The organism is Phenylobacterium sp., assembly GCF_046290725.1.
GTDB lineage: Bacteria > Pseudomonadota > Alphaproteobacteria > Caulobacterales > Caulobacteraceae > Phenylobacterium.
In genome coordinates this window covers 806875-916491 of record NZ_JBKBUH010000001.1, presented here as the reverse complement: position 1 = coordinate 916491, position 109617 = coordinate 806875, and the positions used below count along the sequence as shown (strand labels likewise).

Annotated in this window: 112 protein-coding genes, 3 tRNA genes and 2 pseudogenes (1 of these 117 only partly in view); 59 read left to right on the top strand and 58 right to left on the bottom strand. The window is 69.7% G+C overall.

The features are described 5' to 3' along the window. From ACK41C_RS04870 to ACK41C_RS04855, 4 genes are all read left to right on the top strand, one after another. Positions 1-1222, top strand: the 3' portion of a protein-coding gene (locus tag ACK41C_RS04870) for a dipeptide ABC transporter ATP-binding protein (RefSeq protein ID WP_409651044.1). Its footprint begins 608 nt before the window's first position; only the last 1222 of its 1830 coding nucleotides appear in the window; its start codon lies off the left edge, out of view; it ends in the stop codon at positions 1220-1222. A gap of 67 nt (positions 1223-1289) precedes the next feature. Continuing rightward, positions 1290-2378, top strand: coding sequence for a GNAT family N-acetyltransferase (locus ACK41C_RS04865; protein ID WP_409651042.1), 1089 nt, complete (start codon positions 1290-1292; stop codon positions 2376-2378). Between the two features lie 74 nt (positions 2379-2452). Then, on the top strand, positions 2453-3661 hold the full coding sequence (locus ACK41C_RS04860) for a threonine ammonia-lyase (protein ID WP_409651040.1): 1209 nt from the start codon (positions 2453-2455) through the stop codon (positions 3659-3661). Positions 3662-3675: 14 nt separating this feature from the next. Continuing rightward, complete coding sequence (locus ACK41C_RS04855; RefSeq protein WP_409651038.1) at positions 3676-4176, top strand: FKBP-type peptidyl-prolyl cis-trans isomerase; 501 nt, start codon at positions 3676-3678, stop codon at positions 4174-4176. 7 nt (positions 4177-4183) lie between these two features. Here ACK41C_RS04855 and ACK41C_RS04850 read toward each other — a convergent pair whose 3' ends face one another. Continuing rightward, complete coding sequence (locus ACK41C_RS04850) at positions 4184-4477, bottom strand: hypothetical protein (RefSeq protein ID WP_409651036.1); 294 nt, start codon at positions 4475-4477, stop codon at positions 4184-4186. 128 nt (positions 4478-4605) lie between these two features. Here ACK41C_RS04850 and ACK41C_RS04845 point away from each other — a divergent pair, with 128 nt between their 5' ends. Next, complete coding sequence (locus tag ACK41C_RS04845) at positions 4606-6777, top strand: copper-transporting P-type ATPase (RefSeq protein ID WP_409651034.1); 2172 nt, start codon at positions 4606-4608, stop codon at positions 6775-6777. Here ACK41C_RS04845 and ACK41C_RS04840 read toward each other — a convergent pair. Continuing rightward, positions 6767-7264, bottom strand: a complete 498-nt coding sequence (locus ACK41C_RS04840) for a winged helix-turn-helix transcriptional regulator (protein ID WP_409651032.1) — start codon at positions 7262-7264, stop codon at positions 6767-6769. The two genes, ACK41C_RS04845 and ACK41C_RS04840, sit on opposite strands and share 11 nt — an antisense overlap. 484 nt (positions 7265-7748) lie before the next feature. Between ACK41C_RS04840 and ACK41C_RS04835 the strand changes: the two genes are divergently transcribed. The 9 genes from ACK41C_RS04835 to ACK41C_RS04795 are packed head-to-tail and all read left to right on the top strand — an operon-like array spanning position 7749 to position 16713. Then, a complete protein-coding gene (locus ACK41C_RS04835) occupies positions 7749-8054 on the top strand; it encodes a lipid asymmetry maintenance protein MlaB (RefSeq protein WP_409651030.1) in 306 nt (101 codons plus the stop codon). Beyond that, complete coding sequence (locus ACK41C_RS04830; protein ID WP_409651028.1) at positions 8051-8419, top strand: response regulator; 369 nt, start codon at positions 8051-8053, stop codon at positions 8417-8419. Before ACK41C_RS04835 ends, ACK41C_RS04830 begins: the two co-directional genes overlap by 4 nt. Beyond that, on the top strand, positions 8416-10368 hold the full coding sequence (locus ACK41C_RS04825) for a chemotaxis protein CheA (RefSeq protein ID WP_409651026.1): 1953 nt from the start codon (positions 8416-8418) through the stop codon (positions 10366-10368). The genes ACK41C_RS04830 and ACK41C_RS04825 overlap by 4 nt, the downstream gene beginning before the upstream one ends. Continuing rightward, positions 10365-10835 carry a chemotaxis protein CheW gene (locus ACK41C_RS04820; protein ID WP_409651024.1) on the top strand — a complete coding sequence of 157 codons (471 nt, stop codon included), beginning with the start codon at positions 10365-10367 and terminating at the stop codon, positions 10833-10835. The genes ACK41C_RS04825 and ACK41C_RS04820 overlap by 4 nt, the downstream gene beginning before the upstream one ends. Beyond that, complete coding sequence (locus ACK41C_RS04815; protein ID WP_409651022.1) at positions 10832-12523, top strand: methyl-accepting chemotaxis protein; 1692 nt, start codon at positions 10832-10834, stop codon at positions 12521-12523. The genes ACK41C_RS04820 and ACK41C_RS04815 overlap by 4 nt, the downstream gene beginning before the upstream one ends. Positions 12524-12537: 14 nt before the next feature. Continuing rightward, positions 12538-13017 (top strand): chemotaxis protein CheW, encoded by a 480-nt coding sequence (locus ACK41C_RS04810; protein ID WP_409651020.1) that lies wholly within the window; start codon positions 12538-12540, stop codon positions 13015-13017. Continuing rightward, positions 13007-13897: a CheR family methyltransferase gene (locus ACK41C_RS04805; protein ID WP_409651018.1), complete on the top strand. Its 891-nt coding sequence runs from the start codon at positions 13007-13009 to the stop codon at positions 13895-13897. The genes ACK41C_RS04810 and ACK41C_RS04805 overlap by 11 nt, the downstream gene beginning before the upstream one ends. 6 nt (positions 13898-13903) lie before the next feature. Beyond that, positions 13904-15013 carry a chemotaxis response regulator protein-glutamate methylesterase gene (locus ACK41C_RS04800; protein WP_409651016.1) on the top strand — a complete coding sequence of 370 codons (1110 nt, stop codon included), beginning with the start codon at positions 13904-13906 and terminating at the stop codon, positions 15011-15013. Beyond that, complete coding sequence (locus tag ACK41C_RS04795; protein ID WP_409651014.1) at positions 15010-16713, top strand: hypothetical protein; 1704 nt, start codon at positions 15010-15012, stop codon at positions 16711-16713. The genes ACK41C_RS04800 and ACK41C_RS04795 overlap by 4 nt, the downstream gene beginning before the upstream one ends. A 6-nt stretch (positions 16714-16719) precedes the next feature. Here the strand turns inward: ACK41C_RS04795 and ACK41C_RS04790 are convergent, their stop codons facing one another. The 4 genes from ACK41C_RS04790 to ACK41C_RS04775 all read right to left on the bottom strand — a co-directional run bounded on the left by ACK41C_RS04790 (position 16720) and on the right by ACK41C_RS04775 (position 18602). Further along, positions 16720-17124, bottom strand: a complete 405-nt coding sequence (locus ACK41C_RS04790) for a CrcB family protein (protein ID WP_409651012.1) — start codon at positions 17122-17124, stop codon at positions 16720-16722. 3 nt (positions 17125-17127) lie between these two features. Further along, positions 17128-17499 carry a CrcB family protein gene (locus ACK41C_RS04785; protein WP_409651010.1) on the bottom strand — a complete coding sequence of 124 codons (372 nt, stop codon included), beginning with the start codon at positions 17497-17499 and terminating at the stop codon, positions 17128-17130. 24 nt (positions 17500-17523) lie between these two features. Then, positions 17524-17600, bottom strand: a tRNA-Arg gene (locus ACK41C_RS04780). Between the two features lie 51 nt (positions 17601-17651). After that, positions 17652-18602, bottom strand: a complete 951-nt coding sequence (locus tag ACK41C_RS04775) for an ABC transporter ATP-binding protein (RefSeq protein ID WP_409651008.1) — start codon at positions 18600-18602, stop codon at positions 17652-17654. A gap of 102 nt (positions 18603-18704) precedes the next feature. On the opposite strand from ACK41C_RS04775, the gene ACK41C_RS04770 reads away from it, so the two are divergent. From ACK41C_RS04770 to polA, 3 genes are all read left to right on the top strand, one after another. Then, on the top strand, positions 18705-19007 hold the full coding sequence (locus ACK41C_RS04770) for a zinc-finger domain-containing protein (protein ID WP_409651006.1): 303 nt from the start codon (positions 18705-18707) through the stop codon (positions 19005-19007). Between the two features lie 248 nt (positions 19008-19255). Then, positions 19256-20050, top strand: coding sequence for an isocitrate lyase/phosphoenolpyruvate mutase family protein (locus tag ACK41C_RS04765; RefSeq protein WP_409651004.1), 795 nt, complete (start codon positions 19256-19258; stop codon positions 20048-20050). Between the two features lie 62 nt (positions 20051-20112). After that, complete coding sequence (polA, locus tag ACK41C_RS04760; protein ID WP_409651002.1) at positions 20113-22974, top strand: DNA polymerase I; 2862 nt, start codon at positions 20113-20115, stop codon at positions 22972-22974. A gap of 4 nt (positions 22975-22978) precedes the next feature. Here the strand turns inward: polA and ACK41C_RS04755 are convergent, their stop codons facing one another. Further along, positions 22979-24049: an aspartate-semialdehyde dehydrogenase gene (locus tag ACK41C_RS04755; RefSeq protein ID WP_409651000.1), complete on the bottom strand. Its 1071-nt coding sequence runs from the start codon at positions 24047-24049 to the stop codon at positions 22979-22981. A gap of 268 nt (positions 24050-24317) precedes the next feature. Between ACK41C_RS04755 and ACK41C_RS04750 the strand changes: the two genes are divergently transcribed. From ACK41C_RS04750 to ACK41C_RS04740, 3 genes are all read left to right on the top strand, one after another. Next, positions 24318-24938 (top strand): exopolysaccharide biosynthesis protein, encoded by a 621-nt coding sequence (locus ACK41C_RS04750; protein ID WP_409650998.1) that lies wholly within the window; start codon positions 24318-24320, stop codon positions 24936-24938. Positions 24939-24970: 32 nt separating this feature from the next. After that, positions 24971-25612, top strand: a complete 642-nt coding sequence (gene hpf, locus ACK41C_RS04745) for a ribosome hibernation-promoting factor, HPF/YfiA family (protein WP_409653909.1) — start codon at positions 24971-24973, stop codon at positions 25610-25612. Positions 25613-25679: 67 nt separating this feature from the next. Then, positions 25680-26144, top strand: a complete 465-nt coding sequence (locus tag ACK41C_RS04740; RefSeq protein WP_409650996.1) for a PTS sugar transporter subunit IIA — start codon at positions 25680-25682, stop codon at positions 26142-26144. 73 nt (positions 26145-26217) lie between these two features. Here the strand turns inward: ACK41C_RS04740 and ACK41C_RS04735 are convergent, their stop codons facing one another. Both ACK41C_RS04735 and ACK41C_RS04730 read right to left on the bottom strand, forming a co-directional pair. Next, positions 26218-26475, bottom strand: a complete 258-nt coding sequence (locus ACK41C_RS04735; protein WP_409650994.1) for a DUF1150 family protein — start codon at positions 26473-26475, stop codon at positions 26218-26220. Positions 26476-26576: 101 nt separating this feature from the next. After that, on the bottom strand, positions 26577-26990 hold the full coding sequence (locus tag ACK41C_RS04730; RefSeq protein ID WP_409650992.1) for an Hsp20 family protein: 414 nt from the start codon (positions 26988-26990) through the stop codon (positions 26577-26579). A gap of 164 nt (positions 26991-27154) precedes the next feature. On the opposite strand from ACK41C_RS04730, the gene ACK41C_RS04725 reads away from it, so the two are divergent. Continuing rightward, positions 27155-27544 (top strand): MAPEG family protein, encoded by a 390-nt coding sequence (locus tag ACK41C_RS04725; RefSeq protein WP_409650990.1) that lies wholly within the window; start codon positions 27155-27157, stop codon positions 27542-27544. Between the two features lie 37 nt (positions 27545-27581). On the opposite strand, the gene ACK41C_RS04720 is transcribed toward ACK41C_RS04725, so the two are convergent. Further along, positions 27582-27657 (bottom strand) — tRNA-Ala (locus ACK41C_RS04720). 108 nt (positions 27658-27765) lie between these two features. Then, positions 27766-28236 carry a TIGR02300 family protein gene (locus ACK41C_RS04715; RefSeq protein WP_409650988.1) on the bottom strand — a complete coding sequence of 157 codons (471 nt, stop codon included), beginning with the start codon at positions 28234-28236 and terminating at the stop codon, positions 27766-27768. A 126-nt stretch (positions 28237-28362) separates the two neighbouring features. Between ACK41C_RS04715 and aroA the strand changes: the two genes are divergently transcribed. The 5 genes from aroA to mscL all read left to right on the top strand — a co-directional run bounded on the left by aroA (position 28363) and on the right by mscL (position 33240). Then, the gene (gene aroA, locus ACK41C_RS04710) at positions 28363-29685 is read left to right on the top strand and encodes a 3-phosphoshikimate 1-carboxyvinyltransferase (RefSeq protein WP_409650986.1); all 1323 of its coding nucleotides are present in this window, start codon (positions 28363-28365) and stop codon (positions 29683-29685) included. Continuing rightward, on the top strand, positions 29682-30332 hold the full coding sequence (gene cmk, locus ACK41C_RS04705) for a (d)CMP kinase (protein ID WP_409650984.1): 651 nt from the start codon (positions 29682-29684) through the stop codon (positions 30330-30332). Before aroA ends, cmk begins: the two co-directional genes overlap by 4 nt. Before the next feature lie 158 nt (positions 30333-30490). Next, the gene (rpsA, locus tag ACK41C_RS04700) at positions 30491-32203 is read left to right on the top strand and encodes a 30S ribosomal protein S1 (RefSeq protein ID WP_409650982.1); all 1713 of its coding nucleotides are present in this window, start codon (positions 30491-30493) and stop codon (positions 32201-32203) included. A gap of 295 nt (positions 32204-32498) precedes the next feature. After that, a complete protein-coding gene (locus tag ACK41C_RS04695; protein WP_409650980.1) occupies positions 32499-32780 on the top strand; it encodes an integration host factor subunit beta in 282 nt (93 codons plus the stop codon). A gap of 25 nt (positions 32781-32805) precedes the next feature. Further along, positions 32806-33240 (top strand): large-conductance mechanosensitive channel protein MscL, encoded by a 435-nt coding sequence (gene mscL / locus ACK41C_RS04690; protein WP_409650978.1) that lies wholly within the window; start codon positions 32806-32808, stop codon positions 33238-33240. Positions 33241-33247: 7 nt separating this feature from the next. On the opposite strand, the gene ACK41C_RS04685 is transcribed toward mscL, so the two are convergent. The 3 genes from ACK41C_RS04685 to ACK41C_RS04675 form a co-directional block, all read right to left on the bottom strand. Further along, positions 33248-33787, bottom strand: coding sequence for a hemerythrin domain-containing protein (locus tag ACK41C_RS04685; protein ID WP_409650976.1), 540 nt, complete (start codon positions 33785-33787; stop codon positions 33248-33250). 61 nt (positions 33788-33848) lie between these two features. Next, positions 33849-35354 carry a 2-polyprenylphenol 6-hydroxylase gene (gene ubiB, locus ACK41C_RS04680; protein WP_409650974.1) on the bottom strand — a complete coding sequence of 502 codons (1506 nt, stop codon included), beginning with the start codon at positions 35352-35354 and terminating at the stop codon, positions 33849-33851. 3 nt (positions 35355-35357) lie between these two features. Then, positions 35358-36110, bottom strand: a complete 753-nt coding sequence (locus ACK41C_RS04675; RefSeq protein WP_409650972.1) for a class I SAM-dependent methyltransferase — start codon at positions 36108-36110, stop codon at positions 35358-35360. A 78-nt stretch (positions 36111-36188) separates the two neighbouring features. On the opposite strand from ACK41C_RS04675, the gene mutM reads away from it, so the two are divergent. From mutM to dnaA, 6 genes are all read left to right on the top strand, one after another. Continuing rightward, positions 36189-37052: a bifunctional DNA-formamidopyrimidine glycosylase/DNA-(apurinic or apyrimidinic site) lyase gene (gene mutM / locus ACK41C_RS04670; protein WP_409650970.1), complete on the top strand. Its 864-nt coding sequence runs from the start codon at positions 36189-36191 to the stop codon at positions 37050-37052. Further along, a complete protein-coding gene (locus ACK41C_RS04665) occupies positions 37049-37927 on the top strand; it encodes a TraB/GumN family protein (protein ID WP_409650968.1) in 879 nt (292 codons plus the stop codon). The genes mutM and ACK41C_RS04665 overlap by 4 nt, the downstream gene beginning before the upstream one ends. Before the next feature lie 38 nt (positions 37928-37965). After that, positions 37966-38742: an enoyl-CoA hydratase gene (locus tag ACK41C_RS04660; RefSeq protein WP_409650966.1), complete on the top strand. Its 777-nt coding sequence runs from the start codon at positions 37966-37968 to the stop codon at positions 38740-38742. After that, a complete protein-coding gene (locus ACK41C_RS04655; protein WP_409650964.1) occupies positions 38739-39320 on the top strand; it encodes a GDSL-type esterase/lipase family protein in 582 nt (193 codons plus the stop codon). The genes ACK41C_RS04660 and ACK41C_RS04655 overlap by 4 nt, the downstream gene beginning before the upstream one ends. 108 nt (positions 39321-39428) lie before the next feature. After that, positions 39429-39698, top strand: a complete 270-nt coding sequence (gene rpsT, locus ACK41C_RS04650; RefSeq protein ID WP_409650962.1) for a 30S ribosomal protein S20 — start codon at positions 39429-39431, stop codon at positions 39696-39698. Positions 39699-40112: 414 nt separating this feature from the next. Further along, positions 40113-41549, top strand: a complete 1437-nt coding sequence (gene dnaA / locus ACK41C_RS04645) for a chromosomal replication initiator protein DnaA (RefSeq protein ID WP_409653907.1) — start codon at positions 40113-40115, stop codon at positions 41547-41549. Positions 41550-41555: 6 nt separating this feature from the next. On the opposite strand, the gene rpoN is transcribed toward dnaA, so the two are convergent. Both rpoN and ACK41C_RS04635 read right to left on the bottom strand, forming a co-directional pair. Next, positions 41556-43049, bottom strand: coding sequence for an RNA polymerase factor sigma-54 (rpoN, locus tag ACK41C_RS04640; RefSeq protein WP_409650960.1), 1494 nt, complete (start codon positions 43047-43049; stop codon positions 41556-41558). Between the two features lie 68 nt (positions 43050-43117). Then, on the bottom strand, positions 43118-43858 hold the full coding sequence (locus ACK41C_RS04635) for a glutathione S-transferase family protein (RefSeq protein ID WP_409650958.1): 741 nt from the start codon (positions 43856-43858) through the stop codon (positions 43118-43120). 99 nt (positions 43859-43957) lie between these two features. Here ACK41C_RS04635 and ACK41C_RS04630 point away from each other — a divergent pair, with 99 nt between their 5' ends. After that, a complete protein-coding gene (locus ACK41C_RS04630; RefSeq protein WP_409650956.1) occupies positions 43958-44686 on the top strand; it encodes a helix-turn-helix transcriptional regulator in 729 nt (242 codons plus the stop codon). On the opposite strand, the gene ACK41C_RS04625 is transcribed toward ACK41C_RS04630, so the two are convergent. Further along, entirely contained in the window at positions 44683-45945 is a 1263-nt protein-coding gene (locus tag ACK41C_RS04625) for a DUF418 domain-containing protein (protein WP_409650954.1), read from the bottom strand. The two genes, ACK41C_RS04630 and ACK41C_RS04625, sit on opposite strands and share 4 nt — an antisense overlap. A 373-nt stretch (positions 45946-46318) precedes the next feature. Here ACK41C_RS04625 and ACK41C_RS04620 point away from each other — a divergent pair. Further along, positions 46319-47537 (top strand): annotated as a pseudogene (locus ACK41C_RS04620) (RtcB family protein). Positions 47538-47569: 32 nt separating this feature from the next. On the opposite strand, the gene lptB reads toward ACK41C_RS04620, so the two are convergent. The 5 genes from lptB to ACK41C_RS04595 all read right to left on the bottom strand — a co-directional run bounded on the left by lptB (position 47570) and on the right by ACK41C_RS04595 (position 50335). Then, positions 47570-48295: an LPS export ABC transporter ATP-binding protein gene (gene lptB / locus ACK41C_RS04615; RefSeq protein ID WP_409653904.1), complete on the bottom strand. Its 726-nt coding sequence runs from the start codon at positions 48293-48295 to the stop codon at positions 47570-47572. A gap of 42 nt (positions 48296-48337) precedes the next feature. After that, complete coding sequence (locus ACK41C_RS04610) at positions 48338-48907, bottom strand: LptA/OstA family protein (protein ID WP_409650952.1); 570 nt, start codon at positions 48905-48907, stop codon at positions 48338-48340. A 50-nt stretch (positions 48908-48957) separates the two neighbouring features. Further along, positions 48958-49575: an LPS export ABC transporter periplasmic protein LptC gene (gene lptC, locus ACK41C_RS04605; RefSeq protein ID WP_409650950.1), complete on the bottom strand. Its 618-nt coding sequence runs from the start codon at positions 49573-49575 to the stop codon at positions 48958-48960. A gap of 7 nt (positions 49576-49582) precedes the next feature. Next, positions 49583-50200, bottom strand: a complete 618-nt coding sequence (locus tag ACK41C_RS04600; RefSeq protein WP_409650948.1) for a ribonuclease D — start codon at positions 50198-50200, stop codon at positions 49583-49585. A 49-nt stretch (positions 50201-50249) separates the two neighbouring features. Next, a tRNA-Leu gene (locus ACK41C_RS04595) sits at positions 50250-50335 on the bottom strand. A 152-nt stretch (positions 50336-50487) separates the two neighbouring features. Between ACK41C_RS04595 and ACK41C_RS04590 the strand changes: the two genes are divergently transcribed. Continuing rightward, positions 50488-51459: a complex I NDUFA9 subunit family protein gene (locus ACK41C_RS04590; RefSeq protein WP_409650946.1), complete on the top strand. Its 972-nt coding sequence runs from the start codon at positions 50488-50490 to the stop codon at positions 51457-51459. A 3-nt stretch (positions 51460-51462) separates the two neighbouring features. On the opposite strand, the gene ACK41C_RS04585 is transcribed toward ACK41C_RS04590, so the two are convergent. Then, positions 51463-52263: an undecaprenyl-diphosphate phosphatase gene (locus ACK41C_RS04585; protein ID WP_409650944.1), complete on the bottom strand. Its 801-nt coding sequence runs from the start codon at positions 52261-52263 to the stop codon at positions 51463-51465. 216 nt (positions 52264-52479) lie between these two features. Here ACK41C_RS04585 and ACK41C_RS04580 point away from each other — a divergent pair, with 216 nt between their 5' ends. Together ACK41C_RS04580 and gltB are read left to right on the top strand one after the other, a co-directional pair. Beyond that, the gene (locus ACK41C_RS04580; RefSeq protein ID WP_409650942.1) at positions 52480-53916 is read left to right on the top strand and encodes an NAD(P)-dependent oxidoreductase; all 1437 of its coding nucleotides are present in this window, start codon (positions 52480-52482) and stop codon (positions 53914-53916) included. A gap of 32 nt (positions 53917-53948) precedes the next feature. Continuing rightward, positions 53949-58484 (top strand): glutamate synthase large subunit, encoded by a 4536-nt coding sequence (gene gltB, locus ACK41C_RS04575; RefSeq protein ID WP_409653901.1) that lies wholly within the window; start codon positions 53949-53951, stop codon positions 58482-58484. A 62-nt stretch (positions 58485-58546) separates the two neighbouring features. On the opposite strand, the gene ACK41C_RS04570 is transcribed toward gltB, so the two are convergent. Further along, on the bottom strand, positions 58547-60529 hold the full coding sequence (locus ACK41C_RS04570; RefSeq protein ID WP_409650940.1) for a transglycosylase domain-containing protein: 1983 nt from the start codon (positions 60527-60529) through the stop codon (positions 58547-58549). 303 nt (positions 60530-60832) lie between these two features. Here ACK41C_RS04570 and ACK41C_RS04565 point away from each other — a divergent pair, with 303 nt between their 5' ends. The 11 genes from ACK41C_RS04565 to ACK41C_RS04515 all read left to right on the top strand — a co-directional run bounded on the left by ACK41C_RS04565 (position 60833) and on the right by ACK41C_RS04515 (position 70377). Then, positions 60833-61171 (top strand): CC_3452 family protein, encoded by a 339-nt coding sequence (locus ACK41C_RS04565; protein WP_409650938.1) that lies wholly within the window; start codon positions 60833-60835, stop codon positions 61169-61171. Positions 61172-61311: 140 nt separating this feature from the next. Next, positions 61312-61602 (top strand): hypothetical protein, encoded by a 291-nt coding sequence (locus ACK41C_RS04560; protein WP_409650937.1) that lies wholly within the window; start codon positions 61312-61314, stop codon positions 61600-61602. A gap of 196 nt (positions 61603-61798) precedes the next feature. After that, positions 61799-62353 carry a F0F1 ATP synthase subunit delta gene (locus tag ACK41C_RS04555; RefSeq protein ID WP_409650935.1) on the top strand — a complete coding sequence of 185 codons (555 nt, stop codon included), beginning with the start codon at positions 61799-61801 and terminating at the stop codon, positions 62351-62353. Between the two features lie 4 nt (positions 62354-62357). Beyond that, the gene (atpA, locus tag ACK41C_RS04550) at positions 62358-63893 is read left to right on the top strand and encodes a F0F1 ATP synthase subunit alpha (RefSeq protein WP_409650933.1); all 1536 of its coding nucleotides are present in this window, start codon (positions 62358-62360) and stop codon (positions 63891-63893) included. A gap of 8 nt (positions 63894-63901) precedes the next feature. Continuing rightward, complete coding sequence (locus tag ACK41C_RS04545; protein ID WP_409650930.1) at positions 63902-64531, top strand: pseudaminic acid biosynthesis-associated methylase; 630 nt, start codon at positions 63902-63904, stop codon at positions 64529-64531. A gap of 8 nt (positions 64532-64539) precedes the next feature. Further along, positions 64540-65409, top strand: a complete 870-nt coding sequence (locus tag ACK41C_RS04540) for a F0F1 ATP synthase subunit gamma (protein ID WP_409650928.1) — start codon at positions 64540-64542, stop codon at positions 65407-65409. Between the two features lie 19 nt (positions 65410-65428). Further along, on the top strand, positions 65429-66964 hold the full coding sequence (gene atpD / locus ACK41C_RS04535; protein WP_409650926.1) for a F0F1 ATP synthase subunit beta: 1536 nt from the start codon (positions 65429-65431) through the stop codon (positions 66962-66964). A gap of 6 nt (positions 66965-66970) precedes the next feature. Next, on the top strand, positions 66971-67237 hold the full coding sequence (locus ACK41C_RS04530) for an ATP synthase F1 subunit epsilon (RefSeq protein ID WP_409650924.1): 267 nt from the start codon (positions 66971-66973) through the stop codon (positions 67235-67237). A 103-nt stretch (positions 67238-67340) separates the two neighbouring features. After that, positions 67341-67964 carry a hypothetical protein gene (locus tag ACK41C_RS04525; RefSeq protein ID WP_409650922.1) on the top strand — a complete coding sequence of 208 codons (624 nt, stop codon included), beginning with the start codon at positions 67341-67343 and terminating at the stop codon, positions 67962-67964. Between the two features lie 104 nt (positions 67965-68068). Continuing rightward, positions 68069-68392 (top strand): quaternary ammonium compound efflux SMR transporter SugE, encoded by a 324-nt coding sequence (gene sugE, locus ACK41C_RS04520; RefSeq protein WP_409650920.1) that lies wholly within the window; start codon positions 68069-68071, stop codon positions 68390-68392. Positions 68393-68448: 56 nt separating this feature from the next. Further along, entirely contained in the window at positions 68449-70377 is a 1929-nt protein-coding gene (locus ACK41C_RS04515) for a S9 family peptidase (RefSeq protein WP_409650918.1), read from the top strand. A gap of 4 nt (positions 70378-70381) precedes the next feature. Here the strand turns inward: ACK41C_RS04515 and ACK41C_RS04510 are convergent, their stop codons facing one another. From ACK41C_RS04510 to ACK41C_RS04430, 17 genes are all read right to left on the bottom strand, one after another. After that, entirely contained in the window at positions 70382-71143 is a 762-nt protein-coding gene (locus tag ACK41C_RS04510) for an alpha/beta hydrolase (protein WP_409650916.1), read from the bottom strand. Continuing rightward, positions 71140-71634, bottom strand: a complete 495-nt coding sequence (locus ACK41C_RS04505; protein ID WP_409650914.1) for an RNA pyrophosphohydrolase — start codon at positions 71632-71634, stop codon at positions 71140-71142. The genes ACK41C_RS04510 and ACK41C_RS04505 overlap by 4 nt, the downstream gene beginning before the upstream one ends. A 9-nt stretch (positions 71635-71643) precedes the next feature. Then, positions 71644-72798: a divergent polysaccharide deacetylase family protein gene (locus ACK41C_RS04500; RefSeq protein WP_409650912.1), complete on the bottom strand. Its 1155-nt coding sequence runs from the start codon at positions 72796-72798 to the stop codon at positions 71644-71646. Between the two features lie 54 nt (positions 72799-72852). After that, positions 72853-73329, bottom strand: a complete 477-nt coding sequence (locus ACK41C_RS04495; RefSeq protein WP_409650910.1) for a YaiI/YqxD family protein — start codon at positions 73327-73329, stop codon at positions 72853-72855. Positions 73330-73410: 81 nt separating this feature from the next. Beyond that, a complete protein-coding gene (locus tag ACK41C_RS04490) occupies positions 73411-76323 on the bottom strand; it encodes a TonB-dependent receptor domain-containing protein (protein WP_409650908.1) in 2913 nt (970 codons plus the stop codon). A 249-nt stretch (positions 76324-76572) separates the two neighbouring features. Beyond that, on the bottom strand, positions 76573-77961 hold the full coding sequence (locus ACK41C_RS04485; protein WP_409650906.1) for a S41 family peptidase: 1389 nt from the start codon (positions 77959-77961) through the stop codon (positions 76573-76575). A 60-nt stretch (positions 77962-78021) separates the two neighbouring features. After that, the gene (locus ACK41C_RS04480; protein WP_409650904.1) at positions 78022-78933 is read right to left on the bottom strand and encodes a murein hydrolase activator EnvC family protein; all 912 of its coding nucleotides are present in this window, start codon (positions 78931-78933) and stop codon (positions 78022-78024) included. A gap of 7 nt (positions 78934-78940) precedes the next feature. Beyond that, the gene (gene rlmH, locus ACK41C_RS04475) at positions 78941-79405 is read right to left on the bottom strand and encodes a 23S rRNA (pseudouridine(1915)-N(3))-methyltransferase RlmH (protein WP_409650902.1); all 465 of its coding nucleotides are present in this window, start codon (positions 79403-79405) and stop codon (positions 78941-78943) included. Next, positions 79402-79818 (bottom strand): ribosome silencing factor, encoded by a 417-nt coding sequence (gene rsfS / locus ACK41C_RS04470; RefSeq protein WP_409653898.1) that lies wholly within the window; start codon positions 79816-79818, stop codon positions 79402-79404. Before rsfS ends, rlmH begins: the two co-directional genes overlap by 4 nt. 80 nt (positions 79819-79898) lie before the next feature. Next, positions 79899-80558 (bottom strand): nicotinate-nucleotide adenylyltransferase, encoded by a 660-nt coding sequence (locus tag ACK41C_RS04465; protein WP_409650900.1) that lies wholly within the window; start codon positions 80556-80558, stop codon positions 79899-79901. 14 nt (positions 80559-80572) lie between these two features. Further along, positions 80573-82138: an aldehyde dehydrogenase family protein gene (locus ACK41C_RS04460; RefSeq protein ID WP_409650898.1), complete on the bottom strand. Its 1566-nt coding sequence runs from the start codon at positions 82136-82138 to the stop codon at positions 80573-80575. Positions 82139-82193: 55 nt separating this feature from the next. Continuing rightward, on the bottom strand, positions 82194-83321 hold the full coding sequence (proB, locus tag ACK41C_RS04455) for a glutamate 5-kinase (protein WP_409650896.1): 1128 nt from the start codon (positions 83319-83321) through the stop codon (positions 82194-82196). Next, positions 83318-84361 carry a GTPase ObgE gene (gene obgE / locus ACK41C_RS04450; RefSeq protein ID WP_409650894.1) on the bottom strand — a complete coding sequence of 348 codons (1044 nt, stop codon included), beginning with the start codon at positions 84359-84361 and terminating at the stop codon, positions 83318-83320. The genes proB and obgE overlap by 4 nt, the downstream gene beginning before the upstream one ends. Before the next feature lie 67 nt (positions 84362-84428). Beyond that, positions 84429-84962 (bottom strand): GNAT family N-acetyltransferase, encoded by a 534-nt coding sequence (locus ACK41C_RS04445; RefSeq protein ID WP_409650892.1) that lies wholly within the window; start codon positions 84960-84962, stop codon positions 84429-84431. Between the two features lie 134 nt (positions 84963-85096). Continuing rightward, a complete protein-coding gene (gene rpmA, locus ACK41C_RS04440; RefSeq protein ID WP_409650890.1) occupies positions 85097-85366 on the bottom strand; it encodes a 50S ribosomal protein L27 in 270 nt (89 codons plus the stop codon). A gap of 31 nt (positions 85367-85397) precedes the next feature. Continuing rightward, on the bottom strand, positions 85398-85973 hold the full coding sequence (gene rplU / locus ACK41C_RS04435) for a 50S ribosomal protein L21 (RefSeq protein WP_409650888.1): 576 nt from the start codon (positions 85971-85973) through the stop codon (positions 85398-85400). A gap of 93 nt (positions 85974-86066) precedes the next feature. Next, complete coding sequence (locus tag ACK41C_RS04430; protein WP_409650886.1) at positions 86067-86993, bottom strand: cation diffusion facilitator family transporter; 927 nt, start codon at positions 86991-86993, stop codon at positions 86067-86069. A 104-nt stretch (positions 86994-87097) separates the two neighbouring features. Here ACK41C_RS04430 and ACK41C_RS04425 point away from each other — a divergent pair, with 104 nt between their 5' ends. Next, on the top strand, positions 87098-88159 hold the full coding sequence (locus ACK41C_RS04425; protein ID WP_409650884.1) for a CobW family GTP-binding protein: 1062 nt from the start codon (positions 87098-87100) through the stop codon (positions 88157-88159). 38 nt (positions 88160-88197) lie between these two features. Continuing rightward, complete coding sequence (locus ACK41C_RS04420) at positions 88198-89100, top strand: NAD(P)/FAD-dependent oxidoreductase (protein ID WP_409650882.1); 903 nt, start codon at positions 88198-88200, stop codon at positions 89098-89100. Positions 89101-89155: 55 nt separating this feature from the next. Here ACK41C_RS04420 and ACK41C_RS04415 read toward each other — a convergent pair whose 3' ends face one another. Next, a complete protein-coding gene (locus tag ACK41C_RS04415) occupies positions 89156-89587 on the bottom strand; it encodes a biopolymer transporter ExbD (protein WP_409650880.1) in 432 nt (143 codons plus the stop codon). Positions 89588-89780: 193 nt separating this feature from the next. Between ACK41C_RS04415 and ACK41C_RS04410 the strand changes: the two genes are divergently transcribed. From ACK41C_RS04410 to ACK41C_RS04395, 4 genes are all read left to right on the top strand, one after another. Then, a complete protein-coding gene (locus ACK41C_RS04410) occupies positions 89781-90755 on the top strand; it encodes a WD40 repeat domain-containing protein (protein ID WP_409650878.1) in 975 nt (324 codons plus the stop codon). 55 nt (positions 90756-90810) lie between these two features. Continuing rightward, positions 90811-91482, top strand: a complete 672-nt coding sequence (mtgA, locus tag ACK41C_RS04405; protein WP_409653896.1) for a monofunctional biosynthetic peptidoglycan transglycosylase — start codon at positions 90811-90813, stop codon at positions 91480-91482. A gap of 70 nt (positions 91483-91552) precedes the next feature. Then, positions 91553-92506: a glycosyltransferase family 2 protein gene (locus ACK41C_RS04400; RefSeq protein WP_409650876.1), complete on the top strand. Its 954-nt coding sequence runs from the start codon at positions 91553-91555 to the stop codon at positions 92504-92506. 107 nt (positions 92507-92613) lie between these two features. Beyond that, complete coding sequence (locus ACK41C_RS04395; protein WP_409650874.1) at positions 92614-94161, top strand: amino acid permease; 1548 nt, start codon at positions 92614-92616, stop codon at positions 94159-94161. Here ACK41C_RS04395 and ACK41C_RS04390 read toward each other — a convergent pair. After that, a complete protein-coding gene (locus tag ACK41C_RS04390; protein ID WP_409650872.1) occupies positions 94158-94811 on the bottom strand; it encodes a lysoplasmalogenase family protein in 654 nt (217 codons plus the stop codon). The genes ACK41C_RS04395 and ACK41C_RS04390 overlap by 4 nt on opposite strands. Before the next feature lie 153 nt (positions 94812-94964). Continuing rightward, complete coding sequence (locus ACK41C_RS04385) at positions 94965-95207, bottom strand: hypothetical protein (protein ID WP_409650870.1); 243 nt, start codon at positions 95205-95207, stop codon at positions 94965-94967. Between the two features lie 98 nt (positions 95208-95305). On the opposite strand from ACK41C_RS04385, the gene ACK41C_RS04380 reads away from it, so the two are divergent. After that, positions 95306-95668: a hypothetical protein gene (locus tag ACK41C_RS04380; protein ID WP_409650868.1), complete on the top strand. Its 363-nt coding sequence runs from the start codon at positions 95306-95308 to the stop codon at positions 95666-95668. A 4-nt stretch (positions 95669-95672) separates the two neighbouring features. Here ACK41C_RS04380 and ACK41C_RS04375 read toward each other — a convergent pair whose 3' ends face one another. Both ACK41C_RS04375 and ACK41C_RS04370 read right to left on the bottom strand, forming a co-directional pair. Further along, positions 95673-96380: a cytidylyltransferase domain-containing protein gene (locus tag ACK41C_RS04375; RefSeq protein ID WP_409650866.1), complete on the bottom strand. Its 708-nt coding sequence runs from the start codon at positions 96378-96380 to the stop codon at positions 95673-95675. Between the two features lie 19 nt (positions 96381-96399). Further along, positions 96400-97272: a bifunctional regulator KidO gene (locus ACK41C_RS04370; protein ID WP_409650864.1), complete on the bottom strand. Its 873-nt coding sequence runs from the start codon at positions 97270-97272 to the stop codon at positions 96400-96402. Positions 97273-97375: 103 nt separating this feature from the next. Here ACK41C_RS04370 and ACK41C_RS04365 point away from each other — a divergent pair. Further along, a pseudogene (locus ACK41C_RS04365) lies at positions 97376-98233 on the top strand (XdhC family protein); the annotation flags it as partial. A 71-nt stretch (positions 98234-98304) separates the two neighbouring features. On the opposite strand, the gene glp reads toward ACK41C_RS04365, so the two are convergent. From glp to moaA, 6 genes are read right to left on the bottom strand one after another with little or no spacing between them, the layout of a single operon-like run. After that, the gene (glp, locus tag ACK41C_RS04360) at positions 98305-99495 is read right to left on the bottom strand and encodes a gephyrin-like molybdotransferase Glp (protein WP_409650862.1); all 1191 of its coding nucleotides are present in this window, start codon (positions 99493-99495) and stop codon (positions 98305-98307) included. After that, a complete protein-coding gene (moaC, locus tag ACK41C_RS04355; RefSeq protein ID WP_409650860.1) occupies positions 99492-99962 on the bottom strand; it encodes a cyclic pyranopterin monophosphate synthase MoaC in 471 nt (156 codons plus the stop codon). Before moaC ends, glp begins: the two co-directional genes overlap by 4 nt. Next, complete coding sequence (gene moaB, locus ACK41C_RS04350) at positions 99959-100507, bottom strand: molybdenum cofactor biosynthesis protein B (protein WP_409650858.1); 549 nt, start codon at positions 100505-100507, stop codon at positions 99959-99961. The genes moaC and moaB overlap by 4 nt, the downstream gene beginning before the upstream one ends. After that, a complete protein-coding gene (locus ACK41C_RS04345; protein WP_409650856.1) occupies positions 100504-100953 on the bottom strand; it encodes a molybdenum cofactor biosynthesis protein MoaE in 450 nt (149 codons plus the stop codon). The genes moaB and ACK41C_RS04345 overlap by 4 nt, the downstream gene beginning before the upstream one ends. Then, positions 100950-101189 (bottom strand): MoaD/ThiS family protein, encoded by a 240-nt coding sequence (locus ACK41C_RS04340; RefSeq protein ID WP_409650854.1) that lies wholly within the window; start codon positions 101187-101189, stop codon positions 100950-100952. The genes ACK41C_RS04345 and ACK41C_RS04340 overlap by 4 nt, the downstream gene beginning before the upstream one ends. Before the next feature lie 2 nt (positions 101190-101191). Continuing rightward, positions 101192-102226 carry a GTP 3',8-cyclase MoaA gene (gene moaA / locus ACK41C_RS04335; protein ID WP_409650852.1) on the bottom strand — a complete coding sequence of 345 codons (1035 nt, stop codon included), beginning with the start codon at positions 102224-102226 and terminating at the stop codon, positions 101192-101194. 29 nt (positions 102227-102255) lie between these two features. On the opposite strand from moaA, the gene ACK41C_RS04330 reads away from it, so the two are divergent. Beyond that, positions 102256-102876 (top strand): NTP transferase domain-containing protein, encoded by a 621-nt coding sequence (locus ACK41C_RS04330; protein WP_409650850.1) that lies wholly within the window; start codon positions 102256-102258, stop codon positions 102874-102876. Here ACK41C_RS04330 and rimM read toward each other — a convergent pair. From rimM to ffh, 3 genes are read right to left on the bottom strand one after another with little or no spacing between them, the layout of a single operon-like run. Continuing rightward, positions 102873-103406 carry a ribosome maturation factor RimM gene (gene rimM, locus ACK41C_RS04325; RefSeq protein WP_409650848.1) on the bottom strand — a complete coding sequence of 178 codons (534 nt, stop codon included), beginning with the start codon at positions 103404-103406 and terminating at the stop codon, positions 102873-102875. The two genes, ACK41C_RS04330 and rimM, sit on opposite strands and share 4 nt — an antisense overlap. A gap of 59 nt (positions 103407-103465) precedes the next feature. Further along, entirely contained in the window at positions 103466-103978 is a 513-nt protein-coding gene (gene rpsP / locus ACK41C_RS04320) for a 30S ribosomal protein S16 (protein WP_409650846.1), read from the bottom strand. Positions 103979-103997: 19 nt separating this feature from the next. Further along, positions 103998-105533 (bottom strand): signal recognition particle protein, encoded by a 1536-nt coding sequence (gene ffh / locus ACK41C_RS04315; protein WP_409650844.1) that lies wholly within the window; start codon positions 105531-105533, stop codon positions 103998-104000. A gap of 244 nt (positions 105534-105777) precedes the next feature. On the opposite strand from ffh, the gene ACK41C_RS04310 reads away from it, so the two are divergent. Both ACK41C_RS04310 and ACK41C_RS04305 read left to right on the top strand, forming a co-directional pair. Next, positions 105778-106050: a type II toxin-antitoxin system Phd/YefM family antitoxin gene (locus ACK41C_RS04310; protein ID WP_409650842.1), complete on the top strand. Its 273-nt coding sequence runs from the start codon at positions 105778-105780 to the stop codon at positions 106048-106050. Further along, positions 106047-106478 carry a type II toxin-antitoxin system VapC family toxin gene (locus ACK41C_RS04305; protein WP_409650840.1) on the top strand — a complete coding sequence of 144 codons (432 nt, stop codon included), beginning with the start codon at positions 106047-106049 and terminating at the stop codon, positions 106476-106478. Before ACK41C_RS04310 ends, ACK41C_RS04305 begins: the two co-directional genes overlap by 4 nt. Positions 106479-106482: 4 nt before the next feature. On the opposite strand, the gene ACK41C_RS04300 is transcribed toward ACK41C_RS04305, so the two are convergent. From ACK41C_RS04300 to ACK41C_RS04290, 3 genes are all read right to left on the bottom strand, one after another. Next, positions 106483-108600: a M3 family metallopeptidase gene (locus tag ACK41C_RS04300; RefSeq protein ID WP_409650838.1), complete on the bottom strand. Its 2118-nt coding sequence runs from the start codon at positions 108598-108600 to the stop codon at positions 106483-106485. Between the two features lie 81 nt (positions 108601-108681). Next, a complete protein-coding gene (locus ACK41C_RS04295) occupies positions 108682-109335 on the bottom strand; it encodes a TetR/AcrR family transcriptional regulator (RefSeq protein ID WP_409650836.1) in 654 nt (217 codons plus the stop codon). Positions 109336-109364: 29 nt separating this feature from the next. Beyond that, positions 109365-109559 carry a hypothetical protein gene (locus ACK41C_RS04290; RefSeq protein WP_409650834.1) on the bottom strand — a complete coding sequence of 65 codons (195 nt, stop codon included), beginning with the start codon at positions 109557-109559 and terminating at the stop codon, positions 109365-109367. Positions 109560-109617 lie beyond the last annotated feature (58 nt).

Sequence of the window (109617 nt, the reverse complement as noted above, 5' to 3'; positions counted from 1 at the left end):
GCTTGGCCGGGAGACCGGAACGGCCATGGTGCTGATCACCCACGACATGGGCGTCATCGCGCGCCTCGCCGACCGCGTCTGCGTGATGAAGGACGGCGCCTATGTGGAGGAAGGCCCGGCGGAGACGATCTTCGCCGCGCCCAGGGACCCCTATACCCGGGCCCTGCTGGAGGCGATCCCTCGCCTGGATCGCGACGACCGCGGCGGGCGGCCGACCACGGCGCAAGTGCCGGCCGACGCGCCGGTGGTCGTGGAGGCTTCGGACATCAAGGTGCACTTCCCGGTGCGCCAGGGGGCTCTCGGCAAGCCGCGCCTGCTGCGCGCCGTCGACGGCGTGTCGCTGAAGGTGCGGCAGGGCGAGACCCTGGGCGTGGTGGGCGAGAGCGGCTGCGGCAAGTCCACTCTCTCCCGCGCCGTGCTTAACCTCATCCCGCCGACCGAAGGGGCGGTGACCCTGATGGGCCGCGACATCACCCACGCCGAACGCGAGTCGCTGCGCGCCGCCCGCCGCGACCTCCAGATCGTCTTCCAGGACCCGCTGGCGAGCCTCGATCCGCGCATGACCATCGGCGATTCCATCGCCGAACCCCTGCGGGTGTTCCGGCCCGAGATGAAGGGCCTGGAACGCGAAGTGGAGGTGCGCGGCATGATGCAGCGCGCCGGGCTCTCGCCCGCCCTCATCAACCGCTATCCGCACGAGCTGTCGGGCGGCCAGAACCAGCGGGTCGGCATCGCCCGGGCCATGATCCTGAAGCCGAAGCTGGTCATCTGCGACGAGGCGGTCTCGGCCCTCGACGTCTCCATCCGCGCCCAGATCATCGACCTGCTGATCGACCTGCAGAAGGAGATGGGCCTGGCGATGATCTTCATCAGCCACGACCTCGCCGTGGTGCGGGAGATCAGCCATCGGGTGATGGTGCTTTATCTCGGCCGGGTGGTGGAGCAAGCCGACCGCGATCGGCTCTACGGCGCCCCCCAGCACCCCTATACGAAGGCCCTGCTCTCGGCCGCGCCGATCCCGGACCCGGCGCGCGAGCGGACGCGCAAGCGCCTGAAGCTGGAAGGCGAGCCGCCCAGCCCGCTCGATCCGCGCAGCGCCCTGCGCTTCGCGCCCTCCCGCCTGCCCGCCGATCCGAACGCCCCGATCCTGGCGCCGGTGCTGAGGGAGGTGGCGCCGGGCCATCTGGTCGCCGAGTTCGATCCGCCCGCCGAAGCGGCCTGACGGCAACCCGCAGGAAAGGAACGGCCGCTATGGTTGCGGCTCGACCTTTCGCGCAAGGAACGCCCCGTTGGAGATCGACGTCCTTCGACCGCAGGACCTCGCGCCCGCGCGCGCGGCCCGCTGGGCGGAGCTGCAGGGCGCCGATCTGGCGCTCGACTCGCCCTTCCTCGGTCCTGACTGGGCCCTGGCCGTGGAGCGGGCGCAGGGCGAGCGCGCCGGAATCCGCGTGGCGGTCCTGAGCGACGGCGGCCGTGATCTCGGCTTCCTGACGGCGCGCGCAGGCGCGCTTACCGCCATGCCGGCCGGCGCCCCCATGTGCGACTATCAGGCCCTGGTGGCCGAGCCTGGCGTCGAGATCGACGCTCGCCGCCTGGTTCGGGCGCTGGGCGTGCAGCGGCTCGACTTCTCCTGCATGCTCCAGGACCAGCCGGCCTTCGCCCCTTATCTGCGCGGCGCGAGCGAAAGCTATGTGGTCGACGTCTCCGAGGGATACGCCGCCTATGAAGCCGATCGGCGCGCGGCCGGGACGGGAATACTGAAGGACGCCGAGCGCAAGCGCCGCAAGGCTGAACGGGAAGCCGGCGAGGTGGTGTTCGAAGCCTTTTCCGGTTCCGCGGCGGCCTTCGACCAGATGATCGCCTGGAAGAGCGCCCAGTACCGCGCCACCGGCCAGACCGACATCTTCGCCACGCCCTGGACCGGGCGGTTGCTGAAGGACCTGTTCGAGCGCCGTACGCCGGCCTTCGGCGGCGGCCTCTTCACGCTGACGATCGGCGGCGAACTGGCGGCGGCCCAGTTCAATCTCTGCGGCCCGCGCACCGTCCACGGCTGGATGATCACCCACAACCCGAAGTTCGAGCGCTATTCGCCGGGCATCATGCTGTTCCAGCAGATCCTGCGGTGGATGGACGGCGGGCCCTATCGCTGGCTCGATCTCGGCTATGGCGACTACCGCTTCAAGCGGGAGCTTTCGAACCGCAAGCTAACCGTGGCGCACGGCTTCGTGGGCCTGCCCTCGCCGGCGGCCCTGGCGCGGGGCGTCGCCTATTCGGTGCGTCGGACGGCGGAAGCCCTGCCTTTGGGGCCGGTCTCCGAGCTGCCAGGAAAGGCCATGCGTCGGCTGGATCTCTGGCGCGGCCTCAGGTCGCCGGCCTGAGCGGCGCCCAGCCCGGCGTTGCGGCCGGGCGCTTGCACGGCTAGACGTGGCGCTCCTCCCACCTTGGCCAGGCCATGACCTTTTCCCTCGACGACATCCGCGCCGCCGCCGACCGGCTGAAGGGGCATATCGAGCGTACGCCCTGCCGCCGCTCCCGGACGCTTTCGGAGATCACCGGCGCCGAGGTGTGGGTGAAGTTCGAGAACCTGCAGTTCACCGCCGCCTACAAGGAGCGTGGGGCGCTCAACACCCTGCTGCAACTCTCCGACAACGAAAAGAAGCGGGGCGTGATCGCCGCCTCGGCCGGCAACCACAGTCAGGGACTTTCCTATCACGCCGCCCGCCTCGGCATCCCCGTCACCATCGTCATGCCGCGCGGCACCCCGTTCGTGAAGGTGCAGCAGACCCGCGCCCATGGGGCCGAGGTGGTGATCGAAGGCGACGGCTATGACGAGGCCTCCGCCGTCGCCCTCAAGCTGTGCGAGGAACGCGACCTGGCCTTCGTCCACCCGTTCGACGACGAGACGGTGATGGCCGGCCAGGGCACGGTGGCGCTGGAGATGCTGGAGGACGTGCCCGATCTCGAAATCCTGCCGATCCCGATCGGCGGCGGCGGCCTGATCGCCGGCTGCGCCACCGCGGCCAAGTCGATCAAGCCGGACATCCGCGTCGTGGGCGTCGAGCCGGCCATGTATCCCTCCTTCACCGCCAAGATGCGCGGCGTGAACGGCGCGGGCGCCAATGGCGGCGCCACCATCGCCGAAGGAATCGCCGTGAAGGCCGTCGGCGAAACGAGCTACGCCATCGCCCGGCCGCTGGTGGACGAGGTGCTGCTGATCGAGGAGCCGCACTTCGAGCGCGCCGTCGCCCTCTACTGCAATGTGGAGAAGACGGTGGCCGAGGGGGCTGGGGCGGCGTCGCTCGCGGCCCTGCTCGCCTATCCGGAGCGGTTCAAGGGCAAGAAGGCCGGGCTGATCCTCACCGGGGGCAATATCGACACCCGGCTGCTGGCCTCGGTGCTGACCCGCGAGCTGGTGCGCGACCAGCGCCTGGTCTCCTTGCGGATCATCGGGGACGACCGCCCGGGCCTGCTGGCCACCGTCTCGGCCGTGATCGGCCAGATGGGCGCCAACATCATCGAGGTGGCGCACAACCGCCTGGCCCTGGACGTGCCCGCCAAGGGCGCCGAATTCGACATCATGATCGAGACCCGCGACGCCCAGCACACCCAGGAAGTGATGGACGCCCTGCGCGACCGCGGCTACCCGCCGCGCGCGGTCTGAAGGGAGCCTCGCCCATGCGTATCCTTCCCGTTCTGATCCTCGCCCTGTCGCTCGCCGCCTGCGGCCCGCGCGAACCGGCGCCAGACCTCGCGGCCTCCGCGGCCGAGGCCCGCGCCTTTCTGGAGAAAAACGCCAGGGCCGAGGGCGTGCAGGCCCTGCCGTCCGGCGTGCAGTACCAGGTCGTCCGCTCCGGCCCGGCGGAAGGCTTGAAACCCGGACCCAACGACGAGGTGAAGGTTCATTACGAGGGCAAGCTCGTCTCCGGGAAGGTCTTCGACTCCTCCTACGAGCGCGGCCAGCCGGCGGCCATGCCCCTGCCGGCCCTGATCCCCGCCTGGAAGGAAGCCCTGCAGCTGATGCGGCCCGGCGACGAATGGATCCTCTATGTCCCGCCCGAGATGGGTTACGGAGCCGAAGGCGCCGGCGGCGGCGAGATCCCGCCCAACAGCGTGCTGATCTTCCGCATCGAGCTGATCGACGTCCTGCCCGCCCCCGGCCGCATCGGCCTGGGCTGAGGCCAGGCTATTTCGTCGGAGCCTCGGCGGCCCGCATCTTTTCGGCGCACTGCTCGTGCATGCGGGCCATTTCCGCCTCGGTCAGCGGCCGGGTCTTCGAGCGCTGGGCGGAGCCTGTCTTGTCCCGGGCGTGGTCGTGGCGGGCCTTGCCGTCCATCTTTCGCCCCATCACCGCCTTGCAGGTCTCGTGGCTGGGTGCGTCTTCGGCGCTGGTCGTCGTCGAGGCGGCAGGGTCTTGCCGGGCGAAGCCGGGGCCTGCGGCGAGAAAGCCGGCCGCGGCGGCGATAAGAAGCATGCGCATGGGCGTCTCCTTCCTGATCCCAGCACGCTAGGCTCGGAGGGGGGCGCCGCCTTGCGTTCTATCAAGGTTCGGCGGCACGGTCGGATTGCTATGGGCGCAGCCAGGTCGCGAAGCTCCGGAGCCTGAGCATGGAAATCCGTCGCCACGCCGAGGAATCAGGCCGGGCCGCGCCGTCGCCCGTGCGCCCCGGCGTCATCTACACCTGCCCGATGCACCCGCAGATCCGGCAAACGGGGCCCGGCGCCTGCCCGATCTGCGGAATGGCCCTGGAGCCCGAGACGGTTGCAGCCGACGAGGGCCCGAACCCGGAGCTCGCCGACTTCACGCGTCGGTTCTGGGTGGGGCTCGCCCTGACCCTGCCGGTGCTGGCGCTGGAGATGGGCGGCCATGTCACCGGCCTGATGATGCGGCTGGGCGCGCAGGTTTCGGGCTGGCTGCAGTTCGCGCTCGCGACGCCCGTCGTGCTGTGGTGCGGCTGGCCGTTCTTCGTCCGCGGCGCCCGGTCGGTGGCGACGCGCCGCCTCAACATGTTCACCCTCATCGCCATGGGCGTCGGAGTGGCCTGGGCCTACAGCGTCGTGGCGACGTTCTGGCCGGGGGTCTTCCCGCCCGCATTCCGCCGCGAGGACGGATCGGTCGCGATCTACTACGAAGCCGCCGCCGTCATCACCGTCCTCGTCCTGCTGGGGCAGGTTCTGGAGCTCCGCGCCCGCGAGCGGACCTCCGGCGCCATCAAGGCCCTGCTCGACCTGGCCCCGAAGACCGCGCGGCGCCTGCGCCCGGACGGGACCGACGAGGAGGTCCCGCTCGACCGGGTCGATGTCGGCGACCGGCTTCGCGTGCGCCCGGGGGAGAAGGTTCCCGTCGACGGGGAGCTCCTGGAAGGGCGGGTCTCCATCGACGAATCCATGGTCACGGGGGAGTCCATGCCGGTGACCAAGGCGCCGGGTGACAAGGTGGTCGGCGGCTCGATCAACAAGACCGGCTCCTTCCTGATGCGGGCCGAGAAGATCGGCGCCGACACCCTGCTGGCCCAGATCGTCCACATGGTGGCCCAGGCCCAGCGCAGCCGCGCCCCGATCCAGCGCATGGCCGACCAGGTGTCCGGCTGGTTCGTGCCCGTCGTCATCGTGATCGCCGCGGTTTCCTTCCTGGTCTGGGGCCTGGTCGGTCCGGAGCCGCCCTTCGCTTTCGGCCTGATCGCGGCGGTGTCGGTCCTGATCATCGCCTGTCCCTGCGCCTTGGGACTGGCCACGCCGATCTCGATCATGGTCGGCGTGGGCCGCGGCGCCCAGGCCGGCGTGCTGATCAAGAACGCCGAGGCCCTGGAGCGCTTCGAGAAGATCGACACCCTGGTGATCGACAAGACCGGGACCCTGACGGAAGGCCGCCCGGCGGTGGTCGCCATCCGGACGGCGGCGGGTTTCGAGGAGGCGGAGGTTCTGCGGCTGGCCGCCGGCCTGGAACGCGGAAGCGAGCACCCCCTGGCGGACGCGATTCTCCGCGCGGCGGCCGAGCGCGGCCTGCCGCTTTCGCAGCCCACCGAATTCGATTCCCCCGTGGGCAAAGGCGTGCTCGGCGTGGTGGAGGGCCGCAGCCTCGTCCTCGGCTCGGGCAAGTTCCTGGCCGAGCAGGGGGTCGTGACCGCCGGCCTCGAGGCCGAGGCGGAGGCGCTTCGCGCGGAGGGCGCCACGGCGATCTTCGCCGCGGTGGACGGGGCGGCGGCGGCGGTCTTCGCCATCGCCGATCCCATCAAGCCCACGACGCCGGAGGCCGTGCGCGCCCTGCAGGCCGAAGGGGTGCGGCTGGTGATGATGACCGGCGACAACCGCACCACGGCCCTCGCCGTGGCCCGCAGGCTGGGGATCGACGAGGTCGAAGCCGAGGTCCTGCCCCAGGACAAGGCCGAGGTCGTGGAGCGGTTCCGGCGCGAGGGGCGCAGGACAGCCATGGCCGGAGATGGCGTGAACGACGCCCCGGCCCTGGCCGCGGCGGAAGTGGGCGTCGCCATGGGCGCAGGCGCCGACGTGGCGATCGAGAGCGCCGGGGTGACCCTGCTGCAGGGCGACCTGCAGGGCCTGGTCAAGGCTCGCCGGCTGTCGCGGGCGGTGATGCGCAATATCCGCGAGAACCTGTTCTTCGCCTTCGTCTACAACGCCGCCGGCGTTCCGATCGCCGCCGGGGTGCTCTATCCGGCGTTCGGGTGGCTTCTGTCCCCCGCCATCGCTGCGGCGGCCATGGCGCTCTCTTCGGTCAGCGTGGTGGGCAACGCCCTGCGTCTCCGCTCGCTCAGGCTTTGAGGCGCGCCACCACGGCCTCGTAGGCCGCCTGCAGTTCCGCGCGCACCTGGGACGAGCCGGGATCCGCGTCGCCCAGGTGCTCGGCGCGCAGCTCGTCCATGAAGCGTTCCCAGAGCGGCGGTCCGCCTTCCTCCAGGAGCTGGGCGCGGATCGAGAGCTCCTCGGTCACCGGCAGGTGCCGCCGGCCCCACGCAGCCATCTGGGCGAGGATCGGCAGCAGCTGCACCCCCCGTTCCGTCAGGCTGTAGATCGCCTTCTGCTTGTGGCTTGGGTCGTCCCGGCGGGTCAGGATCCCCTGTTCGGTCAGCCGCCGCAGGCGGTCGGCCAGGATGTTGGAGGCGATCCCTTCCTCCGACTGGGTGAGCAGCTCGCGGAACCGTCGCCGGGCGCCGAAGATCATGTCGCGCAGGATCAGCAGGCTCCAGCGGTCGCCCAGGACCTCCAGGGTCAGGTTGATCGGGCAGCCCGACCTATGGGCGATGGTCATGCGTCGTTCCTAGAAACCAGTTGCAAAGCGCACACGGTACAGGCCTGCAGCAACTGATTGCAAGCCGCAATCCGAATTCGGGCCCTTGAGCCAGGGAAGGGCGGTCACAGCGTCCGGCCGGGGGCCGGGTTCCCCCGCGCCGAGAGCCGCTTACGGCTCTCAAAAAATCAACCCATGGATGGGGTGACCGATGCGACAACTTGGCGCAGATGCCCGTTATAGGTGAAATTTAGGGCTTGATTAACTGCCAACCGAAATAGTCCGTCGGGTCTCTCTCCTGAAAAGGAGAACGATGTTCAGTTATCATTGAGATCTAGTTGGCGCTCATTGAGATATAATAGACAATATTTACCAATTGGCCCCAAGAGACGATTTGCAAAGACAATAGTCTCAATTCTCATTGGAATTAACACAAGCTTAGACGCAGTCATATCGGCGGCGAATGGCAAGGCTGTGGGTTGAAAAGCGGACGAGTTCGGAAGACATGCAGGTTGAAGACTCCTACACGGTAAGCTTGCAGGGCGCGCTGAACCTGCGCGATGCTCCGGCGATCCGTGAGCAGTTGCTCGCCGCGATCGGCGAGCATGAAGCCGTCGATCTGGACCTTTCCGGCGTCGAGTCGATCGACGTCGCGCTCGTCCAGGTCCTGCTCGCCGCAAGGAAGAGCGCCGACGCCAACGGTCGCATCCTCCGGCTGGCCCCTTCGCCGCCGGGAGAGGCGTGCGGCGTAATCTTCGCCCGCTGCGGCCTGGCGAGCGACCTCTGGAATTCTCAGGAGACGCAGGGATGACGAAGACCATCCTCACGGTCGACGATTCGGCCTCGGTCCGGCAGATGGTGCGGATGACCCTTTCGGGCGCCGGCTATCGGGTGCTGGAGGCGGTCGACGGGGCCGAAGGCCTGGCCAAGGCCACTTCCGAGACGGTCGATGCGGTCATCACCGACCTCAACATGCCCAATATGAACGGGCTGGACTTCATCCGTAGCTTCCGCCGACACCCTTCCAGCACCGGTGTTCCGATCGTCCTCCTGACCACCGAGTCCGACGACGAGCTGAAGCGCCAGGCCCGGGAAGCCGGGGCCATCGGCTGGATGGTCAAGCCCTTTCGTCAGGACCAGCTGCTCGCCATCGTCAGGAAGGTGGCCGGCCAATGAGCGCGGCCGATCCTGCCGAGGTGTTCCGCCAGGAGGCGAAAGACCTTCTGGAGCAGCTCGAGCAGATCCTTCTCGACCTGGCCAGGGCGCCGGAGGATCGGACGCTGATCGACGGCGCCTTCCGCGCCCTGCACACGATCAAGGGGTCGGGTGCGATGTTCGGCTTCGAGGCGGTCGCCGCCTTCGTGCACGAGTTCGAGACCGCCTTCGACCAGGTGCGCAAGGGCCGCGCCAGCGCCGGCGAGGCGCTGATCTCCGTGGCCCTGCAGGCCAAGGACCACGTCCACGCCCTCATCTTCCAGCCCGGTGAAGACGCCGGGGACGGCGCGGCCATCGTCGCGGCCCTGGAGGCCATCGTCCGACCGGGCGCGGCCAAGACGCCGGCGACGGCCGCCGAAGGCGCTCCGGCTCTCGCTTCGGGGGCGCCCTGGCGTCTGCGTTTCCGCCTGCCGGCCGACGCCCTGGCTTCGGGCGCCAATCCGCTGCTGCTGCTGGACGAGCTGCGGGAGTTGGGCGCCTTCGAGGTGACGGCCCTCACCGAAACCCTTCCGCCGCTCGAAGACCTCGATCCTCAGCAGCTGCACCTCGCCTGGACGGCGCGCCTGCCGGCCGAGGTCGACCGCGCGGCGGTGGAAGACGTCTTCATGTTCCTGCGCGACGAGATGGAGTTCGCCCTGGAGCCGGAGGCCGAACTCGCGCCGCCGCCGGCCGCCGCAGCCCTGGAAGCGCCCGCCGCCGAAGCGCGCGCCCCCGGCAAGGGCGGCGGGTCCATGCGCGTACCCGCCGAACGCCTGGACGAGCTGATGGACCGTGTGGGCGAGTTGGTGATCGCCCAGGCGCGCCTGTCCCAAATCGCCGAAGCCGGGGCCGACCCCGCCTTGAAGGCCATCGCCGAGGAGCTGGAGCGGCTGTCTTCGGGCCTGCGCGACACCACCATGGGCATCCGCATGGTGCCCATCGGCAGCCTGTTCGGCCGCTTCCGCCGGCTGGTGCACGACCTGTCCGCCAGCCTTGAGAAGAAGGTCGAGTTCGTCACCTCCGGCGAGGAGACCGAACTGGACAAGACCGTGGTCGAGCGCCTCGCCGACCCCCTGGTCCACCTGATCCGCAACGCCGTCGATCACGGGCTCGAGACGCCGGAGGGCCGCGCCGCGGCCGGCAAGCCGGCGGCCGGCTCGGTACGGCTGTCGGCCGTGCACGCCGGGGCGGAGGTGGCGATCTCCATTTCGGACGACGGACGGGGCCTGGACGCCGCCCGGATCCGCGCCAAGGCCGAGGAGGCGGGGCTTCTGTCGCCGGAGGCCAAGCTCTCCGATTCCGAACTGTACCAGTTCCTGTTCCATCCGGGCTTCTCCACCGCCTCCCAGATCACCTCGGTCTCCGGCCGCGGGGTTGGCATGGATGTCGTCAAGCGCACCGTGGAAAGCCTGCGGGGCAGCATCGACATCGCCACCCGGCCCGGCGGCGGGACCACCGCCACCCTGCGCCTGCCGCTGACGCTGGCCATCATCGACGGCATGCTGGTGCGGGTGGGAAGCGGGCGCTACGCCATCCCGCTTTCGGCCGTGGAGGAATGCGTGGAGCTGCCGCCCCAGGCCGACGCGCCGGAGGCCGGCCGCAGCTTCCTGAACATCCGCGGCGCCCTGGTGCCCTTCCTGCGGCTGCGCGAGCTCCTGAAGGTCGACGCGCCGCCGGAGCCGCACCAGAAGGTGGTGATCGTCTCTTCGGGCGAGCTGCGCGTGGGTCTGGTGGTCGACCAGATCATCGGCAACAGCCAGACCGTCATCAAGTCGCTGTCCAAGCTGCACGCGGGCGTGGAGACCTTCTCCGGCGCCACCATCCTCGGCGACGGGACCGTCGCCCTGATCCTCGACGTCGCCCATCTGGTCGCCTTCGGCCAGGCCTTCGAAGAGCGGCTGACGGCCCATCGCCTCGGGAGGGCGGCATGAAGGTCGTGACCCTGGACCTGGACGGCGAGGTGTTCGCCATCGAGGCCGAAAGCGTGCGCGAGATCCTCGACCCGCCGCCAATCACCCAGGTGCCGAACGCCCCGCCGTTCGTCGACGGGCTGATCAATGTCCGCGGCCGCGTCGTGCCGCTGGCGGACCTTCGGGTGATGTTCGGCATGGAGCGGCGCGCCGCCGACGCCCACACCCGCATCGTCGTGCTGGAAATCGAGCTGGACGAGGAGCCGACCATCGTCGGCGTCCGGGCCGACCGCGTCTACGACGTCACCGACATCGAACCGACGACCATCGAGGAGGCCCCGAAGGTGGGCATGCGGTGGCGCGCCGACTTCGTCCGCGGCGTCGGCAAGCGCGGCGACGACTTCATCATCGTCCCCAATCTGGGGCGGATTTTCGCAACTCAGACCGGCGCGGGGGCGCCGCGTCCGGAAGAGGGGACCGGGTCATGAGACTCACCATGAAGGTCAAGCTCGGCTTGACGTTCGCCATCGTCATCGCGCTGGCGGGCGTCAGCATGTTCATAGCCATCGGCAAGCTGGGCGAGTTGAACAACGCGTTCAACGCCGCCGTGGAAGGCAACGTCCAGCGCATCCAGATCGCCAACCTGATCAACGCCCGGACGCTGCGGGTGGCCCGCGACGAGCGGAATCTCATCCTGACGACTGACGAGGCCGGCATGGCCGAGGTGGTCCGCGCCATGGACGGCGAGATCGCCGCCATCAAGGAGGAGACGGCCAAGCTGCGGAGCTCGGCGAGCGACGAGGGCAAGCGCCGGATCGACGCCTTCATCCAGGCCTATGACGACTATCTGGCGATGCACGCCCGGATCCAACGCCTGGCGCTCGCCAACAACAATGCGGAGGCCTTCGCGCTCGCCAACGGCGAAGGCCGCACGATCCGCCAGAAGGCCGTCGACGCGCTCAACAGCGTGCTCGACCTCAACAACGAGCAGCTCGAACAGGCGTCGAAGGACACCGACGCCCTGTACGATGGCTCCCGGGCCCTGCTGATCGGTCTTCTCACCGCATCGACCCTCATCGCCCTCGGGGCCGCGGGGTGGATCCTCTACACCATGAGCCGGGCGCTGACCTCGGCCGTCGGCCTGGCCAACGCCGTGGCCGCCGGCGACCTGAACGCCACCGCCACGGTCAAGACCAATGACGAGATCAAGGACCTGATCGACGCCCTCAACACCATGACGGCCAAGCTGAGGGAGGTGGTCTCCGAGGTGATGGCCGCCTCGCGCAACGTGGCCGCGGGCAGCCAGGAGCTGTCGGCCAGCTCCGAGCAGCTCTCCCAGGGCGCGACCGAGCAGGCTTCGTCCACCGAAGAGGCCTCGGCCTCGATGGAGGAGATGGCCGCCAACATCAAGCAGAACGCCGAAAACGCCGGCCAGACCGAGCAGATCGCCCGCCAGTCGGCGGCCGACGCCCAGGCCAGCGGCCAGGCGGTCGGCAGGGCGGTGGAAGCCATGCAGACCATCGCCGAGAAGATCATGATCGTGCAGGAGATCGCCCGTCAGACCGACCTTCTGGCGCTCAACGCCGCGGTCGAGGCGGCCCGCGCCGGCGAGCACGGCAAGGGCTTCGCCGTGGTGGCTTCGGAGGTGCGCAAGCTCGCCGAGCGCAGCCAGGCCGCCGCCGCCGAGATCGGCACGCTTTCGGGCGATACGGTCAAGGCGGCTCAGGCCGCTGGCGAGATGCTGTCGAAGCTGGTGCCCGACATCCAGCGCACCGCCAGCCTGGTGGAGGAGATCTCGGTCGCCAGCCGCGAACAGAACGCCGGCGCCGCCCAGATCAACGCCGCCATCCAGCAGCTGGACAAGGTGACCCAACAGAACGCCGGCGCTTCGGAAGAGATGTCGGCCACCTCCGAGGAGCTGGCCAACCAGGCCGAGCAGCTGCAGGCCACAATCGGCTACTTCCGCCTGGACGAGAGCGCCGCGCGGCCCGCCAGGTCTCGGTTCGACCAGACCGCCGGCCGTGAAGTCCGCAAGGCTCTGATGTCGGCGCCGCACATGAGCCGCAAGCCGGCGCCGGCACCGGCGGCCGCATCCCACGGCGGCGGCTTCGCGCTGGACATGGGCGACGGCTCCGACGCCCTCGACGGCGAGTTCGCGCGCCGCGGCGCGGCCTGACGGGAGGCCGGTTCGTGTCCGACGCTGCGCAGTACGTCACGCTCGGCCTGGCGGGGGAGACGTTCGCCGTCCCTGTCGATCGGGTCCAGGAGATCCTGGAGCTGCGCCCGATCGCCCGCCTGCCGCACACTCCGGCCGATTTCCTGGGGATGATCGACGTCCGCGGCAGCGGCGTCCCGGTGGTCGACTTGCGGGCCAAGCTCGGCCTGGCCCCGGGCCGGGACGACGAGAGCACCCGCATCGTCGTGCTGTGGATCTCCGCCGAGGCGCGCATGCTGACGCTCGGCCTGAAGGCCGATCGGGTGTTCGAGGTGACGGTGCTGGACGGGGCCGAGCTGGAGCCGCCGCCGGAGATCGGAACCCGCTGGCGCTCCGACTGCATCGCTGGAATGGGCCGGCGCAACGGCGCCTTCGTCACCGTGCTCGATCTCGACCGGCTGTTCTCGTCCGACGAGATCCCGCTGCTGGCGTCGGAGGCGGCGGATGCCGCCTAGCGCGTCGGCGGTGCGTACCGCGCCGAGGATCCTTTCGGCCGGCGTCCGGAGCGAGGAGTTGGGCGACCGCGACTTCGAGCGGCTCTCCCGGCTGATCGGCGAGGAGGTCGGCATCAAGCTGCCCCAGGGCAAGCGCCTGATGCTGGAAGGCCGGCTGCGCAAGCGGGTGCGCCATCTCGGCTATTCGGGCGTGTCCGAATATTGCCGGTTCCTGTTCGAGGCCGACGGCCTGGAGACGGAGCTGCCGCACCTCATCGACGTGGTCACCACCAACAAGACCGACTTTTTCCGGGAGCCGGACCATTTCGCCTGGCTGACCGGACGCATCGTCCCGGAGCTCCTGACCGCCCGGCGTGGCGGGGGGACGCCGTTCCTGAAGGTCTGGAGCGCGGCCTGCTCCAACGGCGCCGAGCCCTATACCGCCGCCATGGTGCTGGCCGAACTGGCGCGCGAGGTCGGTGGTTTCCGCTTTGCGGTGCTGGGGACCGACATCTCCACCCAGGTGCTCGAACACGGCCGCCGCGCGGTCTATGCCGAGGCGGCCGTGGAGCCGGTGCCGGAGGCGCTGCGCCGCCGCTACCTGCTGACCTCCAAGGCCGGCGCCCGGGAGGTCCGCATCGCGCCCGAACTGCGCCGCCTGGTGCGGTTCGCGCGGCTGAACCTGATGTCCCAGACCTATCCCTTCGACCGGGACGTGGACGTCATCTTCCTGCGCAACGTGCTGATCTATTTCGAGCGCCAGACCCAGGAGGCGGTGATCCGCCGGCTGGCCGGCCACCTGCGCCCCGGGGGCTATCTGATCCTCGGCCACTCCGAATCCATGATCGGGACGCACATGCGGCTGCGCCAGTGCGCGCCCTCGGTGTTCCAGAAGACCTGACCTGAGATGCCCGCAGCCGCCGACAAGATACGCGTCCTGATCGTCGACGACTCGGCTTCCGTCCGCCGCGCCCTGGCGGAGATCGTCGCGTCCGACCCCGCGCTCGAGGTGATGGCCACCGCCGCCGACCCCTACGAGGCGGCCGAACAGATCAAGCGGGCCGTGCCCGACGTGATCTTCCTCGACATCGAGATGCCGCGCATGGACGGCCTGACCTTCCTGCGCAAGATCATGGCCCAGCGGCCGATCCCGGTGGTGATCTGCTCCAGCCTGACCGAAGAGGGCTCCGAAGCCCTGATGAAGGCGCTGGAGAGCGGCGCCGTCGACGTGGTGACCAAGCCGAAGATCGGCACGGCCAGGTTCCTGCAGGAGGCGCGCATGCGCATCTGCGACACGGCCAAGGCGGCCGCCCAGGCGCGCCTGTTCGGCGGCCGCCGCGCCCCGCCAAGGCTGGAGCCGCAGGCCAAGCTGACCGCCGATGCGGTCATCCCGCCCGCCGCCGCATCAGCCGCGCCGAAGATCGCCACCGAGCCGGTGATCTGCATCGGCGCCTCCACCGGGGGGACCGAAGCCCTGCGGGTGATCCTGCAGTCCCTGCCGCCCGACGCGCCCGGCGTGGCGGTGGTGCAGCACATGCCCGAACGCTTCACCGCCGCCTTCGCCCGGCGGCTCGACGGCCTGTGTGCGGTGGAGGTCAAGGAGGCCGAACCGGGCGACGCCCTGACCGCCGGCCGGGTGCTGGTCGCGCCGGGCGACCGGCACATGCTGCTGCGCCGGGTCGGCCGCCGCTACGAGGTCGCCTTGGACGACGGTCCGCACGTGCGCCGCCACCGGCCTTCCGTCGACGTGCTCTTCCGGTCCGCGGCCCAATGCGCGGGACCGAACGCCGCCGCGGCCCTTCTGACGGGCATGGGCGACGACGGCGCCCAGGGCCTGCTCGAGTTGCGCCAGTCCGGCGCGCGCACCTTCGCCCAGGACGAGGCGACCAGCATCGTCTTCGGCATGCCCAAGGAGGCCATCGCGCTTGGCGCGGCCATGAAGGTTCTGCCTCTGACGCGGATCGCCGCCGAGCTGCTGATCGCCGCCCGGCCGGCCGTTGGCCGAGGCGCCGCATGACGGCGGCGGTCAAGGCGATCGACGCCGGAAACACGACCGCGCAGAACTGCGCGGTCGCCGACCTGTCCGCCCGCCTGGGAGAGCCGCGGCGGCGGATCGAAGGCGCCTTCGTGGCGGTGGGCGACCGGCTGGGCCAGTGCGTCGAGCTGCTGTCGGCGCTCTCGGAGCTGTTCGAGGGGCTGCCCCGCCGGCTCGAAGGCGCCGCCGTCACGGAGGCCGAGGCCCGCCTCCGCCAGGTGGCCGCCGCCGCCGAGGCCATGGCCGTGCGGCTCACCGCTGAGCAGGAGGGCCTGAAGCGCCTGATGGCCGTGGTCGCCCGCGTGGAGCGCCCGGTCGGCGAGATCTCCAGCGCCGTGCGGGCCATCGGCATGGTCGCCCTCAACGCCCGGGTCGCGGCCGCGTCCCTGACCGGCGACAATGCGGACTTCTGCGTCTTCACCGCCGACATCGCCCGGCTCTCGGAGCACGCCACCCGCACCATCCGGGCCTTCGCCGACGTTTATGGGGAGCTGGTCGCCTCCCTGCGGGCCGCCGACGCCCAGAGCGCCCGCTTCGACGCCGGGCGCAGGTCCGACCTCTCACAGTTCGTGGTGCGGGTGAACGGCGGGCTGGAGGCGGTCGCCGCCCGCCGCAGCCAGGCCGCCGCGGCCAGCCTGGAGGTGGGCCGGCTGTCGGCCCAGATCCGCGACCGGGTCGGGACCGCCGTCTTCGCCCTGCAGATCGGCGACATCACCCGCCAGCGGGTGGAGCATGTGGAGGCCGCGCTCGACGCGCTTTCCGCCCATCTGGCGGCGGGGGACGATGCGGCGGTCGCCGGCGCGATCTGCCGGCTGCAGGCCGAGCAGCTTTCCCAGGCCATTGCGGCGTTCGAAGGCGAGCTCGACCAGGTGGTCCGGGCGCTCGGCAGCCTGCGCGGCGAGGCATGCGAGGTGGTGCGCCGCGGTCAGGCGGTGTTCGGCGCCGAGCGCGGCTCGTTCCTGGTGGAGCTGGCCGAGGAGCTGCGCCGCACCTGCGATCTGATCCGTTCATGCGAGGCCGCCAGCGCCGAGCTCGACCGCGCCGCCCGGCGCGTGGTGGAGCGGGTCGCCGAACTGGCCCAGCGGATCGAGGCGGTCCAGGCCATCGAGGCCGAGATGCGCCTGGTCAGCCTGAACATGGCCCTGCAGTGCAGCCGCCTGGGCCAGGACGGCCGCGCCCTGAAGGTGATCGCCCAGGAACTCGGCGGGCTGGTGGCGGCCACCGTCGGCGCGGCCGAGTTGGTGGTCGACGGCCTGGGCGAGGCGCAGGCGCTGGCGCAATCCCTGAGTTCGGTCTGGACGGACGGTGAGGCGTCGGCGTCCCTGGAGGCCGAAGCCGCTGCATCGGTCGCCCTGCTGGAGGGCGTCGACGCCGACCTCGCCGATGCGCTGGGAGTGCTGGCGCGCGACGGCGACCAGGTCGCGCGGCTGCTGGCGGTCACCGCCCGCGACATGCGCATCCGCGAGGATATCGGCCAGGCCCTGCGCGGGATCCTGGCCGAACTGGAAGCCGCCGCCGAGGCCGGCGGGCCGCCGTCGGCGGAGGCCGTCGAATGCGCCCGGGAAATCCTCGGCGCCCGTTACACCATGGCCAGCGAACGCGCCCTGCACGACCGGTTCTTTGACGCCGCGCCGGCTCCGACGCCGGAGCTCGAAGAGGACTTGAGCGCCGTCCTCCTGTGAAGGCGGTCAGCCCGCCGTCCGCGCGCGGCGCGCCCGCGTGCCGATCTCGTGCCCCAGCCAGACCGAGACCGACCACAGGATCAGTGAGCCGCCGACGAACGCGCCGGCCCGTCCCCAGGCGCCCTCCTGCACCAGCCGCAGCGCTTCGAGGCTGAAGATCGAGAACGTCGTGAAACCGCCGCAGAAGCCGCCCATGACGAACTGGCCCGCCAAGGGGCGGCCGGCCGTCTGGCCGTCCGTGTCCGTCCCGGCGAAATAGAGGCCGATCAGGAACGAGCCGAGGGCGTTGACGGCCAGCGTCCCCCAGGGAAAGTCAGCACCGGCCAGGGCCAGCGAAACGCCGTAGCGCGCCGCCGAACCCAGGGCGCCGCCGGCCCCCACCGCCGCATAGAGGCCGAGCCGTCCCGCCATGGCTCAGCCCCCCGCCAGCCATTGACCCGCCGCAAGCCCGGCGGCCGCCGCGGTCAGGCAGAGGAGGAGCGAGGCTGCGACGTTCCAGGCGGCGCGGCGCAGCTCGCGGTTTTGCACCAGGATCAGGGTCTGGAGGCTGAAGGACGAGACCGTGGTGTAGCTGCCCAGCACCCCGACGGCGAGCGCCAGCCACAGCGGCAATGCGGCCGACGGGCGGCCAGGCTCCAGCAGGGCACCGGCCATCAGCCCCAGCGCCGCGGCGCCGGTCACGTTCACCGACAGGACGCCCCACGGAAACCGCCCCCCGATACGGCGGTCGACCACGCCCGACAGCCAGAAGCGCAGCATGGCGCCGAGGGCGCCTCCGAGCGCCACGGCGAGAAAGTCATTCAGGGAGAATGGCGCACCCGACACGATTCGAACGTGTGACCTTTGCCTTCGGAGGGCAACGCTCTATCCAGCTGAGCTACGGGTGCGTGCTTCGAGCGGAAGGCGCTTCTAGCGGAAACCGCGCCGAAGCGAAAGGCTTAGGCCGGCGCCTTTTCCGTCGCGGTGGTGAGCGCCACGAACACATCCTCCAGGTCCGGGTCCTCGGTGGAGATGTCCTTGATGTGCAGGCCGATAGCGCGGACGGCCGCCAGCACCTGCTCCACGCTGGACTGGCCGGTGCGGTAGGTGACGGCGAAGGAGCCGTCCGGCCGCAGCCGGGTCTCGAAGCCGGCAAGCTGGGGCGCCGCCGCCAGCGGCTCCTCCGGCAGGACGATGACGTTGCGGGTGTCGAGCCGGCGCAGCAGGGTGGTGGTGGGTTCGCAGGCCACGACCTCGCCGCGGTTGACGATGGCGATCTGGTCGCAGAGCTCCTGGGCCTCTTCCAGATAGTGGGTGGTGAGCACGATGGTCACGCCCTTGCGGTTCAGCTCCAGCACATAGGCCCAGAGCTGGCGGCGCAGCTCCACGTCGACGCCCGCGGTGGGCTCGTCGAGGATCAGCACCGGCGGATTGTGGGTCATGGCCTTGGCCACCATAAGGCGGCGCTTCATGCCGCCGGAGAGCTGGCGCACATAGGCCGAGGCCTTGTCGGCCAGGCCCAAGGCCTCCAGCAGCTCCATGGTGCGACGTTCTCCCGGCGGCACGCCGTACATGCCGGCCTGGACTTCGAGGCTTTCGCGCGGGGTGAAGAAGGGGTCGGCGGCGATCTCCTGGGGCACCACGCCGATGGCGGCGCGGGCGTCGCGCGGGCGCTCGTCGATGTCGCGGCCCCAGATGCGCACCGTGCCCGAAGTCTTCTTGCAGAGGCCGGCCAGGATGTTGATGAAGGTCGACTTGCCCGCCCCGTTCGGTCCCAGCAGGCCGAAGATCGCCCCGCGCGGGATCTTCAGGTCCACGCCCTTCAGGGCCCGCATCTCCGGCGTGGTCTTGGTGGCGGGATAGGTCTTCACCAGGCCTTCGGCCTCGATGGCGTAGTCGGGCAGGTCCATGCGGGGTTTGGCCTCGGGCTCGATGGATTGACGGCGAAAGCCGCGCTCGCATACCTAGGCGCGCGCGCGGGTTCCGCCAAGGCGCGCGCACCGGAGAGTTTCATGGCCCGCAAAGCCCCCGTTCCCGACCAAGGCCGCTCCTCGAAGCTGGAGCCCATGCCCGCCAAGCCGGCGGCTACGCCGCCGCATCCGGCGCCGGAGGTGATCGTGGTCCGCTCCGGCCGGATCGCCTGCGACGGGGTCGGCGGCGCCCTGGGCCATCCCAGGGTCTGGCTGGAGATGGGCGAAGCGGCCTTCGTGGAATGTCCCTATTGCGACCGCCGCTTCGTGCTGGCGGAGGGCTCCGAAGGCGCCGAGGACGAGCGCCTGGCGCCGGGCGTGTACGAAGGCCCGCACGGGCACTGAGCGCCCTCAAAAGCTGTCATCCCGGTCTCGGCGCAGCCGAAGACCCATACCTCCGCACGGGTCCTTTCATGTGGAGCCCGGCGTCGACGCTGCGAGCCGACTTGCGCGATCCGGCGTTCATGGGGCCCGACAGCCGCTGCGCAACTCCAGGATGACGAAGAGGGCGCGCGCGCTGACCCTGTCCGAATCCCGCCAGCACGTCACGGCGGCGCTTCCTATATCGTCCTTCACCTGACGAGGAGGCGAGCATGACCCAGCAAGACAAGGCCGCGGCGTTCCGCAAACTGCACGAAGGCCCGGAGATCCTGGTCCTGCCCAACGCCTGGGATGCGGCCAGCGCCGCCCTGATGGCCGACGCCGGCGCCGAGGCGGTGGGCACCTCCTCGGCCGCCGTGGCCTGGGCGCACGGCTATGCGGACGGCGACGTGCTGCCGCGCTCGGCCCTGTTTTCGACGATCTCCGAGATCACCCGCGTGGTCTCCGTTCCCCTCACCGCCGACATTGAAGGCGGCTACACCGACGACCTTTCCGAACTGGCCGAGGTGATCGAGGGCGTGATCGGCGCCGGGGCGGTGGGGATCAACCTGGAGGACGGCCCGCGGGATCCCGGCCTGCACGCCCGCAAGATCGAAGCCGTGCGAAAGACCGCCGGCGACAGGCTGTTCGTCAACGCCCGCATCGACGTCTATCTGCGCGGCGGCTCGGGCGACGAAGCCCTGAACGAGACGCTGCGGCGCGCCGAATTCTATAAGGGCGCCGGAGCTGATGGAATCTTCGTCCCCGGCCCGGTGGACGAGAGCCTGATCGCCACCCTGGCCCAGGAGATCGCCCTGCCGCTCAACGTCATGGGCCGCGGCGGCGCGCCCACGGCCGAGCGGCTGCAGGCGCTGGGCGTGCGAAGGCTCTCCTCGGCGACCGCGCCGTTCCGGGCGGCCTATGCGGCGCTCGCCCGGGCGATGGCGGACTATACGGCCAGCGGCGACGCCTCGGCTCTCGCGGCCCTGGGCCAAGGCCTGCCGGACCTCAACAGGCGGTTCGCCTGAGGCGTTGAAATTCGGCGGCGGGGGCAGATGACCGGCGGCCTCCGCGCGCCTATCTTGCCCCCATGACCGAGACCCTCGACGCCGCCCCCGCCGCCCTGGACGAGATCCCGCGCGAACCGACCCAGGACGGGCCGGCGGTGCGGCTCTATCTGGTGGACGGCTCCGGCTTCATCTTCCGCGCCTATCACGCCCTGCCGCCGCTGACCCGCAAGTCCGACGGCCTGCCGATCGGGGCGATTTCGGGCTTCTGCAACATGCTGTGGAAGTTCCTGGTGGAGATGAAGGCCAAGCCCGAGGGACCGACCCACCTGGCCGTGGTGTTCGATCATTCGGAAGAGACGTTCCGCAACAAGCTGTACGATCAGTACAAGGCCCATCGGCCGCCGCCGCCCGAGGACCTGATCCCGCAGTTTCCGCTGATGCGCGAAGCGACGCGGGCGTTCGGCGTGCCGTGCCTGGAGCTGCCCGGCTACGAGGCCGACGACCTGATCGCCGCCTATGCCTGCAAGGTCCGCGACCTGGGCGGGGAGGCGGTCATCGTCTCGTCCGACAAGGACCTGATGCAACTGGTCGGCGACCGGGTCTCCATGCTCGACACCATGAAGAACCTGAAGATCGGCCGCGAGCAGGTGATCGAGAAGTTCGGCGTGCCGCCCGAGAAGGTGGTGGACGTCCAGGCCCTGTGCGGCGACTCGGTCGATAACGTGCCGGGCGCCCCCGGCATCGGAGTGAAGACCGCCGCCCTTCTGATCAACGAGTTCGGCGATCTCGACACCCTCCTGGCCCGCGCTTCGGAGATCAAGCAGCCCAAGCGGCGCGAGACCCTGATCGAATTCGCCGACCAGATCCGCCTCTCGCGGGAGTTGGTCCGGCTCGACTGCGACACGCCGCTCCCGTCCCCCATCGACGAGCTCGTGGTCGATGATCCCGACCCCGCTGTGCTCGGCAAGTTCCTGGAGGAGATGGAGTTCCGTTCGCTCGCGCGGCGGATCGGCGAGGCGCGGGCGAACGGCGTCGAGGCCCAGGCGCCCGTTCAGGCGCCGGCCCCTTCGCCGGAGCACCCGGCCATCGACACCTCCGCCTATGTCTGCGTGCGCGACGTCGCCACGCTCGAGGTCTGGATCGCCAAGGCCCGGGCCGCGGGCGTGGTCGCCTTCGACACCGAGACGGACTCGCTTTCCTCGGCCGGAGCCAATCTCTGCGGCTTTTCGCTGGCGGTCGCCCCGGGCGAGGCGGTCTATATCCCGGTCGGCCACGAGAACGAGGGCGCCGGCGGGCTGGAGTTCGAGGCCCCCGAGGCGCTGGAGCAGATCCCGTGCGAAGACGTCATCGCGCGGCTCAAGCCGCTGCTGGAGGATCCCGCGGTCCTGAAGGTGGCGCAGAACGCCAAGTACGACATGGCGGTCCTCTCCCGCTACGGGATCGCGGTCTGGCCCATCGAGGACACCATGCTGATCAGCTACGCCCTGGAGGGCGGGCTGCACAAGAGCCACGGCATGGACGAGCTTTCCAAGCGCTGGCTGGGGCACGCGCCCATCGAGTTCAAGACTGTCGCCGGGACCGGCAAGGCCCAGAAGAGCTTCAAGCACGTGCCGCTGGATGCGGCCACCTGCTATGCGGCCGAGGACGCCGACGTCACCCTGCGGCTCTACGAGCACCTGCGCCCGCGCCTGCACCGCGAGGGGCTGCTGACCGTCTACGAAACCCTCGAACGCGGCATGCCCAAGGTGCTGGCGGACATGGAGTGCGCCGGCGTCCGGGTGGATACCGAGCGCCTGCGCCAGCTCTCCAATGACTTCGGGACGCGGATGGCCGAGCTGGAGGCCGAGGCTCACCACCTCGCCGGCCGTCCGTTCAACCTGGGCAGCCCCAAGCAGATCGGCGAGGTGCTGTTCCAGGAGATGGGCTTGGCCTCGGGCCGGGTGACGGCCACGGGCGCGGCCTCCACCGACGCCTCCATGCTCGAGGAGCTGGCGGCCCAGGGCCATGAGCTGCCCCGCGTGCTGCTCGACTGGCGTCAGCTCTCCAAGCTGCGCGGCACCTATACAGAGGCCCTGGTCGCGGCGATCTCCGAGCGGACGGGACGGGTGCATACCTCCTACGCCCTGGCCTCGACCTCGACCGGCCGGCTCTCCTCCTCCGATCCAAACCTGCAGAACATCCCGATCCGGACGGAAGAAGGGCGCAAGATCCGCAAGGCTTTCATCGCCGAGCCGGGACACGTGCTGATCAGCGCCGACTACAGCCAGATCGAGCTGCGCCTGCTCGCCCATATCGGCGACATCCCGCAGCTGAAGGAGGCCTTCCACCGGGGCCTGGACATCCACGCGGCCACCGCCTCGGAGATGTTCGGCGTGCCGATCGAGGGCATGCCGGCCGAGACCCGCCGCCGGGCCAAGGCGATCAATTTCGGCATCGTCTACGGCATCTCAGCCTTCGGCCTGGCCAACCAGCTCTCGATCCCCCAGGACGAGGCCGGCGCCTACATCAAGACCTATTTCGACCGCTTCCCCGGCATCCGCACCTATATGGACCGGACCAAGCAGCTCGCCCGCACCCAGGGCTTCGTCAGCACCATCTTCGGGCGCAAGGTCCACATTCCGGCGGTGAAGTCGAAGTCGGCCGCCGAGCGGGCCTTCGGCGACCGGGCGGCGATCAACGCGCCGATCCAAGGCGCCGCGGCCGACGTGATGCGGCGGGCGATGATCCGGATGCCGGACGCCCTGAAGGCGGCTGGCCTGTCGGCGCGGATGCTGCTGCAGGTGCATGATGAACTGGTCTTCGAAGCTCCGGAAGCGGAGGCCGAGGCGACCATCGCCGTGGCGAAGAAGACCATGGAGCGCGCCGCTGAACCCGCCGTCGCGCTCTCGGTGCCCCTGGTGGTGGACGCGCGCGCCGCCCCCAACTGGGACGACGCGCACTGAGGCGCTAGCTCATCAGCCGCTCGGCGATCTGGACGGCGTTGAGGGCCGCGCCCTTCAGGAGCTGGTCGCCGGCCAGGAACAGCGACAGGGTCCGGCCGCTGGGATCGCTCAGGTCCCGGCGGACGCGCCCGGCCAGCACCTCGTCCACGCCCGAGGCCTCGTTGGGCATGGGATAGTGGTTGGCGGCATGGTCGTTGACGAGCCGCAGGCCCGGCGCCCGGGCGAGCCAGGCTTCGGCTTCGGCCGGGTCGACGGGGTGCGCGAACTCCACCGTGAGGGCCATGGAGTGGGCGCGCAGCACCGGCACGCGGATGCAGGTGAAGCTGACCCGCATGTCCGGCGCATCCATGATCTTGCGCACCTCTTCGATCACCTTCAACTCCTCGCCGTTGTAGCCGGTGGCCGGGTCGACCGCGGCGTTGTGGCTGAAGACGTTGAAGGCGTAGGGGTGCGGCAGCACCTGGGGCGCATAGGCTTCGCCGGCCAGGTGGGCGGCGGTGGCGGCTTCCAGCTCGGCCATGGCTGCGGCGCCGGCGCCCGAGGCCGACTGGTAGGTGGCGCCGATCAGCCGCAGGATGCGGTTGCGGGCGTGCAGGGGCGCCAACGCCACCACCGCGATGGCCGCCACGCAGTTGGGATTGGCGACGATGGCCGGGCGCTCGTCCAGCAGCCGGCCGTTCACCTCCGGCACGACTAGCGGTGTCGCCGGGTCCATCCGGAAGGCCGAGGAGTTGTCCACCACCCTGCAGCCGGCGGCTGCGGCGAGGGGGACGTATTGCCGGCTGATCGAGGCGCCGGCGGAGAAGAGCGCCACATCGACGCCTTCGAAGCTTTCGGGCGTCAGCGCCTCCACCCTCACCTCGCGCCCGCGGAACGGCAGGGCGCGGCCGGCCGAGCGCGGCGAGGCCAGGAGCTTCAGCGACCGGACCGGGAAGTTCCGGCGCTCCAGGCAGGCGACCAGTTCGGCGCCCACCGCGCCGGTGGCGCCGATCACCGCCACGTTCAGCAGCCGCGCGGCGGGCCCGTCGCCAGGGGTCTCGTGAAGCATTTCAGGGGCGTCTTGCAGGGAAAGCATGGGTTCGTCTCCGGGGTTGGGGGCCGGAGGCGGGGATCGTCGGGCTTTCGCGCAGATGATGACCCCGGCCTCGCGGCGGGGTCTTCGGGGTTCAGGCGGCGTGCGCGCGCGTTCCCCCAAGCCCCGCGGGCATGGTGGTTTTAATCGCGCTTTTAATGGTCGAACGACGCATGGGCGGCTGCATAGCGGCGCGCCGGCCCCTTGTAAACAACCGCGGGCGTGGCACATCCAATCGGCCGCCGGTGCGTTATCGGCGGGCGAGGGGGCCATGGACGACGCTCCGGACGAACAGACCCTGCCGATCTCGGCCATCCTGCGCGAGCTGTGCGCGGAGGAGCGGATCACCGTGGGCGAGATCGTCCACCGCTTCGGCCGGCGCGCCTTCGGCGCCCTGCTGTTCATCTTCTCGACGCCCAATCTCCTGCCCCTGCCGCCGGGTTCCTCCACCGTGCTGGGCGCGCCGTTGGTGCTGTTGAGCCCGCAGGTGGCGCTGGGGGTCCATGCGCCCTGGCTGCCGCGGTTCGTGGACGATCGAGAGATCTCCGGCGCCGACCTGCAGCGCAGCTTCGGCCGCATGCTGCCGTTCGTCGAAGGGTTCGAGCGGGTGTCGCGCCCGCGGCTCGCCTTCCTGTTCGGGCCTTGGGGCGACCGGATGATCGGCCTGGTCTGCACCCTCTTGTCCCTGGTGCTGATTCTGCCGATCCCGTTCGGCAATCTGCTGCCGGCGCTGACGATCGGCGTCCTGGCCTTCTCGCTGGTTCAGAGGGACGGGGTTTTCGCCCTGCTGGGCTACGTTCTGGCCACCGTCAGCGGCGGCGTTCTGGTGTTCGCCGCCGACGTGGTGATCGGCGCCGTTCGCCATCTCGTGAACTGGTTCGGAGCCGCTTGACACCCGGCCCGGTCCGGCGCGTTGTTTCCTTTATGCAAGTCCAAGTCACCGGCAAGCATGTCGACGTCGGCGAGGCCCTGCGTATGCGGGTCACCGACGAACTCACCGGCTCCATCGGCAAGTATTTCGACCGCGGCGGCGACGCCGACGTGGTCGTCAGCCGCGACGGCCACGCCTTTCGCGTGGACTGCCGCGTCACGCTCGCCTCGGGCCAGCAGCTTCAGTGCCACGCCCTGGGCGGCGACGCCCACGGCGCCTTCGATGCGGCGCTCTCCAAGATCGAGACACGCATCCGCCGCTACAAGCGCCGCCTGAAGGATCATTCCCCCGCCGCCACGGCCAAGCAGGCCGAGACGGCCGCCTATTTCGTCCTGCGTGCGCCCGAGGAAGAAGAAGATGTCGAGTGGGGCGACGTCGAATCGTCGCACGCCGGCGCTAGTCCTCCCTCCGCAATGGTAATCGCCGAAACGGAAAAGGACGTCCGCACCATGACCGTTTCCATGGCGGTCATGGAGTTGGACTTGACGGAATCTCAGACAATCGTGTTTAGGAACGCCGCCCACGGGGGACTATCCGTGGTGTATCGCCGGCCTGACGGAAATATCGGCTGGATCGACCCCGAACGCACGAAATCGCTGAACGGGACCGGATCTAACGGAGCCGCCGCGCTTTAAGCGTCGCTCTCCCGGTCGCCGCGGCGCGGATTGGGGTTTTTGTGTTGGGTTTGGGCGTTACGGGACCATGCAGATAGGCGACATCCTGGATCGCGGCGCGATCGCGCCGCGGGCGAGCGCGCCCAACAAGCGGCATGTTCTGGCCCTGCTGGCCGACATCGCCGCGCGCAATTTCGGCCTGGACTCCGGCCAGGTCCTCGAGGCCCTGAGCGAACGCGAGCTGGCCGGCTCCACCGGCGTGGGTTACGGCGTGGCCGCGCCCCATGCCCGGCTGGAGGGACTCACGCGGATGCGCGGGGTGTTCCTGCGCCTGGAGCAGCCGGTCGAGTTCGGCTCGGTCGACGATCAACCGGTGGACCTGATCTTCGCGCTGTTCGCCCCGCCCAACGCCTCGACAGAACACCTGCGGGCGCTGGCCCGAGTCTCGCGCCTCCTGCGGCAGGCGGAGCTGCGCGAACAGCTGCGCCAGGCGCGGACGGCCGACGCCATCCACGCGCTCCTGGTTCAGGAGCGCCCCTCCGCCGCCGCCTGACGCAGAGGTCGGGCGGGCGCAGGGCGCACGCAGCCTCTGGAGATCGCAGGCCCTCCGGCCGTAGCGCCGTTCCTCAGTGCACCGAAACCGGCGCCAGCTCGTGGGCGAGCGCCGCGGCCACGGCCGAAGCCTTGTCCGTCAGCACGGCCAGGCGTTCGCCGTCCGCGCGGTGCACGGCGTAGAGGGTCTGCTCCGGGTCGAGCTGGAACCCTTCGATCTGGCCCGAAGGAGTCGAGGCCAGGATCTCGGCGGCCTTGATGGGACGCACATAGACGAGGTCCGGGGCGCCCAAGGCGGCGAAAGCTTCTCTGGTCAGCACGGGCGTCATCATGACCACCTCCGTAAAACTCAACGCACCCGACGGCCGCCGGTTCAGCCGGCCGTCTTCCCGCGCCCCGGCCCATCCGGCGGCGCGGATCTGCGGCGGCGGGATCAGCCCGCCGTCCTGATCGGGATTCGCTGGACCCTGCGTTCGGGCTCGGGACGTTCGAGGTCGATGTGCAGGAGCCCATGCTCCAGCGAGGCGCCGCTCACCACCATGCCGTCGGCCAGGACGAAGCTCCGGACGAAGCCCCGCGCCGCGATGCCGCGGTGCAGATAGGCCTCCTCGCCGGCGCCTTCGCGCTTGCCCGCCACGATGAGCTGGCGGTCCTCCAGGGTCACCTGCAGCTGGTCGGGCGTGAAGCCCGCCACCGCCAGGGTGATCCGAAGCGCGCCCGCGCCGCGATCCTCCACATTGTACGGCGGATAGCTCTCCGCCGCCGCCTTGGCGGCCCGCTCGATCAGGCTGCGCGTATGGTCGAAGCCCAGGAGAAAGGGGCTGTCGAACACCATCGACCTGTTCATTCCAGAGTCCTCAAGTTCCAAGCGACTCCCCGGAAGATCCGCCCTGGATCGGCGCGGCCCTTCCGGTCGACCCCTGATGTGGCCCTGCAAACGCCCGTTTTCAACCGCCGCCGTATGGGCGCACATTCCGTGGGCCGGCGGCCGCGCCGGCGGGGAGGAAGCTCATGTCGATCGAACTCTGGTGCCTGTTCCTGGCCATGGCGCTGGGACTCGTGCACCTCAGCGCCGCATCCTTCGCCTTCAAGGCGCAGGTGGGAAACCGGTACTCGGTGGGTTCGCGGGAGGAAGGCCTGGCGCCCACAGGCCTCGCCGGGCGGCTGGACCGCGCCCAGCGGAATTTCCTGGAGACCTTCGCGATCTTCGCCGCCGCCGTCCTGATGGTGGAGATGCTGAACGAGGGCGGCTGGCTCAGCGCCTGGGGCGCGGGGATCTACCTCGCCGGCCGCGTCCTGTTCCTGCCGCTCTACGCCGCGGGCCTGCCCTGGGTGCGCACCTTCAGCTGGAACGCCGCGACCCTGGGCCTCGTCATGGTGATGATCGAGGCGGCGATCTGAAAGGGCGAAGGCCCGCCGGGTTACCGGCGGGCCTTCATGGTGGAGCTAAGCGGAGTCGAACCGCTGACCTCTTGAATGCCATTCAAGCGCTCTACCAACTGAGCTATAGCCCCGAGGTCCGGGCTCTCCGGCGAGGCTCCCCGCCGAAGAGGCGCGGAACCTAGTCTGAGAGATGGGCGCGATCAAGCCTCTGTGAGAGCATTTTTGTCGCGCCCTCCGACCTAGCGGTCGTCGTCGTCTCCCTCGCCCGGCAGGCCGTCGATTTCGGAGTCGTCGAAGTCGTCCTCCTCGTCCTCGAGGAAGGGCACGTCGTCGGTGTCCTCCTCGTCTTCGAGATCGTCTTCGGTGAATTCCGAAAGCTGGTCGTCGCCGCCGGGCTCGGCGGTTTCGTCGTCGTCTTCGGAGATCAGCGGCGGCTCGTCGGCCACCTCGTCCAGCTCCGGCGCGCCGGCGTCTTCTTCTTCTTCCTCGTCATCCTCGGCCTTCTTGCCGCGGACTTGATCTTCGCGCTCGTCGTCCAGGTCGGCCTCGACCGGGGCGGCGCGGGCGCGGACGCGGCGGTTGCGCACCGCCTCGTCAGGGTCGAACTCGGTCGCGCATTTCGGGCAGACCGCCGGGCGGCGGTTCAGGTCGTAGAACTTGGCTTGGCAGTTGGGGCAGATTTGCTTTGCGCCCAGTTCGGGATTGGCCAAGGCGGGAGCCTCTTGGAGCAAGGGGTTCGGATCGAAGCGGGCTCCCTTGCCATGGGCGTAAGCCGCTGTCAAAAGCAAACCCCCTCGGCAAAAACAGCAGGCCTTAAGGAGGCTTGGAACACTCAAATGACGCCGGCAGGACTGACCGCGAAACGCGGCGGCCCGCTGCGGGGTCGCGTGCGCGCCCCGGGCGACAAGTCGATCTCCCACCGGGCCCTGATCTTCGGGGCGCTCGCCGAGGGAACGACGGAGATTGAGGGCCTTCTGGAGGGCGAGGACGTGCTGCGCACGGCCGCCGCCATGCGCGCCTTCGGGGCGGAGGTGGAGCGCCTGGGCGAAGGGCGCTGGCGCGTCGTGGGCAAGGGCGGTTTCGAGGAGCCGTCCGACGTGATCGACTGTGGCAACGCCGGCACCGGCGTGCGGCTGATCATGGGGGCGGCGGCCGGCTTTCCGCTGGCGGCCACCTTCACCGGCGACGCCTCCCTGCGCAGCCGGCCGATGAACCGGGTGATGGTCCCGCTGAAGGACATGGGCGCCGCGTTCCTGGGCCGGTCGGGCGGGCGCCTGCCGCTGACCCTGCGCGGGGGCGAGCTTTCGCGGATCGAATACCGCCTGCCCGAACCCTCGGCCCAGGTGAAGTCGGCGGTGCTGCTGGCCGGGCTGCACGCCGCCGGCGGGGCCAAGGTGATCGAGCCGGAGCCGACCCGCGACCATACGGAGCGGATGCTGCGGGCCTTCGGCGCCCATGTGGACGTGCGCGACAAGGGCGGCGAGCGTCACATCGAGCTGCCCGGCGGCCAGAAGCTGGTGGGCGCCCGGGTGCGCGTGCCGGGCGACCCCTCCTCGGCGGCCTTCCCGCTGGTGGCGGCCCTGGTGACCCCCGGCTCGGAGGTGACGGTGGAGGACGTGCTGCTGAACGAACTGCGCACCGGCCTCTTCCGGACGCTCAGCGAAATGGGCGCGGAGCTTTCGGTGGAGAACGTCCGCAATTCGGGCGGCGAGCAGATCGGCGACGTCACCGCCCGGCACTCGCGGCTGCACGGCGTGGCGGTGCCGCCGGAGCGTGCGCCGTCCATGATCGACGAGTATCCGATCCTGGCGATCGCCGCGGCCTTCGCCGAGGGGCGCACGGTCATGCGCGGCATCGGCGAGATGCGGGTGAAGGAAAGCGACCGCATCGCCTTGACCGCCCAGGGCCTCCTGGCCTGCGGGGTCGTCGTCGAGGAAGAGGCCGAAGGGATGACCGTGGTCGGGACCGCCCACGGCAATCGCCCTGTCGTGGGCGGCGGCCGGGTGACCACCCGGGGCGACCACCGCATCGCCATGTCGCACCTGATCCTCGGCCTTGCGGCGGAGGCGCCGGTGTCGGTCGACGAACCCGGCATGATCGCCACCAGCTTCCCGGGCTTTGTGGAGCTGATGCGCGGCCTGGGGGCGGAGATCGCGTGAAGCCGCCCTTCGTCATCGCCGTCGACGGACCCGCCGCCTCAGGCAAGGGAACGATCGCCACGCGGCTGGGCGCGGCCTTCGGCGCGCCTGTGCTCGACACCGGCCTGCTCTATCGGGCGGTCGGCGTGCTGCTGCAGCGCCGGGGCGGGGATCTGGGCGACGCGGCGGCGGCGGCGGCGGTCGCACGCGCCCTGACCGCCGACATGCTGACCGACCCGGGCTTCCGCACGCGCGAGGCGGGCGAGGCGGCCAGTCGCGTCGCGGTGCATCCGAGCGTCCGCGAGGCCCTGTTCGAGATGCAGCGCGCCTTCGCCCGGCGGCCGGAGGGCGCGGTGATCGACGGGCGGGACATCGGCACGGTGATCGCGCCGGAGGCGCCCGCCAAGCTTTATGTCACCGCGCGTCCGGAGGTGCGGGCCGAGCGGCGCTGGCGCCAGTTGGCCGGCCAGGGGGAGGCCGTGACCTACGAGGAGATCCTGGCCGACATTCGCCGACGCGACGCCCGCGACAGCGGGCGCGCCGACGCGCCCATGCGGCCGGCGGCCGACGCCGCCTTGCTGGACACCTCCGAAATGACTATAGAGCAGGCAGCCGATGCGGCCCGCCGCATCGTCGAGGCGGCGCGCGCTCGCTGGGAGCAATCCTAGGCCGGCAAATCCAACCGCGCCCATCCCTCGATCGCCGCGGGCAAATCCACCTGCGGGGCGCACCGCCCCGCCTTCGGTTCAACCCCTAACCGACGCCGGGACTCCGTCCGACCGCTGTTCGCGCCGGACCTCGCGTCATTTGAAGACGAAAGACCAATATGGCTGACGATATGAGCCTCAACCCCTCGCGCGACGACTTCGCCGCGCTGCTCGACCAATCCATGGGCGGGCGCGACTTCATGGAAGGCTCGGTCGTCCACGGCAAGATCGTGGGCATCGAGAAGGACTTCGCCATCATCGACGTGGGCCTGAAGACCGAAGGGCGCGTGTCCCTGAAGGAATTCGGCCTGGACGAGAACGGCAAGCCGACCGTGAAGAGCGGCGACACGGTCGAGGTCTTCCTCGAGCGCGTCGAGAACGCCATGGGCGAGGCGGTGATCAGCCGCGACAAGGCCCGCCGCGAGGAGGCCTGGACGCGCCTGGAAGGCGTCTATGAGAAGAACGAGCCGGTGATGGGCGCCATCGTCGGCCGCGTGAAGGGCGGCTTCACCGTCGACCTGGGCGGCGCCTCGGCCTTCCTGCCGGGCAGCCAGGTGGACATCCGTCCGGTCCGCGACGTCGGCCCGCTGATGGGCAAGGAACAGCCCTTCGCGATCCTGAAGATGGACCGCCCGCGCGGCAACATCGTCGTCTCCCGCCGCGCCATCCTGGAAGAAGCCCGCGCCGAACAGCGCACCGAGCTGGTCAGCCAGCTGCAGGAAGGCGAAATCCGCGAAGGCGTGGTCAAGAACATCACCGACTACGGCGCGTTCGTGGACCTGGGCGGCATCGACGGCCTGCTCCACGTCACCGACATGAGCTGGAAGCGCGTCAACCACCCGAGCCAGGTGCTGGCGGTCGGCGACACGGTGAAGGTCCAGATCGTCAAGATCAACCCGGACACCCAGCGCATCAGCCTCGGCATGAAGCAGCTGCAGTCCGACCCGTGGGACGGCGTGGAAGCCAAGTACCCGGTGGGCGCCAAGTTCACCGGCCGGATCACCAACATCACCGACTACGGCGCCTTCGTGGAGCTGGAGCCGGGCGTGGAGGGCCTGGTCCACGTGTCGGAAATGTCCTGGACCAAGAAGAACGTCCACCCCGGCAAGATCGTGTCGACCTCTCAGGAAGTCGACGTGGTGGTGCTGGACGTCGATCCGTCCAAGCGCCGGGTTTCGCTGGGCCTGAAGCAGGCCATGGCCAATCCGTGGGACGCCTTCCTGGCCGCCCACCCGGTCGGCTCGACCGTGGAAGGCGAGGTCAAGAACGCCACCGAGTTCGGCCTGTTCATCGGCCTGGAGAACGACATCGACGGCATGGTGCACCTGTCCGACCTCGACTGGTCGGCGCCGGGTGAGGAAGCCATCGCCCGCTACAACAAGGGCGACGTCGTCAAGGCGCGCGTCCTGGACGTCGACGTCGAGAAGGAGCGCATCTCGCTGGGCATCAAGCAGCTGGCCGGCGACCCGATGCAGGGCGATTCCTTCCGCAAGGGCCAGACCGTGACGGTCACCGTCACCGAGGTCACTTCGGGCGGGATCGAGGTGAAGTTCGGCGAAGACGACGCGCCGATGACCGCCTTCATCCGCAAGTCGGACCTGTCGCGCGACCGCGCCGACCAGCGGCCCGAGCGCTTCGCCGTGGGCGACCGCGTCGACGCCCAGCTGACCAACATCGACAAGGCCGCGCGCCGCGTGTCCCTGTCGATCAAGGCTCTGGAAATGGCCGAGGAGAAGGAAGCCATCGAGCAGTTCGGCTCGTCGGACTCCGGCGCCTCGCTGGGCGACATCCTCGGCGCGGCCCTTCGCGAGAAGGCCGGCTCCAAGGAATAAAAGCGACTCTCAGGTCTCTCCGACCTGAAGCGGGGTGGCGGATCGGGCGACCGGTCCGCCGCCCTTTTTCTTTGCTGCGCGCCCGTTCGCGCGGGGGGAGAATTCAGGTGAACAAGCGTCACCTTGAAGGGGCCGGAGCCGCATTGCGCCTTGAACATCGTCGGGGACTCGACCATGGTCCGCCTCGCTCCGGAGCGTATTTCCGTCGCGTCCGGCCCTCGCGGCCGAGGCAAGCTTGTGGAGTTCAAGGCAAGAGGGCCGCGTCCTCCCGCGCCGCCCGGGGATCGAAATGGGCATGATCAAGTCGGAACTGATCGCCAGACTGGCCGAAGAGAATCCGCACCTGACCCAGCGCGACGTCGAGCGCGTGGTCGGGGTCATACTGGAGCGGATGATCCAGGCTCTGGAGGCCGACGGCCGGGTGGAGCTCAGGGGCTTCGGGGCGCTTTCCGTGCGCTCCCGCGACGCCCGTTCGGGCCGCAACCCGCGCACCGGCGAGACGGTGGAGGTGCGCGCCAAGCACGTGCCGTTCTTCAAGAGCGGCAAGGAGCTGCGCGAGCGCCTGAACGCCGACTGAGGTTCAACATCCCAAGGAGGGGGGCATGAGCGTTCTGAGCGAGTTCCGCGAGTTCATCGCCCGCGGCAACGTCATCGACCTCGCGGTGGGCGTCATCATCGGCGCCTCGTTCGGGGCGATCACCACCAGCCTGGTCGAACAGGTGATCATGCCGCCGATCGGCCTCCTGACCGGCGGCGTCGACTTCGCCCGCCTGCAGTGGGTGCTGAAGCCCGACGATCCGGCGACCGAGCTCAACGAGCTGGTGGCGATCCAGTACGGCGCCTTCATCAACACCGTGATCCAGTTCCTGATCGTCGCCTGGGTGGTGTTCCTGCTGGTCAAGGTGGTCAACAGCCTGCGCCGGGCCCAGGCGGCCGCGCCCGAACCCGCCGCCCCGCCGGCGCCGACTCCCACCGAGGCGGTGCTGATGGAGATCCGCGACCTCCTGAAATCCCAGGGCGGCGGATCGAAGGGCTGAAGGCGCTTCACGCCACCTTGAAGCCCTCCCAGTTCAGCATCCGGGTGAGCTTGGCGTTCTCCTCTACCGAGAGGGCGTCGCGGAAGACCGGGAAGATCTCCTCCTCTTCCTCGCGGATGTGGGTGTCCACATGGTCGGAGAACTCGCGCGCGCGGACCAGCCAGGAGGGGTCGCCCGCAGGCATGCGCCGCAGGTCGTAGATGAAGGTCTTGATGGCGGCGTGGTCCTCGGTCAGGTGGCGGGCCTCGGCCGCATGGCTGGTCTCCGACAGCGCCGGATAGACGACATTCTCCTCCTCCACGCCGTGCTTGGTCAGCGCATAGGCGATCTTCGAGAGAAGCATTTCGCGCTGATGGGCCTGGTCCTCCCCGGTGGCCAGTAGTTTCTCGAAGGCGGCCTGCACCAGTCGGTGCTCGGCGACGAGGGCGTCGAGCCAGTCGCCGGCCAGGGCCGAGGGCGCCTGCATCATCGCCTTGCGGGCATGGGGGATCGCCAGGCCGGCCACCAATCCAAGCGCGGCGCCGGTCACGAGTCGAAGCGAGGGCATTGTCCGGGGCTCCTCTCCAAGGGGGACGGAGCCGTAACCAGCCGGCGTCGGCGATGTTCCGTCAGGCCAGGGCGGCGGCCAGCAGGAAGGCCAGGCCCGCGGCCACCGCGCCCAGGGCGAACCACAGGGCCTGGTTGTGGCGTTCGTCCTCAACCGTCACCTTGGCGGGTGCGGCGGCGTTGTCCGCCAGGCGGACGATGGCGCGCACGGCCGCGAGCCCTTCTTCCGCATAGCGGCGGGCCCGCGCGGCGGGCGAGAGCTCGCGCAGCATCCAGCGGCGCACGACGGGGTCGGCGGCGGCCCAGATGTCGTGGTCAGGGTCGATCTTCCGGGCCACCCCCTCCACGGTCATCATCGTCTTCTGCAGCAGCACCAGCTGGGGCTGCAGGCGCATGTCGAAGAGGGCGGTGATTTCGAACAGCTGGGTCAGCACCCGGCTCATGGAGACGTCGGCGGCCGTACGGCCGAACAGCGGCTCTCCCACGGCGCGAAGCGCCTGGGCGAAGGCCTCCACCGCATGGGTTCGCGGCACATAGCCGGCCTCGAAATGCACCTCGGCCACCCGGCGATAATCCCGCTGCAGGAAGCCCCAAAGGATCTCGGCCAGATAGCGCCGCTCCTCCGAGGACAGGCGCCCGACGATGCCGAAGTCCACCGCCGTCAGCCGCGCCGGCGCCCGGACGAACAGGTTGCCCTCGTGCAGGTCGGCGTGGAACACGCCATGGTCCAAGGCCTGGGCGAGGAAGGCTCGGATCAGATTGTCGGCCAGGGCCTTGCGGTCGAGGCCCGGCTGTTCCAGCGCCTCGGGCGAGGACAGCGGCAGGCCTTCCGCCCACTCCAGGGTCAGCACCCGCTTGGCGACCCCATCCCAGATGACCTTCGGCGCGCGCATATAGCCGTCGCGCGCCATCACCTCGGCCAGTTCGTCGCCGCCGGCCGCCTCCAGCCGCAGGTCGAGCTCCAGCTCGGTGGAGCGCACCACCGTCTCGGCGAAGGCCCGGGGCTCCAGCCGCCGGGCGGGCGGGGAGACATCCTCCACCAACCGTGCGGCCAGGCGTAGGACCTCGGCGTCGCGCGCCACGCGGCGCTCGATCCCCGGGCGCAGCACCTTCACCGCCACCTTGCGGCCGTCGAACAGCACGGCCTCATGGGCCTGAGCGAGAGAGGCGGCCGCCACCGGAGGGCCGAAGTCCGAGAACAGGCTCTTCAGCGGGCGGCCGAGCGCGCGTTCGGCGTCCCGCTCGGCGACCTCGGTGGGGAAGGGCTCCAGCCGGTCCTTCAGCCGCGCCAAGTCCTCGGCGAACTCCGCCCCGAAGATGTCGGCGCGGGTGGAAAGCAGCTGGCCGAGCTTGATCGCCACAGGGCCCAGGCGCTCGAAGGCGCGGCCCAGGCGCTCGCCCGGGCGGCCCTGTCGCGCCTGCGGGCCGGCGAACAGCCGCAAGGCCCGGGCCGTAGCGCGGACGGCGGGCGGGTAGAGGTCTTCGAACTCCCGCGGCAGCAGGGCGTCGTCCCGCACGAGCCGGAAGCCCGCCCCGATCAGCCGGCCGAACGCGGCGAGCGTCCCCATGCCTCAGATCGCCCAGCCGTGGTGCAGGGCCGCCACGCCGCCGGTGAAGTTGGTGTAGCTCGCCCGCGAGAAGCCGGCCTGCTCGATCATCCGCAGGAACGCCGCCTGGTCGGGGAACCGGCGGATGCTCTCCACGAGATACTGATAGCTCTCGCGGTCCTTCACCACCCACTCGCCGATCTGGGGGATCACCTTGAAGGAATAGGCGTCATAGGCCTTGCGCAGGACTTCGGTGGCGGGCCGGGAGAATTCCAGGCAGAGGAAACGGCCGCCCGGCTTCAGCACCCGCCGGGCCTCGGCCAGCGCCTGGGCGATGTCGGTGACGTTGCGGATGCCGAAGGCGATGGAGTAGGCGTCGGCGCAGGCGTCGGGCAGGGGCAGGCGCTGGGCGTCGCCCACGGCCCACAGGATCTCCGGCTCGAAGCCGCGCTCGCGGCCGGCCGCGATCATCTCGGCATTGTAGTCCACCACCACCACCGAGGCGTCGGGCCCGCCGCGGCGGACCTGGGCGCGGCGCGCCATGCGGGCGTAGCGGCGCGCCATGTCGCCGGTGCCGCCGGCGCAGTCGACCACGGTCTCGCCCGGCTGCGGATTGAGCCGCGCAGCCATCGCGTCCTTCCACAGCCGATGGACGCCGGCGCTCATCAGGTCGTTCATCAGGTCGTAGCGGCCGGCCACCCGGTCGAAGACGCCGCGCACCAGCCCGGGCTTCTCGGCGGGATCGACGTCGCGGAATCCGAAGGTGGCGGCGGGCATGCCCCGCTCTTAGCCCGCCCGGGCCGCGTGCGAAAGGGCGCGGCTTGCCGGCGCCGCCGGCCCGTGCGAGTGCAGGCCATGCCCGAACTTCCCGAGGTCGAGACGGTGCGCCGGGGCCTGGCGCCGGTGCTGGAGGGCCGAAGGCTCGCCCGCGTCGAAGCGCGCCGGCCGGACCTGAGGTTCCCCCTGCCCGAGGGCTTCGTCCAGCGGCTGACCGGCGCGACCGTCACCCGACTCGACCGGCGGGCTAAGTACCTGCTGGCCGAGCTCGACCGCGGCGAGACCCTGGTGATGCACCTAGGCATGAGCGGGCGGTTCGAGATCGCGCGCCCTGAGGGCGCGGTGCGTCCGGGCGAGTTCCACTATGCGCCCGACCCCGACCCCAAGCACGCCCACGTGGTTTTCGAGACCGAAGCAGGGGAGCGGGTCACCTATTACGACCCCCGCCGCTTCGGCTACATGGCGCTGGTCGAGACGGCCCAGCGGGAGGCCCATCCCTGGTTCGCCGCCCTGGGGCCGGAACCCCTCTCCCCAGCCTTCGACGCCCAGCGCCTGGAGGCGGCTTTCGCCGGGCGCAAGCAAGGCCCGAAGACCCTGCTGCTGGACCAGCGGGTCGTGGCCGGGCTCGGCAACATCTATGTCTGCGAAGCCCTCCACAGGGCGCGGATCTCGCCCTTCAAGCCCGCGGGCAAGGTTCCGCACAGAAAGCTCGAGCCGCTCGTCACGGAGATCCGCGCGGTTCTGGAAGAGGCGATCGAGGCCGGCGGCTCGTCCTTGCGCGATTTCGCCCGCGCCGACGGGGCGTTGGGCTATTTCCAGCATCGGTTCGGCGTCTATGACCGTGAAGGGCGGCCCTGTCCCACGCCGGGCTGCAGCGGCGTGATCGAGCGCCAGGTTCAGGCCGGCCGCTCCACCTTCTACTGCCCGAAATGCCAGCGGTGAGGCGCGGCCTCCTTCTTGCGCTGGGCCTCCTGGCGACCGCACTGGCGGCTTGCGCGCCGGAGCCCGCAGTCGCCAAGCCGCCGGTCTGGGTGGTGCGCGACGCCGATTCCGAGCTCGTCATCTTCGGTTCGGTTCACGTTCTGCCGCCGGGGCTCGACTGGCGGCCGCCGAGCTTGGAGGCGGCGCTGGCGGAGGCCGACGACCTCTGGTTCGAGTTGCCCGTCGATCCGGCCGCCGAGGCGGAGATTGCGGGCCTCGCCGCCGCCCGGGGCGTGGGGGCGCCCGGCTGGTCGCTGTCGGCCAGCCTGTCGCCGGAGGGCGCGCAGCGCCTGCGCCGGGCGGTCGACGCCCTCGGCCTCGGCTTCGCCCTGGTCGATCGGCTGGAGCCCTGGTTCGCTGAGGTGATGCTGGCGGCCGCGCAGTACCGTCGGGCCGGCGCCGACGCCGCCTTCGGCGTGGAGAAGGCGATCTCGGCCGCCGCGCCGGCGGGGATCGAGCGCCGGGCCTTCGAGACCCCAGACGAGCAGATCGCGCTGTTCGACGCAGCACCCTTGCCCGAGCAGATCGCATCCCTCGAACAGAGCCTGCGCGAGATGGAGGCGAGGCCCGACGCCTACGCGGATCTCGTCGCCCGCTGGATGGCCGCCGACCTCGACGCCCTGGAAGCCGACGTCCTGGCGCCGCTGCGCCGCGTAGCGCCCGTGCTCTATGCGCGGCTCGTCTCGGAGCGGAACGCCCGCTGGGTGGTAGCCCTGGCCGAGCGCCTGGACGGTTCCGGCCGCACCGTGGTGGTGGTGGGCGTGGGCCATCTCGTCGGTGAAGAAGGGCTGCCGGCGCAGCTGCGGGCGCTTGGCTATTCGGTCGAGGGGCCTTAAGGCGCGAGACACACGCGAAAGGCACGGGAGAGCGGCCGATGAGCTACGAGACCCTGATCGTCGAGGCGCACGGCGCCGTCACCCTGATCAAGCTGAACCGGCCCGAGGCGCTGAATGCGCTCAACTCGACCCTGTTGGCCGAGCTCTGCGCGGCGCTGGACGCCGCCGAGGCCGACGAGGGTGTGCGCTGCCTGGTGCTGACAGGCTCCGAGCGCGCCTTCGCGGCCGGGGCGGACATCAAGGAGATGTCCGACAAGACCTACGCCCAGATGTTCCTGGCTGATTTCTTCACGGGCCCGGCCCGGCGGATCGAGCAGTTCCGCAAGCCCATCATCGCCGCCGTGGCCGGCTATGCGCTGGGCGGCGGCTGCGAGCTCGCCATGATGTGCGACTTCATCATCGCCGCCGACACCGCCAGGTTCGGCCAGCCGGAGATCAATCTGGGCGTGATGCCGGGCATCGGGGGCACCCAGCGGCTGACGCGCCTGGTGGGCAAGTCCAAGGCCATGGACATGATCCTAACCGCCCGGATGATGGACGCCGCCGAGGCCGAGCGCGCCGGCCTCGTCTCCCGCATCGTGCCGGCCGACAAGCTTCTGGAGGAGGCGCTGGCCGCCGCCGCCAAGATCGCCGCCCAGTCGCCGCTGGCGGTGATGATGAACAAGGAACTGGTCGAAACCGCGCTGGAGACCACGCTGACGACCGGCGTGGCGGTCGAGCGGCGGCTATTCCACTCGCTGTTCGCCTTCGAGGACCAGAAGGAAGGGATGGCCGCCTTCGTCGAGAAGCGGAAGCCGGACTTCAAGAGCCGATGAGGCTCATCGCCTTCGGGGACTCCATGGTCGCCGGCGCGGGCGACCCCGACCACCTGGGCTGGGTGGGCCGCGCCTTGGCCGACCGGCGGGAGATCACCCTCTACAATCTCGGCGTCCGGCGGGAGACCTCGGCCGACATCGCCGCGCGCTGGCCCCCCGAGGCGAAGGTGCGGCTGACCGACGTCGAGCCCATGCGGATTGTCTTTTCCTTCGGGGCCAACGACTGCCATCTGGAGGGCGGCCATCCCCGGGTGGCCCCCGCCGAGAGCCTGAAGAACGCCCACGCCATGCTGACCGGGGCCGGCCGGCTCTGTCCGGTCCTGCTGGTGGGGCCGCCGCCGGTGGTCGATCCCGGCGTCTGCGCCCGGCTGGAGGGGCTGAACGAGCATCTGCGCACCCTGGCCGCGCGGCTGAAAGTCCCCTTCATCGACGTGCTGCGCCCGCTGATGGCCGATGGGCTCTTCCAGGCCGAGGCGGCCGCCTGGGACGGCGCCCATCCCGGCGCGGGCGGCTATCAGCGGATGGCCGACCTCGTGGCGGCCCACCCGGCCTGGCGCGCTTTCACCGGTCTCGACTGAAGGCGCCCGCCGCGCATTGACCGCACGCCCGCTCTCCCGTATATCCGCGCCTCCGATTTCCGCCGCCCGGGCTTCCGTCCGGGCGCGAGCCGTTTTGAGAGCTGACACATGGCCAACACGCCCGGCGCCAAGAAGGCGGTCCGCAAGATCGCCCGCCGCACTGAAGTCAACAAAGCCCGCCGTTCGCGCGTGCGCACCTATCTGCGCAAGTTCGAAGAGGCGATCGCCGCCGGCGACGCCGGGGCGGCCAAGACGGCTTTCGTGGAGGCCCAGTCGGAGCTGATGCGCGCGGTCTCCAAGGGCGTGGTCCACAAGAACACCGGCTCGCGCAAGGTCTCGCGCCTGGCCGCCCGGCTGAAGAAGCTGGCCGCCGCCTGAGGTTGCGGCGCCGGCCTGAAAGCTTGGCCGGCAACCCTCAATAAAACTAGGCGAAATTGACGCACCCGCGGGTTGCAACCCGCGGGTGGTTTGTTGTGCGGCGCACCTTTTCGATGCTGCTCTGCGACGAATCTTCTCAGTCAACGGAGGGTCAAAATCCGGATTCCCTTGCCCTGCGGGGGCCGGATTTGAGTCAACGAAAATATCCGCAGACAGCGCGAAGAATCCCCGTTGACCGACAGGTCGTCGGGGCTAGTCTGACGGACCTTACAGACGTCCTTCCATCTGATTTCGGATGACCAAGGCGGCGGCGGGGGCGTTTGCGCTCGCCGTATAAGACTTTGTGTTTGTTGAACAAACGTTAGGTCGTTGCGGGGGCGGCGACCATAGATGGCACGAGATGGGGTTGGGATGATGGCCACGGCTGGGGGCACTGCAGGTTCTGTTTCCATGACGCCGGCCGGCGCCGTGTGGAGCAAGACCTGTCAGGCGCTGAAGCGCGAGCTGGGCGAGGCCACTTTCGATTCCTATTTCGGGCAGGCGGCCATGCGCGAGCGCGGCGAGGAGCTGTGCCTAGTGGCCGCCACCGGCGTGGCGCGCGACTGGATCCGCAACAACGCCTGGCGGCGGATCCGCGAGCTGTGGGCGCAGAACGATCCGCTCGGTCGGCCGCTGGCCTTGAAGTCGCGCATGGAGTTCGACGCCCAGGGTGCGGCCGTCGTCGCCCCGGAGCCCGTCGAGAGCGCCGTAATCGAGGTCGAAGTCCCGCTGGAAGTGACCGCCGTGGCCGCCGCCGGCGTGCGGGCAGGGCGCCAGCAGGGTCTGCAGGAGCGCTTCTCGTTCGAGACCTTCGTGCCCGGCCCGGCCAACGAATTCGCCTTCGCCGTGGCGCGCCGGGTGGCGAGCTGGGCCGATGGCCATTTCAATCCGGTGCTGTTCCACGGCCCCTACGGCTTCGGCAAGACCCACCTGCTCAACGCGCTGGCCTGGGAGGCCATGCGCTCCGCGCCCGACCGCAAGGTGGTCTACATCACCGCCGAACGCTTCACCTCCACCTTCGTCAAGGCGGTTCAGGACCGGCAGACCGCGGCCTTCAAGGACGAGCTGCGCCAGGCCGACCTGCTGCTGATCGACGACGTGCACTTCGTCGCCGGCAAGGCCTCCACCCAGGAGGAGCTGTTCCACACCCTGCTGGCCTTGGTGGAGGACGGCCGCCGCGTGGTGATGACCGCCGACCGCTCGCCAGCCGAGCTCTCGGAGATGGAGCCGCGCCTGCGCTCGCACCTGCAGGCGGGCCTCGTCTGCGGCATCGAGCCCGCAGACCGGACGCTGCGTTTAGGGATCCTGGAGCGCAAGCTCGCCACCCTCGCCGCCCAGGGCCGCTTCGTGCCCTCGGCCAAGCCGGAGGTGCTGCAGTTCCTGGCCGACCGGTTCACCGACAGCGTCCGCGAGCTGGAAGGCGCCCTCAACACCCTGGTGGCCCGGGTGGGCGGCGACATCGCGCGCCTGACGCTCGACGAAGCCCAGGCGATCCTGCGCCCGCACCTGGCCTGCAACGAGCGCCGGGTGACGGTGGACCAGATTCAGAAGGCCGTGGCCGAGCATTATCAGCTGAAGCAGGCCGACCTGATCTCCGAGCGGCGCGCCCGTGTGGTCGCCCGCCCGCGCCAGGTGGCCATGTGGCTGGCCAAGCAGATCACCACCCGCTCCCTGCCCGACATCGGGCGGCGGTTCGGCGGCCGCGACCACACCACCGTCCTGCACGCCGTGCGCCGCATCGAGGCCCTTAAGGACGAGGATCCGGCCATCGCCCGCGATATCGAGGTGCTGCTGCGCAAGCTGCGCGGCTAAGCCCCTTCAGGCGACCTCCGCCGCCTTCAGCATCCGCCGACGCTCCACCGAGGAGGGGATGCGCAGGGCTTCGCGGTACTTGGCGACCGTGCGGCGGGCGATGTCGATCCCGCCCTCCTTCAGGATCTCGACGATGCGGTCGTCCGACAGCACGTCGGCCTCGGCGCGCTCGGCCTCGATCATCTGCTTGATCCGGTGGCGCACGCTTTCCGCCGAATGGGCCTCGCCGCCCGAGGTGGAGGCGATCGAGGAGGTGAAGAAGAACTTCATCTCGAAGAGGCCGCGCGGCGTGGCCATATACTTGTTCGAGGTCACCCGGCTGACGGTGGATTCGTGCATGCCGATGGCCTCGGCCACGGTCTTCAGGTTCAACGGCCGCAGGTGCTCCACCCCGAAGGCCAGGAAGCCGTCCTGCTGGCGCACGATCTCGGAGGCCACCTTCAGAATGGTCTTGGCCCGCTGGTCGAGGCTCTTGATCAGCCAGTTGGCGCTGGCCAGGCAGTCGGTGACGAAGACCTTGTCCTGCTCGCTCCGCGCTCCGCCGGCGATGCGGGCGTGATAGCGCTGGTCGACCAGCAGGCGCGGTAGGGTGTCTGTGTTCAGCTCTACGTTCCACAGGCCGCCGGGGCCTTCGCGGACGAAGACGTCGGGCGCCACCGGCTGGGCGGGCTCGCCGCCGAAGGCGGCGCCGGGGCGAGGCGTCAGCGCCCGGATCTCGGCGATCATGTCGCGTAGATCCTCGTCGTCCACTCCGCAGAGCTTCCGCAGGGCCGCGAGATCTCGACGGGCGAGCAGGTCGAGATTGTCGAGCAGGGCCATCATGGCCGGATCGCAGCGGTCGCGGTCCTTCAGCTGCAGCATCAGGCACTCGCGCACGTCGCGGGCGGCGACCCCCACGGGCTCGAAGCCCTGGACCACCGTCAGCACGGCTTCCACGGCGTCGAGTCCGCAACCGAGGCGTTCGGCCACCTCGACGAGATCGCAGCGCAGATAGCCGCCATCGTCCACGGCGTCGATCAGGACGGCGGCGATCGCCGCGCCTGCGGGCGCAAGGCCGGCGGCGGCGAGCTGTTCGTGCAGGTGCTCGGCGAGGGTCTTCTCGCGGGTCAGCCGGCCCTCGAAGTCGTCGGAATCCTCGAAGCTTCCGCCCTTGCCGGCGCGGGACCAGTCGATCGCGCCGCCGGCCTGCTGAGCCTCGGGCGCATCGCCCGTGGCCTGCTCGCCCGGCGAGGCCTGGTCGTGGGCGATGTCGAGATGGGCGGCGGCGCCGGAATCCGGAATCTCGTCGGCGGCGAAGTCGTCGCTGGCCCGTTCGGTTTCGCGCTCGGGCTCGGCTTCCCCCTCCTCGCGCTGGAGCAGGGGGTTGCGCTCGAGCTCGCCCTCCACATAGGCCTCGAGCTCGAGGTTCGAGAGCTGCAGCAGCTTGATGGCCTGCTGGAGCTGGGGCGTGATGACCAGCCCCTGCCCCTGCCTCAGCTCCAAACGCGCGCCTAGCGCCAACACCGCCTCCTGGCCTGAATCTTGCGTCCCAGGCTAGGCGGCCTTCCCCACCGATTAGTTAATGCCGGTCACGCCGCGCAGGCGTGCGGACGGAACAGCGGCGTCCAGGCGTGGTCCGGATAGACGCCGGCCATCATCCGGTCGACATAGGCGGCGAGGTTGCGGAAGCGCATGGCCTGGTCGCGCACGGGTGCTTCGAAGTAGGGGCCCATCAGGCTCGCCAGCATGCCGAAGGCGACGGCGTCGACGCTGGTCGGACGCTCGCCCATCATGAAGACCTTCTCTCCCAGCAGAGCCGAAAGTGCGGCGAGCGACCGCACGCCCAGGGCCAGCACCTCGGCTTCGGAATGGCGACCTACGCCGACGTTGCGGATGTTCTCGGCGATCTGCCGCTGGACGTCGGCCTCCACCTCCGCCCGCTGGGGCTGGGGAATGTCGGCGAAGAACTGAGCCGGGCCCTTGGCGAAATTCTCCGGGATCAGCCACCGCACATGAGCGACGGTCCAGCCGAAGTGGTTCTCGATCATCCGCTCGATGGCCCAGGCCTGGGCGCGCTGAGCGGGGCACAGGCCTTCGTCCAGGTCCAGTCCGTACTTCCGCTCCAGGTGCAGGCGGATGAAGTGGCTGTCGGCGATCAGTTCGCCGTCGTCTTCGATGAAGGGCAGCTGGCCCTTGGGGGAGCGTTCCGGATGGGCGGCCTCCTTCACATAGGCGAGGCCCGCCATCTGCAGGTGGACCTCGGTCTTGATGACATAGGGGCTGGCTTCGGGAAGGTCGAAGGCCGCGCCGGCGCCGTAGAGGGTGATCATCGGTGTCTCTCCCGTGACTGACCCGCTTGGCTTAGGCGTCGCCTGCTGCCAACATGCTGTCAGCATCGCGGACCGATGCTCTGCCACATGAGACTTTCCATGCGACGGGCCGACCGGCTGTTCCAGATCATCCAGATCCTGCGGCGGGCCAGGGGGCCGATCACCGCCGACCGCATCGCCGAGGAGCTGGAGACCTCCAAGCGCACCATCTATCGCGACATCGCCACCCTGATCGGGCAGCGGGTGCCGATCCGCGGCGAGGCGGGCTTCGGCTATGTACTGGACGACGGGTTCGACCTGCCGCCGCTGATGCTGACGCCCGACGAGATCGAGGCCGCGGTGCTGGGCGCCCAGTGGGTGGCCGGCCGCGGCGACCCGGCCCTGGCCCGGGCGGCGGAGGACCTGATCGCCAAGATCGCCGTGGCGGTGCCCGAGCGCCTGCGCCCCTTCGTGCTGGAGCCGACGGGACGGGCGGTGCCAGCCTGGAGCACCCCGCCCGACCGGCTGAACATGGCCCAGGTGCGGGCCGCGATCCGCAGCGGGACCAAGATCGTGCTCGACTACAGCGATGAGCAGGATCGCCGCAGCCGTCGAACGGTCTGGCCGATCACCGTCGGCTATCACGAGACGGTGCGGCTGCTGGTGGCCTGGTGCGAGCTTCGCCAGGCCTTCCGCCACTTCCGCACCGACCGGGTGGAGGGGGCGGAGTTCCTCGCCGACCGTTATCCGGAGCGCCCGGGGATCCTGCGGGCGAAATGGCGCGCGCACCGGGAAGCGGAGCATCGGCGCTACAAGGCGATTAAAGCCGCCGAGGCCTCAGCCGCCTAAGCTGTCGCCGCTTGCGGGCCGCCTCTTCGGAAGGGCTGAACCCTGCGCCGCGCCAAGGTCCGCCAGAGCCATTCGAACGGCCCGTAGAGGAAGGCGTCCAGCCAGGGCTTGCTCCAGAGAAGCTGGACCGCCCAGATTCCCACGACCACGAAATAGAGCTGGTGGCGTTCCAGCTGGCCATAGAGGCCGAAGCCGTAGCCGTAGAAGAGGGTCGTCGCGATCAGGCTGGCGGCCAGGTAATTGGTCAGGGCCATCCGCCCTACGGCGGCCAGACGCACGATGGCGAGGCTGCGCGGCCAGGCCTTGGCCGCCAGGATCACCACGCTGGCGTGGGCGAGCGCGATGAACAGGCGGGCCACCGCCCCGACGCCGTCGCTGCGCACGATCTGCGCCAGCTCGAACCCGCTCGCCGCCAGGCTGCGCCCCATGAGGCCCCAGAGCGGCAGCACCACGAGATAGCCGAAAGCGATCAGGGCGAGATAGACGCGGGTCGGCGCCTGGCCGGTGAACAGGCCGAGCTTGTAGAGACCCATGCCCACCAGCATCAGGGCCAGCACGTCCCAGAAGAAGGCGAAGACGAAGATCGGGCCCTCCAGCAGGAAGGTCATCGGCGCCCGCGCCTTCAGGGCCTCCACGAAACCGCCGCGATAGCCCTCCAGCTCCAGCCTTTCGAAGCCCGGCGGCGGGGCGTGCTGGCCGAGCGCCGCTTCCCAGGCCTCGACCGCGGCGCGGGTGGCGTCTGGCGCGGTCGCCGCGGCGTGCAGGGCCTCCAGGTGCGGCGCATCCAGCAGCAGGCTTTTCGCCGCGAAGGCCAGCATGACGAAGCCGCCCAGGATCAGCAGGGTGCGCGGCGAGCGGTTGCGGAACACGAAGGCGACCATCCCCACCAGGGCGTAGGAATAGAGGATGTCGCCGTACCAGATGAGCCAGCCGTGGATCAGGCCGAAGACCAGCAGCCAGGCCATCCGCCAGTAGTGGACCGAGGCCGCCCTCTCGCCCGACCGCTCGGCGCGATCGGTCACCAGCAGCAGGCTGGCCCCGAACAGCAGGGTGAAGAGCGCGCGCATCTTCCCGTCGACGAGGGCGTAGTTGACCGCCCAGGTCCAGAAGTTCACGCCGTCCGCGCCGCCGTAATAGTTGGGGTCGATATAGGCGTAGGACGGCAGGCCCATGCCGACGATGTTCATCAGCAGAATGCCCAGCACCGCAAATCCGCGGACGGCGTCGATCGTGACGTAGCGGTCTTCCAGAGCAGCCATGCCCGCCTCCCCAAAAGGGGAGCATAGAACCTGGACCGCCGTTCGGCGAGCGCCGCAATGTGAGGCGTGGCCCAACCGCCACAGAGGGCGGAATCGTTGCGAACGGGGCTGGCGGGCCGCAGGGGAACGCTGTAATGGCCCGCCTCCCAAGGAGAACCTCCATGGCCTACCGGCCCACCTGCCAGCGCCAGCCCGCCACCCTCGTCCCCAGCGTCGAGGGTTCGATGGCGTGCGCGCGGGAGAGTGGTTCGATCTAGGTCCGGGTTCGACTTCGGATCGTTGAAGAACCCCTCCCGGCTCGGCCGGGAGGGGTTCTTCATATCCGAGGAGCACTTTCCGCCGGCCGCGAGGACCGAAAGGAAAGGAGAGCCCAATGAGCGGGTTCGAACTGATCGACAGCCCGGGTAAGCCGATCAAGGCCTGGACCCGAGGTGTTCCCATCGAAGAAGCCGCGATGGCGCAGCTGCGTAATGTCGCCAGCCTTCCGTTCATCCACCGCCACCTTGCGGTGATGCCGGACGTGCATTGGGGCATGGGGGCGACGGTGGGATCGGTGATCCCGACCATCGGCGCGATCATTCCGGCCGCTGTCGGCGTGGATATCGGCTGCGGCATGATGGCGGTGCGTACGTCCATCCGAGCCGAGCACCTGCCGGATTCGCTCGCGGGATTGCGTTCGGCCATCGAGGCGGCCGTGCCGCACGGCCGCACCGACAACGGCGGCCGCAACGACAAGGGCGCGTGGCAGGACGATCCGCCGACGATGGCGGCCGAAATGTGGGCTGAGCTCAAGGACGGCTACGAGGCCGTGGTGGACAAGCACCCGAAGGCCGCCCACCCGCGCGGCCTGGGCCACCTCGGCACGCTTGGGACGGGCAACCACTTCGTCGAGCTCTGCCTCGACGAGGAGGATCGGCATCTGGGCGATGCTGCACTCCGGCTCGCGCGGCGTGGGGAACCGGTTCGGGACCTATTTCGTCGAGCGCGCCAAACAGGAGATGCGGCGGTGGTTCGTCAATTTGCCCGACGCTGACCTGGCCTATTTCGCAGAGGGAAGCGAGGGCTTCATCGACTACGTCCGCGCGGTGAACTGGGCGCAGAAGTACGCCCTAGCCAATCGAGAGGTGATGATGGGCCAGGTGCTGGGCGTGCTCCGCGCCGCCTTTCCGGACCTCGCCGCGACCGAGATGGCTGTGAACTGCCACCACAACTACGTCGCCCGCGAGCACCACTTCGGCAAGGACGTGCTTGTGACCCGCAAGGGTGCGGTGCGCGCAGGCGAGGGAGAACTCGGGATCATCCCCGGCTCGATGGGCGCACGTTCGTTCATCGTGCGCGGGAAGGGGAACCGCGAGTCCTTCTGCACCTGCTCGCACGGCGCAGGTCGGGCGATGAGCCGGACGGAGGCCAAGCGGCGCTTCACGGTGGACGATCACATCGCCGCCACCATCGGGGTCGAATGCCGCAAGGACGCCGAGGTGATCGACGAGACGCCGATGGCCTACAAGGACATCGAGGCGGTCATGGCCGCCCAGGCGGATCTTGTGGAGGTGGTCCACACCCTCCGCCAAGTGGTGTGCGTGAAGGGATGAACTGGGGCCGTCGGGCGAGCAGCCCGGCGGCCTTAGCCGAACCGCTCGCCCAGATAGACGCGGCGGACTTCGGGATTGTGGACGATCTCTTCCGGCGAGCCCTCGAACAGCACCTCGCCGGCGTGGATGATCGAGGCCCGATCAATGATGTCCAGGGTCTCGCGGACGTTGTGGTCGGTGATCAGGATGCCGATCCCCCGGCCCTTCAGATAGGTGATGACCTCGCGGATATCGGCGATGGCCAGGGGGTCGATCCCGGCGAACGGCTCGTCCAGCAGCATGAAGGAGGGTTCGGAGGCGAGGGCGCGGGCGATCTCCACCCGCCGCCGCTCCCCACCCGAGAGCGAGACCGCCGGCGCCTTGCGCAGGTGCTCGATGTGCAGCTCTTCGAGCAGGTTGGCGACCGTGGCCTTGGCCTTGGCGCGGCTCTGCTCGCGCAGCTCCACCACGGCCATGACGTTCTCCTCCACCGTCATGCCGCGGAAGATGGAGGTTTCCTGGGGCAGGTAGCCGACGCCCATGCGCGCGCGCTGGTACATGGGCTGGGCGGTGATGTTCTCGCCGTCCAGATAGATCGCCCCATAGTCGGCCGGGATCAGGCCGGTGATCATATAGAAGCAGGTGGTTTTGCCTGCGCCGTTGGGGCCGAGCAGCCCGGCCACCTCGCCCCGGCGCAGGCGCAGGGAGACGCCCTTCACCACCGTGCGGCCCCGGAAGGCCTTGCCGATGTTGTCGACGACCAGCCCTTCGCCGGCCAGGGCCGGGAGGCTTTCGAAGCGTTCGGGCCGCAAACGGAACCCCTAACGCCGGGCGGCGGCTTGCTGGTCCGCCGGCTGCCGGTTGGGATAGATCACCGCCCGCGGCCGGCCCTGTGCGCCGCGTCCGGTGACGTTCGACTGCATCTGGGCGTCGCCGGTGGAGACGTTGATGGTCAGCCGCCGCCCGCGCATCACGTTCTCGCCCTGGGCGGCCACGACGTCGCCGGTGATGACGATGGTGTCGGCCTCGACGTTGTAGACGGCCGCGTCGCCGCGCACCCGCTGCTGCGGCGTGACGTAGTAGACATTGCCGGTCGCCTCGATGCGCGAAACCGCGCCGCAGGAGGCTTGGCCGCCCGGCCGCGCCGGACCCTTGGCGGAAATGGTCTTCAGGACGTCGGCGCGCAGGCGGGTGCGGTCCTGCAGGGCCTCGGCCGAGCCCGACCAGATCGAGACGCACTGGCTGGTCACCACCTCCACCGCATCGGCGGTGATGTCGACCGGCGCGTCGGAGCTCTGGGCCAGCTGGGCGGCCGCGGGCGCGGCGGCGAGCAGGCCCAGCGCAGACGCTGCGGCGAAGGGCGCGATGGTCGCCAGGGTCTTCATGTTCATTCCGCCAATCTGGGAAGCCCAGCCTTCAAAACCAGCCTCGTGCGACAGTCTTACTTCGAATCGAGCCGCCCGCGAACGCCGCCCTTGAAGACCAGGCGGTCGCCCTTGTCATAGACGCCATAGGACTTCGCAGTGATTTCGCCAAGCGCGCCGGAGCCGGAGATCTGGCCCTGCCCCTCCAGTTCGCCGGTGGCGGTGTTGAAGATCGAGCTGGCGGTGTCGAAATCCAGGCCAGCCCCGGTCATCCGCACCCCTCCGTCCAGGTTCAGTACCCGCCGATCCTCGCGATAGACGCCAGCCTTGGCGGCGATGCGCGTGGGGTTCTCGCCCTCGGCGTCGAGGATCAGGGCCGGCTGGTCGAGCAGCACCCGCTGATAGTCGCTCTCGTCGCGCACCGCGGTGGCGGCGGTGATCACATAGGCGCGGCCTTTGTCGTCGCGGCCGACGAAGCGCGGGTTGACCAGCTGGATCGGCGTGTCCGCATCGTCCGGCCGCGCCTGGGCGCCTGTCAGGGTGGTGTGGATCACGAAACCGGCCAGGGTCGCCAGGATCAGGCCGATCAGGGCCGGCAACAGGATTCGCAGTTGGCGGATCAGGCGCGAGCGGCGGCGCCAGCGGCGGAAGTCGTCGCGGCCGGCCGGAGCGGATGCGATGGCTGCGGCGGCCATGCCCGCCTCACGCGTGGGCGAAGATGTCGACCTCTTCCCAGCCGGCGACGTCGAGCAGGGCGCGGTAGGGCAGGAAGTCGAAGCAGGCGCGGGCCAGATGGTCTCGGCCCTCGCGGACCAGCATCTCGTCGAGCCGCCCGCGCAGGGCGTGCAGGTGCAGGACGTCGGAGGCCGCATAGGCGAGCTGTTCGTCCGAAAGCTTGTCGGCCCCCCAGTCGGAGCTCTGCTGGGCCTTGGACATGTCCAGCCCGAGCAACTCCTTCGTCACGTCCTTCAGGCCGTGGCGGTCGGTATAGGTGCGCGCCAGCTTGGAGGCGATCTTGGTGCAGTAGACCGGTGCGGTGGCGACGCCCAGGTGCAGGTGGAACATGGCGATGTCGAACCGGCCGAAGTGGAAGATCTTCAGGATCTTCGGATCGGTCAGCACGCGCTTCAGGTTCGGCGCGTCGTAGTCGGGGCGCTTCAGCTGGACCACATGGGCGTCGCCGCCGCCGTCGGACAGCTGGACGACGCAGAGCGGGTCACGTCCCAGCGCCAGGCCCATTGTTTCCGAATCGACGGCTACGGCCGCCGCGCCGGCGAACAGGCCGTCGGGAAGATCGCCGTGATGCAGGAAAGTCGCCAAGATCGCTCCGGAATCAGAAGGAGGGCCGCCCCTCGATATAGGAGAGGGGTGGTGCCCAGGAGAGGACTCGAACCTCCACGGCTATTAACCACTGGTACCTGAAACCAGCGCGTCTACCAATTCCGCCACCTGGGCCCCGTCCCTTCGGATCGGGAAGGCGGCTTCCTTAGGGCGCCGACCTGCGCCGGTCAACGCCTGCTTTGCGCGAGCGTGCAAGTCGCATTGCGGCGCGGCGACGCATCGTCTATCCGGAGCCCCTTCGATCCCTCCGGTTACAAGCAGTCGACATGCAGGATCTGGTCACCGTCTTCGGCGGTTCGGGCTTCATCGGGACCCAGGTGGTGCGGCAGCTGGCCAAGCAGGGCCTGCGGGTGCGCGTGGCCGTGCGCCAGCCGCACATCGCCTACGACATGCGCCTGATGGGCGATGTGGGCCAGGTCGAGGTGGTTCAGGCCAATGTCCGCAATGAGGCCTCGGTGCGCCGGGCGCTGGAGGGCGCGCGGGCGGCGATCAACCTCGTCGGCATTCTCTACGAGACCGGCCGGCAGAAGTTCGAGGCCGTGCATGTGGACGCCGCCCGCATGGTGGCCGCCGCGGCGCGCGACCTGGGCGTCGGTCGGCTGGTCCACATGTCGGCGCTCGGCGCCGACGCGAACTCCCGGTCCAAATACGCCCGCTCCAAGGCGGCCGGCGAGGCGGCGGTGCGCGAGGCCTTTCCTGAGGCGGTGATCGTTCGCCCGTCGGTGGTCTTCGGCCCGGGCGACGACTTCTTCAACAAGTTCGCCGAGATGGCGGTGTTCAGCCCGGTGCTCCCGCTTGTGGGCGGCGGAAACACCCGCTTCCAGCCCGTCTATGTCACGGACCTCGCCCGGGCCCTGGCCCGCACGGTGGTCGACCCCGACTGCGCCGGCCGCACCTACGAACTGGGCGGGCCCACGACCATGACCTTCCGCCAGGTGCTGGAGCTGGTCATGGAGCAGACGGAGCGCCGGCGCCTCCTGCTGCCCCTGCCGTTCCCCGTGGCGGGCCTGATCGGAACGCTGTGCGCCCCCATCGCGCTCTTCACCCCGGTGAAGCCGCCCCTGACCGCCGACCAGGTCGAACTGCTGAAGACCGACAATGTGACGGAGGCGGGCGCTGCCGGCCTCGTCGAACTCGGCGTGACGCCGACGCCGGTGGAGGCGATCACGCCCACCTATCTCTACCGCTTCCGGCGCGGCGGCCAGTTCGCCGACATGATGGGCCAGCCGGTCGGCTGAGGCCTAGCCGAGCGCCAGGATCGCGAGCCCCGCCGCCCCCACGGCGATCCGCCACCAGCCGAAGGCGGCGAGGCCGAAGCGGCTGATGAAGTCCAGCATGGTCTTCACCACGACCAGGCCGGCGATGAAGCTGACCACGAAGCCCACGGCGATGACGCCCAGGTTCTCTCCGGTCAGGACGTCGCGGTTCTCCCAGAAGTCCAGGACGAACGCGCCGAGCATGGTCGGGATGGCCATGAAGAACGAGAATTCGGCGGCCGCGCGCCGGTCGATGCCGATGAACACGCCGCCCACGATCGTCGCCCCGGAGCGGGAAACGCCGGGAATCATGGCCAGGATCTGACAGAGGCCGATCCCCAGGGCCCGTTTGAAGGAGAGCTGCATGGCGTCGTGCTCCTTCGGGCGCGGCGCCCAACGATCCACCATCAACAGAACGACGCCGCCCAGGATCAGCATGACGCAGATCAGGCCGATGCTCTCGAACAGCACGGTCTTGATGAAGTCATGGGCGACGAAGGCCACCGCCATGGAGGGGATCACCGAGATCACCACGCTGGCGGCGAACCAGCGCGCCTGGGGGTCATGGGGCAGGCGCAGGAAGACGCCCCATAGCCTTTGGAAATAGATCGCCACCACCGCCAGGATCGCGCCCAGCTGGATCATGACGCTGAAGGTGTCCCAGAAGCCGGAAGGCAGGCCCAGGGCCTTCTTCGTAAGCAGCAGATGGCCTGTCGAGGAGACCGGAATGAACTCCGTCAAACCTTCGACGAGGCCGAGGATGACGGCGGCGATCCAGTCGGACACGAGAGACTCCTGAGCAAGCGAGGGCAGAAGGGCGAATTAGGGTAAAGAAGCGGTTTATCCAAAAAATAGACTAACATTCCGAGCGCCCGCATTGTGTGAGGCGTCTTGTGGCGGGTCGAAGTTTATTTTGTCCATTAACTGGACTGTATGGTTTCCGCAGACTGGCTTTGGCGCTATGAGGCCTTTCTCGTCAAGGGTTTGCCGGGGAGCGGCGCTGTGGCCGAACGGATGCTGAAGTTCACCGCCGTGGAGCGGGAAACCCCGGCCAAGCGGCCGGCGGCGGCGCGCGGCGGCGATTTCCATGAGATCTACGCCGACTTCATCGACGCCAAGGCGGCCGAGCAGGCCTCGCGCTGCTCGCAATGCGGCGTGCCCTTCTGTCAGACCCACTGCCCCCTCCACAACAACATCCCCGACTGGCTGCGCATGACGGCGGAAGGAAGGCTTCAGGAAGCCTACGCCCTCTCACAGGCCACCAACTCCATGCCGGAGATCTGCGGCCGCATCTGTCCCCAGGACCGGCTGTGCGAGGGCTCCTGCACCATCGAGCAGTCCGGCCATGGCACGGTGACGATCGGGGCGGTGGAGCGCTACCTGACCGACAAGGCCTGGGAAGAGGGTTGGGTCCAGCCGCTGTGCGCGGGTCCCGACCGCGGGCGCTCGGTCGGGATCGTCGGCGCCGGACCGGCGGGGCTTGCGGCCGCTGAGCGGCTGCGCGAGGCGGGCTACGCCGTCACCGTCTACGACCGCCACGACCGGGCCGGCGGCCTGCTGATCTACGGCATCCCAGGCTTCAAGCTGGAAAAGGACGTGGTGGAGCGTCGCACCCGCCGGCTGGCCGAGGGCGGGATCGAATTCCGCCAGAACTTCGAGGTGGGCCGCGACGCCACTCTCGCCGAACTGCGGGCGCAGCACGATGCGGTGCTGATCGCCACCGGCGTCTATGCGGCGCGGGACATGGTCGTGCCGGGCGTGGGTTCGGCCGGCGTGATTCCCGCGCTCGACTATCTGTTGGCGTCCAATCGTGTCGGCCTCGGCGACGCCGTGCCGGCTTATCAGAGCGGCGAGCTGAACGCCGCCGGCAAGAGCGTCGTGGTGGTGGGCGGCGGCGACACCGCCATGGACTGCGTGCGGACCGCCGTTCGCCAGGGGGCGAAGTCGGTCACCTGCCTCTACCGCCGCGACCGCGCCAACATGCCGGGCTCCGCCCGCGAAGTCGCCCACGCGGAGGAGGAGGGCGTGACCTTCGAATGGCTGGCGGCGCCCCGCGCCGTGCTCGGGGAGGCCGAGCGCGCCGCCGGCCTGCGCGCCGCGCGCATGCGGTTGGGCCCGCCCGACGCCACCGGCCGGCAGGCGCCGGAGGAGGTGGAGGGCGGCGACTTCGAACTTGCGGCTGACCTGGTCATCAAGGCGCTGGGTTTCGATCCGGAGGACCTGCCCGCCCTGTTCGGCGCCGAGGACCTGGCGGTCACCCGCTGGGGCACGCTGAAGGCCGACTTCAAGACCATGATGACCTCGATCCCCGGCGTCTTCGCCGCGGGCGACATCGTGCGCGGCGCGTCCCTCGTGGTCTGGGCCATCCGCGATGGCCGCGACGCCGCCGACGCGATCCACACCTACCTCTCTCAACCCGCCCGGATGGCGGCGGAGTGACGCGCATGACCGAACTTCCTTACTCCGCGGGGATGAGCGGCATGGAGCGCTACCTCGCCAATCGCCAGCGGTTGATCGACGCCCACGCCTATGACCCCGCCAGCGAACGCGACGCCTGCGGCGTGGGTCTGGTCTGCGCGCTCGACGGGCAGCCGCGGCGCGAGGTGGTCGAGCTCGCTATCCGCGCCCTGAAGAGTGTCTGGCACCGGGGGGCCGTCGACGCCGACGGCAAGACCGGCGACGGGGCGGGCGTGCTGGTCTCCGTGCCGCAGGACTTCTTTGCCGACCAGGTGGCGCGGATCGGCCACAAGCTGCGGCCCGGCCCTATCGCGGTCGGCCAGGTCTTCCTGCCCCGCAATGACTTAGGGGCCCAGGAGGCGGCGCGCACCATCGTCGAATCTGAGGCCCTGCGGTTCGGGTTCTATATCTATGGCTGGCGCCAGGTGCCGGTCGACACCTCGGTGATCGGCGAGAAGGCCAACGCCACGCGGCCGGAGATCGAGCAGATCATGCTCTCGCCGCCGCCGGGCCTGGAGGGCGAACCACTGGAGCGAGCGCTGTTCCTGTGCCGCAAGCGCATCGAAAAGCGCGTCGCCGCCGCAGGCATCGCCCATTTCTACATCTGCTCCTTCTCGGCTCGGCAGCTGATCTACAAGGGCATGTTCCTGGCCGAGCACATCGACGCCTTCTATCCCGACCTGACCGACGAGCGTTTCGCCGCGGCTGTGGCGATCTTCCACCAGCGCTATTCCACCAACACTTTCCCGGAATGGCGGCTGGCCCAGCCGTTCCGGATGCTGGCCCACAACGGCGAGATCAATACGCTCAAGGGCAACGTGGCCTGGATGAAGAGCCACGAGATCCGCATGGCGGCCGACGCCTTCGGCGAGATGGGCGAGGACGTGAAGCCGGTCATCCAGCCGGGCGGCTCCGACTCAGCGGCGCTGGACAACACCTTCGAGGTGCTGGTCCGCGCCGGGCGCGACGCGCCCATGGCCAAGGCCCTGCTGATCCCCGAGGCCTGGGCGGCCCGATCCGAAGAGCAGATCAAGCCTGAGCACAAGGCGCTCTACGCCTATTGCAACGCCGTGATGGAGCCGTGGGACGGGCCGGCGGCGGTCTGCGCTTCCGACGGCCGCTGGGTGGTGGCCGGCAAGGACCGCAACGGCCTTCGCCCCCTGCGCGTCGCCTATACCGACGACGGCCTGCTGATCATGGGCTCCGAGGCCGGCATGTGCCGGGTCGAGGAGTCGCGCATCGTCCGTAAGGCCCACATCTCGCCTGGGCGCATGATCGCCGTGGACCTGGCCGAGGGCCGCCTCTACGGCGAGGAGGAGATCGTCGACCACCTGGCCGCCCGCCATCCCTACGACCAGTGGCTGGGCAACATGGTCGACCTGGAGCCGCGTATCGGCGAAGGGCCGGAGCCTCGCGCCTACGGCCGCGAAGAGCTGACCCGCCGTCAGGCGGCCGCCGGCCTCAGCCTGGAGGACCTCGAACTCATTCTCGCGCCCATGGTGGAGGAGGGGAAGGAGGCCGTCGGCTCCATGGGCGACGACGCGCCGCTGGCGGTGCTGTCGGAGCAGTACCGGCCGCTCAGCCACTTCTTCCGGCAGAACTTCAGCCAGGTGACCAATCCGCCGATCGACTCCCTGCGGGAGACGGCGGTGATGAGCCTGAAGACGAGGTTCAAGAACCTCGGCAACATCCTGGCCCAGGACGAGGCCCAGACGGACGTCTTCGTGCTGGAAAGCCCGGTCCTGACCACCGGCATGTACCGGCGCATCGTCGACATCATCGGCGAGAAGAATGTCGCGGTCGTCGACTGCACCATGCCGATCCCGGCGTTGGAAAGCCGTCCCGGCGACGCGCTGAGGGCCAATCTCGACCGCATCCGGTCCGAGGCGGAGGATGCGGCCCTGCGCGGCTGCGCCACCATCGTCCTGACCGACGAGGGCGCCGGCCCTGACCGGGTGGCCCTGCCGATGATCCTGGCGACCGGGGGGGTGCATGCCTCGCTGGTGGCCAAGGGCCTCCGCTCCTACGTCTCGATCATCGTGCGCTCGGCCGAATGCCTGGATACGCACTATTTCGCCGTGCTGGTCGGCGCTGGCGCCACGGCGGTGAACGCCTATCTGGCGCAGGAAAGCTTCCAGGATCGGCTGGAGCGCGGGCTCTGCGGCGAGCTTTCGCTGCGGGACGTCTGTCTGAACTACAAGCGCGCCATCGAAGGCGGGCTTCTGAAGATCATCGCCAAGATGGGGATCGCGGTGATCTCCTCCTATCGTGGCGGGCTGAACTTCGAGGCGGTGGGCCTGTCGCGCGCCCTGGTGGCCGAATTCTTCCCGGGGATGCCCTCGCGCATCTCCGGCATCGGCCTCGCCGGGATCGAGGCCAAGACGGTGGAGCTGCACCGCAGGGCCTGGAACCCGGCCGCCCTGGCCCTGCCGGTGGGCGGCTTCTACAAGGCCCGGCGTTCGGGAGAGACCCACGCCTTCGAGGCGCGGATGATCCACACCCTGCAGTCGGCCTGCGACCGTGGCGACTACGGGCTCTACAAGCGTTTCTCCGAGGGCATGGACCGGGCGCCGGCCATACAGTTGCGGGACCTGCTCGATGTGCGCAGCTCCGAACGCCCGGTTGCCTTGGACGAGGTCGAGAGCGTCAACGAGATCCGCAAGCGCTTCGTCACACCGGGCATGAGCCTCGGCGCCCTCAGCCCCGAGGCGCATGGCGTGCTGAACATCGCCATGAACCGGATCGGAGCCAAGAGCGTCTCCGGCGAGGGCGGCGAGGACCGCTCGCGCTACCGGCCGCTGCCCAACGGCGACAACCCCAACTCGGCGGTCAAGCAGATCGCCTCCGGCCGGTTCGGCGTCACCGCCGAGTACCTGAACCAGTGCCGCGAGATCGAGATCAAGGTCAGCCAGGGCGCCAAGCCCGGCGAGGGCGGCCAGCTGCCCGGCTTCAAGGTGACGGAGCTGATCGCACGCCTGCGCCATTCCACGCCGGGCGTGATGCTGATCTCGCCGCCGCCGCACCACGACATCTATTCGATCGAGGACCTAGCCCAGCTCATCTACGACCTGAAGCAGATCAATCCGGACGCCCGAGTCTGCGTGAAGCTGGTGGCCATGACCGGCATCGGCGCCATCGCCGCCGGCGTCGCCAAGGCCAAGGCCGACGTGATCCTGATCTCGGGCAATGTGGGCGGTACGGGCGCCTCGCCCCAGACCTCGATCAAGTATGCCGGGGGGCCGTGGGAGATGGGCCTGTCGGAAGCCCATCAGGTGCTGACGCTGAACAACCTGCGCCAGTCGGTGATGCTGCGGACGGACGGCGGCATCCGCACCGGCCGCGACGTGGTCATCGCCGCCATGCTGGGGGCCGAGGAGTACGGCATCGGCACGGCCTCCCTGATCGCCATGGGCTGCATCATGGTGCGCCAGTGCCATTCCAACACCTGCCCGGTGGGGGTCTGCACCCAGGACGAGGCCCTGCGGGCGAAGTTCTCCGGCAGCCCGGAGAAGGTCATCAACCTCTTCACCTTCATCGCCGAGGAGGTGCGCGAGATCCTCAGCCGGCTGGGCTTCAAGTCCCTGCGCGAGATCGTCGGCCGCACCGACCTGCTGCAGCAGGTCAGCCGCGGCGGCGAGCATCTGGACGACCTCGATCTCAACCCCCTGCTGGTCCGCGCCGATCCGGGGCCGAACAAGCCCTATTGCACGGTCGAGGGCCGCAACGAGGTGCCCGACACCCTGGACGCCCAGATCGTGCGCGACGCCGCCCCCCTGCTGGAGCGGGGCGAGAAGATGCAGCTCACCTACACGGTCCGGAACACGGCCCGGGCCATCGGGGCGCGCATCTCCTCCCACATCGTTCGCCGTTTCGGCATGGACGGCTTGGCCGACGGCCACCTGACGGTGCAGCTGAAAGGCTCGGCGGGCCAGAGCCTGGGCGCCTTCGCCGTCCAGGGGCTGCGGCTCGAACTGATCGGCGAGGCCAACGACTATGTGGGCAAGGGCCTCTCCGGGGCGACCATCGTCATCCGCCCCGCGCCCCAGCTCGCCGCGCCGGAAGCCAACGCCATCCTCGGCAACACCGTGCTCTACGGGGCCACCTCGGGAAAGCTGTTCGCGGCTGGTCTGGCCGGCGAAAGGTTCGGCGTGCGCAACTCCGGTGCGGTGACGGTGGTCGAGGGCGTGGGCGCCAACGGTCTGGAATACATGACCGGGGGACGCGCGGTCGTCCTCGGCCCTGTGGGCTTCAACTTCGCCGCGGGCATGACCGGGGGCATGGCCTGGGTGCTGGATCTGCACGACCGCTTCCCGACGCGCCTGAACGGCGATAGCGTCGTCGCCCGCCGCGTGGCGCACCCCTACTGGGAGGCCGAGCTCAAGGCGCTGGTGGAGGCCCATGCCCGCGAGACCGGTTCGGCCTTCGCCGAGGGGGTGCTGCGCGACTGGGACCGCTATCTGCCGAAGTTCTGGCAGGTGATCCCCAAGGAGATGATCGGCCGGTTGGACGCGCCGCTGGAGGCGGAGGAGCGGGTCCACGCCCGCGCCTGATCCTCAGAGCACTTTCCGCCGAAGTGGATGCCGGTTCGGCGAAGAAACTGCCCTGAATTCGCTCAGTAGGGCGGGGTCTCGGCCGGTGCGCGCTCCGGCGGCGCCTGACGGTTCCCGCCGCCGATCAGGTCGGCCACTCCGTCGATGATGTCGCCGATGGGATCGGGCGCCGGCGGCTCCGGCTCCGGCGCCTCGCCGCCGGGAATCGGCTGGGCCTTCAGCCGGGGCAGGGCGGCGGCCATGAAGTCGCGCCAGACGCCGGCGGGCGCTCCGCCGCCGCTTACCCGGCGCATGGGCGAATTGTCGTCCTTCCCGACCCAGACGGCGGTGACGAAGCCGCCCGTATAGCCGACGAACCAGGCGTCGCGATAATCGCTGGTGGTGCCGGTCTTGCCCGCCAGATCGTAGCCGGCCACCCGCGCCCGCGCGCCGGTGCCCGAGGTCACCACCTGGCGCATCATCTGGTTCATGTACTGAAGGGCCGGCGTGCCGATCACCTGCTGGCGCGCAGGCTTGCCGACATCGTGGTCGTAGAGCACCCGCCCGCTGGCGGTGCGGATCCGCTGGATGCCGTAGCCCTTGGCCAGGAAGCCGCCATTGGCGAAGGGCGCATAGGCCTGGGCCATCTCCAGCGGGCTCACCTCCACCGCGCCCAGCGCCATCGAGGGATCGAGCTGGATCGGGGAGGCGATGCCCAGCCGCCGGGCGGCGGCCGCGACATTGCCGGTGCCGACTTCGTTGGCCAGCCGCGCGGCGACCGTATTGATCGACTGGGCGAGCGCCGTCTGCAGGGTCATGGGCCCGCGGAAATCGTTGGTGTAGTTGCGTGGCTCCCAATTGCCGATGCGGATCGGCTCGTCGACCACGGGCGTGGCCGGCGTGCGGCCGCTTTCCATGGCGGCCAGATAGACGAAGGGCTTGAAGGCCGAGCCGGCCTGGCGCCGCGCCGAGGTGGCCCGGTCGAACTGGCTCTGGGAATAGGAGACGCCGCCCACATAGGCTCGCACGCGGCCCTCGCCGTCCAGAGCGACAAGCGCCCCTTGCTCGACGCCCTGGCCCTTGGCGGCGGTGACGCCGCTGCGCAAGGCCTGCTCGGCGGCGGCCTGGATGGGCAGGTCCAGGGTGGTCTCCACCACCAGGTCCTCGGTCGGCTCGCCCACCAGGCTGCGGACCTGGTCGTCGACCCAGTCGATGAAATACTGCGCCCGCTGGTTGGCTAGGGTGGGATTGACCCGGACGGGCGTCTTGATCGCCTCGGCCCGCTGCTCGGGCGTGATGGCGCCGGTGCGGACCATTTCGTTCAGCACGATGGTGGCGCGCCGCTCCGCGCGCTCGGTGGAGGCGACCGGGGAATAGCGCGACGGGCCCTTCATCATCCCGGCCAGAAGGGCGCTCTCGCCGATGGTGAGCTCCGACGCCGGTTTCCCGAAGTAGCGCTGAGCGGCCGCTTCGATTCCGTAGGCGCCGCCGCCGAAATAAACCCGGTTCAGATAGAGGGCGAGGATTTCGTCCTTGGAGAAGCGGGCTTCGAGCCACACCGCCAGGATCAGCTCCTGGACCTTCCGTCGATAGTTTTGGGCGGGCGTCAGGAAGAGGTTGCGCGCCAGCTGCTGGGTGATGGTCGAGCCGCCGCGCAAGGGACCGCTCTTGCGCTGCAGGTTGTAGATCTGCGAGCGGACGATGCCCCAGGGATTGAAGCCGGGATGCCAGTAGAACCAGCGGTCCTCGATGGCGATGAAGGCCTTCGGCACGTAGGGCGGCAGGGCGTCCAGGTCGACCGGCGGCGCGTACTGGCTGCCGCGCACCGCCACCAGGGCGCCGGAGCGGTCGAGGTAGGAGACCGAGGGCTGGCGCTCCACGTCATAGAGCTTGGAGGTGTCGGGCAGGTCGGCGGCGAACACCGCCAGGAAGGCGACCAGGAAGATCGCCGCCCAGACGCCGAGCACCGCCGTCCAGTAGAGGAACGCCTGCAGGGGCGTGCGGCGCGGGCGCTGGGGTTTGCGCGGGCCTTGGGGCTGGCGCGGGCCGGCGCCGGATCTGGCCATGTGCTTGCTCGAGTCCGCCGATGATGTCCCCGCCCGCGGGGCTGATACTCCAGCCGCACAAAATCCGCCACGTGATTAACGGGGGATGAATCCCTACGGTCCGGCCCTTTGCGAGACCTCTGCATTTACGCATGGCGGAGTTGCGAAAAAAATCGGTTGCCCTCGATCTTAACACCGTTATCTTAGCGATGCTTAGTTCGCGGCGCGCAGCGGGTGGGGATACCTGCGGCGAATCCCCGCCTCGGGCTCGGCCGGACCCTCTTGGGGGTTCGCCCATCTCCCCGAACCGCTGGAGGGCTTTCCATGAAGCTCCAAACCCTCGCGGCCGCCTGCGCGGCGCTCGCCACTGTCACCTTCGCCGGCTCCGCCATGGCCGGCGACGCCATCACCGCCAAGCTGCAGACCCCGGTCGCGGCCAAGACCAAGCTGATCGCCGGCGGCGCCGTCTTCAACTGCGAAGGCGACACCTGCGTGGCGGCCGCCCCGTCCTCCCGCACCTTCGCCACCGCCACCTGCAAGGACCTGGCGAAAAACGTCGGCGTGGTCGAAGCCTTCGGCGGCGTCCGCAAGCAGCTCGACGGCGACAAGCTCGGCCAGTGCAATGCTGCGGCCCTGCCCGCGACCCAGGTCGCCGACCGCTAATCTTCCAAAGGATCCAGGTTCGCGCACCGGTCTAGGCGCGCCTCCCAGCCGCTAGTTCAGTCGAGCCTGAAACTTCGGGCGCCGGGCGATGCCCCCGGCGCCCTTTTCTTTTCCGCAAGTCCGCTTAAGAGACGCCGCCGATGACCGATCAGATCCTGCGGCGGCAAGCCCGCCTGCCCGACGCCCCGGCCGCCGCCGCCCGCCTTCTCGAACCGCTCCTCGCCGAGGCTGCGGGCGAGGGCGCAAGGCCCGTGTCCCTGACCCTGGACTACGGCCCTGCGGCCGATCCCGGCGCGGCGGTGGCGCTGGAGGCCTGGATCGAGCGGGCGACCCGCACCCTGGTCTTCGCCGGCGCGCGAATCCTGGACGCCGAAGGCGCGGTTCTGGCGGCCGGTTCGGCCATCTTCCGCCGTTCGGAACAGGCGGCTTAGAGCCTTCCGGGCAAGGACCTGGCCGCGGGTTCGGTTGCGACGCCGAAAAACGCGTGCTATCAGGCGCGCGGCTTAGGGCCAGGGGGTTTCAACGGCTTCCCGGCCGACGTGCTTTTCCTAGCGCTTTCAAGCCTTTAGGTCGCATCGAGGGGGTTCCTTCGTTGCGGCTCTTCAAACGCACCGGGCGGACAATTAAGTGGCGGACGATTCCAAGGCTTCGAATGTGGGCGGCAGATATGCGCAGGCCCTGTTCGATCTCGCGAACGAACAAGACAAACTGGCGGCCGTCGAGGCCGATCTGAAGTCCTTCAAGGCCATGCGCGCCGACAGCGCGGATCTGCGGACCCTTCTCGCCTCGCCGGCCTTTACGGCCGAGCAGAAGGTCAAGGGGCTGAGCGCTATCGCCGACAAGGCCGGCTTCGACCCCATCACCAAGAAGTTCCTGGGCCTGGTGGCCGCCAACGGCCGCTCCTCGACGCTGCCCGCGGCGGTCGTCGCCTTCGAAAGCCTGGCGGCCGCCGCGCGCGGCGCGGTCTCGGCCCAGGTGACCACCGCCCTGCCGCTGACCGCAGCCCAGGCCAAGGGCGTGGCCCAGGCCCTGCGCGCCGCGCTCGGCAAGGATCCCGAAATCGAGACCCGCGTCGATCCGTCCATCCTGGGCGGCATCAAGGTGCGGGTCGGCTCCCGCCTTTTCGACGCTTCGCTCCGCTCGAAGCTCGATTCCCTGAAATTCGCCCTGAAGAGAGCGTAAGCCCATGGATATCCGCGCCGCCGAGATTTCGGCCATCCTCAAGTCGCAGATCGCCAATTTCGGCGAGGAAGCCGACGTTTCCGACGTCGGCCAGGTGCTGTCGGTCGGCGACGGCATCGCCCGGGTCTTTGGCCTCGACAATGTCCAGGCGGGCGAAATGGTCGAGTTCCCCAAGGCCGGCGCCAAGGGCATGGCCCTGAACCTCGAGCGCGACAATGTCGGCGTCGTGATCTTCGGCGACGACCGCGCCATCGCCGAGGGCGACGAGGTCCGCCGCCTGGGCGAGATCGTGGACGTGCCGGTGGGCAAGGGCCTGCTGGGCCGCGTGGTCAATCCGCTGGGCGAGCCGATCGATGGCAAGGGCCCGATCCAGAACGTCGCCGAGCGCCGCCGCGTCGACGTGAAGGCCCCGGGCATCATCCCGCGGAAGTCGGTGCACGAGCCGGTCCAGACCGGCCTGAAGGCGATCGACTCCCTGATCCCGATCGGCCGTGGCCAGCGCGAGCTGATCATCGGCGACCGCCAGACCGGCAAGACCGCCATCGCCATCGACGCCATCCTGAACCAGAAGTCGGTGAACGCCGGCGACGACGAGAGCGCCAAGCTCTACTGCATCTACGTCGCCATCGGTCAGAAGCGTTCCACCGTCGCCCAGATCGTGAAGACGCTCGAGGAGCGCGGGGCGCTGGACTACACCATCGTGGTGTCGGCCACGGCCTCGGAACCGGCTCCGCTGCAGTTCCTGGCCCCCTTCGCCGGCTGCGCCATGGGCGAGTGGTTCCGCGACAACGGCATGCACGCCGTGATCATCTATGACGACCTTTCCAAGCAGGCCGTCGCCTATCGCCAGATGTCGCTGCTGCTGCGCCGCCCGCCGGGCCGCGAAGCCTATCCGGGCGACGTCTTCTACCTGCACTCCCGCCTGCTCGAGCGCGCGGCCAAGCTGAACGAGGACAATGGCGCGGGCTCTCTCACCGCCCTGCCGGTCATCGAGACCCAGGCCAACGACGTGTCGGCCTATATCCCGACCAACGTGATCTCGATCACCGACGGCCAGATCTTCCTCGAGACCGACCTCTTCTTCCAGGGCATCCGCCCTGCGGTGAACGTCGGCATCTCGGTCAGCCGCGTGGGCTCCTCGGCCCAGATCAAGGCGATGAAGCAGGCTTCGGGGCCGATCAAGGGCGAGCTCGCCCAGTATCGGGAAATGGCCGCCTTCGCGAAGTTCGGCTCCGACCTCGACGCTGCGACTCAACGTCAGCTCGCTCGCGGCGAGCGCCTGACCGAGCTCCTGAAGCAGCCGCAATATTCGCCGCTGGTGGTCGAAGAGCAGGTGGCGGTGATCTACGCCGGCACCCGCGGCTATCTCGACGGCGTGCCGACCGCCGACGTCGGCCGCTTCGAATCCGAGCTTCTGGCGCTGCTGCACGGCAAGCACCAGGGCCTGCTGGATGCGATCCGCACCAAGAAGGAGCTCACCTCGGATCTCGAGGCCGAACTCCGCGGCGTGCTGGACGCCTTCGTGAAGAGCTTCGCCTGAGCCGAGGGATGACCGACCACCCCAAAGCGCTGCACGCCTGGTCCGGCGAGTTCGGCGATCGGTATACGGAGCGCAACGCCGCTTCGGCCGACGCCGTCCGCGGCCGCGCGCGCGTCTGGGGCGAGGTCTTCCGCCGGATGGACGGCGACATGCCGAAGAGCGCCCTGGAGATCGGCTCCAACGTGGGCCTGAACCTGCGGGGCATCCAGGCTCTGTCGTCGATGGAGCTCTGGAGCATCGAGCCCAATCCGGCCGCGAACAAGAAGCTGGCGGCCGACGGCGTCCTGCCGGAAGAGCGGATCTTCGAGGGCTTCGGCCATGCGATCCCGCTGGCCGACGGGGCGGTGGACATGGCGTTCACTTCCGGAGTGCTGATCCATGTGGATCCCAGCCTCCTGGAGCAGACGCTGCGCGAGATCCACCGCGTGGCCGCCAAGTACGTCTTCTGCGCCGAGTACTTCTCGCCGAAGGCCGAGAGCATCCCGTACCGGGGTGAAACCGACCTCCTGTTCAAGAACGACTTCGGCTCGCTTTACATGGATATGTTCCCTGACCTGAGGCTGGTCGATTACGGGTTCTTCTGGCGACGGACGACCGTGATGGACGACAGCACCTGGTGGTTGTTTAGAAAGGGCTGAGAGCGGGGATGGCCAGCCTCAAGGAAATGCGCAATCGGATCGGAAGCGTGAAGGCCACGCAGAAGATCACGAAGGCGATGCAGATGGTGGCGGCGGCGAAGCTGCGCCGCGCCCAGGAAGCGGCCCAGAACGCCCGGCCCTACGCCGAGCGGATGGCCGCGGTGATCGCCAACCTGGCGGCCGGGGTTTCCGGCGACGGGGCGCCGAAGCTGCTGGTGGGCACCGGCCAGAACCGGCGTCACCTGCTGATCGTCGCCACCGCCGACCGTGGCCTGGCCGGCGGCTTCAACACCGGCGTCGTCCGCGCCGCGCGCGAGAAGATCAACGCGCTGCAGGGCGAGGGCAAGGAGATCCGTCTCATCACGGTGGGCCGCAAGGCGCGCGACCAGCTGCGCCGGCAGTATGCGGAGCGCATCGCTGCCAGCTTCGAGGCCGGACAGTCGCCCTCACTCGCCACCGCCCAGCAGGTGGCCGACAAGGTGACCGAGCTGTTCGAAGCGGGCGAGATCGACGTGGTCACCCTGGTCTTCTCGCAGTTCAAGTCGGTGGTGTCCCAGGTGCCGACCGTGCGCCAGCTGGTGCCGGCGGTGGTCGAGGGCGGCAAGACCATCGACCTGAAGGGCGCGGCCTATGAATACGAGCCGGACGAGGAGACCATCCTCGAAACCCTGCTGCCGCGGAACCTGACCACCCAGATCCTGGCCGCCATGCTCGAGAACCAGGCCGGCTTCTTCGCGGCCCAGATGGCCGCCATGGACAACGCCACCCGCAACGCCGGCGACATGATCGCCAGCCTCACCCTGCAGATGAACCGTGCACGCCAGGCGCAGATCACCAAGGAGCTGATCGAGATCATCTCCGGCGCCGAAGCGCTCTAGACCGAAAGAGTTGGACCCCATGGCTACGACCCCGAAGGCTCCCGCCAAGAAGACCGCGGCTCCGAAGGCCGCCGCCGCCAAGAAGGCGCCCGCCCAGGCCGCCGCCGCGCCCGCCGCGGGCGTCGCCACCGGCCGCATCGCCCAGATCATCGGCGCTGTCGTCGACGTCGAGTTCGACGGCCACCTGCCGGCGATTCTGAACGCGCTGGAGACCACCAACACCGACCAGCGGACCGGACAGCCCTTCCGCCTGGTGCTGGAAGTGGCCCAGCACCTGGGCGAGAACACCGTCCGCACCATCGCCATGGACACCACCGAGGGCCTGACCCGCGGCCAACCCGTGGTCGACACCGGCAAGGGCATCACGGTTCCCGTGGGCCCGGCGACGCTCGGCCGCATCATGAACGTCATCGGCGAGCCGATCGACGAGGCCGGCCCGATCGCCTCGGACTTCGCCTCGGTCATCCACCGCGAAGCCCCCTCCTTCGCCGAGCAGTCCACCTCCGCCGAGGTGCTGGTCACCGGCATCAAGGTCGTCGACCTGCTCTGCCCCTACACCAAGGGCGGCAAGATCGGCCTGTTCGGCGGCGCGGGCGTCGGCAAGACCGTGACCATGCAGGAGCTGATCAACAACATCGCCAAGGCCTACGGCGGTTACTCCGTGCTGGCCGGCGTGGGCGAGCGGACCCGCGAAGGCAACGACCTCTACCACGAAATGATCGAGTCCGGCGTGAACCAGGCCGGTGGCGGCGGCGAGAGCCGCTGCACCCTGGTCTACGGCCAGATGAACGAACCCCCGGGCGCCCGCGCCCGCGTCGCCCTGACCGGCCTGGCCCAGGCGGAGTACTTCCGCGACCAGGAAGGCAAGGACGTGCTCCTCTTCATCGACAACATCTTCCGCTTCACCCAGGCCGGTTCGGAAGTGTCGGCCCTGCTGGGCCGCATCCCCTCGGCCGTGGGCTATCAGCCGACGCTGGCCACCGAGATGGGCAACCTGCAGGAGCGCATCACCTCCACCAACAAGGGCTCGATCACCTCGGTGCAGGCCATCTACGTGCCCGCCGACGACCTGACCGACCCGGCGCCGGCCACCTCGTTCGCCCACCTGGACGCGACCACCGTTCTGAGCCGCGACATCGCCGCCCAGGGCATCTTCCCGGCCGTGGACCCGCTGGACTCCACTTCGCGGATCCTCGATCCGCTGGTGATCGGCGAGGAGCACTACACCGTCGCCCGCCGCACCCAGGAGATCCTGCAGCAGTACAAGGCGCTGAAGGACATCATCGCCATTCTGGGCATGGACGAGCTGTCGGAAGAGGACAAGCTGATCGTGGCCCGCGCCCGCAAGATCCAGCGCTTCCTGTCGCAGCCGTTCCACGTGGCCGAGCAGTTCACCAACCTGCCGGGCGTGTTCGTGTCGCTGGAAGACACCGTGCGTTCGTTCAAGGCGATCTGCGACGGCGAGTACGACCACCTGCCCGAGCAGGCCTTCTACAACGTCGGCGCCATCGAAGACGCGGTGGCCAAGGCCGAGCAACTGGCTGCGGAAGCCTAAGCGGATATGGCCGAGAAGCTTCACTTCTCCCTGGTCTCGCCGGAGCGGCAAGTGTTCTCCGGCGAGGTCGACCAGGTGGATGCGCCGGGGTCGGAAGGCGACTTCGGCGTGCTCGCCGGTCACGCCCCCTTCATGACCGCCCTCAAGGAAGGTCAGGTGAAGGTCCACAACGGCGGCCATGTGACGGTGTTCGAGGTGCGCGGCGGGTTCGCCGACGTCACGCCCGAAGGCCTGACCATCCTGGCCGAGCACGCGGCGGAAGCCGCGGCTTGAACACGCAGCGGCCCCGCTCGGGCCGCATTGATGGCCCACACCCCTTGCAGGGGACGGCCACATTCGCTTGTGTGTCACAGTATCGAGTCAGGGGAACGCCGTCATGCGCATTGCCATCGCCAGTCTGATCGCCTTGGGGTTCGCCGCCACGGCCGTGGCCCAGGAAGCGCCGGAAACGCCCGCGCCTGCGGAAGCCGCGCCGGAGGCCGCCGCGCCCGAGGCTCCGCCGGCTGAGCAGCGCACCTACACCCTGCCGACCACCGGCGCGGAAGGCCAGATCATCGACGTGATCAACCGGGTCTGCAAACCGCTGGTGAAGGGGGGCGACCTCGACCAGTTGGCGCGAGGCCTGGGCTATAAGAAGAACCGTCGCGAGGGGACCTACACCGCCACCCTGGTGGAGAAGCCCTATACGCTGACCATCTGGCCGCAGGGCTCCAACAAGGACGTCTGCCGCCTGACGATCAACTATCCGATTGACGGCGAGAAGCCGATCATCGTCGGCCTGAACATCTTCTCCTACCTGCACCAGCCGGAGCTGGTCCAGCAGCGCAACGACTATGTGCCGGCCACCGACTATAAGCGGATCACCAACTCCTGGGAGTTCTACGACGACCGGGAATCGATCGGCCTGGTGTTCCTGCAGCTGAAGAAGCCGGACGGCTCCCCGGTCAACGCCAAGTGGGACACCGGCGAGATCCTCTATTCGGAGCGCAAGTTCCAGTAGGTTCTCCCCCGGCCCGCAGGCCTCACGAGTTCCAGGCGCCGGGGACGACCCCGGCGCCTTTCTCTTGATCCGGGGACGACCCCAAAGCTTGCGAGGTTCCGCCCATGGCGTGGATCGTCCTGTTCGTCGCCGGCCTGTGCGAGATCGGCTGGGCCGTGGGCCTGAAATATACCGACGGCTTCACCAGGCTCTGGCCTACGGTCTTCACCGGCGCCAGCCTGATCGTCTCCATGGCCCTGCTCGGCCTGGCGGTAAAGACCCTGCCGCTCGGGACCGCCTACGCTGTCTGGACGGGCATCGGCGTGGTCGGCACGGCGGTGCTGGGCATCCTCCTATTCAAGGAGCCGACAACGGCCGCGCGGCTTCTGTGCCTCGGCCTCATCGTCGTCGGCATCCTGGGCCTGCGCCTGCTGTCGCCCGGCGATTGACGGCGGCGTTGCGGCGCCGTTCGCTGCGCCCTTCGATTCTTCGGAGCCCGACGCCCATGACCCTGCGCGCCCTGTGCCTCGGCGCTACCCTCGTCCTCGCCTGCGCCGCATCCGGCCTGGCGGCCGAGCCTGTCCGCCGGGAAGCCGGTCAGCTCGTCTATGAGGACGTACCCGAAACCCCCGCGGCGCTCAGGGCGGCGATCGCCCCCTATTACAACACCCGCTCGGCGGTGTTCGAGGATTGGCTGGCCGACGGCTCGATGCTGATCGCCACCCGGTTCGGCGACACCAACCAGATCCACCGCGTGGCCGCCCCGGGCGCCGCCCGCACCCAGCTCACCTTCTTCGCCGAGCCGGTGAACCAGGCGAAGGCCCAGCCGGGACAGGCCCGTTTCCTCTATCCCCGCGACGAGGGCGGGGCGGAATACTACCAGGCCTATCTGCGCGACCTCGCCGGCCGCGAGACGGCGATCACCGCGTCTGGCACGCGCAATGGCAATTTCGTGTTCTCGGGCGATGGCCGCCTTGTCGCCTGGAGCCAGGTGACCCCGGGCGACCCCAACTACGACATCCTGCTCGCCGATCCAGCGGCGCCGGACGGGCGGCGCGTGGTGCTCGAGGGGGAAGGGGCGATGGCCCCGCTCGACATCTCGTCCGATGGAACGGCGATCCTGGTCAGCCGCTACAACGCCGCCACCCATGTGGAGCTGTTCGTCCTGGAGGTCGCCAGCGGCGCGCTGACACCGGTCGGGCCCCAGGGACGCAAGGTCGCCTATGCGGGCGGCGCCTTCGCCGATGGCGGCCGCAGCATCGTGGTCCTGTCCGACGATCGTTCGGACGTGACGCGGCCGGTGGTCTTCGACCGCGCCACCGGCGCCATGCGCGACCTGGCGCCCGGCGCCAAGTGGCCGGCCGAGGAGATGGACCTGTCGCCGGACGGCCGCACCCTGGCCTACGCCGTGAACGAGGAAGGCTATTCGCGCCTGGTGCTGAAGGATGTGGCGACCGGCCGCGACCTGGCCGCGCCCGACCTTCCGAAGGGCGTGCTCACCGGCCTCGGCTTCTCGAAGGACGGCGGCAAGCTGGGCTTCGGTCTTTCGACCTCGACCGGCGCCGGCGACGCCTGGAGCTGGGACCTGGGGGCGGGCCGGCTGGAGCGCTGGACGCAGAGCGAGCTGGGCGGCCTCGATCCCGACCGGCTGGTGGAGCCGGAGCTCTTCCGCTACCGCAGCTTCGACAAGCGCTCGATCCCGGCCTTCATCTATCGGCCGCCCGGCGTGTCGGGAAAGCTGCCGGTGATCGTGCAGATCCACGGCGGGCCGGAAAGCCAGGAGCTGCCCAGCTTCAACCCGCGCCGCCAGTCCTGGGTGAACGAGGTGGGCGCAGCGGTGATCATCCCCAATGTCCGCGGCTCTTCCGGCTATGGAAAGGCCTATCTCGACCTCGACAACGCCGAAAAGCGCGAGGATTCGGTGAAGGATATCGGCGCGCTCCTGGACTGGATCGCCCAGCAGCCGGACCTGGACGCCAGCCGCGTGGCCGTGGTGGGCCAGTCCTATGGCGGCTACATGGCGTTGGCCGTGGCGGCCCACTACAACGACCGCATCGCCGGCGCGATCGACCTCTACGGCATTTCCAACTTCACGACCTTCCTGGAGAACACCGAGGGCTATCGTCGCGATCTGCGGCGGGCCGAATATGGCGACGAGCGGGATCCGAAGATGCGCGCGGTGTTCGAGCGCATCTCGCCGCTCAACATGACGGCGCGGATGAAGAAGCCGATGATGGTCTATCAGGGCGCCAACGACCCGCGCGTACCGGCCTCGGAGTCCGAGCAGTTGGTCGCCCGGCTGCGCGGTCAGGGCACGGAGGTCTGGTACGTGCTCGCCAAGGACGAAGGCCACGGCGTCGCCCGCAAGCCCAACGCGGAGGCCGTCCGCGCTGTCGAGATCCAGTTCCTGCGCAAGGTGCTTGGCGCGGACTAGGGTCTCAAACCCCCACCCGTAGGCTTGTCAGCCAGGCCAGCGTCTCGTCCGCCACGCCCTCCCAGCCGGGCTCGCCCACCAGCCAGTGGCTCATGCCGCGGGCCAGGCGGAATTCGGCGCCGAGCCGTTCGGCCGTCAGGCGCACCGTGGCCGGCGGATGGACGACGTCGCTCTCGCCGGCCAGCACCAGCGTCGGCGCCGAAGCCGCGCCGGGACCGAGGCTGGTGGTCATGAACGGGTCCAGCCACCAGTTCAGCGTTTCCCAGAGCGCCCGGCCGCTCTCGGGCCGAAGCCGCGCCAGGGCCGCCTCCCGCATGGGGTGCGGCGCGCGGTCCAGGCTGAAGCGGCGGGCCAGGCTGCGGTCCGGCGACACCGCCTGCGCCCAGAACGGCCCTAGCATGTGCAGGCCGAAGGCGGTGGCCGCTTCTTCGACCGAGGACCCCGCCACCCCCCAAGGGGCCGAGGGCGCCAGCAGCACCAGGGCCCGCACCGGCGCGCGCCGGGCTGCGAGCGCGGCCACGAGCCCGCCCAGCGAATGGCCGATCAGCACCGGTGGTTGGGCCTGGGCGGCGCAGAGGGCGGCGATGTCGCGGGCGTAGTCGCTCATGGAGAGACCGGCCACGGAAGGCGCAGGCTCGTCCGGGCCATGGCCCGGAAGGTCGGGCGTCAGCACCCGCAGGCCGGCGGCCTCGAACGGCTGTCGGAAGGCTTCGAAGGCCCAGGCGCCGCAGAAAGCGCCGTGGACCATGATCGCCGTCCCGCTCACGCCGCCCGCCCGGGGCGGCCGGCGAAGTCCTGGAACGCCGCGACCACCGCCTCATAGACCGGTCGCTTGAAGGGCACGATCAGCTCCGGCGCCTCGGCCAGGCGTCCCCAGCGCCAGGCGTCGAATTCCGGCTCGCCGTGGGCGGCCAAGTCGATCTCGGCCTCGCTGCCGTCGAAGCGCAGGGCGAACCAGACCTGCCGCTGCCCCTTCCATCCGCGCGCCTTGGAACCGGCGTGTTCGGCCGGGAAGTCGTAGGCCAGCCAGCCGTCGGTCCGGCCCAGCAGGCTTGTCGTGATCACACCGGTCTCCTCCGCCAGCTCCCGGCGAGCCGCGGCCAACAGGTCTTCGCCCGGATCGACGCCCCCTTGCGGGAACTGCCAGTTGTAGGGGCCGGGCGTGCCTGCCCGCCGCCCCAGCCAGACGCCGCCGTCGGGGTGGAACAGCACGACGCCCACATTCGGGCGGTAAAGCTTCAGGGTATGCTCGTCCATCGCACCTATCTAACGCCGACGCATGACGGCGGAAGCGGGCGCCAGCTGATAGCCGCGGGATTCGACCGATTCCGCCCACTTCTGCGCCTGAACCAGGGTCACCGGATAGGCGAAGCCGGAGGCGAGCGCCTGGCCGTATTGCAGGGCGCCGGCCTCCACCGCCAGGAACTGCTGGTCGATGGCCTCGCTGGAGAGCTGCTCGTCGACGATCCGGAAGGCCGAGGCGCGGGGGACTCCGCCGCCCTTGCGGGCCGCCTGGCCGTCGTCGATGAAGGCCAGGCCCCGGCTGCGCAGCGCGCCGGTGAAGGCGCTCATGGCCGGATCGGACGCCAGGAAACGCGAGCCGAGATAGTTGGTGACGCCGAAATAGCCGGTGGCGCGCGAGAGCACCCATTCCAGCTTCTTCACCGTGTCGGAGGCCGGGGCGTTGGCCATCAGGGTATAGGGACCGGGGTCGTTGTCGGGATAGTCCAGCGGCTCCATGGGCGTCTCGATCAGAACCTCGTGGCCGGCGGCGCGGGCGAGGTCGATCCAGCCTTGCAGCCCTTCGGCGTAGGGCACGAAGGAGAGCGTCACCTCCGGCGGCAGGTTGTCGATGGCCTGGCGGGTGGCGGTGGCGTTGAGGCCCAGGCCGCCGATCACCAGCGCCACCTTCGGCCGGCCGTTGGCGACGAAGGGCCGCGCATAGGCCTCGGCCGGCGTGCGCCCGTCGGCGCCGATCACCGGCAGGGGACCGTTCGGGCCGGGAACGTGCAGGCCGGCGATGGGGGCCGGCGGCAGCGGGTCGGCCGCCTGGAAGGCGCGCCCGCCGGGCAGGGTGATGACCGCCTGGCCGAAGGCGCCTTCCGCGCCGATGGGGGTTTCCGACAGGCGAAAGATGTCCTCGGTGACGCCGGCCTCGCCGGCGGCCGGAAGCGCCTCGCGCCAGCCTGGCGGAGCGGCCTCTGCGGCGGTCTTGGCCAGCGAGATGCGCACCACCGGCGCGCTGGCCCGCGGATCGCCCAGCAGGGCGACCACGGCGAGGAGTGTGACGAGGAACAGGGCGAAGGCGCCGACGGCGCCCACATAGGGGTTCTGCAGGGTGCGCAGCACCGCTTCGGGCAAGACGGCTCCGGCCGGAGCGGGCGCCGCGGCGGCCGGGATCAGGGGCTTCTTCGAGAACATGCGCAGGTGCGGACTCCTGGACCCCAGCCTCCGCCCTTATGGTTAACGAAGGGCTTAGGGCCGGCCCCGCCGAACGCGCTGGATCGCCGCATCCAGGGCCTGCAGGAAGCGGGAGCGGTCGTTGCGGTCGAAGGGTTTCGGGCCGCCGAGGGCCTCCCCGGTCGAGCGCAGCTGCTCCAGGATCGAGCGCTGGGCGAGCGCCATGCCAATGGAGTCGCGGGTGAAGGGCTTGCCGGTGGGCGCAAGGGCCTGGGCGCCGGCCTTCAGCACCCGGTCGGCCAGGGGGATATCGGCGGTGATAGCCACGTCGCCGGGCGCTACCCTCTCGGCGATCCAGTCGTCGGCGGCGTCGGGGCCGGCGTCGACGATCACCCGCTCGACCAGCGGCGTTTGTGGAACCGACATGACGCTGTTGGCCACCACGAAGACCTTCAGGCCGTAGCGCATCGCCACGCGATAGACCTCGTCCTTCACCGGGCAGGCGTCGGCGTCCACATAGATCTTCGTCGGTTTGACGGTCGTGAGCTCCATGCGCAGCGGTGTAGATGAGATGCCTGAAAAGAAAAACGCCGCCGGTTTCCCGGCGGCGTCGAAGTCGAGGAAGTCCTGAGCTCAGAAGCGCTTGCGCACGCCGAGCTTGTAGGTGCGGCCGTAGGGATTGCCGATGAACGGGTCGTAGCTCATCTCCAGCCGAGCCGCCGAAGGGTCGCGGTCCATGATGTTGAACACCGAGGCGGTGAGGGTCGTGTCCCACGGCAGTTCAGCCTGGTAGGTCAGATCGACGGTGTAGAAGTCCTCCACCTTCAGGCCGAACGTGACGGGCCGCAGCGCGCCGGTCGAGTCCTGGACCGAGATCGGCGCGCGGTTGTCGACCGCGCCGTCGATATAGGTCAGGTCCGCCCGGATGTTGTGCGGCCCCATCCGATACTCGGTATAGGCGTTGGCCCGCCACCGCGACACGGTTCCCGGGAACCGGTCGTAGTTGGTGAAGCCGCGCGCCTCATAGGCCGTGGAGACCAGGGCCCCGTTGTAGCGGAACTCGGCGATATCGTAGGTCAGGTAGTAGCTGAACGACGCACCGGCGGAGAAGATGCCGCCCATGACGTCGTCGGCGCGATAGTCGAGGCTGCCGTCGATGCCCGAGACCTTGATCTCGGGACCGTTCACCGTCTCAGACAGCACGCGCTGGATGTCGTTGCCCACGGTCACGCCTTGAACGCAGGCGTTGTTATTGTTGAAGGTGATGAGGCTGCGCAGCGGGCTGGCGCAGTTGACGAATTGGGTGCCATTGCCGACGCCGGCCACCGCGGTGGCGACGATGTTGGCCGGCAGCTGCACGATCTGGTCTTCGATCTTGAAGTTCCAGTAGTCGACGATGGCGCGGAAGCCGCCGGCCTGGAAGATCGCACCGATGTTGTAGGTGAAGGCCTTTTCCGGGCCGATGGCGGGATTGCCGGGGAAGTCGACGGACTTGAAGTTGTTGCCCGCCGCGATGATGCCCGAAAGGCCCGTGACAGCTGCAGTCGATCGGTTGCCCGCTGTTGGGCCGCGGAAGGTGGAGCCCACCGAGCCACGCAGGGCGAAGCTGTCGGTGATCTGCCACTTCAGGGCCAGCTTGGGATTGGTGGTCGAGCCGGTCTGGCCGCCATAGTCCTCGTAGCGGATGGCGAGTTGGGCGTTGATATTGTCGGTGATCGGCAGGCTGGACTCCGCGAAGAACGCGTAGACGGAGTCGTCCAGCGTCTGCGGCGTGCCCTGGCCCAGGAAGATGTAGGGGCCGGTCGGGAAGGCGCAGGTGGTGACGCCGGGGACGGGGCACGGCGTGACACGCTGGTCCTGGAACGGGCTGCGCAGGGTCGACTGGAACCGGGTGGCCCGATATTGGGCGCCGGCCGCCCAGCCGATTTCCCCGCCGGGCAGGCTGATCGGCAGCTGGCCGTTCAGGACCGCATCGACCACCAGCAGGTCCTGGTCCTGGGTGGTCTGCGAGCTGCGCTCATAGATCCAGTCCAGCAGCTCGGGACTGTTGGCGTTGGCCGACACATAGCCCGGGTTCGTCAGGCCGAGCGCCGGATTGCCCGCATAGCCGTTGGAGAACGGGTTGAACCACTGGCAACCGTTCGCGCCTGCGGTCGTGCCGGTGCAGCTCGGGCCCCCGAAGCCATTGAGGGCCAGCTGCAGTCGGTTGATGAAGATGTCCGGCGTATGCTGTTTGTTGCGCGTGCGCGAATAGGTGACCGCCGTGTCGTAGCCGATGCCCGCGATGCCAAGCTCGCCCGTCAGGCTAGCCGAGACGCGGTAGACGTCATAGTTGCGGTACCCGATCTGTCCGCCGTTGTCGTAGATCGGGTTGCCGCCCGCGCCCAAGGGGCGGAACAGGGTCAGCGAGATGCGGTTGGTGGCGGCGATCACACCCGCCGAGAGGCCGGCCTGCTGCATGGCCGTGAGGGCGCCGGGGTTCTGGATGGGGACGGAGAAGACGCCGACGCTTCCCGGCCCGTTCGGCCCCTGGATCGGGGGGAAGGCCGGTGAGAACCGCATGTGCGGAATGTCGGTCTTGGCGTAGTGCGCCTCGACGTGGAAACGCGTGGTCTCGTTCAGATCGACATTGAGTTCGCCGTAGATCTGGTAGCGGTCTTCATCCTCGATGACGTTGTCGAACGGGATGTAGGTGAAGAAGCAGGCGGGCGTCGTTCCGGAGAAGCCCGCATAGCCGCCCACGGCGCTGCAGTTGGCGTCCCTCTGCACGCCGGCCACGGGCGTCCCCGCCGCGCTCAGCGGCAGATAAGACGGCGGCTGTCCGAGGACCGACCACCCCGAAGGATTGGAAAGATAGCTCTGCTTGGTCCAGTCGCGCTCGGTGGAGCGAAGCTCCGACCGGTGCTGATAACCCGCCGTCAGGAGCAGGCTGGTGTTCTCTCCGACCCAGCCATAGGCCGCGCTCGCTGTGTAGTCGCCATCGGACCCCGGAACGTAGCGATAGTCTGCCGTGACCTCCAAGCCGGAGAAGTTTCGGCGGGTGATGAAGTTGACCACGCCGGAGATGGCGTCTGAACCGTAGGTGGCCGCGGCGCCGTCCTTCAGCACCTCCACCCGACCGACGGCGGCGACGGGAAGCAGATTGGTGTCGACACCGCCGCTGCCTGCGCCCGCGGACGCGACCGTCCGTCGCCCGTTGAACAGCACGAGCGTCCGTAGGGAACCCAAGCCGCGCAAGTTGACGGTGCCGGCGCCGACCTGGCCCTGGGCCGCGGTGGAGAACTGGTTGGAATCGCCCAGCACTGGTCCGCTGACCGGCAGAGACTTGATGAGGTCGATGGTGGTGGGCGAGCCGCGCCGCGCCAGCTCCTCGCTGGAGACCACCTCCACGGGCAGGGCGGCGTCTTCGGGCGTGCCGCGGATGAAGGACCCGGTGACCACGACCTCTTCGACCGTGGCGACATCCTGGGCGGAGGCTGCGCCGCCGAAGCCAAGCGCCATTGCCGCGGCGAGGGCAGACCCGCCGCACAGATAGACTTTTCTCACTCTCTTCCTCCCTTGTCGCTCAAGTCTGATTGCTGAGCGTTGACGTACCGCGTCATCAAACGCCGGTTGGTCAAAAGTCGCTATGGCGTCATTGCCGCACCTGCCAAATTGCGGCGAAAGTGCGCCTTTGCGGCAACACTGTTTCAGGAGGTTTGCGAAATATGGGCCGTGAAATGCGCAAGCGCGCCCGGCTTTGAACCGGGCGCGCAAATATTTTTCTTACAGCGCGCCAAAAATCCGGCGCGGCGGCTACTTCTTTTCAGAAGGCGGAACGCCGGCGGCCGCCGTCTTGGGCGCGACCACGGCGGCCATCTTCGGGGCCGGCTTGGGCAGCTTCGGGGTCGCGGCCACCGAACCGTAACGCAGGACGTCCTTGGCGCGGGCCAGTTGGAAATCGTCCTTGGCGTCGAAGCTTTCCGGAGGCGCTTCGGCGGGTTCGTGGGCCCCGATGCGCTTCTTGCCCTCCTCGGCGTTCAGCGCGTTGCGGAACGAGGCCTCGGAGAACTGGAAGCTGCGGTTGGCGATCCGCTGGGCCTGCTCCCGGCTCTCGGCCACCTCGAGATCGGGGGAGATGCCGGTCTGCTGGATCGATCGTCCGGAAGGTGTGTAGTAGCGGGCGGTGGTGAGCTTCAGCGCCCCGTCCATGCCGCCGCGAAGCGGGATCACGGTCTGGACCGAGCCCTTGCCGAAGGAGGTCAGGCCCACGACCTCGGCCCGCTTGCGGTCCTGCAGGGCGCCGGCCACGATCTCGGCGGCCGAGGCCGAACCGTCGTTGATCAGGACCACCATGGGCAGGCCGCCGACGGCGTCGCCGGGGCGGGCGTTGTAGCGCTCGATGTCGCGCGGGTCGCGCCCGCGCTGGGAGACGATCTCGCCGCCTTCCAGGAACAGGTCCGCCACGCCTACGGCCTGGTCGAGCAGGCCGCCGGGATTGTTGCGCAGATCAAGCACCAGGCCCTTCATTTTCGGGTTCTTGGCGCGCAGGTCTGCCAGGGCGGCCTGGGCTTCGTCGGTGGTCTTCTCGTTGAAGGCCGAAATCCGCAGATAGCCGTAGTCGCCTTCCACGCGCGCGGTGGCCGAGCGCGGCTTGATCACTTCGCGGACGATCTTGACGTCGAAGGGCTCGGTCTTCTCGCGGGCGATGGTCAGCGTCACCGCTTCGCCCGGCCGTCCGCGCATCTGCTTGACCGCCTCGTTGACGGACAGGCCCAGCACGCTCTCGCCGTTCACGGCGGTGATGTAGTCGCCGGCCTTGACGCCGGCCTTGTGGGCCGGGGTGTCGTCCATCGGCGAGATCACCTTGACCACGCCGTCTTCGCTGGTGACCTCGATGCCAAGCCCGCCGTATTCGCCGCGGGTCTGGTCGCGCATGTCGTCGAAGCTGTCGGGATTGAGGTAGCCGGAATGCGGATCGAGGGAGTTCAGCATCCCGTCGATGGCCGCCTCGATCAGCTTGCGGTCGTCGACCTGGGTGACGTACTGCCGCTCGACGGTGTCCAGCACGTCGCCGAACAGCTCCAGCATCTTGTAGGTCTGGGCCCGGGGCTTGGAGGAGGCCAGCGCCTCCTGGCTCACATAGGCCATGGAGCCGGCGCCGAGGACGAAGGCCGAAGCCCCGATCAGAACGTACTTTCGCATATCCAGGCCTTTAAGCCTCCCTCGCGGCGAAACGGCGCCGCCCCGTCGTTCTTTCGGCCCCTAGCCGCCGACCGCGCCCCTCAAGGGGATGCGGCCCTCCGGCTCGCCGGCCTTTTCGATCTCGAGCCAGCGGGCCGGGTCCACCGGCGCGCCGCGGGCGCGGACCTCCAGATAGAGGTCAGATGGGGATAGTTTCCCATCCGGCATCCTTCCGACAGGCGCCCCGGCCGCGACCGATTGTCCGACGGCGACCGTCGCCCGATCGAGACCTGCCAATACGAGATGGTATCCGCCAGCCAATCTCAAGATCAAAATGACCCCCCAATCCTTAACAGGGGCCACATATTGCACCTGGCCCGCAGCCGGCGCCCTGACCGCGGCGCCTGCGGGCGCGGCGATGGTCATGCCCGCGGCGCGGCCGCCGCCGGAGAGTTCGTCGCCGAAGCCGCGCGCCAGTCGGCCGTCCACCGGCGTCAGCAGGCGCTCGGGCGGCGGGCCGAGGATCGCCGGCGGGCGGGCTGCGCCGGGCGGGGTGGCTTCCTCGATGGCGCGCTGCTCGGCCAGCTCGGAATCGGTGGTGAACAGCGCCTCGCTGGCCACCGCCGCCAGCCGCCGCTGGCGTGCGATTTCGGAGGCCTCGGCGGCGTGCTGCCGCGCCAGCTTCTGGAGCTCCGGGGTGATCGCCTTGACGAGGATGGCGGCCCGCACGGCCTGGGTGGCGTCCTCCGGGCTGACCAGCAGGGCCGGCGGTGGATCGCGGCCGAACATCTCGAGCGCCGTCAGCAGGCGGGCCAGGCGGTTGATGTTGCGGCCCTGCTCGGCGTTGAGAACGGTTTCGCGCAGGTTCAGCCGCTCGAGCCGCGCGCGCTCGTCGCTGGCCGCCAGGGCGAAGGCGGCGGTGGCCGCCGTCGCGGCCAGGGCCAGAGGGAAGACGGCGGCGCGTCGCATGGACCAGGGGTAGCGCGCACGCATCGCCGCCTCAATCGCGGTGATAGGGGCCGCCGGCCAGGATGGTGACGGCGCGATAGACCTGCTCGGCCAGCATGGCGCGGGCCAGCGCGTGCGGCCAGGTCTGGGGCCCGAAGGCGAGCCTGGCGTCGGCCGCCTCCACCAGGGCGGGATCCAGCCCATCGGCGCCGCCGATCACGAAGGCCAGGCGGCGCACGCCGTCGTCGCGCAGGCGGCCGATCTCGGCGGCGAATTTTCGGGAGGCCAGGGCCTGGCCCCGCTCGTCGCAGGCGATGACATAGGCGCCGGCCAGGTGCGGCCGCAAGGCCTCGGCCTCGGGGGCCTTGCCGGGCTTCCGGGATTCCACCTCCATCACCTCGACGGGGCCGAGGCCCAAGGCGCGGCCCGCCGCAGTGGCGCGGTCGGCGTAGAGCTTGACGAGGTCGGCCTCGGGGGAGCGCGCCAGCCGGCCGACAGCGACGATGGAGATCCTCAACCGGCCGCGGAGCGGGCCGGCGGCTCCACCGACCAGATCTTCTCGATGTTGTAGAAGGACCGCACCTCCGGCCGAAACAGATGGACGATCACGTCGCCGGTGTCGATCAGCACCCAGTCGCAGTGCGGCAGGCCCTCCACCCTCGCGCGGCCGTAGCCGGCCTCCTTCAGGGCGCGGAGCAGGTGGTCGGCCATGGCGCCGACATGGCGATGCGAACGTCCGGAGGCGACGATCAGTCCGTCGGCCACGGCGCTCTTGCCCTTCAGATCGATGAATACGACGTCCTGCGCCTTGTCGTCGTCGAGCCGGGCCAGGATCAGGTCTTCCAAGGCGCCGATGCGCTCCTGGTCGTCGGGGGAAGACTCGGCGGGCGCCGAGGTTTCCTGCGCGCTGGGCGCGGGGTCACGGTTCAGCGGGGTCGCTCCTTATTCTGCCTCGCTGGTTCGACCCTAGCACGAGACCGGGCTCTGGTCAGCCCGCTCTCACGAACTCTTCAGTCCCCGCGCCGCGCCATCCGTTTGCGCAGTTCCGTCGAGGACTGGAAATTCAAGGGGCCGGTGAGGAAAACCCAGACCGGCGGATCGGCGCCTGGCACGATGCGCGCCGCCCGCGCAGGCGCGCGCGCGTGGGCGAAACGACGGGCGGCGGGCGAAAAGCGGCTGCGCAGCGAGATCCAGGGGCGCGAGACCACCGCCACCGGAACCTCGGCCATGATCTGGGTCCAGCCGCGCCACCGGTGGAAGGTCGCCAGGCTGTCGGCGCCCATGATCCAGACGAACTTCACGCCGGGAAACCGCGCCTTCAAATGGCGGATGGTGTCGAGGGAGTACTGGACGCCCAGCCGGGTTTCGGCGTCCGAAACCACCATCGCCCGCCCGCGCGCGTACCGCCGTGCGCCGGCCATGCGCTCGGAAAGCGGCGCGGTCTCGTGGGCAGGCTTCAGCGGATTCTGGGGCGAGACGAGCCAGATCACGCGGTCGAGGCCCAGCCGACGCCGGGCCGTCTCGGCCACATGGGCGTGGCCCTCATGGGTGGGATTGAACGAGCCGCCGAACAGGCCGACCCGCATGCCAGGCGTCAGGACGAGGTCGAGCCGCAGGCCAGCGGGGCGTCCGGCCGGGGGCGCGCGCCTGGCGGGGCCTGCGAACCACATCCCCCGGCGCGCCCTCAGATCCGCTCGGCCGTATCAGGGTTGCGGTCGAGGTCCCGGTCCGCCTGGCGCACGCGCGCCCGGACCGTGAAGACGCCGTCGCCCGACAACACGCCTGACCGGGCGAACAGACGCCCGTTCTCCCAGTTGGACAGGCCAAGCTCGGGCCGATTCAGGGCGAACTGGCCGTCCACCCAGCGGGTGAAGCCGTCGCCGACGAAGGGCGCGTTCACCGCCTGGTAGAAGGCCTCGTGCGCCGCGGCGTCCTGGGCGATCAGGCTGACGGCGAACTGCGGGCTGTAGCGGTTGAAGAGGACGGCCGCCGCCTCGCGGCTTTCCACCACCGCCAGGGTCAGCTCGGGCGTTTCCTCCCATTCCCACTCGCGGCCGAGTTCGGTTTCCGCGAGGGTTTCGACCAGGGGCTCCTCGACCTCCCCCTCGGCGCGAACCACCGTGATCCGCCGCGCGCGCCAGTCGGCCGGCAGGCAGGTCTCCGAACCTTCCAGCACATGCAGCTTCACGCCCTTGCGTCGGCGGCCGGCGGCCTCCAGCGCCTCCAGGAACTGCGGGACGAGGTCGGCCGCCCGCTCGCCAACGATGCAGCACACATTGAGCGTGTTGCAGACCTTGCGATCCAGGGAGTGATAGACCGCCGCCCGGAAACGGGCGGCGTCGGCTGTCGCGTCGGCGACCATCCACGCCCCGCCCGTGCCGTGCAGGCTAACGGGAGTCCCCGCCTGGCGGGCGATGGCGCCCAGCTGGGCCACCGCTGGGCCTGAGCCCCGGGCGACGGCGAGCGCCAGGCGCCGATCGGAAAACATCGCCCATCCGGCGGCATGTTCAGGAGAATCCACCAGGGCGGCCGCGCCCGCCGGCAGCCCGGCTTCCGCCAAGGCGGGATCGAGCGCCTCCGCCACGATGGCGCGGGCGGTGCCCAGGGCGTCGGAGCCTATGCGGAAGACCACGGTGTTGCCGCTGCGCAGCACGCCGGTGGCGTCGGCGAAGACGTTGGGCCGGCCCTCGAACACGAAACCCACCACGCCGAGCGGCGCGGTGGCCAGCTCCACGCTCCAGCCCTCATGCTGCAGCTTCTCTAAGGTGCGTCCACGGGCCGGCGCAGCGTCGCGCCAGGCGCGAAGTCCGGCGATCATGTCGCGCCGCATGGCTTCGCCGGCCTGTAGCCGTGTGGTGGAGCGGCTCCTGGCGCGCGCAGCCTCCACGTCCCGAGCGTTGGCTGCTGCAATGGCCGACCAAACCGCATCGTCGGCAAGACGCGCCGCGAAGGCCTCGAAGAACGCCCCGATCGCCTCGTCGGAGACCTGGCCCATGCGCTGAAAAGCGGCATGGGCGCGGTCGACTGCAGCCTCGCTCCTGGCCTGCACGTCCGCCGGCACGTGCAGCAGGTCGCCGGTTTCCTGCACCACCACCAGGCGGTCGCCAGGACGGAACCGTGCCGCCAGAGCTTCGCTGACATAGGCCACGCGGTCGCCGCCGAACGGGATCGGCATGCCGGGCGCAAGCGCCTCCAGCCGTGCAGCCCCGCCGGCGGTGCCGGCCTTCGATCTTGCGCCTGCGTCGTCCATCGCGCCCATATGCTCAGCTTGAGCCTTACTAGGCCCCTTTCCCGGCTCCGGCAATTCAGGCCGGCGCACGGCTCTCCAGCAGGGCCAGGTCGTCGGCATGGATGACCGGCCCAGAGGTGAAGCCCAGCGCGCCCTCGATGGCCTCCGACTTCAGGCCGCAGATCCGCAAGGCGTCGGGGCTGTCGTAGCGGGCGAGACCGCGTGCGATCTCGCGGCCCGCTTCGCTGACCACCGCGACGGCGTCGCCCTTGCCGAACCGTCCGCGCACCCCGCGCAGGCCGGCGGCCAGCAGGCTCTTGCCGGCGGTGATGGCGCGCGCCGCGCCGTCGTCCACCACCAGCTCGCCGGCCGGCGCCAGGGACCCGGCGATCCAGGCCTTGTAAGCGGCCGCGGGCGTGCCGGCCGGTGCGATGACCGTCGCGGCCTCGCCGGCTTCCAAGGCGGCGAGCGGCGCGGGGCGTCGACCAAGCGTGATGATCGTGGCGCAGCCGGCGGACTGGGCGATGCGGGCGGCGGCCAGCTTGGTGGCCATGCCGCCGGTGCCGACCCCTGCGCCGGCGTTGGCGCCGCCGGCCATGGCCTCGATCTCCGGCGTCAGGCGCTCGATCCGATCCAGTCGCCGGGCGGAAAGATCCCGCCGCGGATCGGCGGTGTAGAAGCCGTCGATATCCGACAAGAGAACCAGCACGTCGGCCCGGACCATTTGGGCCACGCGGGCGGCCAGACGGTCGTTGTCGCCGTAGCGGATCTCCTCGGTGACCACGGTGTCGTTCTCGTTGATCACCGGGACGACGCCCAGGCCGAGCAAGGTGGCGAGGGTGGCGTGGCCGTTCAGCCAGCGGCGGCGCACCTCGGTGTCGTCGCGGGTCAGCAGCACCTGGGCGGCGGCGATCCCATGCGGCTCCAGCGCTTCTTCCCAGGCGCGCATCAGGGCCGACTGACCGGCCGCGGCGCAGGCTTGCTTCTCGGGAAGGGTCAGGGTGCGGCGGCCCATCTTCAGCCGTCGGCGGCCGAGGGCCACGGCGCCGGAGGAGACCACCAGCACGTCCTGGCCGCGGGCGCGACAGCGGGCGAGGTCGGCGGCGAAGGCGGTCAGCCAGGCGGCGTCGGCCCCGTCCTCGCCAGCGACGAGGGCGGAGCCCACCTTCACCACGATGCGGCGGGCGTCGCGGAGCTCGCTCACGGCGTCCAGCTCCCTTCGGTCTCCTCGCCGGCCTCGGAGACCTCGCCCTTGCGTCGGCGCACCAGGGCGTAGGCTTCACGGAGGAGTTCGCGCACCCCCTGACCCGAGACGCCGGAGACCAGCCGGATCTCCGCGCCGGAGGCTTCGGCCAGCGCCTCGCGCTGCATCTCAACCGTATCGGCGTCGAGGGCGTCGATCTTGTTCAGCGCCAGAATCTCCGGCTTGTCGGCGAGGTCTTCGCCGTAGGCGGCGAGCTCGGTGCGCACCGTGCGCCAGGCCTCGGCCACATCGTCCTGGGTGGCGTCAACCAGGTGGATGAGGACGGCGGTGCGCTCCACGTGGCCGAGGAACCGCGTGCCGAGGCCTGCACCTTCCGAGGCGCCCTCGATCAGGCCCGGGATGTCGGCGAGCACGAAGCGCTCGCCCGGCGACAGGTCGACCATGCCCAGATTGGGCGCCAGGGTCGTGAAGGGATAGTCGGCGATCTTCGGCTTGGCGGCGCTGGCCGCGGCCAGGAAGGTCGACTTGCCGGCGTTGGGCAGGCCGACCAGGCCGACATCGGCGATCAGCTTCAGCCGCAGCCAGATCCAGCGCTCCTCGCCCTCCTGGCCGGGATTGGCGTGCCGCGGCGCCTGGTTGATCGGTCCCTTGAAGCGGTCGTTGCCCCAGCCGCCGTTGCCGCCGCGCAGCAAGAGCACGCGCTTGCCGGCCTCGTCCATGTCGGCGATCAGGGTCTCCTTGTCCTCGTCCAGCACCTCGGTGCCGACAGGGACCTTCAGCACCACGTCCTCGCCCGCCGCCCCGTGTCGGTTGCGGCCCATGCCGTGGACGCCGGTGCCGGCCTTGAAGTGCTGCTGGTAGCGGTAATCGATCAGGGTGTTCAGCCCGTCGACCGCCTCGATCCAGACGTCGCCGCCCTTGCCGCCGTCGCCGCCGTCCGGGCCGCCGTACTCGATGTACTTCTCGCGCCGGAACGAGACCGCGCCCCCGCCTCCGTTGCCGGAGCGGCAGTAGATCTTGACCTGGTCGAGGAACTTCATCGGGGCCTTTTGCAGCACAAGGGGTTCGGCGTCGAGGGCCGCGGAACCCTCGACGCCGTGGGGAGGCTCAGGCGAGCCAGACCATCATCCGGGCGGGAGCGTCTTCGCCGCGCGCCGCCGAGGCCAGAAGCCTGACCTCGCCGGTATAGAGGAAGCCCGCCTTGCACAGCACCTCGCCCGAAGCGGGGTTGTCGGAGAAGTGGCCGGCCATGACGAACCTGCGCCCCCAGTCGCGGCTGGCCCAGACGAGCGCGCGCCGCGCCGCCTCGGTGGCGTAGCCCTGACCCCAATAGGGGCGGCCCAGCCAATAGCCGATCTCGGTCCGGCCCGCCTCGTTGGCGTAGAAGCCCATCACGCCCACCAATCCGTCCTGCGGATGCTCGATGGCGAAGGTCGCGGCCGTCAGCGGGTCCTGGTCGTCCAGCCCGTGCAGGAACGCCTCGGCGTCGGCGAGACCATAGGGGTGCGGGATGCGCGTGGTCATGCGCGCCACGTCGAAGTCGTTGCAGAATGCGGCGATGCGCTCGGCGTCAGACTTGCGCGGCCGGCGCAGCCGCAGGCGCTCGGTCGAGAGGACCGGTTCCAGTTCGATGGCGCACATCCCATACCTTCCGGCCCTCTGGCGGGGCCATCAGAAAACAAAGCGGGGGAGTCCGGCGTTCCGGACTCCCCCGCGGGAAGCTCTCTGTCCGGTTCGCCACTGGAGGGGCGAACCTGGCAAGAAGGTTTCGCCCTTTATTTCGCCTCGGCCGGGGCGGCCACGACGTTCACGTAGGTGCGGTTGTCGCGCTTGGTCACGAACTTCACCGCGCCTTCGGCGGTCGCAAAGAGGGTGTGGTCCTTGCCCATGCCCACATTGTCGCCCGGCCAGAACTTGGTGCCGCGCTGGCGCACAATGATGTTGCCGCCCACGACGGCTTCGCCGCCGAACTTCTTCACGCCGAGACGGCGGCCCGCGGAATCGCGCCCGTTGCGCGAGGAGCCGCCGGATTTCTTGTGAGCCATAGCTCTCTCCTAACTCTCTTGTCGGACGCGCTTATTCGGCGGCGTCGTCGGACTTGGCGGCGGCCTTCTTGGGCGCGGCCTTCTTCGGCTTGGGCGCAGCTTCCGCCGCTTCCGGAGCGGCTTCGGCGGCGGCTTCCGCCTTGGCGGGCTTGGCGGCCTTGGCCTTCTTCGGGGCGGGCGCCGGGGCCTGGGCGGCTTCCAGGGCCGCGGCCACGTGCTTCAGGCCGCGGGCGCGGGCGTCGAGCAGGGCCTTGGGCGTCAGGTCGACGGTCCCGTCCCACTTGTCGGTCTTGCCGGCGCCGGCGACGGCGGTCACCCGCAGCACGCTCTCGAGCTGGCGGTGGCCCTTGGTGCGGCGATAGCCCTGGCGGCGGATCTTCTTGAAGATCTTCACCTTCTCACCCTTGCGGGTTTCGATCAGGGTGGCCGAGACGCTGGCGCCGTCAACGACCGGCGCGCCGACCGTGACGGTCTCGCCGTCGCCCAGCATCAGGACGTCGCCGAACGCGACTTCCGCGCCGGGCTCGCCGTCGAGCTTCTCGACGACCAGCAGGTCGCCGGCTTGGACCCGGTATTGCTTACCGCCGGTCTTGATCACCGCGTACATCGTTCGCGCCTTGAAACTTCAGCAAAAAGGATTGCGCCCGCGAGAAGGCCCGCGGGCGAGAGGCGCGGACTTATACAGAGAGGCCCCGCGAAGTCAACGCGAGTCCGGGCCTGCGATGCGCGTCTCGACGGTGACGTGGCTGAGGCCCGGCAAACCGGCCAGCCGGGCGCGGCAGGTTTCGGCGCGCAGGGCCGCTTCGCCGGCCACCACCACCACCGCGGCATGGTGCCCGGGCCCCAGCCGCCACAGGTGCAGGTCGATCACCCGGGCGTCTTCGGTCTCCAGCCGGCGGCGGATTTCCGCGGTGAGTTCGGCCGAGGGATTCATGTCGAGCAGCACGGCGCCGGCCCGCGACAGCAGCCGCCAGGCGAAGTGCGCCACCAGCGCTGCGCCGGCCAGGCCCGCCACGGCGTCGGCCTGGTCCCATCCCAGCAGCCGCCCGGCCCCCAGGCCGATGATGGCCAGCACCGAGGCGGCCACGTCGGCGGCCATGTGCAGATGGGCGGCCGAAAGGTTGAGATCGCCGTCCCGGTCGTGGGCGTGGCTGCGGGCCGGCCGCAGCAGCCACATGCAGAAGATGTTCACCGCCAGGGCCACCCCCGCCAGCCCAAGGGCGCCGTCGTAATGCACGTCCTGGGGAGCCAACAGCCGGCGGCCGCTCTCCACCGCGATCAGCACCGCCGAGACCGCCAGCACCGCGGCGTTGGCGAAGCCGGCCAGGTATCCGACCTTGCCGGTGCCGAACGCGAACCGCGGATCGTCGGCGTAGCGGCGGGCGACGGCGTAGGCGAGGGCGGCCACGGCCAGGGCGGCCACGTGGGCGGTCATGTGCAGGGCGTTGGCCACCAGGGCCATGGAGTTGAAGGCGAGGCCGCCGACGAACTGGGCGGTCAGGGTCGCCAGCGAGACGCCCACCGCGATCCAGGTCCGGCGCTCGTTGCGCGCATGGTCGGCCCCCAGGTAGACGCGGTCGCCCCGGAAGGCGTCCAGCGGCGGGGTTTCGGGGGCGGAGGCTGTCACGAAGGGCGTCTTCCCATATCTCGGGTCTGCGGGCGCGCGTTATTCTATAACAATCGCAGCGGTCAAGCGCACGCCCTGTTCCCTAAGGGCCTGCGAACGCCTAAATGCGGCCCATGACTGACAAGACCCCCGTCACCGTCCTCACCGGCTATCTCGGCGCCGGCAAGACCACCCTGCTCAACCGGATCCTCACCGAGGACCACGGCAAGAAATACGCCGTCATCGTCAACGAGTTCGGCGAGGTGGGCATCGACAACGACCTGATCGTCGGCGCCGACGAAGAGGTCTTCGAGATGAACAACGGCTGCGTCTGCTGCACGGTGCGCGGCGACCTGATCCGGGTCCTTTCCGGCCTGATGAAGCGCAAGGGCAAGTTCGACGCCATCGTGGTGGAGACCACGGGCCTGGCCGATCCCGGCCCCGTGGCCCAGACCTTCTTCGTGGACGACGACGTGCGCGCCAAGACCGAGCTCGACAGCGTCACCGCCGTGGTCGACGCCAAGCACCTGCCGCTGCGCTTGCAGGATTCCAAGGAGGCGGTGGAGCAGATCGCCTTCGCCGACCAGATCGTGCTGAACAAGACCGACCTCGTGTCGGAAGACGAGCTGAAGGGCGTCGAGGCCGCCATCCGCCGCCTGAACCCCATCGCCCCGATCCACCGGACGCAGCGTTCGAACGTGCCGCTCGACGCCATCCTCGGCCGCGGCGGCTTCGATCTGGCCCGCATCACCGAGGTGCAGCCGGAGTTCCTGAACCCCGCCCACGGCGAGCCGGGCCACGTGCACGACGAGCACTGCGACCACGATCATGATCATGATCATGATCATGATCACGACCACCATGGTCACGCCCACGACCATGCCGCCGCCGCCGGCATCCGCGGGATTTCCCTGACCCTGGATCGGCCGGTGCACGGCCAGAAGGTCACACAGTGGCTGAACAACCTGCTGCAGGCGCAAGGGCCGGACATCCTGCGCGCCAAGGGCATACTGGACGTGGCGGGCGAGGACCGGCGCCTGGTCTTCCAGGCGGTGCACATGATCCTGGAAGGCGACTTCCAAGGCCCCTGGAAGGACGGCGACAAGCGCTACAGCCGCATGGTCTTCATCGGCCGCAACCTCGACGAGGCCAAGCTGAAGGCGGGCTTCGAAGCCTGCGCGGCGTGAGCCGTGGAGCCCTCTTGCGGCCGCTGCGTTGAGGCGCGGTGACCCAGCCTGTCCATGATGCCGCCATCGTCGGCGCCGGCCCTGCGGGCCTGACGGCGGCCATCTATCTCGGGCGCTTTCTGCGGAATTTCCTGCTGGTGGATTCCGGCGACAGCCGCGCCTCATGGATCCCGCGAACCCACAACCATCCCGGCTTTCCGGACGGAATCGGCGGAATCGAACTGCTGAACCGCATGCGGGCTCATGCCGAGCGCTATGGGGCGGCGGTGCGCAAGGCGAAGGTCGAGGCGATCGCCCGCGCCGAGGGCGGCTTCTGGCTGCGCGTGGCGGGCGAGGACCTGTTTGCGCGGACCGTGCTGCTGGCCACCGGGGTCTCGGACAACGAGCCGCCCCTGCCGGGGGTGGAATCGGCGATCCGCCGCGGCCTGGTGCGGGTCTGCCCGATCTGCGACGGCTACGAAGTGATGGACAAGGCGGTGGGGGTGATCGGGAACGACGCCCACGCCGCCCGCGAGGCCATGTTCCTACGCACCTATACGGGCCGCGTCACCCTGATCCACGTGGCGCCGGAGCGCCCGCTGGAGCGCAAGATCCAGTCGGACCTGGTGGGCGCCGGGGTGGATCTGGTCGAGACCCCCATGGACCGGGTGATCCTGGACAAGACGCGCGTCACCGCCCTGTGCTTCGGTCCTGGCTGGCCGCGGCGGTTCGACGCCATCTATTCCGCCTTGGGCGTCACCCCGCGGTCGGAGCTCGCCGCGCAACTGGGCGCGCGCTTCGACGGTCAGGGCCGCATCATCGTGGACGATCACCAGCAGACTTCGGTCCCCGGACTCTACGCCGCCGGCGACCTGGTGCGGGGCCTGAACCAGATCAGCACCGCCGCCGGCGAGGCGGCCATCGCCGCCACGGCCATGCACAACCGTCTGCGCGGCGCATAGAAAAAGCCCGCCCGGCGAACCGGACGGGCTTTTCCTCAGAACCTGGCCGAAGCGCTTAGAGCTCTTCGTTGATCAGGGCGACCTGGTAGTAGCCGTTGCCCTGCAGGGTGTTCATCACCGCCATGAAGTCGCCGTAGCGGACCGTGCGGTCGGCGCGGATATAGACGCGCTCCTCGGTCGGGTTCGGTACGTCGAGCACCCGAGCCAGATCGGCCGGCAGGGTGCCCAGGCTGGTCGGCGCCTCGCCGATGTAGAGTTGGCCGCCCTGCTGGATGTTGATCAGGGTCGGCTCCTCCACTTCCGCGCCAGGCGGCGGCGGAATGGCCGGCGGCAGGTCGAGCTTGATCGACACCGTCGCGGCGGGGATCGACACCATGAAGATGATAAGGAGCACCAGCATCACGTCCACGAAGGGCGTGACGTTGATGTCGCTGTTCTGGCCGAGGTCGAACTTCCCGCCGCCTCCGCCGCCCAGCTTTGCACCCATGTAGCAGTTCCTTCCCTTGGGTCCCGCACGCCTTGCGGACCGGTCGCGGACACCCATCGCCAATCGGCTCGCGATTGTAAAGCCGAAAGAGCGGCGGAACAGGCGCCTGCCGCACGGCGCCGCAGGAACGGGCGGAAAGGCCGGTGAAAGCGCGCCCTCGCCAAGACCGCCGTTCGCCGTCTATGAGGCGGCCATGACCTTCGATTTCGACGCCTACGTGACCGCCGCCCTCTTCCAGAAGGATGGAACCGCCGTCTTCGCACTGGGCGACGGAACGGTCCGATTCGAGGGTGGCGAGACGGTTTCCGCCCACGACGGGGCGGCGCTCGCCGCCTGCCTTCACCCCTCCGGCGAGGGCGTGCTCACGGGCGGCGATGACGGCCGTGTGGTCTGGAGCCGCCGTTCGGGCGCGCAGGAATTGGCCGCCCTCCCAGGCAAGTGGATCGACGCCGTCGCCGCCAGCCCGGAGTCCAAGCTCTTCGCCTTCGCCGCCGGCCGCGACCTGCATGTGCGCGACGCCGCCGATCCGGCCTTCGCCCGCACCTTCGCTCACGAACGCACGGCCGCGGGGCTGGCCTTCGATCCGAAAGGGCGGCGGATCGCCGTCGCCACCTATGGCGGGGCCTGGCTGTGGTACGCCCGCATCGCCGACCAGAAGCCGGTGGTGCTGAAGTGGGCCGGCAGCCATGTGGCGGTGGCCTGGAGCCCGGACGGCAAGTTCCTGATGTCCTCGATGCAGGAGAACCAGCTGCATGGCTGGCGCGTGGCCGACGACAAGAACCTGCGCATGGGCGGCTATCCGGCGAAGGTGAAGAGCCTGGCCTTCCTCGCCAAGGGGCAGATGATGGCGACTTCCGGGGCGAACGGCGTGGTGGTCTGGCCGTTCGCCGGCGCGACCGGTCCCATGGGAAAGGAGGCCGCGGAAGTCGGGTTCGACGAGACGGCTCTTGTGGCGCGCGTAGCCGCCACGTCGGCGGGCCGCATGGTCGCCGCCGGCCTGGAGGACGGCCGCGTCTGGGCCTGCGACCTGGCGGGCCAGAAGATCGACATGCTGAAGGCCGAGAAGGGGCCGCCTATCGTCGCCCTCGACATCTCGCCCGACGGCGCCCGCGTCGCCTGGGGCGACGAGGAAGGCGGGGCGGGCGTCGCCGCGCGCCCAGCGGGCTGACGGAGCGGGGGCGAGCGTCGTGGCCAAGCGCAGCAAGGCGGGTCTGGTCGGCCGCATGGTCCGCGGCTTTTTCCTACTGGTCCTGGTGTTCGGGCTGATTGGGCCGGTGCTGACGGTCGCCGCCTATCGCTTCGTTCCGCCGCCGATCACCTGGCTGATGATCCAGCGGGTGTTCGAGGGAAGGGGCTTCGAGCGCCGCTGGGTCCCCCTCGAAAGCATCTCGCCGCGCCTCGTCCAGGCCGTGATCGCCGCCGAGGACGCCCGCTTCTGCCAGCATCGCGGCTTCGATTTCGAGGCCATCGAAAAGGCGATGGAGAGCAACGCCAAGGGCAGGAAGCTGCGCGGCGGCTCCACCATCAGCCAGCAGACCGCCAAGAACGTCTTCCTCTGGCCCCAGAGGTCCTGGGTGCGGAAGGGGCTGGAGGCCTATTTCACGGTCCTCATCGAGGTGGTCTGGGGCAAGCCGCGGATCATGGAGGTCTATCTGAACTCCATCGAATGGGGGCCGGGGATCTACGGCGCCGAAGCCGCGGCGCGGAAGAACTTCGGCGTCTCGGCCAAGGACCTCACCCCGGCCCAGGCCGCCCGCCTGGCCGCCATCCTGCCCAGCCCCCTGAAGTGGCGGGCGGCTCAGCCGGGGCCCTATGTGCAGCGGCGGTCGGCCCGCATCGGCAAGGCGGCCGGGACCATCCGGCGCGGCGGCCTGGCCGCCTGCGTCCTGGATTAGCTCCGCACAAAGAGGATGTCTTAAGCACCCCAGGGCAAGATGGCTCCCAGGCTTGGGGGACGAGGCGTCCGTGAAGATCTCGGTCATTGTCGCGACGCGCAATCGCGCGGGCCAGGTCGCGCCCGCCCTTGAATCCATCGTCGCGGCGGCGCAGGGCGCGCCGGCGGTCGAGGTGGAGGTCGTGCTGGTCGACAACGGCTCGACGGACGAGACGGCGGCCGTCGTCGCCGCCGAAGCCACCCGCTGCCCGCTGCGCGTCATCCCGGCGATGGAGCCGGAGCCCGGCCTGAGCCGCGCGCGGAACCTCGGCCTGCAGAAGGCGACGGGAGACGTCATCGCCTTTACCGACGACGACTGCCGCATGACCCCGGCCTATTTCGCCGATCTGGCGCGTCACTATCGCAAGCTCGAGGGACCGTTCGTGCTGGGCGGGCGCGTGGAGCTCGGCGATCCGGCGGACCTGCCCTTCACCATCAAGACCGACGACCAGCCGGCGCGGTTGGGCGGAGAGGTCCACCCGGGCGGCTTCGTCCACGGCGCCAACATGACCGCCCCGCGCGAGGTGTTCGATCTGGTCGGCCGCTTCGATGTGCGGTTCGGCGCCGGCGGCCGCTTCCAGTCGGCGGAGGATACCGACTTCTTGGTCCGGGCGCGGCGGGCCGGCGTGCCGGTGCTCTATGCGCCCGACATGGCGGTGCGCCACTTCCACGGGCGGCGGACCCTGGCGGAGGTGCGAAAGCTGAGCCGCGCCTATCAACTCGGCAACGGCGCCCTCCTGGCCAAGCACTGGCGGGCCGATCCCATGCTGCTGAAACACCTATGGTGGAACGGCCGGAATGCGGCGGCCGAGCTGTTCGGGGGCCGGCTGTTCGATCCTGAGCTGGGCATCTCGCACAGGGACGTGTTTCTGGCGAACCTCCGGGGGCTGGCGCTCTACGCCGCCCAGCCGCGCCCGAAGACCGCCCTCGCCCAGCGCAGCGCTCAGACCAGCCCGGATCGCGCGCCGCAGCAGGTCCAGTCCTGAGGGGCGGCTCGCCCTCTCAGAGCGCCGCTTGACGACCGCCTGAAACCGGCTCACGATTTCGTGATCGGAGTCGCGAGGTCGCGGCTCCCTGGTTCCAGGACAGCCCCATGTGGCGCGTTAAGCCGCTCGATGCGATTCTCGCAACCGCTGAGAAGAAGTCGCTGCATCGAAGTCTGGGGCCGGTCCAACTCACCCTGCTGGGCGTGGGCGCCATCATCGGCACGGGGATCTTCGTCCTCACCGCAGAGGCGGCCCAGAAGGCGGGACCCGGCATGATGATCTCCTTCATCATCGCCGGCTTCGTCTGCGCCGTGGCGGCCCTCTGCTATTCGGAACTGGCCTCGATGGCCCCGGTGGCGGGCTCGGCTTACACCTATTCCTACGCCGTCATGGGCGAGTTCGTGGCCTGGCTGGTCGGCTGGGCCCTGATCCTCGAATATGCCGTGGCGGCCGGAGCCGTTTCGGTCGGCTGGTCCGGCTATTTCGTCGGGCTGCTCGAGCACTCCGTCGGGATCGTCATACCGCAGGCTCTCGCCGCAGGGCCCTATGCGGGGGGCGTCGTCAACCTCCCGGCGGTCGCCATAGCCGGCCTCGTCACCGGCCTGCTGGTCCTGGGCACGCGGGAAAGCGCCACGGTCAATGCGGTGCTGGTGGCGGTGAAGGTGGTGGCGCTGAGCGTCTTCATCGCCCTTTCGATCCCGGTGATCAACGACGCCAACTTCCGCCCCTTCGCCCCCCTGGGACTCTCGGGGATAACTGCGGCGGCGGCCTCGATCTTCTTCGCCTATGTGGGCTTCGACGCGGTCTCGACGGCGGCGGAGGAGACGCGCAACCCGCAGCGCAATGTGCCTATCGGCCTGATCGGGTCGCTGGCGATCTGCACGATCTTCTACATCCTGGTGGCGGCCGGCGCGGCCGGGGCCTACGGCGCACAACCGCTCTACTCGGCCGCCGGCGAGCATCTGCAACCCGGATCGGCGGCGCTCGCGCAACGGTGCGTGGAAGTGACGGCCGCGGCTCGCGAGCCCCTGGTCTGCTCGCGCGAGGCCCTGGCGCACGTGCTGCGCCAGATCGGCCATCCGGCGGTAGGCAATCTGCTTGGCCTGGCGGCGGGCCTGGCCCTGCCGTCGGTGATCCTGATGATGATCTACGGCCAGACGCGGATTTTCTTCGTCATGTCGCGGGACGGCTTGCTGCCGGAAGCCCTCAGCAAGGTGCATCCGCGGTTCAAGACGCCCCACGTGGTCACTCTGATCACCGGGGCAGGGGTGATGATCGCTGCGGCCTTCTTCCCCGTCGGGCGGCTGGCGGACATCTCCAATTCCGGCACGCTCTTCGCCTTCCTCGCTGTCGCCATGGCGGTGCTGATGCTGCGCAGGACCGATCCGGGGAGGCGCCGGCCGTTCCGCACCCCGGGGGTCTGGGTCGTGGCCCCGCTGGCCATCGTCGGCTGCCTGACTCTGTTCCTCTTCCTGCCGCTGCAGGCCAAGCTTGTTTTCCCGATCTGGGCTGGGATCGGGTTGGTCGTCTATTTCCTCTACGGCTTCCGGAAGAGCCATGTGGCCCGTGGGCTGGTGGAGACGCCGGAGCTGGCCGCCGAAGCGCCCCCGACGGCCGTTCCACCGCTGCCCGGCATACGCCCGCCTGGCCTCTAGGCGCGCCTCGACAGCGCGCGGACCACGCCGAAGCAGATCAGAGCCTGGCCGAAGTAGTAGAGCCCCCAGATCGCCAGCCCGACCCAGGCCGCCTGGGCGAGCGGTCCGGCGCGGGCGAAGATCAACAGGTCCGAGACGACGAACATCAGGGCGCCCAGGCCGACCAGCGCCCGTGGAAAGCGGCTGATCCAGGCGGCGCTCGCCATCGTCGCCAGTCCCAGCGAATAGAGCGCCGCCGCCGCGCCGAGGCTGCGGTCGGCGGGCAGCAGCCAGGCCAGCCCCGCCGTCCCGGCGATCAGCGCCGCGGCCAGCAGCTTGTCCGCTCCCGTGATGCGCGGGCGCCGGTTGCGCCAATAGAGGCCGATGGCGATCAGATGTCCGATCAGGAAGGCCACGGCGCCCACCGTCAGGCCCGCGGCTTCCAGCAGCACGTCGCCCAGGGCCCCGAACGCCATCACCGCGCAGATCAGCCAGCCGTCGGCGCTCCTGGCCCGCAAGCCGGCATAGGCGGCGAGCAGCGCCACCCCCGCGCCCTTCCAGGCCATGGCGGCCAGGGGCGGCAGGTCCATTTGCCATGAGGCGACGTAGCTGATCCCCGCCACAAGCGACGCCGCCAGCACTAGGCCCGCAAGAGCTCGCTGTTCCGCCATGCGCCCGTCCCTCCCCGGGGAAGGACGATAGCTGCGCCGTGGCGTGGGGCCCAGAGCGAAATGCGATTCACTTTGAATCGGATTTTGCTCAAGACACTTTGAATTTAGGTCATTTTCTTCGCCGAACCGGCATCCGCTTCGGCGGAAAATGCTCTACTCGTTCCGCTCGGGCCGCGCCGCGGTCCAGGCGAGCCAGACGCCGATCAGCACGATCGCCTGGGCCACCGCTGCGAGCGCGCCCACGCCGGAAAGCCCCAAGGCGAACAGCAGCCGCTCGCTTGCCCGATCGTGCAGATAGGTGAGGGCGACGAGCGCCGTGAGGCCGGCGGATCCGGCGAGCGTCAGGACCACGCCCCAAATGGCGCGGGCGAGTCTGGGGTGGCGGGGGGACGACATGGCATGAACGTCTCACCATCTGGGGGCGGCGGCCTTGATCGCGCTCAAAGCCGCGTCGACGGATCGGAAGGATATATCAGCGTACAGGAGACGCACCGATGTTCGCCGCCCTCGCCGCTTCCTTCCTCCTGCTGGCCGGCGCGCCGGCGGCCGATCCGATCCAGGACGCCCTGGCGGCCAGCCTGGCGCGCGACGCCGAGCTCGCGGAGCAGAACCGCCGCAGCGAGGCGCTGAACGCCGAGCTCAATCGCCGCAACGCCGAGATCGTGGCCCGCAACGCCGCGGCGCGGGCCGAATACGAGCGCGCCCTCGCCGCCTACGAACGGGCCCGGGCGGAATATGAGGCCAGGCTCGCAGCCCATCGGGCGGAGGAGGAGGCCTACCGGCGGGCGCAGGCCGACTGGGAGGCGCGCGTCGCCGCCTGCCGCGCCGGCGACTACGCCAGGTGCGCAGTCCCTTAAGCGCTCAGGCCGCCCAGCGGGCGAGGTCCTGCCGGCCCTGGAGGATGTCGAGCACGTCGTGCAGGCCGAAGCCGGGGTCGGCCGGGTGCAGGGCGTCGTAAACCGCCCGGGCGAAGGCGTAGTCGGCCGGGGTCTTCACCCGCCAGTCCAGGGCCGAATAGTCTCGGACTGCAACGAAACCGGTCTGCGGAAACCGTTCTGGCTGGGCGCGGATCAGGCCCATGGGCGAGGCGCAGGCCGCGACCTCGGGCGGGGTTTCCGCGGCGACGGCGAAGAGGGCGGCGGCGGTCGCCACCTCGACTTCCAGGCCGCGAGGGAAGGTGCGGCGCAGGCGATTGCCGGCATAGTCCGCGCGGGAAGCGAGCGCCAGGCGCGCCGCCTCGTCGATCACGCCGGGATCGACGAACGGGCTGTCACCCTTGATCCGCACCACATGGCTGACGGGGCCGGCGGCCTCGATACAGCGCACGAAGCGCTCGGTGAGATTGGCCGACGCGCCGCGGAACACGGTCTGCCCGCGAGAAACCAGATAGGCGGCCAGGGGATCGTCGGCGGGATCCGAGCTGGTGGCCACCACCACCTTGGAGACGCAGCGGGCCTGGCGGATCCGCTCCACCTGGCGCCAGACCATCGGTTCGCCCCTGAGCGGCGCCATCGCCTTGCCCGGCGCCCTCGGAGAGGTCATGCGGGCCTGGAGGATGGCGAGGATCATCGGGGGGTCCTTTTGTCTCTTAAGCGGCCGCCCAGGCGCGAGGATCGAGGGCGACCGGATCGTCGATAGCCATCTCGTCCCAGTCGAGGTCCGGGGGCGGGGTGGAGGCCGCGGCGATGACGGCCGAAAGCTCGGCGGCGGAGGTGACGCCGACCAGCACGGTCGCCGCCTCCTGGCGGGAAAGCGCGAAGCCCAGGGCCGCCTGCAGCGGGTCGGAGCGACCCTCGGCGATCAGGCGCCGCGCGCGGGAGATGCGGCTGGCGGCCTGCTTCAGATGGTTGGGAGCCCGGTCGGCCGGCAGGAACAGCAGGCCGTTCAGGAAGATCGAGCGCAGGTGCACCTCGATCCCCAGGCCGGTCAGGGCCGCCAGGGTGCCGTCGATCAGCAGGCGCTGGTCCAAAAGCGAGGCGGGCGCCTGGACGATGTCCGGGCGAAAGCGCCGGGCCACGCCCAACGGGTCGTCGGAGGCGAAGACCGATACTCCGATCTTGCGGGTCAGGCCCTGGTCCTTCAGCGCCTTCAGCCGGTCCCAGAGCGCCAGGCCGTAGGGACCGAACAGGTCTGCGGCGGCCGGCACGAGGATGGCGTCGACCTGGTCCACGCCCAGCCGGCGGATGGCGGCGCGCGCCTCGGCCTCCACATGGTCGGGGCCGCGATCGGGCCGTACGGTCGAGATCGAGATGCGGAACGGGTTGGGGCGCGGCAGAACCTCGCCCAGCGCGGCCTCGGCGTTCGGGGAATGGCCGGCGACGTCGAACACCGCCAGGCGCGTGCGCGCGGCGATGTCGAGGATGTCGCGCGTCTCGGCCACGGGATTGCGCCCGCGCACCGCCGCCTGATCGAGGGCGAACTGGGCCGAGCCGAGACCGAGCTTGGAAAGCGGTGACGTCATGAAGCCTTCGGAACGCTGGATACGAACCCCTTGGAGGCCCATCTTGACCGCAAGGCCTAAAGAACCGGTGTCTAGGACCTTTCCGGGGAGTTAAGTTCGAGCCATGCGTGAGCCCCTGCCCGACTGGCCGATGTTCGGCATGGCCGAGGATGTGCGCCCGGCCCTGCGTGTCGCGCGGGCGAGCGGAAAGTCCCTGGCGCTCGCCACCCTCACCGCCGTGATCGGCGGCGGGCCGCGGCCGCCGGGGACCCAGATGGTCTTCGCCGAGGGGATCGTCGCTGGCTATTTCTCCGGCGGCTGCGTGGAGTCCGACGTCGCCGACCACGCCTTCGCCTGCCTGGCCGACGGCGAGCCCCGCCGTCTGGTCTATGGCGAGGGCAGCCCCTGGCCGGACATCCGCCTGCTCTGTGGGGCGCGGATCGAGATCTTCGTGGAGCGGGTCGCCGCGGACGATCCGGCGCTCGCCGAGCTGTTGGCCGCGGAGGCGGCCCGGCAGCCGGCGGTGTGGATCAGCGACGGCCGCCGCCGGCGCCTGGCGGCGTCGGACGCCGAGGTCTGGGAAGGCGCCGTCGTCCGCGCCTACGATCCTTCGCCACGGCTGGTGGTCGTCGGGTCCGATCCTACGGCGCTCGCCATCGCCACGCTTGGCGTGCAGTCGGGTTTCGAGACCACCCTGGTGCGCCCCAAGGGACCGGAGGCGCCGCCGCCGATACCGGGGATCGCCTATCGCCGCGACGAGCCGGAGGCGGCCCTTTCCGCCCTCGCCCCCGATCTCTGGACGGCCGTCGCCATCGCCACCCACGATCTGGAGACGGATCAGGCGGCCTTGCGCGCGGCCCTGCCGTCGCAGGCGGGCTATGTGGGCCTGCTGGGCGCTCGCGCGCGCCTGCCCGAACGCCTTGCGCGGCTGCGGGCCGCAGGTGTCGCCGAGGGGGCGCTGACACGGCTGCACGCGCCCATCGGCCTCGACATCGGCGGCAAGGCGCCGTGGGAGGTGGCGGTCTCGGTGATCGGAGAGATCGTCGCCCTGCGCTATGCCCGCTCTAACGGCAAGGCTTCCACCAGTTCGCCGGCCTCGGCCGCCGGCGCGCCGGGCGGGCGGCGGACCAGGGCGTCGGCGACGGCGAAGATCGAGACCAGCGAGGAGTCCTGGTCGCGATAGGGCTGCGCCATCACCGCGCCGCCTTCGTAGCTAAGCTTGGCCCGCATCCAGTGTTCGCGGGGGCCGTTGGCGGCGAGCGGCTCGGCCAGGCGGGCGGGGATCAGCGGCAGGTCTGGCGAGGCGCCCTGATACTTGGCGAGCAGGGGCCGCAGGAAAAGCTCGGCGCAGACGAAGGCCGAGGCGGGATTGCCCGGCAGGCCCAGCATCCTTCGGCCGTCCCCCAGCACCCCGAAGAAGGTCGGCTTGCCCGGACGGATCGCGACGCTGGCGACCTTGAGCTCAAGGCCCAGAGCCTCGCCCGCGGCCCGCACGAGGTCGTGGTCGCCCACCGAGGCGCCGCCGACGGTGACGATCAGCTCGGCCTCGGCGGCGCGCAGAGCGGCGATCACCGCCTCCAGGTCGTCGCGCACGGGCTTGTGCTTTTCAGCCTGGCCGCCCCAGGCTCCGACCAGGGCCGCCAGCGCGGGGGAGCCGGAATCGTAGATCTGGAACGGGCCGGGGACCGCCGGCGCCTCCACGATCTCCTCGCCGGTGGAGATCAGCGCGACCCGCGGCCGGCCATGGACTTCGACCTCGGCGCGGCCCGCCGATGCGGCAAGCGACAGGCGCCAGGGGTCGATCCGCTGTCCCCTGCTCAGCAGGGCCTGACCCGCCTTGAAGTCGCCCCCCGCCCGCCGGATGTTGGCGCCGGGCGGAGCGGCCGGCGCGCGCACCTGTTCGCCGTCGCGCTCGGCGTTTTCCTGAATGACCACGGCGTCGGCGCCGGCCGGCACGGCCGCGCCGGTGAAGATGCGCACGGCCTCGCCAGGCTTGAGCTCGGCCTCGTAACCGTGGCCCGCCGCGCTCTCGCCGACGATCCTCAAACCGCCGGGCGCGTCGGCGCTGCGCAGGGCCCAGCCGTCCATCGCCGAAACGTCCATCGGGGGCTGATCGCGGACAGCGGCCACATCCTCGGCCAGCACCCGACCGATGGACTGGCGCAGGGAGACGCTTTCGGCCGGCAGGGGCGCGACCTCGGCCAACATGCGGGCGCGGGCCTCCTCGACCGGCAGCAGCTTCATGCGCGGACCCAATCCCCGGACTTGCCGCCGGACTTGGCCATCAGCCGCACGGCCTCGATGGTCATGCCCTTATCGGCGGCCTTGAGCATGTCGTAGACGGTCAGGCAGGCGACGGAGACGGCGGTCAGGGCCTCCATCTCCACCCCTGTGGGGCCGCTGGTGCGCACGCGCGAGGTGACCGACAGCCCGCCGTCGCCCGGCTCCACCCGCACTTCCACCTTGGAGAGGGCCAAGGGGTGACAGAGAGGGATCAGGTCGGCGGTCTTCTTGGCCGCCATGATGCCGGCGATCTCGGCGGTCGCCCGCACGTCGCCCTTCTTGGCGTCGCCGGAAAGCGCCAGGGCCAGGGTGGCGGCGTCCATCCGCACGAACCCCTCAGCTGTGGCTTCCCGGACGGTCGCGGCCTTGTCCGAGACATCGACCATATGGGCGCGGCCGGTCTCGTCGATGTGGGTCAGCTTGCTCACTTTTCCAGGAGCCTGGGCATCAGCTCGACCATGTTGCAGGGCCCGTGACGAGAATCGAGCTGGGCGGAGATCACCTTGTCCCAGCCGTCGCGCACCGCGCCGTTCGAGCCCGGCAGGCAGAAGACGAAAACCCCCTTCACGATCCCCGCCGTCGCCCGGCTCTGCAGCGTCGAAAGGCCGACCGACTGGTAGGAGACTAGGTGAAAGATCACCGAGAAGCCGTCGAGCTTCTTGTCGAACAGCGGCTCCACCGCCTCCGGCGTCACGTCCCGGCCGGTGATGCCTGTGCCGCCCGTGGTGATGACGACCTCGACCTTGCCAGAGGCGACCCAGGTTTCGATCTGGCGGCGAATCTCCGCGATGTCGTCGCGCACGATCGCCTTGTCGGCCAGCTCGTGGCCGGCGCCGGTGATCCGCTCGGCCAGCACATGGCCCGAGGTGTCGCTCTCCTCGTCCCGGGTGTCGGAGATGGTCAGGACCGCGATGCGGACGGGCTTGATCGCCTGGCTCTCGTCGATGCGGCCGCCTGGGGTGAAGGCGTTCATGGTTTCGTCTCCCAACGGGCGATGTCGGCGTGGTCCTGGTCCCGAGGCTCGATCCAGCGCTCGCCCTCGGGGCCGGTCTCCTTCTTCCAGAAGGGCGCGCGGCTCTTCAAGTAGTCCATCAGGAAATCACAGGCCTCGAAGGCCTCGCGGCGGTGGCCGGCGGCGGTGGCCACGAAGACGATGGCCTCGCCCGGCGCGATCCTGCCGATGCGGTGGACGATGAGCGCGTCGTGCAGGCCGAAGCGCTCGCGGGCCGCCTCCGCGATCTTGCCGATCTCCTTCTCGGTGAAGCCGGGATAGGCCTGGAGCTCCAGGATCTGGGTCCCGCCTTGTTCCGCGCGGGCGAGGCCGACAAAGTTGGCGACGGCCCCGGTTTCGGTGCGGCCGCGGCAGAAGTCGGTGACCAGGGCGCCGGGTTCGAAAGGCTGGTCGGTCAGCCGGATCATCCGCCGCTCATGGGAGGCAGGAAGGCGACCTCGGAGCGGGACGACAGGGCCGCGTCGCCGCGGACGATGGCCTGGTCCAGGGCCACCTGGACGCCCGGTGCGGAGAGGGCTTCGGCCAGGCCCGGGTCTTCGGCCGAGAGAGACGCCCGCAGATCGGCGAGGCTGGCGCTCTCAAGTTCTCTCTCCCGCCAGCCGGCGATGTCGGAAAGACGCCCGAACAGCAGCACGCGCGCCATCCTTAGCCTCCCGTCGTGGACATGTGCCGCGACACGGCCGGGGCGGCGGCCCGAGCGATCTGGAAGTCGTGGCCTTTTGGCTTGGCGTCGACCGCCCGCCGGATCGCGTTCTTCAGGGCCGCGTCGTCGGCGCCGGCGCGGATCACCGCCCGCAGGTCCGAGGCGTCGTCGCGCCCGAGGCAGGAATGCAGAGTGCCGGTGCAAGTGAGCCGCACGCGGTTGCAGGCTTCGCAGAAATTGTGGGTCAGCGGCGTGATGAAACCCAGCCGACCACCGGTCTCCTCCACCCGGACATAGCGCGCCGGCCCGCCGGTGCGGTGGTCGGTCTCCGTCAGGGTCCAGAAACTTTCCAGATGACTCCGCACCGCCTTCAGCGACAGGAACTGGTCGGTGCGGTCGTATTCGATTTCGCCCAGCGGCATGGCCTCGATCAGGGTGGCCTCCAGGCCCCGCCCGTGCGCCCAGGCGATGAGGTCGGGGAGTTCGGCGGCGTTGTCGTCCTTCAGGGCGACGGCGTTTATCTTCACCGACAGGCCGGCGCCTTGCGCTGCATCAATCCCGGCGATCACCTTGGCGAGGTCCCCGCCGCGGGTGAGCTGGCGGAACAGGTCGGGCTTCAGGGTGTCCAGCGAGACGTTCACCCGGCGGACGCCCAGGCGGGCGAGGTCGGCGGCGAACTCCGCCAGGCGCGTGCCGTTGGTGGTGAGGGTGAGCTCGTCCAGAGCGCCGGAGCGCAGATGGCGCGAGAGGTTCTCGAACAGGCCCATCACGCCCTTGCGCACCAGGGGCTCGCCCCCGGTGATCCGCAGCTTGCGCACGCCAAGCGTCACGAAGGCCGAAGCGATGCGGTCCAGCTCCTCGAGGGTCAGCACTTCCCGCTTGGGCAGGAAGGTCATGTGCTCGGCCATGCAATAGACGCAGCGCAGATCGCAGCGGTCGGTGACCGACACGCGCAGATAGGTGACCTGGCGGCCGAAGCCGTCGATCAGGGCCGGCGCAGCGGGCGCTTGCGGAAGAGGGGCGTCATAGGGCGTCATGACCGCCTCAACATAGAGAGGAAGGGACCATGGCGACAGGGGGCGGACGATTCGACGCCATTGTTCTGGCCGCCGGCTCCGGGTCGCGCTTCGGAGGCGGCAAGCTTCTGGCGCCCTGGCGCGAGGGGATCCTGCTCGACGGAGCCCTGGCGGCCGCGTTCGCCGCCCCGATCCGCAGCGTCACGGTGGTGACCGGCTCCCAGGCTGTGCAGGTGGCCGCCGCGGCCATGGGCTTCGCCGAACGCAGCGGAGCGCCGGAGCGCCTGCGGATCGTCCATGCCGACGATCATGCGGAGGGAATGGGCGCCTCCCTGCGTCGGGGCGCGCGAGCGGCCCCGACCGATTGCGAAGGCCTGTTCGTGTTCCTGGGCGACATGCCGCGAATCCCGGTGGAGGTGCTCCCGGGGTTGGCCGCGGCCATCGGGTTCGGCGCGGACGCCGCGGCGCCCGCCTTCGAGGGGCGCAGGGGCCATCCGGCGGTGTTCGGCAAGGCGCTGATCCCGGCGCTGCAGACGCTTTCCGGCGACGAAGGCGCGCGGCGCATCCTCGCCGCCCTGGGCCCGCGCCTGGCGCTGGTCGAAGCCCCCGACGACGGTGTGTTGTTCGATGTGGACCGACCAGGAGACCTGGACGGGGCGGAAGGGCCTTAGGCGCCGTCGTCCTCAGGCTCGCCCTCGGTCACCGCCGGAGGCACGGCGAGGATCCGGCCTTCGGCGATCCGCACCTCAGGTACGGCCTCTCTGGTGAAGGGCAGCCACCAGCTCGCGCCGGCCTTCGGCTGGATCTCCAGCAGGTCGCCGGCGCCGAAGTCCTGCACCGCCTTCACCATGCCCAGCGCCTCGCCTTCCGGCGTCTCCACCGAAAGGCCGATGAGGTCGGCGAGATAGAACTCGTCCTCCTCGGGCTCGGGCAGGATGCTGCGGGGGATGAAGAGTTTCAGGCCGCGAAGCGCCTCGGCCGCGTTGCGGTCGTCCACGCCCTTCAGGCGTGCGATCACCCCGCCCTTGGTGGGACGGGCGGAAACGATGGTGAGGGCGGGAGAGCCGTCCTGGCGGAGCAGGTCGCGATAGTCGGCCACCGCCATCGGTTCGGCGGTGAAGGTGGTGATCTTCACTTCGCCGCGCACGCCGTGGGCGGCGCCGACCTGGGCGACGAACAGCAGCTTGGAATCTTCACTCATGTCCGCCGCTCAAACGAAATCCGCTCATCCCGGCGCCGGCCGGGATGAGCGGTGTTGAATCAGCCTTGGGTTTCTTCGCCGGCCTCGGCGGCGGGGGCCTCCTCAGCGGCAGGCGCCTCTTCAGCAGCGGGGGCCTCGGCGGCGGCTTCCGGAGCGGCTTCGGCCTCGGCCGGAGCTTCCTCGGCGACCGGCTCCTCGGCCGGGGCGGCGGCGGCTTCGGCGGCCGCGGCGGCGCGGTCGGCCTCGCGCTGGGCGCGCTCTTCGGCCCGCTCCTTGGCCTTCTGGCCCGGCTCGGCCTTCTTCGGGTTGTTACCCGCCTGCCACTTCACCAGGCCTTCGTTGGCCAGGAAGCGCGCGACGCGGTCGGTCGGCTGGGCGCCCTTCTTCAGCCACTCCTGGATCTTCTCGACCTTCAGCGTCACGCGCTGCGGGTCGTCCTTCTTCAGCATGGGGTTGTAGGCGCCGACCTTCTCGATGAAGCGGCCGTCGCGCGGCGAGTGCGAGTCGGCGATGACGATCGAGTAGTAGGGGCGCTTCTTGGCGCCGCCACGGGCGAGACGGATCTTGAGCATGGATGGTCCTTGTTGAGCTCTAGGATTTCTTGAAGGGGTTGAAGCCCGGCGGCAGGGCGGGGCCGCCAAGGCCGGGAAGTTTCGGAGCGCCGGGGCCGCCGAGGCCGGGCAGTTGCCCGCCTTGCTGGGCGAGCTTGCCGAGCTCCTCCATCTGGCTGGCGTCGGGCATGGGCAGCTTGCCGCCGCCCAGGGCCTTCAGCCGGTCCATGCCGCCGCCGCCCATCATCTGGGCCATGCGGGCGAAGCCCTTGCCGCCGTCGCGGCTCATCATCTTGAAGGCGTCGGCCATCTGGCGATGCTGCTTCAGCAGCCGGTTGACCTCGGCCACCTCGACGCCGGCGCCGGCGGCGATGCGGCGCTTGCGCGAGGCCTGCAGGATGTCGGGCTTCTTGCGCTCCGCCCTGGTCATGGAGGAGATGATCGCCGCCTGCCGGTCGATCGTCTTGTCCGAGACATTGGCCTCGGCCATCTGCTTCTTGATCTTCTGGACGCCGGGCAGGAAGCCCATCAGCCCTTCCATGCCGCCCATCTTCTTCATCTGGGCGAGCTGGTCGGCCATCATCTCCAGGTCGAACTGGCCCTTGGCCAGCTTCTTGGCCATGGCCTCGGCCTTGGCGGTGTCGAGATCCTGGGCGGCCTTCTCCACCAGGGCGACCACGTCCCCCTGGCCCAGGATGCGGCCGGCCACGCGGCGGGCGTCGAAAGCGTCCAGGCCGTCGATCTTCTCGGAGACGCCCAGGAACTTGATCGGCAGGCCGGTGACGGCCCGCATGGACAGGGCTGCCCCCCCGCGACCGTCGCCGTCGGCGCGGGTCAGCACCAGGCCCGTCAGCGGTAGCCGCTCATGGAAGGCCTTGGCCGTGCGCACCGCGTCCTGGCCGGTCAGGCTGTCGGCCACCAGCAAGGTTTCGGACGGGTTGGAGATGCGGGCGATCTCGGCGGCTTCCGCCATCATCGCCTCGTCCAGGGTCGTGCGGCCGGCGGTGTCGAGGATCAGGACGTCGTAGCCCTGCAGCTTGGCGGCCGAGAGGGCTCGCTTGGCGATGTCCGGCGCGGCCTGGCCCGCGACGATGGGCAGGGAGTCCACCTCCGCCTGCTTGGCCAGGGTCGCCAACTGCTCCATGGCCGCTGGGCGGCGGGTGTCGAGCGAGGCGACCAGGACCTTCTTGCGATCCTTGCCGAGCTTCAGGGCCAGTTTCGCCGCCGTGGTGGTCTTGCCCGAGCCCTGCAGGCCCGCCATCAGGATCACGGTCGGCGGATTGAGCGAGAGGTTCAGGCCCTCGGCCTCCTCCCCGCCCAGCATCTCCACCAGACCGTCATAGGTGATCTTCACCACCTGGTCGGCGGGGCGGACGGAACGGATCACCGCCTCGCCGGCGGCGCGTTCCTTGGCCTTGGCGATGAATTCGCGCACCACCGGCAGGGCGACATCGGCCTCGAGCAGGGCCACGCGCACCTCGCGCATCGCCTCGTCGATGTCCTTCTCCGAAAGCACGCCCCGCCCGGAGAGGCGGTCGAAGACCCCGGAAAGCCGTTCTGTAAGTGCGTCGAACAAGTCGAACTCCTATGGCCCAAACGCAACCAGCCCCCGTGGACGATCACGTCGACGGGGGTCCTCGCCGCCCTCGTCCCATATAGGCATGGGGGTCGTGGCGGTGGAGGGCGCTGGCTGAGCATGCGCCGGAAGGGCGCGCTTATGCGCCTGTGAGCGAGCTAGGTCAAGGATTTGCGCCTTGCCACGCAGAGAGTGGTCATGTTATTTGACTGGTCATCTCAATTGGTCAGAAGGTGATCAGCCAATGCCCGCCACCCAGACCATCGCCGCCTCGGAGTTCAAGGCCAAGTGCCTCGACATCCTCGAGCGCCTGGGTTCGCGCCAGCTCGAGCGGGTCGTCATCACCAAGCGCGGCCGACCCGTCGCCGTGCTCACGCCGCCGACGTCTCCGGCCGAGGCCGTTCAGGGCTTGCACGGTTTCCTGCGCGGCGCGGTCCTTGGCCTGGAGGACGTGGATCTCACGGCTCCGGTGCTGACCGAGCCGCTGAACGCCGATGACGGGCGATTGCACGAATGAACCCAAACGAGGTGCTGCTCGACACATGCGCCGCGATCTGGCTGGCCAATGGGGATCCCCTGGCGCCGGGGGTGAACGCCGTCCTGATGCACGCCGCCCTGGCGAATGGGGTTTTCGTATCGCCGGTCTCGGCTTGGGAGATCGGCCTCCTCAGCCGCCCGCGCAACGGCGGCCCGCCTCAGCTTCAGTTCCTGCCGGATGCCAAGACTTGGTTCGCGCGCCTGATGGCTGCGCCGGGAGTCCGGGAAGCGCCCTTCACCGCGGCGGCGGCGATCGACTCCGCCCATCTTCCCGGCGAGTTGCACGGCGATCCGGCCGACCGCCTGCTGATCGCGACGGCGCGCCACATGGGCGCGCCGATCGTCACTCGGGATCAGAAGATCATCGCCTATGGCCAGGCCGGCCATGTGGCGGTGATCCCCTGCTAAGGCCTCAGGTCGTCGGGAAACCCTTGTCCCGTAGATAGGCGCGCACATCCACGTCTCGGCCGCGGAACTGGCGATAGCCGATCTCCGGGTCGATGGAATTGCCGACGCTCATGACATGGTCGTGCAGGCGTTTGGCGACGGCCTTGTCGTACATGCCGCCGGGCGCTTCCTTGAAGGCTTCCACGGCGTCAAGCGCCAGGGTCTCCGACCACAGATAGCTGTAGTAGCCCGCGGAATAGCCGTCGGAGGCGAAGACGTGGGCGAACTGCGGCGTGCGGTGCCGCATGACCAACTCCGCCGGCATGCCGAGCTTGGCCAGCTCCTCGCGCTCGAAGGCGTCCGGATCGATGTCGGCGTCGCCGGCCAGGTGGAGCTTCATGTCGATGAGGGCCGAGGCGAGATACTCGGTCACGTCGAAACCCTGGCGGAAAGTCTTGGCCCGCTCCAGCCGGTCCACAAGGTCCTGCGGGATCGGCTGACCGGTGCGATGATGCAGGGCGAACTGCGACAGCACCTCCTTGGTCGGCAGCCAGTGCTCGTTCACCTGGCTGGGGAACTCCACATAGTCTCGGGCGACGGCGGTGCCCGCGAGCGTGGGATAGTTCACCTTCGAGCAGAGGCCGTGGATGGCGTGGCCGAACTCGTGGAACATGGTCTCCGCATCGTCCCAGGAGATCAGCACCGCCTCGCCCGGCGCGCCCTTCACGAAGTTCGAGTTGTTGGAGACGATCGTCGTCACTGGGCCGTCGAAGCTCGACTGTCGGCGATAGGCGTTCATCCAGGCGCCGGAGCGCTTGCCGGGGCGGGCATAGGGGTCGAAGTACCACAGGCCCACATGCTGGCCGTCGCGCTTGACCTCCCAGACGCGGATGTCGGGATGGGCGACGGGCACGTTCATCACCTGCTCGAAGGTGAAGCCGTAGACCTGGCCCGCAGCCCAGAACATGCCTTCGCGCAGCTTCTCCAGCTGCATGTACGGCTTGATCTGGTTCATATCCAGGTCGTAGCGCGCCTTGCGCACCTTCTCGGCGTAGAAGCGGTAGTCCCAGGGTTCGATCTTCACCCCGGCGCGCTCCCGGTCGGCGATCGCCTGCATCTCGGCGACCTCCTCCTTCACGCGGGCGGTGGCGGCCGGCCAGACGCGCGTCATCAGCTCCATGGCCGCCTCGGGCGTCTTGGCCATGGCGTTTTCCAGACGCCAGTGGGCGTGGGTGGGATAGCCCAGCAGCTTGGCCCGCTCGGCCCGCAGCTTCAGGATTCGGCGGATCAGGCCGTTGTTGTCCTTGGCGTCGCCGTTGTCGCCGCGGCTGTAATAGGTCTTCCAGACCTTTTCGCGCAGGTCGCGGCGCTCGGAATAGGTCAGGAACGGATCCATGGAGGAGCGGGTGTTGAGGATCGCCCACTCGCCCTTGCGCCCGCGCTCCTCGGCGGCGGCCGCGGCCGCGGCGCGCACGTCCTCGGGGAGGCCGCGCAGCTCGGCTTCGGTCTTCAGATAGAGGACGTAGTCGGTCTCGTCGGCCAGCAGGTTCTGGCTGAACTGGGTGAACAGGCCCGCCAGCTCCTGGTTGATCTGGGCCACCCGGGCCTTCGCCTGGGGCGAAAGCTTGGCGCCGGCCCGCACGAAGCGGTTCCAGTAGACCCAGGTCAGGCGCTGCTGCTCCGGCGTCAGGCCCGAACGGTTCTCGTAGACCGCCTCGATGCGGCGGAAGAGCTTCTCGTTCTGCAGGGTCTCGTCCGCATGGGCGGCGAGCCGCGGCGACATCTCCTTCTCCACCTCGCGCAGCTCAGGCGTCGAGAGCGTGGAGCCCCAGACCCCGTAGAAGGTCCCAACCCGGTCCGACAGCTTTCCGGCCCGCTCCAGCGCGGCGATGGTGTTCTCGAAGGTCGGGGCCGAGGCTGCGTTGGCGATCGCATCGATCTCCGCCCGCTCGGTGCGCATGGCCAGCTCGAGGGCCGGCTTGAAGTCGGAAACCTTGACCTTGTCGAAGGCGGGGACGCCGCCGAACGGGCCAGTCCACTCCGCCGTCACCGCGCTCTGGGCCGCCTGGGCCAGGGCTTGCACGGGAAGGAGGGACGTCGCGGCGATCGCGCCGGACGCAGCAAGGAACGTGCGCCGTTTCATGGCTTCTCCAGACAATTCGTTCAAGTTTGGCCGGACCTTAGGGCCGCCGTCCCTGAACGTCACATGACAGGATCGTAATGGTTACGCCGCTTCCAGGGCGAAGCCGCCGGCCATGGCGCGGCCTTCGGCGCTGACGGCGCGCGCCTGGGCTTCGGGCATGCCCAGGCCGCGCAGGATCATCGCCACCACATGTTCGCCGAGGTCGCAGGAGGCGCCCTCCAGCAGCAGGTCGCGCGCGGCGTTGCGCAGGGCGCCCAGCGTGAAGCTTCGGGCGGCGTCCAGGTCGATCCCGGAGAACTGCCCGGCTGAAACCCCGGCCTCGAAAAGCCGGTCCATGAATTGGGAGGAGGGGGTCTGGCGCGGCGCGCGCGATCCCTCCAGCCGCAGCAGCACCCAGGCGCGCGTCGGGTCTGCGATCATGGAGACCAGCGCCAGGTGGGCCGCCGCCGCCAACCGCAGCGCCGGATCCTCGATCCGTCGCGCCAATTCCCCCAGCGGCGCCAGGATCGCCTGGGCCGAACGGGTGTTCAGCGCGTGGATCAGGTCGTCCGTGGTCGGGAAGTAGTTGTAGAAGGTCCCCCGCGAGACGCCGGCGGCCGCAGCGATGTCTTCCACCGAAGCGGCGTCGGGCCCCTTGTCGGCGATCAGGCGGCTCGCCGCGTCCAGCAGCCGTTCGCGGGTTTTGGCTCGGCGTTGCTGCGCCGCAGCGGCGCGAGCCGGCAGATTGACCCGCATCGGGCGGCGCTGGCGCAGGGGATCTCCTTTCAGGCGGCTTCCGGGAGGTACTGCTTCACCGCGTTGGCCGCGGCGAGGGAGAGCGGGTCGCTGTGGCCTTCCAGCACCGCGATCTCATGCTGCAGGGCTTCGACGATCTCGCGATGGGCGAGCGGCGAAAGCTCCAGCAGGGCGCGGGTGGAGGCGCGGGCCAGCGCCAGGGCGGTGTGGAGGTCGACCTCCACCCCCACAACCCAAACAGGGGCCGAAAAATCGGGTCCTTGCGCTTCTAAAAACAAATTG

What these genes read in the sequence shown, in the direction of transcription:
- ACK41C_RS04860 (WP_409651040.1), top strand. Translation starts at nt 2,453, where the DNA reads ATGACCTTTTCCCTCGACGACATCCGCGCCGCCGCCGACCGGCTGAAG.
- ACK41C_RS04855 (WP_409651038.1), top strand. Translation starts at nt 3,676, where the DNA reads ATGCGTATCCTTCCCGTTCTGATCCTCGCCCTGTCGCTCGCCGCCTGC.
- ACK41C_RS04850 (WP_409651036.1), bottom strand. Translation starts at nt 4,477, where the DNA reads ATGCGCATGCTTCTTATCGCCGCCGCGGCCGGCTTTCTCGCCGCAGGC.
- ACK41C_RS04845 (WP_409651034.1), top strand. Translation starts at nt 4,606, where the DNA reads ATGGAAATCCGTCGCCACGCCGAGGAATCAGGCCGGGCCGCGCCGTCG.
- ACK41C_RS04840 (WP_409651032.1), bottom strand. Translation starts at nt 7,264, where the DNA reads ATGACCATCGCCCATAGGTCGGGCTGCCCGATCAACCTGACCCTGGAG.
- ACK41C_RS04835 (WP_409651030.1), top strand. Translation starts at nt 7,749, where the DNA reads ATGCAGGTTGAAGACTCCTACACGGTAAGCTTGCAGGGCGCGCTGAAC.
- ACK41C_RS04830 (WP_409651028.1), top strand. Translation starts at nt 8,051, where the DNA reads ATGACGAAGACCATCCTCACGGTCGACGATTCGGCCTCGGTCCGGCAG.
- ACK41C_RS04825 (WP_409651026.1), top strand. Translation starts at nt 8,416, where the DNA reads ATGAGCGCGGCCGATCCTGCCGAGGTGTTCCGCCAGGAGGCGAAAGAC.
- ACK41C_RS04820 (WP_409651024.1), top strand. Translation starts at nt 10,365, where the DNA reads ATGAAGGTCGTGACCCTGGACCTGGACGGCGAGGTGTTCGCCATCGAG.
- ACK41C_RS04815 (WP_409651022.1), top strand. Translation starts at nt 10,832, where the DNA reads ATGAGACTCACCATGAAGGTCAAGCTCGGCTTGACGTTCGCCATCGTC.
- ACK41C_RS04805 (WP_409651018.1), top strand. Translation starts at nt 13,007, where the DNA reads ATGCCGCCTAGCGCGTCGGCGGTGCGTACCGCGCCGAGGATCCTTTCG.
- ACK41C_RS04800 (WP_409651016.1), top strand. Translation starts at nt 13,904, where the DNA reads ATGCCCGCAGCCGCCGACAAGATACGCGTCCTGATCGTCGACGACTCG.
- ACK41C_RS04795 (WP_409651014.1), top strand. Translation starts at nt 15,010, where the DNA reads ATGACGGCGGCGGTCAAGGCGATCGACGCCGGAAACACGACCGCGCAG.
- ACK41C_RS04790 (WP_409651012.1), bottom strand. Translation starts at nt 17,124, where the DNA reads ATGGCGGGACGGCTCGGCCTCTATGCGGCGGTGGGGGCCGGCGGCGCC.
- ACK41C_RS04775 (WP_409651008.1), bottom strand. Translation starts at nt 18,602, where the DNA reads ATGGACCTGCCCGACTACGCCATCGAGGCCGAAGGCCTGGTGAAGACC.
- ACK41C_RS04770 (WP_409651006.1), top strand. Translation starts at nt 18,705, where the DNA reads ATGGCCCGCAAAGCCCCCGTTCCCGACCAAGGCCGCTCCTCGAAGCTG.
- ACK41C_RS04765 (WP_409651004.1), top strand. Translation starts at nt 19,256, where the DNA reads ATGACCCAGCAAGACAAGGCCGCGGCGTTCCGCAAACTGCACGAAGGC.
- polA (WP_409651002.1), top strand. Translation starts at nt 20,113, where the DNA reads ATGACCGAGACCCTCGACGCCGCCCCCGCCGCCCTGGACGAGATCCCG.
- ACK41C_RS04755 (WP_409651000.1), bottom strand. Translation starts at nt 24,049, where the DNA reads ATGCTTTCCCTGCAAGACGCCCCTGAAATGCTTCACGAGACCCCTGGC.
- ACK41C_RS04750 (WP_409650998.1), top strand. Translation starts at nt 24,318, where the DNA reads ATGGACGACGCTCCGGACGAACAGACCCTGCCGATCTCGGCCATCCTG.
- hpf (WP_409653909.1), top strand. Translation starts at nt 24,971, where the DNA reads ATGCAAGTCCAAGTCACCGGCAAGCATGTCGACGTCGGCGAGGCCCTG.
- ACK41C_RS04740 (WP_409650996.1), top strand. Translation starts at nt 25,680, where the DNA reads ATGCAGATAGGCGACATCCTGGATCGCGGCGCGATCGCGCCGCGGGCG.
- ACK41C_RS04735 (WP_409650994.1), bottom strand. Translation starts at nt 26,475, where the DNA reads ATGATGACGCCCGTGCTGACCAGAGAAGCTTTCGCCGCCTTGGGCGCC.
- ACK41C_RS04730 (WP_409650992.1), bottom strand. Translation starts at nt 26,990, where the DNA reads ATGAACAGGTCGATGGTGTTCGACAGCCCCTTTCTCCTGGGCTTCGAC.
- ACK41C_RS04725 (WP_409650990.1), top strand. Translation starts at nt 27,155, where the DNA reads ATGTCGATCGAACTCTGGTGCCTGTTCCTGGCCATGGCGCTGGGACTC.
- aroA (WP_409650986.1), top strand. Translation starts at nt 28,363, where the DNA reads ATGACGCCGGCAGGACTGACCGCGAAACGCGGCGGCCCGCTGCGGGGT.
- rpsA (WP_409650982.1), top strand. Translation starts at nt 30,491, where the DNA reads ATGGCTGACGATATGAGCCTCAACCCCTCGCGCGACGACTTCGCCGCG.
- ACK41C_RS04695 (WP_409650980.1), top strand. Translation starts at nt 32,499, where the DNA reads ATGATCAAGTCGGAACTGATCGCCAGACTGGCCGAAGAGAATCCGCAC.
- mscL (WP_409650978.1), top strand. Translation starts at nt 32,806, where the DNA reads ATGAGCGTTCTGAGCGAGTTCCGCGAGTTCATCGCCCGCGGCAACGTC.
- ACK41C_RS04685 (WP_409650976.1), bottom strand. Translation starts at nt 33,787, where the DNA reads ATGCCCTCGCTTCGACTCGTGACCGGCGCCGCGCTTGGATTGGTGGCC.
- ubiB (WP_409650974.1), bottom strand. Translation starts at nt 35,354, where the DNA reads ATGGGGACGCTCGCCGCGTTCGGCCGGCTGATCGGGGCGGGCTTCCGG.
- ACK41C_RS04675 (WP_409650972.1), bottom strand. Translation starts at nt 36,110, where the DNA reads ATGCCCGCCGCCACCTTCGGATTCCGCGACGTCGATCCCGCCGAGAAG.
- mutM (WP_409650970.1), top strand. Translation starts at nt 36,189, where the DNA reads ATGCCCGAACTTCCCGAGGTCGAGACGGTGCGCCGGGGCCTGGCGCCG.
- ACK41C_RS04660 (WP_409650966.1), top strand. Translation starts at nt 37,966, where the DNA reads ATGAGCTACGAGACCCTGATCGTCGAGGCGCACGGCGCCGTCACCCTG.
- ACK41C_RS04655 (WP_409650964.1), top strand. Translation starts at nt 38,739, where the DNA reads ATGAGGCTCATCGCCTTCGGGGACTCCATGGTCGCCGGCGCGGGCGAC.
- rpsT (WP_409650962.1), top strand. Translation starts at nt 39,429, where the DNA reads ATGGCCAACACGCCCGGCGCCAAGAAGGCGGTCCGCAAGATCGCCCGC.
- dnaA (WP_409653907.1), top strand. Translation starts at nt 40,113, where the DNA reads ATGGCCACGGCTGGGGGCACTGCAGGTTCTGTTTCCATGACGCCGGCC.
- ACK41C_RS04635 (WP_409650958.1), bottom strand. Translation starts at nt 43,858, where the DNA reads ATGATCACCCTCTACGGCGCCGGCGCGGCCTTCGACCTTCCCGAAGCC.
- ACK41C_RS04630 (WP_409650956.1), top strand. Translation starts at nt 43,958, where the DNA reads ATGCGACGGGCCGACCGGCTGTTCCAGATCATCCAGATCCTGCGGCGG.
- ACK41C_RS04625 (WP_409650954.1), bottom strand. Translation starts at nt 45,945, where the DNA reads ATGGCTGCTCTGGAAGACCGCTACGTCACGATCGACGCCGTCCGCGGA.
- ACK41C_RS04610 (WP_409650952.1), bottom strand. Translation starts at nt 48,907, where the DNA reads ATGAACATGAAGACCCTGGCGACCATCGCGCCCTTCGCCGCAGCGTCT.
- lptC (WP_409650950.1), bottom strand. Translation starts at nt 49,575, where the DNA reads ATGGCCGCCGCAGCCATCGCATCCGCTCCGGCCGGCCGCGACGACTTC.
- ACK41C_RS04590 (WP_409650946.1), top strand. Translation starts at nt 50,488, where the DNA reads ATGCAGGATCTGGTCACCGTCTTCGGCGGTTCGGGCTTCATCGGGACC.
- gltB (WP_409653901.1), top strand. Translation starts at nt 53,949, where the DNA reads ATGAGCGGCATGGAGCGCTACCTCGCCAATCGCCAGCGGTTGATCGAC.
- ACK41C_RS04570 (WP_409650940.1), bottom strand. Translation starts at nt 60,529, where the DNA reads ATGGCCAGATCCGGCGCCGGCCCGCGCCAGCCCCAAGGCCCGCGCAAA.
- ACK41C_RS04565 (WP_409650938.1), top strand. Translation starts at nt 60,833, where the DNA reads ATGAAGCTCCAAACCCTCGCGGCCGCCTGCGCGGCGCTCGCCACTGTC.
- ACK41C_RS04560 (WP_409650937.1), top strand. Translation starts at nt 61,312, where the DNA reads ATGACCGATCAGATCCTGCGGCGGCAAGCCCGCCTGCCCGACGCCCCG.
- atpA (WP_409650933.1), top strand. Translation starts at nt 62,358, where the DNA reads ATGGATATCCGCGCCGCCGAGATTTCGGCCATCCTCAAGTCGCAGATC.
- ACK41C_RS04545 (WP_409650930.1), top strand. Translation starts at nt 63,902, where the DNA reads ATGACCGACCACCCCAAAGCGCTGCACGCCTGGTCCGGCGAGTTCGGC.
- ACK41C_RS04540 (WP_409650928.1), top strand. Translation starts at nt 64,540, where the DNA reads ATGGCCAGCCTCAAGGAAATGCGCAATCGGATCGGAAGCGTGAAGGCC.
- atpD (WP_409650926.1), top strand. Translation starts at nt 65,429, where the DNA reads ATGGCTACGACCCCGAAGGCTCCCGCCAAGAAGACCGCGGCTCCGAAG.
- ACK41C_RS04530 (WP_409650924.1), top strand. Translation starts at nt 66,971, where the DNA reads ATGGCCGAGAAGCTTCACTTCTCCCTGGTCTCGCCGGAGCGGCAAGTG.
- ACK41C_RS04525 (WP_409650922.1), top strand. Translation starts at nt 67,341, where the DNA reads ATGCGCATTGCCATCGCCAGTCTGATCGCCTTGGGGTTCGCCGCCACG.
- sugE (WP_409650920.1), top strand. Translation starts at nt 68,069, where the DNA reads ATGGCGTGGATCGTCCTGTTCGTCGCCGGCCTGTGCGAGATCGGCTGG.
- ACK41C_RS04515 (WP_409650918.1), top strand. Translation starts at nt 68,449, where the DNA reads ATGACCCTGCGCGCCCTGTGCCTCGGCGCTACCCTCGTCCTCGCCTGC.
- ACK41C_RS04505 (WP_409650914.1), bottom strand. Translation starts at nt 71,634, where the DNA reads ATGGACGAGCATACCCTGAAGCTTTACCGCCCGAATGTGGGCGTCGTG.
- ACK41C_RS04500 (WP_409650912.1), bottom strand. Translation starts at nt 72,798, where the DNA reads ATGTTCTCGAAGAAGCCCCTGATCCCGGCCGCCGCGGCGCCCGCTCCG.
- ACK41C_RS04495 (WP_409650910.1), bottom strand. Translation starts at nt 73,329, where the DNA reads ATGGAGCTCACGACCGTCAAACCGACGAAGATCTATGTGGACGCCGAC.
- ACK41C_RS04485 (WP_409650906.1), bottom strand. Translation starts at nt 77,961, where the DNA reads ATGCGAAAGTACGTTCTGATCGGGGCTTCGGCCTTCGTCCTCGGCGCC.
- ACK41C_RS04480 (WP_409650904.1), bottom strand. Translation starts at nt 78,933, where the DNA reads ATGCGTGCGCGCTACCCCTGGTCCATGCGACGCGCCGCCGTCTTCCCT.
- ACK41C_RS04465 (WP_409650900.1), bottom strand. Translation starts at nt 80,558, where the DNA reads ATGTGGTTCGCAGGCCCCGCCAGGCGCGCGCCCCCGGCCGGACGCCCC.
- ACK41C_RS04460 (WP_409650898.1), bottom strand. Translation starts at nt 82,138, where the DNA reads ATGGACGACGCAGGCGCAAGATCGAAGGCCGGCACCGCCGGCGGGGCT.
- obgE (WP_409650894.1), bottom strand. Translation starts at nt 84,361, where the DNA reads ATGAAGTTCCTCGACCAGGTCAAGATCTACTGCCGCTCCGGCAACGGA.
- ACK41C_RS04445 (WP_409650892.1), bottom strand. Translation starts at nt 84,962, where the DNA reads ATGTGCGCCATCGAACTGGAACCGGTCCTCTCGACCGAGCGCCTGCGG.
- rpmA (WP_409650890.1), bottom strand. Translation starts at nt 85,366, where the DNA reads ATGGCTCACAAGAAATCCGGCGGCTCCTCGCGCAACGGGCGCGATTCC.
- rplU (WP_409650888.1), bottom strand. Translation starts at nt 85,973, where the DNA reads ATGTACGCGGTGATCAAGACCGGCGGTAAGCAATACCGGGTCCAAGCC.
- ACK41C_RS04425 (WP_409650884.1), top strand. Translation starts at nt 87,098, where the DNA reads ATGCGGCCCATGACTGACAAGACCCCCGTCACCGTCCTCACCGGCTAT.
- ACK41C_RS04415 (WP_409650880.1), bottom strand. Translation starts at nt 89,587, where the DNA reads ATGGGTGCAAAGCTGGGCGGCGGAGGCGGCGGGAAGTTCGACCTCGGC.
- ACK41C_RS04410 (WP_409650878.1), top strand. Translation starts at nt 89,781, where the DNA reads ATGACCTTCGATTTCGACGCCTACGTGACCGCCGCCCTCTTCCAGAAG.
- mtgA (WP_409653896.1), top strand. Translation starts at nt 90,811, where the DNA reads ATGGTCCGCGGCTTTTTCCTACTGGTCCTGGTGTTCGGGCTGATTGGG.
- ACK41C_RS04395 (WP_409650874.1), top strand. Translation starts at nt 92,614, where the DNA reads ATGTGGCGCGTTAAGCCGCTCGATGCGATTCTCGCAACCGCTGAGAAG.
- ACK41C_RS04390 (WP_409650872.1), bottom strand. Translation starts at nt 94,811, where the DNA reads ATGGCGGAACAGCGAGCTCTTGCGGGCCTAGTGCTGGCGGCGTCGCTT.
- ACK41C_RS04385 (WP_409650870.1), bottom strand. Translation starts at nt 95,207, where the DNA reads ATGTCGTCCCCCCGCCACCCCAGACTCGCCCGCGCCATTTGGGGCGTG.
- ACK41C_RS04380 (WP_409650868.1), top strand. Translation starts at nt 95,306, where the DNA reads ATGTTCGCCGCCCTCGCCGCTTCCTTCCTCCTGCTGGCCGGCGCGCCG.
- ACK41C_RS04375 (WP_409650866.1), bottom strand. Translation starts at nt 96,380, where the DNA reads ATGATCCTCGCCATCCTCCAGGCCCGCATGACCTCTCCGAGGGCGCCG.
- ACK41C_RS04370 (WP_409650864.1), bottom strand. Translation starts at nt 97,272, where the DNA reads ATGACGTCACCGCTTTCCAAGCTCGGTCTCGGCTCGGCCCAGTTCGCC.
- glp (WP_409650862.1), bottom strand. Translation starts at nt 99,495, where the DNA reads ATGAAGCTGCTGCCGGTCGAGGAGGCCCGCGCCCGCATGTTGGCCGAG.
- moaB (WP_409650858.1), bottom strand. Translation starts at nt 100,507, where the DNA reads ATGAACGCCTTCACCCCAGGCGGCCGCATCGACGAGAGCCAGGCGATC.
- ACK41C_RS04345 (WP_409650856.1), bottom strand. Translation starts at nt 100,953, where the DNA reads ATGATCCGGCTGACCGACCAGCCTTTCGAACCCGGCGCCCTGGTCACC.
- ACK41C_RS04340 (WP_409650854.1), bottom strand. Translation starts at nt 101,189, where the DNA reads ATGGCGCGCGTGCTGCTGTTCGGGCGTCTTTCCGACATCGCCGGCTGG.
- moaA (WP_409650852.1), bottom strand. Translation starts at nt 102,226, where the DNA reads ATGACGCCCTATGACGCCCCTCTTCCGCAAGCGCCCGCTGCGCCGGCC.
- ACK41C_RS04330 (WP_409650850.1), top strand. Translation starts at nt 102,256, where the DNA reads ATGGCGACAGGGGGCGGACGATTCGACGCCATTGTTCTGGCCGCCGGC.
- rimM (WP_409650848.1), bottom strand. Translation starts at nt 103,406, where the DNA reads ATGAGTGAAGATTCCAAGCTGCTGTTCGTCGCCCAGGTCGGCGCCGCC.
- rpsP (WP_409650846.1), bottom strand. Translation starts at nt 103,978, where the DNA reads ATGCTCAAGATCCGTCTCGCCCGTGGCGGCGCCAAGAAGCGCCCCTAC.
- ACK41C_RS04310 (WP_409650842.1), top strand. Translation starts at nt 105,778, where the DNA reads ATGCCCGCCACCCAGACCATCGCCGCCTCGGAGTTCAAGGCCAAGTGC.
- ACK41C_RS04305 (WP_409650840.1), top strand. Translation starts at nt 106,047, where the DNA reads ATGAACCCAAACGAGGTGCTGCTCGACACATGCGCCGCGATCTGGCTG.
- ACK41C_RS04300 (WP_409650838.1), bottom strand. Translation starts at nt 108,600, where the DNA reads ATGAAACGGCGCACGTTCCTTGCTGCGTCCGGCGCGATCGCCGCGACG.
- ACK41C_RS04295 (WP_409650836.1), bottom strand. Translation starts at nt 109,335, where the DNA reads ATGCGGGTCAATCTGCCGGCTCGCGCCGCTGCGGCGCAGCAACGCCGA.